This is a genomic window from Bradyrhizobium embrapense (genome assembly GCF_001189235.2).
GTDB lineage: Bacteria > Pseudomonadota > Alphaproteobacteria > Rhizobiales > Xanthobacteraceae > Bradyrhizobium > Bradyrhizobium embrapense.
Window position 1 is genome coordinate 1 of record NZ_LFIP02000016.1, and the last position, 87,795, is coordinate 87,795.

Sequence of the window (87,795 nt, forward strand, 5' to 3'; positions counted from 1 at the left end):
AGTCGCGTTCGGAAGACAGCGCGTAGGGACGATTGCCGCCCATCTGCCGCGCCGCCGCGCTTCCGGTCGCGCGAAACCGCTGCGACCACTTCACCACGCTCGCAACACTGACCTTGAAGGTGGCAGCCACCGACCGGCAGCTCTCTCCCGCCGCTACCGCGGCAACAACGCGCTCGCGCAAATCAAGAGAATAGGCCCGTCCCATCAGATGCTGGCCTCCTCCAGCCAGCATCTTGAATCAGAACCCCGCTGATTTGGGAATCCCCAATCGATTCAGACCAAAACGATCACGCTCTAGAGCGCGATGAGATTAGGTCGAGCTGGAACGACATCCAAGGTTCACCTCTCCCGTGGGAGAGGTCGATTTGCGCAGCAAATCGGGTGAGGGGTTACGGTCTATCGAGAGAGCAAGAGCCCTCACCCGGATTGCTTCGCAATCCGACCTCTCCCCAACGGGGAGAGGTGAGCAGAACCCGGCGGCAAGCTTATTCACCAAAATCACCCCGCTCCAGGCCCACGCTGCGAAAATATCGAAAACAACCCCATGCACAGTAGTCGGCGGGTATAGGCGCTCGACAAGGCAGCTTGACCGCCTGACGAAAATCAGGCGCCGAAACTCTTCGGCGAGCCGGCGACCGGCGTGCTGCCGCCGGAGGCCACCTTCATGACCGCAAGGCCGCGCTCGTTGGTGCCGTCGGACCGGAAGCGGAACAGGCCGTCGATGCCGGCAAAGCCGGACGGGTTGGTCAGCGTCTCCGGCGCGAAGCGCTGCGCGCCCTGGGTGCGCGCAAGTGCGGCCATCAGCGCGACGGCGTCATAGGCAAGCGTTGCGGTGCGCACCGGCTCGCCGCCGTATCTGGTGCGGTAGCGGCCGGCGAAACTGCGGAAGCCGGACGGATCGGGCGCGGCGTAGAGGCCGCCCTGCAGGACGGGGCTCGCGAACACCCGCGGATTATCCCACAGCCCGGTGCCGAGCAGCTGGATGTTGTGCAGATTGGCGCCGGCTGCGGTCAGCGCATCGGCCGTCGCGACCACAGAATCGCCGTCGTCGGCAAGCAGCAACGCATCGGCTTGGCCGAGCGCCTGGGCCACCGTCCGCGCCGGCGTCGCGCGATCGGCGCCATATTTCTCGAATGCGACGACGCGGCCGTTCTTGCGGCCGACCGCCTGCTTGAACGCCGCCTCGACCACGTTGCCATAGGCGTTGTCAGGCACCATCGCGGCGAACGAACGTTTTCCGATCCCCGCGGAATAATCGACGATCCGGTTGACGTCGGACTCCGGCAGGAAGCTGAGCAAATAGACGCCGCGGCCGGCCACGCTCGAATCCGTGGAGAATGCGATCACCGAGGTTCCGCGCGGCCGCGTCAGTTGCGCGACGGCCGGGACGGAGCCTGCGAACAGCGGTCCCAGGATGATCTCGGCGCCCTCGGACAGCGCCTGCTGGGCACCCTGCGACGCGCCCTGCGGGCTGCCGCCATCGTCCTTGATCAGGAGCTGGATGTTCGGGTTCTGAAATTCCGCGAGCGCCATTTCGGCGGCGTTGCGCATCGACTGGGCGGCGAGCCCTGCGTTGCCGGACGCCGACAGCGGCAAAATCAACCCAATTTTGACCTGACCGGTGCCGACCGCCTGCGGTTGTTGCTGCGGGCCGGCGGGACCGGCTTCCGGGTTGCTGCTGGAAAATTGGCTCAAGCTCTGCTGGATGCCGGAACATGCCGCCAGCAACGGCGCACCCACGATCAGGCCAAGCGCGGTCCGCCGGGTCGTGCCCGACGGCAGGGTCTTGCGGTGATGCGGGCCTTCCATCGTCTCTCTTCTCTTGGCCGACCATGATCGGCCAGGACTCCATCCGGCTCTCATCAGGCGGGCGGATTCAGGCATATTGTCGGCGAATAGTTAACTAAAACAAAAGGATTATGGCCCCGCGGCGCCGTTGCCGCGGCCTCCATTTCTCTCCCCTCAGGCGGCGTTCCGTCACCGCCTTTTGCCGATGTGGCGCGAGCGCCGCCATCCCGCTAGAGCCTATATCCACTTCGCTCGAAAACGCTCTAGATTGCTATTATGCGCGCAAAAGCCAGTTCCCTCCACCATTCGGATGCCACGACGGGTGCTGCGGCCAGAACCTTTTCGATCGGCGGCCAGCAACTCGCCGCGCCGAAAGCCAGGGCCGGGCTCCATCTGGTGGCGACCCCAATCGGGAATCTCGCCGACATCACCTTGCGCGCGCTGGAGACCCTTGCCGGCGTCGACGTCATCGCCTGCGAGGACACCAGGATTACGCGCCGGTTGACCGAGCGTTATGCGATCACCGCTGACCTCGCGCTCTACCACGAGCACAACGCGGCCCAGGCCCGGCCCAAGATCCTCGAGCGGCTGGCGCAGGGCGCCGCGATCGCACTGGTTTCGGATGCCGGCACGCCGCTGATCTCCGATCCCGGGTTCAAGCTGGTGCGTGAGGTCTGCGCCGCCGGCCATGCCGTCATCGCGGTGCCGGGGCCGTCGTCGGTGTTGACTGCGCTGTCGGTCGCGGCGCTGCCGACCGACCGGTTCTTCTTCGAGGGATTTTTGCCGGCCAAGGAGCACGCGCGCCGCGCGCGGCTCACCGAGCTCGCCCGGACCGATGCGACGCTGGTGATGTTCGAATCCGGCAATCGCGTGCAGGACACGCTGCGCGACCTCGCCGCGATCATGGCTGGACGCGATGCGGCTATCTGCCGCGAGCTGACCAAGCTGCACGAGGAGGTCAAGCGCGCGCCGGTCGCCGAGCTTGCGGCAGGCGCGGACGCACTGGAGACCCGCGGCGAATTCGTGCTCGTGATCGGACCGCCGGCCGATGATGCCGGGGTGATGGATGAGAATTCGCTCGACGACCTGCTGCGCGCGCAGCTCGCCCGTGGCAGCGTCAAGGATGCGGTCGCGCATGCCGTCGAGCTGTCGGGCCGGCCGCGCCGCGAGGTCTACGCCCGCGCGCTCGAGCTTGCGAAAACCATCGGGGACGGCGATGGCGAAGACTGACAGCGCCTCGCCTGAACGCGTCGCCGCATTCCGCACCGGCATCTCGGCCGAAAGCCGCGCCGCGGCGCTTCTGATCGCCAAGGGCTATCGCATCCTGGCGAGGCGCTTCCGCACCCCCTACGGCGAGATCGACCTGGTGGCGCGGCGGCGCAACCTCGTTGCCTTCGTCGAGGTGAAGGCGCGGGCCAGCCTCGATGAGGCCGCCTATGCGGTGACGCCGCGCCAGCAGCAGCGCATCGTCAACGCCGCCCAGGCCTGGCTGATGGCGCATCCCGAACATGCCGAATTTGACCTCAGATTCGACGCCGTGCTGATTGCGCCCAAGAGCCTGCCGCGCCATCTGTTAGCGGCATTCGACGCCAGCCCTTAAAGTATTCTCAGACCTCGCGAGACACGCCTATGACACTGAAGATCGCCGTCCAGATGGATCCCATCGCGCGCATCAACATCCGCGGCGATTCGACCTTCGCGCTGCTGCTCGAGGCGCAGAAGCGCGGCCACGGCATTTCCTACTACACGCCCGACAAACTGTCGCTGCGCGGCGAGGAACTGGTGGCCCCGGTGCAGCCGCTCACCGTGCGCGACGAGGTCGGCGATCACTTCACGCTGGGCGAGCCGAAGCGGGAAGCCCTCAATGGCTTCGACGTCGTGCTGTTGCGGCAGGACCCGCCGTTCGATCTCGCCTACATCACCTCGACGCACTTTTTGGAGCGCATCCATCCGAAGACCCTGGTCGTCAACGATCCGGCCAGCGTGCGCAACGCGCCGGAAAAGCTGTTCGTGATGAATTTCCCGCAGCTGATGCCGCCGACGCTGATCTCGCGCGACCTCGACGAGATCAACGCCTTCCGCGACCAGCATGGCGCGGTCGTCATGAAACCGTTGCACGGCCATGGCGGCGCGGCAGTCTTCCGCGTGATGCCGCAGGACATGAACTTCGGTTCGCTGTTCGACATGTTCTCGGTCACCTTCAAGGAGCCCTGGGTGATCCAGCGCTTCCTCCCCGAGGTGAAGCATGGCGACAAGCGCATCATCCTGGTCGACGGCGAATTCGCCGGCGCGGTCAACCGCGTGCCGGCGGCAGACGATCTGCGCTCCAACATGGTGCGCGGCGGCGCGGCCAAGGCGACCGAGCTGTCGGATCGCGAGCGCGAAATCTGCGCCACGCTCGGGCCCGCGCTGCGCGAACGCGGCCTGCTGTTCGTCGGCATCGACGTGATCGACGGCAATCTGACCGAGATCAACGTCACCTCGCCGACCGGCATCCGCGCCATCCAGCGCCTCAACGGCCCGGATGTCGCGGCGATGATCTGGGATACCATCGAGAAGAAGCGCGCCGCGAAATAATCCTCCTCCTTTGTGCGCCGCACAGGCTGGCTGAAATTTTAGCCAGCGTACGGTCGCGCGTGCGTTCGCCTTATTCTTCTTGCCAGCTTGCGCAGGCGAAGGCAGCATCCTCTTGCCTGCGTCAGGTCAAGCGGCGGGCTGACGCGGGCGACAACGCGAAACATCATAAAAATTGTGGAGGAAGAACGTTATGACGCTCAATGTCTCACGACGATCCTTGCTCGCGCTCGGCGCCGGTCTCGGCGCCAGCACACTGCTTGGGGGCACCGCCCAGGCGAAGGCACCGAAGCTCGGCACGCAGACACCCTATTGGCACCGCTTCGTTCTCGGCGATGCCGAGGTGACCGTCGTCTCCGACGGCCCGCTTCCGCTCGGCGATCCCTCCGGCACCTTCACCGGCGTGCCGAAGGAAGAGGTGAAGAAGATGCTCTCCGACAATTTCCTCTCGCCCGACAATGTCGTGCTCGAGCAGAATTCGCCGATCGTCAACACGGACGACAAGCTCATCCTGTTCGATACCGGCATGGGCACCTCGAAGGCGTTCGGCCCGACCACCGGGCGTCAGCAGAAGAGCATGCAGGAAGCCGGCATCAAGCCGGAGGACATCGATGCGGTCGTGCTGTCGCACGCGCATATCGACCATATCGGCGGCATCGTCGGTGCCGACGACAAGCCGCTGTTCCCGAATGCGCAGTACTACATCGCGCAAAGCGATCTCGATTTCTGGACCGACGAAGGCAAGATGGGCAGTCCGTTGAAGGACTTTATCGTGCACGCCCGCAAGAACCTGCTGCCGGTGCGCGACCGCATCGTTTTCTTCAAGGACGGCCAGGAATTCCTGCCCGGCGTGACGGCGATCGCAGCGCCCGGCCACACCGTGGGCCACACCATCTTCATGGTGAGCTCGGGCGGCAAGTCCTTTGCCTTCCTCGGCGACCTCTCGCATCACGCGGTGCTGCTCCTGGAGCGGCCGCGGATGGAATTCTCCTACGACACCGATCCGAAGCAGGCGGCGAACTCACGGGTCAAGCTGCTGGAGATGCTGGCCGCGAACAAGACGCCGGTCATGTCGTATCACTTCGCCTGGCCGGGCTACGGCCATGTCGCCAAGGCCGGCGAAGGCTTCCATTATTATCCCGAGCCGATGCAGATGACGCTGTGACGAGCGGGCGCATGGGGGCGGCGCGCGTCGCCCCCATGCGCTGCCCGGATGCCCCCGTCCTGCCTCACGCAGCGGGATTAGTCGGGAACGGCTTTGGTCGCCTCTATTCTCTCCGCGCAAAGGAGCTCGTTGCAGAGCTTGTCGATGAAGCTGCTGTTGATTGCCCTCAAGCCGACGAACCCGGCTGTCACGACATCTGCGGCGTCGGACCACGTGGTGTCCTTGGTGGGAGTCTGCGCCTCCTTTATCTTGTCGAAGATCTGCATTCTCGTGGCCGACCATTTCGCGATTTCCTCGCGCATGAAATCTTTTTCCGGTCCATCCCGAAAGCCATTCAGCAAGGGCGGGTCGTCATGTTCGTCCTTTGGCGGATTGAGCCCGAATTCTTCAGCCTCGGCCTCAACCAGGACGATCTCCTGCTGAAGCTTCTGCAGCAACTCGGCCTTCTTCTTTTCGGGGAATTTCGGGTTCTTGTTGAGTTCGTCGGACAAGGGCAAGACGCGCTGGCGAAAGCGGATCGACAGGATCAGCGCGCTCAGCAGCAGCGATGTCTTGAACGTCAGATTGAAGCGCCGATCCCGCGACGGAATGAATGCGACGTAGCACCGCCTCGCGCCGTTTCTGAAATTCAGGTTTCTGGCGATGATGGGCCGGTAGAACTTGCCGTCGTTCCCCAGGCAGAGAAAATCCGTCTGCGTCGGTACTTTGCCAAGCAGGAGGTCCCTTGCCGCTGTCTCCATGTCGTTGATCCAAAGCGGGGTCATCTCATTGCCGCTTCGCGCGGAAGCCACCGCCTTGATATCGGCCCAGGTCGTCGAGGTCCCAGCAATTGTGAAGATGTTGGGCAACGCGTTGAATTCCCCCGTCACCACGGTGGTCGGGGTCAATCCCTCCGCGCTTTGCGATGGTGGCGGCACCATAAAGCTGATGCGTGGTTGAAAGACGTCTTCGCCGACGAAGTCATTGGCTCCGTTTTGAACGAATGCCCGTGTGATTCTTCGCACGCCATTCCTTATGGCTTTGCGCGTGTTGGGGTCGTCAATCCCACGGAAGGAAATACCCGTCGAGTTCGTCAGCAGATTCTCGAAGAAGTCGAATAGCTCCGTGTTTTCGTAAGCGAGCGAGTCGTCATTGTCGGCGTCGACGTTGAGCAATACGTCGTTACGATTGCGGATCGATACCAGGGAGCCTTGATAGCGGGACAGTTGATCCGGACGATCGACGTCGTACAGGAAGCAAATTCGATCTCGCACCGCTTCTTTCTGATCTGCCCGTTCGAGCTTGGCGCGGAACTGGCCGGCTTCGTAGAAGCACCAGCTCATGTCCTTTTCCGATTTGTTTCCCCCGCTACAGATGAAAACGAACCACTGGGATTTCTGAATCGATTCCGAAATCTTGGCTTCGTAGTCGTCGCCGCCTTCAATTCCGGCACGATCGATGAACACCTCGAGATTCGTCGACAGGCCGGCGAGCGACTCCACCACCGCTTCTGCGATTTTCTTGTCTTTGTGATTGTACGATATGAAGACTCCGGTCTGGGCCATGGTTGTCCTCTCAGCGCAATGTTTCTGGCAGCGAAATATTCCTGGACCGGCAGATGCCGTCCTTCGTCTGGTTTCCGGCATTGGAGGCCCGAGACTGGAGCAGCACCGCTGCGACCAGGAACAATATTTTCCAAACTCGAAATGAAGGTTCGGGCTTCCTCAAGCTGAAAGCTTAGGGTCACGCTCGTACAGATTGCAATGAAGCAAATCACACATCCCGAAATCCCGGACCGGGCCGGATCGGCCGGAGGGACTAGCCGCCTCCGCTCCGGTGTGGTTTGCGCCGGCCCGAATACCGGCCCATCCCCGAATGTTCCTGTAATGTTCTTGACTTCACCCCCCGCTCCGCTACCTTGGGTGGCGGAAGATAGGGGCAGCATGGTCCAGCGGGTTTCCACCGTCGCATTCGAGGGGATTGAGGCCCGCGCGGTCGACGTGCAGGTGCAGGTCGCCCCGGGACTGCCGGCGTTTGCCATCGTCGGCCTGCCCGACAAGGCGGTGTCGGAGGCGCGGGAGCGGGTGCGTTCGGCGCTGATCGCTTCCGGCCTCGCGCTCCCCGCCCGCCGCATTACCGTCAACCTCGCGCCGGCCGATTTGCCCAAGGAGGGCAGCCATTACGACCTGCCGATCGCGCTCGGCCTGATGGCGGCGATCGGGGCGATCCCGCTGGATGCGCTCAGCGGCTTCACCGTGCTCGGCGAGCTCGGGCTCGACGGCTCGATCGCAGCCGTCGCGGGGGTGCTGCCCGCGGCGATCGGCGCCAATTCGCGCGACGAGGGACTGATCTGCCCGGCCGCCTGCGGCTCGGAGGCCGCCTGGGCGAGCCCGGACATCCAGATCATCGCAGCCCACTCGCTGATCCAGATCGCCAATCACTTCAAGGGCACGCAGGTGCTGTCGCGGCCGCAGCCGAAGGTGCAAGACCAGAACGAGGCGCGCGAGGAAGCGCTGCTCGACCTGCGCGACATCAAGGGCCAGGAGAGCGCAAAGCGCGCGCTCGAGATCGCCGCCGCCGGCGGACACCATCTGCTCATGATGGGCTCCCCCGGCGCCGGCAAATCGATGCTGGCGGCGCGGCTGCCTTCGATCCTGCCGCCGCTGTCGCCGTCCGAACTGCTCGAAGTCTCGATGATCGCATCCGTCGCCGGGGAGATCCGCGACGGCGCGCTGACCGCGCGGCGCCCGTTCCGCAGCCCGCATCATTCCGCGAGCATGGCCGCGCTGACCGGCGGCGGCATGCGCGCCAAGCCGGGCGAGATCTCGCTCGCGCATCAGGGCGTGCTGTTCCTCGACGAATTGCCGGAGTTCGATCCGCGCGTGCTGGATTCGCTGCGCCAGCCGCTGGAGAACGGCGAGGTTTCGGTGAGCCGGGCCAACCATCGCGTCACCTATCCGGCGCGCTTCATGCTGGTCGCGGCGATGAACCCGTGCCGCTGCGGCCATGCCTACGAGCCCGGCTATTCCTGCAAGCGCGGCAGGCTCGACCGCTGCACCGCCGACTACCAGATGCGGATCTCCGGCCCGCTGATGGATCGGATCGACCTGCGGATCGAGGTGCCGGCCGTGACCGCGGCAGATCTCATCCTGCCGCCCCCGGCGGAAGGATCGGCCGAGGTCGCCGCCCGCGTCGCGGCGGCACGCGACATCCAGCTCGCGCGCTACGCTGCGGCCGGCATGCCGCATGTCCGCACCAATGCGGAGGCACCGAGCGCGCTGCTGGAGACCATCGCGCAGCCCGACGCGCATGGCCAGAAGCTGCTCCGCGAGGCCGCCGAGACCATGCACCTCACCGCGCGCGGCTATCACCGCGTACTGCGGGTGGCGCGCACGCTCGCCGACCTCGACGGCGCTGATACGATCGGCCGGCTGCACCTCGCCGAAGCGCTGTCCTATCGTGCATTGGCCGACGATTTGCGCCGCGCGGCGTGATCGCCCCCGTTTTGTGCCCGGCGCGCGCCGCGTCAACACGACGGTAACCACTCTCATTTACGCTCCGCAAACCATAAGCACCGCGATCCGCGGCAAGCTTGGGTCGAGAGTTGTGTCATGTTGCGTATGAAGGTTCTGGCCTCGGTGGTCCCGCTTGCCGTGGCCGCGGTATTCGCCCGCGCTGAAATCCTGCCGGGCCCCCGGCCCTGCATCGAGGTCGGCGGCGCCACGATGCAGATCGCATCGGTCCCCTGGCAGGCGCAGCTTCACGTCAGCTTCACCGACGACCCCAGCCTTGCGACCGTCCGGGTCCGGATCGCCGACAGCGCCGAGGCCGCCGATTTCACCGTGATCGACGACATCGACGATGCCGAGGCCGGCACCTGCGAAAGCAATGCGGTGCCGCAGCTGATCGGGATTTCCAGCGCGCCGACCGCAACCGGCCCGATCATCTATCTCGCCCATGACGGTCCGTTCGATTACCGGGTCTACGTGCAGTCGAAGACGTTCTCGGCGCGCGATGCCGCGGCCCTGATCGTCAGCGCCCGCGGCGGACACCGCCGCCTTGAGGCGGCATCGCTCGCGCCGCACATGCGCTTCCGCGACCAGTCGATGGCGGAGTTAACCTCCCGTTAACCCTGTTCCGAGGGGCGGCGCGAAACGGCCGCCAACCTCAAGCACTTTGCAAGGTGGCCGACGCATCGTCATCGCCAGACCAAGCACTCTCAGGACCACCATTGATGGGGCGTTTCTTCCGAATCAAGTTACGCCTTCGCCGCTTCCTGCGGCGCCATTCCTGGGTCGCGGCGATCGTCCGTTCCTTCACGATCTTTTCCGTCGCATTCGGCGGCGCCTTCGGGTTCATTTCCGGCGCCCTCTCGCAACACAGCGGCTACGATCCCAATACATTCGCGATCGGCGTCAGCTTCCTGTTCGCGATCGCCTGCCTCTGGATCGTGACGCTCGGCATCCGGCTGCGGCTGATGCGCAGGAGGTTGCGCACCATCGCCATGCACAACGAGGCGATGGCCGACCGCAACTGGGAACTGCAGGAAGCCGAACAGCGCGCCTCGACGCTGTTCGAGGCGCGGGACGATCTGATCGTGCTGCGTGACATCGACGGCCACATCACCTATGCCAACGACGCCTATTGCGAGCTGGCACAGATCGCCCGCGGCGAATTGATCGGCAGCACTGCGACCCTCAAGGTGCTCGAGCAGGGCAACACCGCGCTCGAATCCAACGGCACGCGGGTCTACGACCAGAAGATCGAGGGACCGCACGGGCCGCGCTGGATCGCCTGGCGCGAAGGCCTCGTGCGCAACGATGCCGGCGCGCCGGCGGAGATGCAGAGCGTCGGCCGCGACGTCACCGACCGCACCGAGAGCGAGCGCGCGCTGGCAGAAGCGCGCGATCAGGCCGACGCCGCCAACCGCGCCAAGTCGCGCTTCCTGGCGATGGCAAGCCACGAGATCCGCACGCCGCTGAACGGCATCATCGGCATGAGCGGGCTGCTGATGGACACCCAGCTGACGCCGGAGCAGACCACCTACGTCAAGGCGGTCAAGACCTCCGGCGATGCGCTGCTCGCGCTGATCGAGGAGCTGCTCGACTATTCCAAGATCGAAGCCGGCAAGATCGATCTCGAGCACCGCGCCTTTGCGCTGTCCGGCCTGATCGAGGAGATCACCGAATTGCTGGCGCCCCGCGCGCAGGCGAAGGGCATCGAGATCGCCGCCTATGTCGACGAGCGGCTGCCGGCGCAGGTGACCGGCGATGCCGCGCGGCTGCGTCAGGTGCTGCTCAATCTCGCCGGCAACGCCATCAAGTTCACTGCGACCGGCGGCGTCGCGCTGATCGTCGAGCCCGGCATCTGGCCGAACGAGATCAGCTTCCTGGTTCGCGACACCGGCATCGGCATCGCACCGGAAGCGCAGCAGCGCATCTTCCGGGAGTTCGAGCAGGCCGACGACCGCATCGCGCGCAGCTATGGCGGCACCGGCCTCGGCCTCTCGATCAGCGACCGCATCGTCAAGCGGATGGGCGGCCGCATCTCGCTCGCGAGCACGCCGGGCGCGGGCTCGACCTTCGAGGTCTCGATCCCGCTCGTCGCCGCCGACCCCGCCGGGGCCCATGGCTTCACGGCGCCGGACCTCGCCGGCCAATCCATCATGCTGCTCGCACCGCACAGCATCGAGGCCTCGCTGATCTCGCGGCGGCTGCAGCGCTGGGGCGCGCAGACCTGTATCGTGTCGGATCCCAATGTCGCCGAAGCACTGCTGCCGGAACGGAGTTGGCACACGGTCCTGATCGATCACTCGCTCGGCACGCAAGCGATGGAGGCGTTCGCTGGCGCGGCTCGCATCCACGCAACCCATCGTATCGTGATGGTTACACCGGCGACGCGGCAGGACCTTTCGGCCTCCGAGACAACCATGCTCACCGGCTATCTGGTCAAGCCGCTGCGGGCGTCGTCGCTCGCCGCGCGCCTGACCGCCTCACCCGAGATCGCCGCACCAAGCCTCGTGATGCCAGGCCCTGCGATCGAGACGGTCGCGGAGTCCGCGCCAACGGCGCCGGCGGCCGCACCGGCGCAGCAGGGGCTGTCGATCCTGGTTGCGGAAGACAATGAGATCAACGCGCTTCTGATGCGCTCGCTGCTCGCCCGACTCGGTCATACCGTGGTCATAACAACCAATGGCGAGCAGGCGATGGAGTCCTGGCTGTCGGCGACGTCGGCCGGCACGCCCTACGATCTCGTGTTGATGGACATCCAGATGCCGCGCCTCAACGGCATCGAGACCACCAAGCAGATCCGTGCCCATGAGTCGGGCGGGCTGGCCGGCCAGTCCGGACGCCGGACGCCGATCCTGGCGCTGACCGCCAATACGCTGGTCGAGGACCGCTATGCCTGCTTCGAAGCCGGCATGGATGGCTTCCTGATCAAGCCGCTGGATCGCGAGAAGCTCGAGGAAGCGCTCGCGGGCCTCGCTGCTGCTCGGCACATCGCCGCGTAGATTTTAATCGCCATTGCGAGCCACCCGGTCGGCGCAAAGCGCCGCCGGATGACGGGCTCCGCGAAGCAATCCACGCATCCGCCTATGCAGAACGATGGATTGCTTCGTCGCTCCGCTCCTCGCAATGACAGCCGAGACGGCGGATCCTACAGCCGCCGCAGCGCGACGGACTGCACCACGTGATCGGCGCCCTTCTTCAGGATCAGCGTCGCGCGCGGCCGGGTCGGCAGGATGTTGTCCTCGAGATTGGCGAGGTTGGTGCGTTCCCAGATCGCGATCGCGGTTGCGGTCGCTTCCTCGTCCGACAGCAGCGCATAGCGATGAAAGTAGGACCTTGGATCGGTGAACGCGGTGTCGCGTAGCGCCAGGAAGCGCTTGATGTACCACTGCCGCAGCGCGGACTCGTCGGCGTCGATATAGACCGAGAAATCGAAGAAGTCGGAGACGAACGGGACCGCCTTGCCGTCACGCGGCAGCCGCCCGGTCTGCAGCACGTTGACGCCCTCGACGACCAGAATGTCGGGCTGGTCGATCTCGACCCATTTGTTCGGCACGATGTCGTAGGTCAGATGCGAATAGACCGGCGCGCGGACGCGACGCCGTCCCGCCTTGATGTCGCTGAGGAATGACAGCAGCGTCGGCAGGTCGTAGCTCTCGGGAAAACCCTTCTTCTGCATGATGCCCTGCCGCTCGAGCACGGCATTGGGGAACAGGAAACCGTCGGTCGTGATCAGGTCGACCTTCGGCCGCGGCGACCAGCGCGCCAGCAGCGCCTGCAGCACGCGCGCCGTGGTCGATTTGCCGACCGCGACCGAGCCGGCGACGCCGACGATATAGGGCATCTTGCGATCGCGGATCGCGAGGAACTGGCGCTGCGAATAATACAGCCGCTGGGTCGCATCGACATAGATCGACAGCAATCGCGACAGCGGCAGATAGATGTCCTCGACCTCCTGCAAATCGAGGCGATCGTGCATCGAACGCAGGCGATCGAACTCGCCCGGCTCGAGCGTCATCGGCGTATCGTCGCGCAGATGCGACCATTGCTGGCGCGTGAATGTGCGATAGGGGTTGTATTGCTGATCTGGTGCCCGGATGTCCATGACGCCCCTCTCCATGCGCTCGATCATGTGCGCTAGTCGCGCTTGCGCGACGCCTTCTCTTCCAGTCCCGACATCGCGGTGCGCTTCTGAAGCGCGGCCTCGACATCCTCCAGCCTCACGCCGCGTGACTTCAACAGAACCAGCAGGTGAAACACGAGATCGGCACTTTCGGCGATGAGGTGGTCGCGGTTGTTCTCGACCGCAGCGATCACGGTCTCGACCGCCTCCTCGCCCAACTTCTTGGCACAATGCTCCGCGCCCTTGTCGAGCAGCTTGCGGGTATAGGACGCCTCGCCGCCCGTTGCAGCGCGGGCGTCGATGGTGGCGGCCAGATCGTGGACCGTGAAACGCGACATCAACTCAACTCAAGCATGCGCACCGGCACCGCCAAGGTGCCATCCCCTAGGTGGGGGCTTAGCATTTTTGTGACAAGGAGTCCCAAATCACGCGCCAGCGCTGGAGATCAAGGCTTAAGGATCGAGGCGCATCGGCAGGCCGGCGCGCACCATGTGATCCTTGGCCTGGCGGATGGTAAATTCCCCGAAGTGGAAGATCGACGCCGCCAGCACGCCGGTGGCATGACCCTCGCGGACTCCGTCGACCAGGTGATCGAGATTGCCGACGCCGCCGGACGCGATGACCGGTACGGGGACACTGTCCGCGATCGCCCGGGTCAGCGGCAGGTCAAAGCCCTGCCGCGTGCCGTCGCGGTCCATCGAGGTCAGCAGGATCTCGCCGGCGCCGAGCGAGACGACCTCCTGGGCATATTCGATGGCGTCGATCCCGGTGGCATTCCGTCCACCATGGGTGAAGATCTCCCAGCGGTCGGAGCCGCCGGCGCGCTTGACCCGCTTGGCATCGATCGCGACCACGATGCACTGCTCGCCGTACTTCTCGGCCGCTTCCTTGACGAACTCGCGGCGGCTGACCGCCGCCGAATTGATCGAGACCTTGTCGGCGCCGGACCGCAGCAGGATCTTGATGTCGTCGACGGTGCGGACGCCGCCGCCGACCGTCAGCGGCATGAAGCAGGCCTCCGCCGTCCGCCGCACCACATCCAGCATGATGCCGCGGTTTTCATGGGTGGCGGTGATGTCGAGGAAGGTGAGCTCGTCGGCGCCGGCGGCGTCATAGGCGATCGCGGCCTCGACCGGATCGCCGGCGTCGCGCAGGTCGACGAAATTGACGCCCTTGACCACGCGGCCGTCCTTGACGTCGAGACAGGGGATCACGCGAACCTTGAACATGTCTCTAACTCCTAAACCGCGCTGCGGATCAGCTTGAGCGCGGCGGCCGGATCGAGCCGTCCGTCATAAAGCGCACGGCCGACGATGGCGCCGGCGAGCTTCTTGGCGCGCGGCTCCAGCAGCGCCTTGACGTCGTCGATCGAGGCGAAACCGCCGGAGGCGATCACCGGGATCGAGATGCGGTCGGCGAGGCCGATCGTGGCATCGAGGTTGAGACCCTTGAGCAGGCCGTCGCGGGCGATGTCGGTGAAGATGATCGCGGCGACGCCGGCGTCCTCGAAGCGCTGCGCGATCTCAAGCGCGGTCACATGCGAGGTCTCGGCCCAGCCCTCGACCGCGACCTTGCCGTCGCGCGCATCGAGGCCCACCGCGACGCGGCCGGGAAACTGCTTCGCCGCGCCCTTCACCAGTTCGGGATCGCGCACGGCAGCGGTGCCGATGATGACGCGCGTGATGCCCTTGTCGAGCCAGGCTTCGATGGTCTTGAGGTCGCGGATGCCGCCGCCGAGCTGCACCGGCATGGTGACGGCCTTCAGCATCGCCTCCACCGCATGCGCATTCATCGGCTTGCCGGCGAAGGCGCCGTCGAGATCAACGACGTGGAGATATTCGAAACCCTGCGCGGCGAAGCTCCTGGCCTGCGCCGCCGGATCGAGATTGAACACGGTGGCGCGCGCCATGTCGCCTTGCTCGAGGCGCACGCACTGGCCGTTCTTCAGATCGACCGCTGGAAAAAGGATCACGGCTTCCACTTCAAGAAATTGGAGATCAGAGCGAGGCCGAAGCGCTGGCTCTTCTCGGGGTGAAACTGGGTGCCAACAGCGGTGTCCTTGCCGACGATCGCGGTCACCGGCCCGCCATAGTCGGCGCGCGCCAGCACGTCGGCCTCGTTGGCGGCGTTGAGGTGATAGGAGTGCACGAAATAGGCGTGGCGCCCCTTCGGCCCGAGCGGCAGCCGCTCCAGCACCGGATGCTCGCGCACCATATCGAGCGTGTTCCAGCCCATGTGCGGGACCTTCAGGCTCTCGTCGCGCGGCTCGATCTTCACGACATCGCCGCCGATCCAGTTGAAGCCCTCGGTGATGACGTGCTCCTTGCCACGCGTCGCCATCAGCTGCATGCCGACGCAGATGCCGAAGAACGGCCGCGCCTTGACCCGCACCGCCTCGGTCAGCGCTTCCAGCATGCCGTCGACCGCGTCGACGCCGCGGCGGCAATCGGCGAACGCGCCGACGCCGGGCAGCACGATGCGATCGGCGCGATACACCGCGTCGGGATCGCGCGTCACCTTGATGGCTTGCGGATCCTCCATGCTGCGCGCCGCGCGCTCGAAGGCCTTTGCCGCCGAATGCAGATTGCCGGAGCCATAATCGATGATTGCAACGGTCATCGCGATCCTCCTGGCTCTGGAAACAATCCGATGATGCCGCCCTGCGGCATCGGCGGGGGTTTTGAGAAAGATTGGCCGGGCACGTCCCGGGTCGGCGGCGGCCCACCGCGATCGACGGACCGCTGGTCATTGAAGGCGCCGCGATGCCGCGCGATCCAGCGTTCGAAGAAGCGGCGCTCGGCGGCGTCCTTGTTGTCGGCCACGACGATGTCGAGCTGGCGCCATTTGCGCCGCGACAGCGTCCAGCGTTGCAAGGTCGGGGCCTCCAGCCCGATCAGCACCATCAACACCAGGTCGACGAGCAAGATCGCGCCGCGGCCGATCCCGAGCTTGGTCAGCGCAAAATCGATCGCGAAAGTCAGCACCAGCCAGCCGATCAGCGCCAGCCAGAGCCGATGCCAGACCAGCCAGATCGCGCCGGCGACCGCGGCCCAGAAATGGAAGCCGTCGCGCACGAAAACGAACTTGTCGGCCGCCGCGACATCGGCGCCGCTGGCCACGGGGGCATGCACTGTATAGACCGGCATCGAACGCTCCGCCGAGGATGGACTTTTACTTACAGCATGATCTCCGGGAGAACGGGTGCCACCGTGTCCGGATCATGCTCCCGGGGTCAGCCGCCGAGCTGACCCTTGGTCGAGGGCACTTCGCCCTGGGCACGCGGATCGATCGCAACCGCCGTCCGCAGCGCCCTCGCCAAACCCTTGAAGCAGGATTCGGAGATATGATGGCTGTTCTCGCCATATAGGGTCTCGACGTGGAGAGTCACACCGGCGTTCATCGCGAAGGCGTTGAACCATTCGCGCACCAGCTCGGTATCGAACTCGCCGATCTTATCACGCGGGAACTCGACCTTGAACACCAGCACCGGGCGGCCGGAAATGTCGATCACGACGCGCGACAGCGTCTCGTCCATCGGCATGTGGATCGAGGCGTAGCGGGTGATGCCGGCCATGTTGCCGAGCGCCTGCTTCACGGCCTGCCCGAGCGCGATCCCGACGTCTTCGGTGGTGTGGTGGTAATCGACATGGAGGTCGCCATCCGCCTTCACCGTGATGTCGATGCGCGAATGCCGGGCCAGGAGGTCGAGCATATGGTCGAAGAAGCCGATCCCGGTCGAAACCGTGGATACGCCTGCTCCGTCGAGGTTGACCGTCACCTCGATGTCGGTCTCCTTGGTCTTGCGCTTGATGGTTGCCGTGCGCATGAAGATTAAGCTTTCCCGTGCCGAAAACGCCGGTCTTTTAACAGGCTGATGTCACCTTCGCTACTGCGGGATGACCCCGAAACGCCCTAACTTCGGGCCATGGTGACCCAAATTCCTTGCCGTCTTGTCATACCGCGTTTTCTTCACGCGAACCGGTGCCCACTTCGCTCGAAAACGCTGCTTTTCGCCCGATTGTAACCCTCTGCCCGACCGCCTAAATCTGCCCGGGAAGAGAGGTAACCTATGCAAGCATCCCAAAATGAGCTGCCGGTCTGGCATGGCACCACGATCTGTACGGTCCGCAAGGGCGGCAAGGTGGTGATCGGCGGCGACGGGCAGGTCTCGATCGGCCAGACTGTGATCAAGGCCAATGCCAAGAAGGTCCGGCGGATCGGCAAGGGCGACGTGATCGGAGGCTTTGCCGGCGCCACCGCCGACGCCTTCACGCTGTTCGAACGGCTCGAAAGCAAGCTGGAGCAATATCCGGGGCAATTGACCCGGGCGGCCGTCGAGCTCGCCAAGGACTGGCGGACCGACCGTTATCTGCGCCGGCTGGAGGCCATGATGATCGTGGCCGACAAGGACGTTTCCCTGGTGCTGACCGGTACCGGCGACGTGCTGGAGCCGGAATCCGGGGTCATGGCGATCGGCTCCGGCGGCAATTATGCCCTCGCCGCGGCCCGCGCGCTGGTCGACACCGACAAGGACGCCGAGACCATCGTGCGCCGCGCCCTGGATATCGCCGCCGATATCTGCGTCTACACCAACCGCAACGTGACGATCGAGACGATCGGCGGCTGAGCATGGCCGTCGCCTATCGCTTCCGCCCAATGACGACGGCCGACCTGCCGCAAATCAGGCAGTGGCTGGCGCTGCCGCATGTCCGCCAGTGGTGGGGCGATCCGGCCGAGCAATACGCGCTGGTCAGCGGCGACCTTGAGGAGCCTGCGATGGACCAGTTCATCGTTGCCGCCGAGGGCAACGATTTCGGCTACATCCAGTGCTACGACCTGACGGCATGGAATTCCGGGTTCGGCAAGCAGCCGGAAGGCACCCGCGGCATCGATCTCTTCATCGGTGCGCCCGACATGATGGCAGGTGGCCATGGCTCGGCGCTAATCCGAGCCTTTGTCGACGACCGGCTGGCTAACGGCGCGCCACGCATCGTCACCGATCCCGATCCGGCGAATGCGCGGGCCGTACGCGCCTATGAAAAAGCGGGTTTTCGGGAGGCCGGAGCGGTCGATACGCCCGACGGGCCTGCACTGCTGATGATCCGCGACAAATGACCCAGGCGCGGAACGGCGCTTGCCGAGACCATTCCTTCAACCTAGCTAGAGCCAATGACCGACTTCTCCCCCCGCGAAATCGTTTCTGAACTTGACCGTTTCATCGTCGGCCAGGCCGATGCCAAGCGCGCGGTATCGATCGCGCTGCGCAACCGCTGGCGGCGGCTGCAGCTTGCCGGTTCCCTGCGCGAGGAGGTTCTGCCCAAGAACATCCTGATGATCGGGCCGACCGGCGTCGGCAAGACCGAGATCGCGCGACGGCTGGCCAAGCTCGCGGGCGCGCCGTTCCTCAAGGTCGAGGCCACGAAATTTACCGAGGTCGGCTATGTCGGCCGCGACGTCGAGCAGATCGTCCGGGACCTCGTCGAGGTGGCGATTTCGCAGACCCGCGAGCGCAAGCGCAAGGACGTCCAGGCCCGTGCCCAGCTCGCCGCGGAGGAGCGCGTGCTGGATGCGCTGGTCGGCCCCGGATCGAGCCCGGCGACGCGCGAATCGTTCCGCAAGAAGCTGCGTGCCGGCGAGCTCAACGACAAGGAGATCGAGATCGAGACCCAGTCGGGCAGCAGCGGCATGCCGATGTTCGAAATCCCCGGCATGCCCGGCGCCCAGATGGGCGCGATCTCGCTCGGCGATATCTTCGGCAAGATGGGCGGACGCAGCAAGACCCGCCGCCTGACGGTGGAAGGCTCGCACGAGATCCTCGTCAACGAGGAATCCGACAAGCTGCTCGACACCGATCAAGTGGTGCAGGAGGCGATCAACGCCGTCGAGAACAACGGCATCGTGTTCCTCGACGAGATCGACAAGATCTGCGTGCGCGAGAACCGCGCCGGCGGCGACGTTTCCCGCGAGGGTGTGCAGCGCGACCTGCTGCCACTGATCGAGGGCACCACGGTCTCGACCAAGCACGGCGCGGTCAAGACCGACCACATCCTGTTCATCGCCTCGGGCGCCTTCCATATTGCCAAGCCCTCGGACCTGCTGCCCGAACTGCAGGGCCGGCTGCCGATCCGCGTCGAGCTGCAGGCGCTGACCCGCGACGACATGCGCCGGATCCTGACCGAGCCGGAAGCGTCGCTGATCAAGCAATATGTCGCGCTGCTGAAGACCGAGGGCGTCACGCTCGACGTCACCGACAGCGCGATCGACGCGCTGGCCGACGTTGCGGTCGCGGTCAATTCCACGGTCGAGAACATCGGCGCGCGGCGGCTGCAGACCGTGATGGAGCGGGTGCTCGACGAGATCTCGTTCACCGCCCCCGATCGGCACGGCGAGACCATCCAGGTCGACGCCGATTACGTGACCAAGCATGTCGGCGACCTCGCCAAGAACGCCGATCTGAGCCGGTTTATTTTGTAGGCGGCGCAGCCATCGTCGCCCCGGCGCAGGCCGGGGCCCATAACCCACTGCTGCTTGCATTGAGCCAAGACTCGGGCCGCTATCCCGTCTAAGAACTGACTTCGGTGGTTATGGGTCCCGGCCCCGTGCGCAATTGCGCACTAGGCCGGGACGACGTGGTGGATAATCTATGAATCTGCGGGTAGCGCAAAACCCCTGGCGCTTGATGCTGGCCGTCAACGTGGCCGTGCTGGTCGGGGTGTTCCTGCACAAGATCGCACTGCCGCCCTTCGTCCCCTACATCCATCTCCTGGTCGACTATCACTACGGCTTCACCAAGCGCGCGCTGATCGGCGCGATCGTGTCTGTCTTCACCGACAAGGTGCCGGTGTGGCTGGTGTTCGCGCTGGCCGGCGCGATCTGGCTGGTGACGTTCGGGCTGTTCGTCAGGCTTTTTCATCGCACATTCGGCTTCCGCGATGCGCATTGGCCGCTGTTCGTCTTCATTGCGGGATCGCCGTTTTTCCTGAAGAACTTCATGCACACGCTCGGCCATTTCGACATCTACGGCTGTGCGCTGACGATCGTGCTGCTGCTGATCCCGGCGCGCTCCGTGATGTACGTGGTGATTGCAGCGCTGATCTCGATATTGCTGATCCTGGTCCATCACATCTTCGTCTTGATGTATGTGCCGACGATCGCGGGGATCGTGGTGCTGCGCTTCTACCTGACGCAGCGGGCGACGCCGCGAAACATCGCCATCGGCCTCGTGGCGCTCGCCGCGGTCGGCATCCTGTTCCTGGTCGCGCAATTCGCCGGCACGGTCGAGGTGCCCTATGACGAATTCATCCGTCACCTGCAGAGCCGGATGGCCGATCCGTCGCGGACCGACCTGCTGCAGTTCGGCTACATCTGGTACCAGCCGCTGTCGAAGGAGTTCGCCGACACCTGGGCCCGGATGCCCTCTAACATCCTGGGCGTCCCGGTATTTGCGCTGCTGATCTGGCTGCATGTGCCGCTGTGGCGCTATTTTGCGCGGCTGATCGGCGCGCTGGCGCATGAGTTGCATCGGCGGATCGTGTTCGCCGCGCTCATCATGATCAGCGCCGGCTATTTCGTGATGTTCGTGACCGTGTTCGACTATTCGCGCTGGATCTCGAACTGGGCGGTCTGCATGTTCCTGATGCTGCACGCGGTGAAGATGCTGCCGGCCTCGAAGGACGTAGCGCCGATCGATTCAGACGATCGCAAGACCACAGTCTTGGGCTGGATCGTCACGCTGATCCCGCGCGTCGGGATCGTCCGCCCTTTCTGATCTCAGGATCTCGCGCGACGGACCCGCACATAGAGCGCGCCCTCGCCGCCATGGCCGATATGCGCTTCCTCGAAGCCGACGACCAGCGAGCGGAATTCCGGCAGGCTGAGCCATTCCGGCACCTGCCGGCGCAACACGCCGCGTTCGGACTCGAGGCCACCGACTTTGCCCTTGCCGGTGATGACCAGCACGAAGGTAAGCCCGTCGCTGTGCGCACGCTGCAGGAAGGTGAACAACACGCGATGCGCGCGCATCTGCGTCATGCCGTGCAGATCGAGCCGCGCATCGATCTCCTGTCGGCCGCGTGACAGTTTTGCGCGCTCGCGGCGGCCGATCGGCGCCAGCGGCGGCACAGGCGGACGCGGCGCCGGCGCCGCCTTGGCCGACGTCACCGGCTTGACCGGAATGGGCTTGGCTGCGGCGTGATGCGCGGGCGGGTCAGCGGCGACGGCGTGGGCTTTCGGTGCGGCCGGCTTCTTGCGCAGCGGCTTGACCTGCTTGGCCACGCTCTCCCAGAGCGCACGCTCCTCCTCGCTCAGCGCACGCTTGCGCCGCGACGGAGCGGACAGATCGAGGATCGGCGCGGGTCGTTTCATTGATCGCGGTGATGGCGAGTGCGCCTATAGCGCCGCTTCTCCGGTTGCTGCGGAATGTCGGGCCGGGCGACCGGCAACGGCACCGGTTCTGCCACAGGAGCGGCCTGCGCGACAGGGGCCGTCGTCCCGGACGCAGCGGGCGGAGCATCCTTTGCAGGGGGGCTCACGGACGGGTTCCTGGCGGCGCCGTTGCCGGCGTCTTTCGTCCCAGCCCTTGTCCCGGCCTTGGCAACGGTCGCCGTGGTCGCATCCGCAGGCTTCGCCGCCGCCTTTTCCTTCGGCGGATCGGTCTGCGGAAACAGTTTTGCGATCCTGGCCGACGGCCGCTCGTCAGGGATCGGCAGCTTGTGGCCGCGCGCGACGGGATCGAGCCCCTTCGGCACCAGCATCACGAACTGCATGTTGTGGCGCAGCCGGCCCGAGACCTTGCCGGCATCAGCGCCGGCGCCGAAATAGAGATCGGCGCGCGCCGGGCCGACGATGGCCGACCCGGTGTCCTGCGCGATCATCAGCCGGTGGAACGGCGTCCTGGATTGCTCGGATTCGATCGGCAGTTCGCCGGCGATGAAGAACGGCGTGCCGTAGACATGCAGCGCCTTGTCGACCGCGATCGAGCGGCCCGGCGTCAGCGGCACGCCCTGCGCACCGACCGCCTCGTCCTTGTCGGACAGCGGCACTTCGCGGAAGAACACGTAGGCGCGGTTCTGCCGCCGCAGCTCCTTGGCGCCGTCGGGGTTCTGCTCCATCCACTCCCTGATCTTCTGCATCGACATCTGATCCTTCGGGATGATGCCGCGGTCGATCAGGACGCGCCCGACCGGCGTATAGGGATAGCCATTATGCGCATCGTAATTGATGCGGAGCGTGGTGCCGTCCTCGAACTTGATCCGCGCCGAGCCCTGGATCTGGGCGAACAACAGGTCGGTCTGGCTCTTCAGCCAGGCGATCTCCAGCCCACGGCCGGCGATCGCACCGTCCTCGATCTGGCCGCGGTCGTAGTAGGGCACGAGCTTGCGCCGGCCGATCTTGCGATACACCGGACCGCTGTTGGGCAGGCCGACGGACGCCTGCGTCTTGCCGCGCACGAACAGGTTGGACGGCCGGCGATAAACCGGAACATTGTAGACGTCGGTCTGGGTCCGCGAGCCATCGAGCACCGGCTCGTAATAGCCGGTGACGAAGCCGGCGCCCTCGCCGAGCCGCGAGATACGCAGCGGCACAAAGTTCTCCTCGAAGAACTCCTTCGCTTTCGCGCCACCGGCGAGATCGAGTCCCTTCGCGATCCGGCAGGGATCGCGCAGCGAGCTGCCGAGCGCCTTCGACTCCGCGGGCGCGCCCTGCTGGGCCGCGATCGGCTTGCAGCTGGTGCGAAATGCTCGGTAGGCCGCGAGATGATCGTCCTCGCTCCAGCCGGTGACATCGGCCCAGGCCAGCGGCTCATACTGGCTGCCGCTGACCTGCAGCGGCAATTCCAGATCGGGATAAGGGATCGGGTGGGACTGCTGGAGTCGCGGCGCGGCGTGCCGGCTCGACCTGTAGCGTGCGGCGATCGCCGCGGTGGAGCACACAACCGCGAGCGCGCAGCACGCGATCGCGAGGCGCCCGTAGCTGAGATGTTTAGTGAGCGCTTCCAGTGCCAACCAGCTTCCAATTCGGATCGCGGGAAGTCGAGTCGCGGGCGAATGTCCAGATGTCGGTGATGTCGGCGACCTTGTCCGGGCTGCCGTCGACGATGGTCCCCGCCTTGTCGCGCGTGACCGAGATCATCTGCGACACGAAGCGGACGGTCAGCTGGGTCGAGCGATCGCGCGTCTCGGCGCCGACGATCTCGGCCTTGTCGATCGACACGAACCGCGTTTCGGTCTTCTGCTCGTGCTTCTCGCGATCCTTGATCGCGGCCTCGAAGCTCTCATAGACCTCGGCAGACAGCAGGTCGCGCAGCGCGCGGCGATCGCCATTGGCGAAGGCCAGCACGATCATTTCATAGGCCGAGCGGGCGCCCGAGAGGAAATGCCGCGGATCGAACGAGGAATCCTGGGCGACAACCGCGTCGAGACCTTGCGCCAGCGGCGTGCCGGGCTCGGCGATGCCCTTCCAGCGTTCGGTCGGCTCGACCGGATCGGCGGGCGCAGCCGGGGCCGGCTGATCGATCACCGATCCCGGGATCGGCACGACGTTGTTATCCTGGCCGCGCTGCAGGACGTTGGGTGCTGCACGATCATACGGCGGCCGCTCGCTTCCTGTGCGCTGTCCGAGAACGCTGCGCAGACGTAGGAAGATAAATACGGCCAGCGCCAGGAAGATGATGGTGTAGATATCCACGTCGAGTTCGCTTTCTGCTCTCTGCCGGCAACGGGTCCGGGCATCAAAGCGTTCCCGGTCGGGAACGGCAGAGATTACATCACCGATTGAGTCCGCTGCATGTAGGCACGAAACTATGCCCGGCCAATGGCGCTTTTTGGCACGGGCAAGTGTAGCGCGTTTCGGCCCCGGGGGGAAACCCGTTCCGTCCCGGAAATCGCGTATCTTCAATAATTTAGGAAGCCGTTAAGGGATTGGGCGGAGTTGCGTTCGCAAACCCGTTGCGGAAGATTTGGCCGCAGGCCCGCCTGGATGCAGGCGCTCGTCGTCCTTGTGGACCGAGCCGGGCCTATGATAGCCACTCGCCGGCATCGGCATTTCCAAACCTTAACGCGTGCCGTCGGACATCCTGTCCCGAGCGCCGCTCCAGGAGACATTTTCATGACCAATGGCAACGGCGCCCCCGTCGAACAGCCCGCCCCCCAGCTCAACGTGCTGGCGCAGTACACCAAGGACCTGTCGTTTGAGAACCCGAATGCGCCGGCCTCGCTCGGCCAGCAGCAACAGCAGCCGGCGATCAACATCCAGATCAACGTCTCCGCCAACAACCTGTCGGAAAACGAGTTCGAGGTGATCCTCTCGATCGAGGGCAAGGCCGAGTCGGCCGGCAAGGTGATGTTCAGCTTCGACCTCGCCTATGCCGGTGTCTTCCGGATCGTGAACGTGCCGAAGGAGAATTTGCACCCGCTGGTCATGATCGAGTGCCCGCGGCTGCTGTTCCCGTTCGCGCGCGAGATCGTCGCGACCTCGGTCCGCGATGGCGGCTTCCCGCCTTTGCTGCTCGACCCGGTCGATTTCGTCGGCCTCTACCGTCAGAACATGGAGCGGCAGGCAGCCGCCCAGGCCGCTTCCGGCGTCAAGCCGAGCTGATCCCGAAAGTTCGATCGTTTGGCTCCCGTCACCCTGAGGAGCCCGCGCTTGCGGGCGTCTCGAAGGATCGACGGGCGCCGATCGTGGCCGATTCATCCTTCGAGACGCCGCTTCGCGGCTCCTCGGGATGAGGGGAAACATTAATCTTGAATCAAGCCGCCGGTGCTGCAGCAGGTGCCGGCGGCGGCAGATAGTCGTTCCAGATCGGCTTGTCGCCGAGCGTCGCGACGAACGCCCGGTGGGCTTCGCGATCCGCGTCGCTGACCCGCGCAACCAGCGCGGTTTCTCGCTGCCGCCGCGGCGTATCGCCATAGCTTCCGCTGCGCGCATCCGAATTTTCCGACGCCAGGATGAGCTGCGACTGCCGCGCCCCGATCAGGTCGATGTAGACCTCGGCCAGCAGCTCGGCGTCGAGCAAGGCGCCGTGCTTGGTGCGGCGGGAATTGTCGATCTGATAGCGCGAGCAGAGATCGTCGAGCCGGTTCGACACACCAGGATGCTTGCGTCGCGCCAGCAGCAGCGTATCGACCAGCCGGTCTTTCGGGATCGCCTTCCGCTTGATGCGGTCGAGCTCGGCGTTGATGAAGCTGATGTCGAACGACGCGTTGTGGATCACCAGCGGCGTATCGCCGATGAAGGCCAGGAACTCGTCGACCACTTCAGTGAACAGCGGCTTGGAGGCCAGGAACTCGGTCGACAGCCCGTGCACGGCGAAGGCCTCCGCCGGCATGTCGCGTTCGGGGTTGATATAGACGTGGTAGGTCTGCCCGGTCGGCATGCGGTTGAAGATCTCGACGCAACCGATCTCGACCAGCCGGTCGCCGCGCAGCGGATCGAGGCCGGTGGTTTCGGTATCGAGAACTATTTCGCGCATGACGTAAGGGAATCCGGAACAGCGGGGCGAATCAGGTTCGCCGCTCCGGCATCTTAGCAACCTCGGCCAGAATGTCGCGGATCCGCGCCCGCACCGGGTCAAGTCCGTGCGAGGTATCCACGATGAAATCCGCGCGCTTGCGCTTCTCGGCGTCCGGCATCTGCTTGGCGATGATGGCATCGAGCTTGGCGGCATCCATGGTGCCGCGCGCCAGCACGCGCTCGCGCTGCAGTTCCGGCGATGTGGTGACGACGACGACGGCATCGACGCGTTTCTCGCCGCCGGTCTCGAACAGCAGCGGGATATCGAGCACGACGATAGGTGCGCCGGCGGCCTCTGCGTCGGCGAAGAATTTCTGGCGCGACGTACCGAGCATCGGATGCACGATCTGCTCGAGCTGTTTGATCGCTACCGGGTCCTGCACCACGCGTGCCGACAGCTTGGCGCGGTCGACCTTGCCGTTCGCAGTGGTGCCGGGAAAGGCCGCCTCGATCGCCGGTGCCGCTTCGCCTTCATAGAGCTGATGCACGGCCGCATCGGCGTCGTAAACCGGTACGCCGGCCTCCATGAAGAGCTTGGCCGTGGTGGATTTCCCCATCCCGATCGAGCCGGTCAGTCCAAGAATCAGCATCGCATCAACATCGTTTCAGTATGTCTTCGTGGCATGCGTCTCAGGCGTTCACACCGCAAGCAACTTCTCACGGCGCAGGAACGCGAGCAGCGACAATAGCGGCAGGCCGAGGATGGTGAAATGGTCGCCTTCGATCCGCTCGAACAGATGCACGCCGAGGCCCTCGAGCTGGTAGGCGCCGACGCTGGTCGTCACCGCCTCCCCGGCCTGGTCGAGATAGGCTTCGATCTCGTCGGCCGCGAGCCGCCGCATCGTCATCCGGGCCACGCTCACGTCGTCGAACAGGACTTTACCATCGCGCGCCACCGAGACGGCTGAATGCAGCGCGTGCGTCTGTCCGGCGAGCAGGCCGAGTTGCTCGGCAGCTTGGGCGCGGCCGGCAGGCTTGCTGAACATCCGCTCTCCCAGCGCCAGCGTCTGGTCGGCGCCGACGACATATCGACCCGGCTTCTGCCTCGATATGAACAGCGCCTTCTCGCGCGCCAGGAGCGATGCGATATCGGCCGGGGCCGAAAGGCCAGAATTTTTCTGCACCGCGCGTTCATCGATATCGGCCGGCAGCGCCTCGAATTCGAGCCCGGCATTCTCGAGCAGCATCCTTCGCGCACGGCTTTGCGAGGCAAGGATCAGTTTCTGCGGGCCACGCCAGATGCTCATGATTTCGCCGCTACTCCGACGGCCGCGCGCGCTGGCGGTCGTTGTAGAGCTTCATGATCGCAGCCGCCGTTTCCTCGATCGAGCGACGCGTCACGTCGAGCAATGCCCAGTTGTATTTCGCACTCAGCCGCCGTGCAAACGCGACTTCGTCGGCCACCGCCTGCTTGTCGATATAGGTGTCGTTGTCGCGGTCGCCCATAGTGAGCAGGCGGTTCTGCCGGACCTGGATCAGGCGTTCCGGCGTCGCATGCAGGCTGACCACCAATGGCTTCTTCAGGGTCTCGAGCTGGTGCGGCAACGGGATGCCCGGCACCAGCGGCACATTGGCGGTTCTTATGCCGCGGTTGGCGAGATAGATCGAGGTCGGGGTCTTCGATGTGCGGGATACGCCGACCAGGACGACGTCAGCCTCCTCGAGGCCTTCGACATGCTGGCCATCGTCATGGATCATCGTGTAGTTCAGCGCGTCGATCCGGCTGAAATATTCCGCGTTCAGCACATGCTGCGCACCGACGCGTCCGGTCGTCGCGGCGCCCAGATACGCCTCGAACAGCTGCATCACCGGCCCGATGATCGACAGGCTCGGCACGTTGATTTCCTTGCACTTGCCCTCGAGCCGGCCGACCAGATCCTTCTCGAGCAGCGTGAACAGGACAATGCCGGGCGATTCCTCGATCTCGTCGAGCACACGATCGAGCTGCTTCTGGCTCCGTACCAACGGATAGACATGCTCGACCGCGGTCACGTTGGCGTATTGCGCAGCGACCGCGCGCGCCACGGTGATCAGCGTCTCGCCGGTCGAATCGGACACCAGATGCAGGTGGAAATAATTGGAGGTCGTCGGCACCGAAGCCCCTGTCTATCCTGTGAATCCCTGTGGAGGTCGAGGAGAAGAATCCGGGTCCGCCGCCAGGCCCCTGTATATCGCGTCCCCTTCTTCACAGCACCGCCGAAAAGGATAAGTCGACGTCATGGCGCGGATGATAGTGAACCGGTGTGGATTTGTCTCTTGATAAGCTGGCCACAGAGGCCCGCAACCGATTGAGTAAAGCGACAGATTCCGGATATCCGCCCTCGCTGGTCGAAATGTTGAGGGATGTGAACAAGCCCGCAAGAACGGCTGGATTGCGTTGCGTGAGTCAAATTCACCGCCACTAAGACTCAAACCTTAGATTCTAAAATTAATTAGGTTTAGGAGAGCCCTGTGTGCGGATATGTATCCGTCCCTCGCAAGCAGAGCTTGGCTCGCAACGCCGAGACCGCCCGAGCTGTTCCCTGAAAGGCATCCCCGCGATGTTGTATGACTGGATCAAGGCCCTGCACATCATTGCCGTGATCTCCTGGATGGCGGGCATGCTCTATCTGCCACGGCTGTTCGTCTATCATTGCGAAGCCGAAGCTGGCTCGAAGCAGTCCGAGACCTTCAAGGTCATGGAGGGGCGGCTTTTGAAGGCGATCATCAACCCGGCGATGATCGTGACCTGGCTTGCCGGGCTTTATCTGGTCTGGGCCGGACACTGGTACCTATCGGGCTGGTTTCACGTCAAATTTATGCTGGTGCTCATTATGTCGGGTATCCACGGCTTTTTGTCCCGCTGCGTAAAGGATTTCGCCGCCGACCGGAATCAGCGCACCCAGAAATTCTACCGCATTATCAACGAGGTGCCGACGCTTCTGATGATCCTGATCGTGATCATGGTGGTCGTGAAGCCGTTCTAGACATCGCGATGCTCAAGACGCATGCTTCAGTCCTTCTTGCGAAGGACGAATCGATTTTCTATATAGGGTTCATCCCACCCCACGCAGGCGGATGTGGTCGCGTTTCGGTTCTTTTCGGGCCGGCGCCGCATCAGGTTTGAAAGCCCAAACGGCACTTTCCTGGCTGAGACCTGCGGACCTTCCTTTGGCGTCCGCTTTTTCCAAGCCACCTCGCACCCCTTCCCTACTTACTTCCTCACAGGACGACCCCAATGCGGGAAATCAAGCTCCAGGACCTCAAATCGAAAACGCCGGCCGAGCTCGTCTCGTTCGCCGAAGAGAATGGGGTCGAGAATGCCAGCACCATGCGCAAGCAGGAACTGATGTTCGCAATTCTCAAAAACCTCGCCGCCGCCGAGACCGACATTGTCGGCGAGGGCGTCGTGGAGGTGCTGTCCGACGGATTCGGCTTCCTTCGTTCGCCCGACGCGAACTACCTGCCCGGTCCCGATGACATCTACGTCTCGCCCTCGCAAATCCGCCGCTTCGGCCTGCGCACCGGCGACACCATCGAAGGGCACATCCGCAGCCCGAAGGAAGGTGAGCGCTATTTTGCGTTGCTGAAGGTCAATACGCTCAATTTCGAGGATCCCGAGAAGGCCAAGCACAAGGTCAATTTCGACAACCTCACGCCGCTGTTTCCCAATCAGCGTTTCCGCATGGAGCTTGAGGATTCCACCAAGAAGGATCTCTCTGCCCGCGTCATCGACATCGTCGCGCCGATCGGCAAGGGCCAGCGCGCGCTGATCGTGGCGCCGCCGCGCACCGGCAAGACGGTGCTGATGCAGAACATCGCGCACTCGATCACCGCCAATCATCCCGACTGCTATCTGATCGTGCTTCTGATCGACGAGCGTCCGGAAGAAGTCACCGACATGCAGCGCTCGGTGAAGGGCGAGGTGGTGTCGTCGACCTTCGACGAACCCGCCGTACGTCACGTCCAGGTCGCCGAAATGGTGATCGAGAAGGCCAAGCGTCTCGTCGAGCACGGCCGCGATGTCGTGATCCTGCTCGATTCGATCACGCGCCTCGGCCGCGCCTACAACACCGTGGTGCCGTCATCCGGCAAGGTGCTGACCGGCGGTGTCGACGCCAACGCCCTGCAGCGCCCGAAGCGCTTCTTCGGTGCGGCGCGCAACATCGAGGAGGGCGGTTCGCTGACCATCATCGCGACCGCGCTGGTCGATACCGGCAGCCGCATGGACGAAGTCATCTTCGAAGAGTTCAAGGGCACCGGTAACTCGGAACTGATCCTCGACCGCAAGGTCTCGGACAAGCGGACCTTCCCGGCGATCGATATCGCCCGCTCCGGCACCCGCAAGGAGGAGCTGATCACCGATCCGCAGGTGCTGAAGAAGATGTATGTCCTGCGCCGCATCCTCAATCCGATGGGTACCATGGACGCGATCGACTTCCTGCTCGACAAGCTCCGGAACACCAAGAGCAATTCGGAATTCTTCGATTCCATGAACACCTGAGCCTACGGCTGAACAGAAGAGGGCGCTCCGCACAAACGGGGCGCCTTTTTTCATGTTGCGGGTTTGCTGCAGCGGAGTGCAGCATGAATTGGTCGAGCTTCCGCGCCGAACCTTCATCTAACTGCCTGATATAATTTATATTTATATCCTGCCTCGTATCGGGCCGGGGCACCGCAGCAAAATTGCTGCACGCCTGCTGCGCAGTAAAATAAGGCTATGCTGCGTTGCAGCATAATGCCGTGGGGGCATGCGAGATCGAAGCGGCATTGCCTTTGCTGATTTGCTGGAAGAAATAGGCGATGCATCCGCGCGACCAGACCATCTTCGCATTATCCTCCGGGCGGCCGCCGAGCGCGATCGCCATTGTCAGGCTGTCTGGCCCAATGGCCGAGTCGGTCATTGCTGGACTGGCGGGCAAGACTCCGGCCCCGCGAATGGCCACCCGTGCGTTGATCCGCGATTCAAACCATCAACCGATCGACGACGCGGTCGTGTTATGGTTCCCCGGCCCGGCGAGCGCGACCGGCGAGGACGTTGCCGAATTTCATGTCCATGGCGGGCGCGCGGTGTTGGCGGCGCTGCTCGATGCCATCGCCGCGTTCGAGAATGTGCGGCCGGCTGAGCCAGGCGAGTTCACCCGGCGGGCCTTCGAGAACGGCAAGCTCGACCTGACCGAGGCCGAGGGTCTCGATGATCTGATCCACGCCGACACTGACCGTCAGCGGCGCCAGGCGCTGCGCCAGCTGAAGGGGTTGCTCGGCGATCGCGCGCGCGACTGGCGTGAGCGGATCATCGCGGCGTCGGCGCTGATCGAGGCCGGCATCGATTTCTCGGATGAAGGCGATGTCCCGGCCGAGCTGGTCGCACCTGCGCTCGAGAAGATCCGAGCGTTGCACGACGAGATCAGGCAGGTGCTTGCAGGGCAGGGGCAGAGCGAGCGGCTGCGCGACGGCCTCGTGGTCGCGATCGCAGGTCCGCCGAATGTCGGCAAATCGACCCTGATCAATCAGCTTGCCAAGCGCGAGGTCGCGATCGTCTCGCCGCATGCCGGCACCACGCGCGACGTGATCGAGGTGCAGCTCGATCTCGACGGCTACCCCGTCACGGTCATCGACACCGCCGGGATTCGCGAGACCGACGACCCGGTGGAGCAGGAAGGAGTTCGCCGCGCGCGGGCCCGCGCCGCAGAAGCCGATCTCGTGCTGTGGCTGGCCGACAGCCGCGGCGCGGAGGTCGGGCATGGCGGAGCCACGCCAACCTGGCTGGTGCGAAACAAGATCGACTTGGTGAGGACCCCGCCGGGCGAGGGAGGTAGCTACCCCGAGTTCCGGATCTCCGCGTCCCGCGGCGACGGCCTCTCTGAGCTGATCGCCGCGCTGGTCGGTTTCGCTCACGACTATTTCGCGACCAGCGAGGGCGGTTTGATCAGCCGGACGCGGCAACGCAGGTTACTTGAGGAGACTGTCGAGTCACTTGGGCGCAGCATCGAGGTGGTTGGGCAGGGCGAGGAACTCGCCGCCGAGGAACTTCGCAGTGCGGCCACCTCACTCGGACGTTTGCTCGGCCGGGTCGATGTCGAGGATATCCTGGACGTGATCTTCCGCGAATTCTGTGTCGGCAAGTAGCGCATGCCCTGTCTGTTTCACGTGAAACATGGTTTCGATTTGGTTAAGGAAGCCACGTCCCGTTTCACGTGAAACGATCGCTGCCGCCCGACCGGCCTGTTTCACGTGAAACAACTCCGCGCCCATCGTTGCGAGCGAAGCGACGCAAATCGATATCTCGACTGTTGAACCGGTTCTCGGACCAGCGGCGCAACTTCGTTCTTCCGGCTTTCATCACTCCACGATAGAAGTCCCGCCATGACTATCAGGGCAGACTCATTTGACGTCATCGTCATCGGCGGCGGCCATGCCGGCTGCGAGGCCGCGAGTGCGGCTGCCCGGATGGGCGCGAAGACAGCCCTGGTGACCCATCGTTTCGCGACCATCGGCGCGATGTCCTGCAATCCCGCGATCGGGGGCCTCGGCAAGGGTCATCTGGTCCGTGAGGTTGACGCACTGGACGGACTGATGGGCCGGGTCGCCGACGCCGGCGGCATTCAGTTCCGCATGCTCAATCGCCGCAAGGGTCCGGCGGTCCGTGGACCTCGGGCCCAGGCCGACCGCAAGCTCTATGCGGCGGCGATGCAGGCGGCGATCACCGAAACCGCGAACCTCAGCGTCATTGAGGGCGAGGCGGATCAGCTGATTGTCGTCAATGGCCGCGTGACCGGCATTCGCCTGGGCGGTGGCCGCCAGCTGTCATCCGGCGCGGTCGTCATCACGACCGGCACCTTCCTGCGCGGTCTGATCCATCTTGGTGAGAAGAACTGGCCGGCAGGCCGGGTCGGCGAGGCGCCGGCCATGGGCCTGCCAGCCTCGTTCGAACGGGCGGGTTTTGTGCTCGGCCGGCTCAAGACCGGAACGCCGCCACGCCTCGACGGCACGACGATCGACTGGTCCGCGGTCGAAATGCAGCCGGGAGACGATCCACCGGAGCCGTTTTCGGTCATGACGGACAGGATTACGACCCCGCAGATCCAGTGCGGGATCACCCGGACCACACCGGCGACCCATGAGGTGATCCGGGCCAACGTCCATCGCTCGCCGATGTATTCCGGCCAGATCAAGAGCTCCGGACCGCGTTATTGCCCCTCGATCGAGGACAAGATCGTCCGCTTTGGCGATCGTGACGGCCATCAGATCTTTCTGGAGCCGGAAGGGCTCGACGACAGCACGGTCTATCCCAACGGCATCTCGACCTCGCTTCCCGAAGAGGTCCAGCTCGCGATCCTCGCCAGCATCCCCGGGCTCGAGCGGGTCAAGATGGTTCGTCCGGGCTACGCGATCGAATACGACCACGTCGATCCCCGCGAGCTCGATCCGACCTTGCAGACCAAGCGCCTGCGCGGGCTTTTCCTGGCCGGCCAGATCAATGGCACCACGGGCTACGAAGAGGCGGCGGGGCAGGGCATCGTTGCCGGGCTCAATGCTGCGCTGGCCGCCAGTGGTGCCGATCCGATCCTGTTCGACCGTGCCGATGGCTATCTCGGGGTGATGATCGACGATCTCGTGACCCGCGGGATCACCGAGCCCTATCGGATGTTCACCTCGCGCGCCGAATACCGGCTGACGCTGCGGGCCGACAATGCCGACCAGCGCCTCACCGACAAGGGTATCGCGCTCGGTTGCATCGGTTCAGCCCGCGCGGAACGTCACCGGACCAAGATGGCAGCGCTGGACGCGGCCAAAACCTTGGCGAAGTCGCTTGCGATCACGCCGAACGAAGCCGCCAAGCATGGGCTGGCGCTCAACCGCGACGGTCATCGCCGATCTGCCTTCGAGCTGCTGGCCTATCCGGAGATCGAGTGGCCGGCCGTGCAGGCGATCTGGCCGGAACTGTCGGCCATTGACCCTGCGATCGCCGTGCACCTTGAGATCGATGCTAAATACGACGTCTATCTGAAGCGCCAGACCGCCGACGTCGACGCCTTCCGGCGCGACGAGGGCCTGGTCTTGGCCGATGTCGACTATGCCGACGTGCCCGGGCTTTCGAACGAAGCCCGCGCCAAGCTGCAGAAGGCGCAGCCGCGGACGGTCGGGCAGGCGGGCCGGATCGATGGCATGACGCCAGCGGCGCTGGGTATCCTGGCGGCGTATCTGCGGCGTGAGGCGCGGCGGAAATCAGCCAAGGCGTCGGCCTGACGTTTCACGTGAAACGCGACGGGTGAGCGCCTATCTTTTGCGAAGGCGAATCGACCCACGCGCCGCGCGTCGGGCTCGCCACCGGTTCTCACTACGTCAGACAAACGGCCCTGCTCCCCGATGGCTCCAGTCGCGCAATCCGCCGGACTCAGCGTCTCCGCCAAGGATAGGGCCGAGGCGCTTGCGCTGACGCCTGTTTCACGTGAAACGGAAGCGCGGCTCGATCGCTACATCGCGCTTCTGCTGGAGTGGCAGGCCAAGACCAATCTCGTCGCGCCCTCAACGCTACCGAATCTCTGGACGCGGCATGTATCCGATTCGTTACAGCTTCTGAGCCTCGCACCCTCGGCAAAATCCTGGGTCGATCTCGGCAGCGGCGGCGGCTTTCCCGGTGTCGTGCTGGCGTGCGCGTTGGCCGAGACACAAGGCGCGCGGATCCATCTGGTCGAGCGAATCGCCAAGAAGGCCGCGTTCTTGCGCGAAGCAATTCGAGTAACGGCCTCGCCAGGGACGGTGCATCTGGCTGATATCGGGGATACTGTGGATAGAATCGCGGGCCCGATCGATTGCGTCACCGCGCGGGCGCTGGCTCCGTTACATCAACTGATCGGCTTTGCGGAGCCGTGGGTCAAAAAGGGCGCCAAGGCGCTGTTTTTGAAGGGTCAAGATGTAGAGGCCGAATTGACCGAGGCCACTAAATATTGGAATATTGAGCCAAAGCTACACTCCAGCCGGACCGGCGGACAGGGCTGGATCGTCGAACTCGGGTCAATCGAGCGGCGCCAGGGGACTCCGCAAAAGTAAATGGTATTTTGGTATGACGGTGATGGACGAGGTTTATCAAGGGGATAAGGCGCTCCAGGCGCCGGGCCATCCGCGCATCCTGTCGCTCGCCAACCAGAAGGGCGGCGTCGGCAAGACCACCACAGCGATCAATCTGGGCACCGCACTCGCTGCGATTGGCGAGCGCGTCCTGATCGTCGACCTCGATCCGCAGGGCAACGCCTCGACCGGTCTCGGCATCGATCGCCGTAACCGCAGCTGCTCGACCTACGACGTGCTGATCGGCGAAGCGCCGCTGCGCGACGCGGTGGTCGCGACCGCGGTGCCGCGGCTCCACATCGCGGCCTCCACCATGGATCTTTCCGGCCTCGAGCTGGAGCTCGGCACCACGCCGGGCCGCGCGTTCCGGCTGCGCGATGCGATCGCAGGATTGAACAACAACGTATCGCCGGAAGCCGACTACACCTATGTGCTGATCGACTGCCCGCCCTCGCTCAATCTGCTCACGGTGAATGCGATGGCGGCGTCGGACGCGATCCTGGTGCCGCTGCAATGCGAGTTCTTCGCGCTCGAAGGTCTGTCGCAATTGCTGCAGACCGTGGAGCAGGTGCGCTCGACGCTCAATCCGAACCTGTCGATCCACGGCATCGTGCTGACCATGTTCGACTCGCGCAACAACCTCTCCAACCAGGTGGTCGCCGACGTCCGCCAGTTCATGGGCGACAAGGTCTACGACACCATGATCCCGCGCAATGTGCGCATCTCGGAGGCGCCGTCCTACGGCAAGCCGGTGCTGGTCTACGACCTCAAATGCGCCGGCAGCGATGCGTATCTCAAGCTCGCCACTGAAGTGATCCAGCGCGAGCGCGAGCTGCGCACGCATTGACGATGCCCAAGATGGGCAGAGCGCAGCGAAACCCATCACTCTCGGTGTGTGCCGCGATGGGCTTTGCTGCACGCGGCCCATTCGACGATTCTGAAATTCAAGTCTGGAGTATTGCGTGTGAATCCAAGGGAGCTCGCAACAATGGCCGATGAAGCGCGTTCGCGACTGGGGCGCGGGCTGGCAAGCCTGATCGGAGATGTCGGCGGCGAGGCGGCCGCGCATGTCGAGCGGCCGCGCACGCAGCGCAAGGTGCCGATCGAATTCCTCAAGGCCAACCCGCGCAACCCGCGGCGCAGCTTCGCCGACGCCGAGCTCGGCGAGCTCGCCGAGTCGATCAAGGCGCGCGGCGTGATCCAGCCGATCGTGGTGCGCGCCATCAAAGGCGTGCAGGACCGCTTCGAGATCATCGCCGGCGAACGCCGCTGGCGCGCCTCGCAGCTCGCCGGCCTGCACGAAGTGCCGATCGTGCCGGTCGAGGTCAATGATGCCGACGCGCTCGAGATCATGATCATCGAGAACGTCCAGCGCGAAGACCTCAACGCGATGGAGGAGGCGCTGGGCTACCACGCGCTCGCCGACGAGTTCAAACGCAGCCAGGAAGACATCGCCAAGATCGTCGGCAAGAGCCGCAGCCATGTCGCCAACATGATGCGGCTGACCAAGCTGCCGGCCGAGGTGCAGGCGCTGATCTCGAAGGGCGACCTCTCCGCCGGCCACGCCCGCGCGCTGATCGGCGTGCCGGATCCGCTCACCGCCGCGAAGCGCATCGTCGCCGAGGGCCTCAACGTCCGCCAGGCCGAAGCGCTGGCGCATGAGGAGGGCGTGCCGGAACGCAAGCCGCAGAAGCCGCGGAGCAGCGCCGCGGCCAAGGTCGACAAGGACGCCGATACGCTGGCGCTGGAGAAGCGCGTCAGCGATGCGCTCGGCCTTGCCGTCACGGTGAGCCATCGCGATCCCGGCGGGACCGTCCAGATCAGCTACCGCAACCTCGAGCAGCTCGACGAGGTGGTGCGGCGGCTGGAAGGCGGCTAGTTCGTCCGACACGCATCCACGTCATTGCTTTGCTTCGCTCGCAATGACACCTTGCCGGTATCGTGCGTCACGCCCGCCGCTTCGCATTCGCGGCGATCGACAGCAGCGCGCGCTGCGCGATGACGGCGGCAAGCGAGGCCTGCTTGCGCATGTCGAGCGCTGCGGTGGCGAGCTGATCGATCACGTTGACGAGCCGCGGCGGTGTGAAATTGCGCAGCGCGATCTCGACCGCCGGCTTGCGCGAGAAGTGCAGCCGCGGAAATCCGCCCTCGAGCACGGTCGACGCCGGCGTGCCGTCCGCGATCGCGAGCGCCGATTTATGCAGCCACGCCGCCTGTCGCTGCGCGGCCGAGATGATCACGCCGGGATAGGTGCCGGCGACCATCGCCTTGGTGAACTCGCTTTCCACCAGCGCGGCGTTGCCGGCGAAGGCGCCGTCGACGATCGGATCGAGCTTCAGCTCGGAGGCGTCGGAGACCACGGTCATGACGTCGTCGAGCGTGATCTCGCCCTTGCCGTGCGCGAACAGCGCGAGCTTGCGCAGCTCGTTGCGGGAGGCCATGCGGTCGCCGCCGAGCAGCGACATCAGCACCGCGCGTGCATCGCTCGCAAGCCGCAGGTTGGAGACGCGCAGCTCGTCCTCGATCAGCTTGGTGAGATCGCGTTCGGTGTCGGGATAGCAGCCGATCGCGACCGCATTCTTGGCGCGCTCGCAGATCTTGCGCAGCGGCGATTCCGGCCTGAGCTCGCCGGCCTCGATCACGATGCGGCAATCCCTGAGCGCGGTGGTCTCGGTCAGCGTCTCGACGCCGCTTGCGAAATTGCGCGAGCCGGCGCGGACCCGGATGGCGCGGCGGCCGCCGAACAGCGGCACCGTCATGGCCTCGTCGACCAGCCGCGACGGTTCGGCGGCGAGTTCGTCGCCGTCGAGCCGGACCAGCGAGAATGGATCATTGGGATCGTCGACGGCCGAGGCCATCAGCGCATCGGCGCGCTCGCGCACCAGGCCGAGGTCCGGACCGTAAAGCAGGATGATCGGGCGACCGGCGTCAGGCCGGGCGAGGAAACTGTCGATCTCTTTTCCGCGAAGTGCGACCATCTAGCCTAACTGTCATTCCGGGCGCCTCGTCAGAGGCGAACCCGGAATCTGGAGATGATGGATCGAGATTCCGGGTTCGTGCCCCGTACGCCCTGAAATGACATCGGTGGCTTAGGTTCCGGAGGAGAAGAACGAGGCGAGGCGGGTCTGGATGTTGTCGGCGATCTCCTGCGCGGCGCGGTCCTCGGCGTCGCGGAGGGCGCGGGCCCGGGCGAAGCGCTGGTAGGAGCCCGGCATGTCATAGGACACGCGCGAGAACGTGCTGCCGGTCATGACCGACTTGTTCGACGCGATCTCGATCAAGTTGAAGTTGGCATCGACGCCGTAGTTTTCGCTGGTCGGCAACGCCGTGTTCTGGTCGATCATCAGCGAGGAGCGGCTGGTGGTGAAACGGAGCACCAGGCGGTGCGTCGGCGGTGCGCCGGTGGCGGTGCCATAGAGCTTGAAGGCGAGGGCGTTGCGGACCTCGACGCCGACCCGGGCCTCGCGGGAGGCGTTCGGCTTGTCGACCGGCGGAACCTCGACGCTCATCAGCTTTTCGCGCAAGGCGGACGACTGACCATCGAGGGTGCGCTCGGCATACATCGGCTGGAAGCAACCGGCCGTCAGCGCGGCCAAGGCTGCCACGGCCACGAGCCGGGCGGCGATCCTGATCCTAGCCGACAACATTGACGATCCTCATGGGCACCACGATCACCTTGCGGACGGGTTTGCCGCCCAGTGCGGCTTTTACCGCATCGAGCGCCAAAACGGCAGCCTCTATATCCGCATTTTGCGCCGCCCGTGGCACGGTAACATCACCTCGTTTTTTACCGTTGACCTGGACGACCAGGGTCACGCTGTCTTCGACCAGCAAATCGCGTTCGATTTGCGGCCAATCGGCCTCGGAAACCAGCCCGGATTGGCCCAGCACCACCCAGCACTCCTCGGCCAGATGCGGCATCATCGGCGAGAACAGCTGGACCAGGATGGTCGCGGCCTCCTTAACCGCCCAGGCGACATCCGGCGCCGGCTTGTCGCCCGATCCAGCTTCTTGGGCCAGCACCTCGGCCAGCGCGTTGGCGAACTCGCGGATATGGGCGAGGCAGACGTTGAAATGCAGCCGCTCGATGCCGGACGACACCTTGTCGAGGGCGCCATGGGCCGCCTTGCGCAACGCCAGCGCCTCGGGCCCGAAACTGGCCGGCCGGGCCGCCGGCGCCGATTTGGCAATCTCGGCCGATTCATTCACCAGCCGCCACAGCCGCTGGACGAAGCGGGCGGCGCCCTGGACGCGCTCGTCGCTCCAGATCACGTCGCGGTCCGGCGGCGAATCCGACAGCATGAACCAGCGCGCGACGTCGGCGCCGTAGCTCGCGATGATGTCGTCGGGGTCGACGGTGTTCTTCTTCGACTTCGACATCTTCTCGATCGGGCCGATCGCGATGTCCTCGCCGGTCGCCAGCAGCACCGCGCGGCGGCCGTTGCCGCCGACCTCGATCTTCACCTCGGCCGGCGTGACCCAGCCGCCGTCGGCCTTCTGGTAGGTCTCGTGCACCACCATGCCCTGGGTGAACATGCCGGCGAACGGCTCACTCATGTCGATGTGGCCGGTGGCCTTCATCGCGCGGGTGAAGAAGCGGCTGTAGAGCAGATGCAGGATCGCGTGCTCGACGCCGCCGATATACTGGTCGACCGGCATCATCCGGTCGGCCACCGCGGGCGTGGTCGGCGCGGTCGCGTTCCACGGATCGGTGAAGCGCGCGAAGTACCACGACGAGTCCACGAAGGTGTCCATCGTGTCGGTCTCGCGCACCGCCTTGCCGCCGCACTTCGGGCAAGTGACGTGTTTCCAGGTCGGATGATGATCGAGCGCGTTGCCCGGCTTGTCGAAGCTGACATCCTCCGGCAGCGTTACCGGCAGCTGGTCGTCGGGCACCGGCACCACGTCGCACTTCGGGCAGTGGATCACCGGAATCGGGCAACCCCAATAGCGCTGGCGTGAAATGCCCCAGTCCCGCAGGCGGAAATTGACCTGCCGCTCGGCGACGGGTGCGTTGCCGCGCAGTTCGCTCTCCAGACGCTTCGCAACCTCTTCCTTGGCCGCGTCGATCGTCATGCCGTCGAGGAAGCGCGAATTGATCATGCGGCCGTCGCCGTCATAGGCGGTGTCGGTGATGAAAAACGTCTTCGGGTCCTGGCCCTCGGGGCAGACCACCGGCACGTTGCCGAGGCCGTATTTGTTGACGAAGTCGAGGTCGCGCTGGTCATGCGCCGGGCAGCCGAAGATGGCGCCGGTGCCGTATTCCATCAGCACGAAGTTTGCGACATAGACCGGCAGCTTCCAGCTCGGATCGAACGGATGCACCGCCTTGATGCCGGTGTCGAAACCCTGCTTCTCGGCGGTGTCGATGATCGACTGTGCGGTGCCGATCTTCTTGATGTCGGCGATGAACTCGGCGAGCTTCGGGTTCTTCGCGGCGGCCGCCTGCGCCAGTGGATGATCCGCCGAGATCGCCATGAACTTGGCGCCGAACAGCGTGTCCGGTCGCGTCGTGAAGATCTTCAGCTCGGTCTCGCCGGCCGGCGTGGTCGCCGCATCCAGCGCAAAGCGGATCAACAGGCCCTCGGAGCGGCCGATCCAGTTGCGCTGCATCAGCCGCACCTTGTCGGGCCAGCGGTCCAGACCGTCCAGCGCGTCGAGCAGTTCCTGCGAGTACTTCGTGATCTTGAAGACCCATTGGCTCATTTCCCGTTGTTCAACAACGGCGCCCGAGCGCCAGCCGCGGCCGTCGATCACCTGCTCGTTGGCGAGCACGGTCATGTCGACCGGATCCCAGTTCAGCTTGCGCTTCTCGCGCTCGGCGAGGCCGGCGCGCAGCATGTCCAGGAACATCTTCTGCTGATGCTTGTAGTAGCTGGGGTCGCAGGTCGCGAATTCGCGGCTCCAGTCGAGCGACAGCCCGATCGACTTGAGCTGCTTCTTCATCGCGGCGATGTTGTCGTAGGTCCAGGCCTTCGGCGCCACCTTGCGCTCGATCGCGGCGTTCTCCGCCGGCAGGCCGAACGCGTCCCAGCCCATCGGGTGCAGCACGTTGAAGCCCTTGGCGCGCATGAAGCGGGCCAGCACGTCGCCGAGCGTGTAGTTGCGGACATGGCCGATATGGATGCGCCCCGACGGGTACGGGAACATCTCGAGCACGTAGTATTTCGGCCGCGGATCGTCGTTCTTGGAGGCGAAGATCGCCTTTTCGTCCCAGATGGCTTGCCAACGGGGTTCGGATTCACGGGCGTTGTAGCGTTCGGCGGTCATGAAATCGCAGGGATTCTGGGTGGCTTTGGGTGATTTTCGGGTCCCATCCGGGGACGGCGGACTAGGCCACAAAAGCGCCTGCGGGGTCAACGGCTTGGGGGCCGCCAAATGGTCATGCCTGCGGTCGGTGCGGAGGAGGGAGGGCCGGGCTGAAGGGTCGCCGCAGGGCAGCCCGTCCGGAACCCATCCGGTGTCGTCGCCCGGCTTGATCGGTGACCCAGTATGGGGCGCGATTTTCACCCTGGCACCCGCGTATCACGTCCGAGCAAGGCCCTGCATATCTCAGGGTTTCGGCTGCATGCCCTGCAGGAAGCGAAGCGGGTTGAGCGGGCCAATGGGGATCAGTTCGAAGCTCATCATATGTGCTTTACCCAACGGCAGCTTCTCGAGCATGTCGTGGGCGACAGCTGGATCGGTGGCGTTGATGATGAACGCAACGCCCCGCTTTTCCCCCTGCAGCGAGTACCACTGCTCGATCTTGCCATCGAGGTAGAGGTCGGCAGTTTCCCGAACTTCATCCGGCAGGACAGCAAACACCTGCGATTGTTCAAAGCCGGGATTGATGGTCCCAATGGCAAGAATCTTGGTTGTCGGCGTTGTCTTCATGGCGGCTCCTTGTGCGCTTGCGGAATTGAAGCCGACAAGGCAGCCCACAAGTGCCAATGCGGCGGCAGATACGAATTTCATGCTATCTCCCCTCTGTCATGTCACTCAGGCGACCGGTGAACTCGTTGGGAGAACATAGGCGAACGTTGCCTTGTCGGTTCAATCGATTTGCCGTGAGTACAGCAGACCGGCGCGTCGAACTTCAGCTCAACGCGCAGCCGCTGGCGGCTCATCGGAAGGCGGCACGAACCTCATCGATGGCCCGCGTTGGGTCTTGCAAATGGGGAAAATGGCCAATGCCGGGAAGAAGGGTCAGCTCCGCATGCAGCCTTGCGGCGAACTCCACTCCCATCGCCTTGTTGATGTAGAGATCGTCCTCGCCCCAAACCACTTTCACGGGTGTCTTGAGCCGCGCCAGCTGCGATTCGAAGTGATCCTGGTCTCGCGTAAAGTGCGAGTAATAGTGGGAGAACGCGTCCGCGGTCGTCATCGCTCCATGGGTCCATGCCCGGGACATGTCGTCCTTGAATTCACGCGCGACCTCAAAATGCGCTTCCTTGGGCAAACCTCGCGTGAAGGTGTTTTCCAGGATCTCGTCGCGATTGCTGTTCAGGGCGGCGCGGACCTGGTCCATCGCAGGCCCGGCCTTCAGGGCCTGCAGGCTCGCATACATGAACTGGGGCCGGTTGAACGGGGCGAAATCGCCCACGATGATCGTCCTTGCGATATCGGGTTTTTCCACGGCCAACAGAAGCGCCGGCAGCGCTCCGATATCGGTTGCGTAGATTGCGAGCTTCGATGTGTCGATGCCCGCCTTACCGATGTATCGATCGAGAACACGCGCGTAGTCCTTTGGCGCATAGGAAAACCTGTCGGCCGTTGGCCTCGCTGACAGGCCGTAACCTGGCCAGTCGAAAGCGTGGACCTCGTAGTCGTCAGCCAAAGCCTCGGCGATATCCTTCCAGGCATACAGCGTTTCCGGAAACCCATGCAGGAGGAGAACGGCCCCCTTCGGCTTCGCGTTGCGCAGAACCATGCGTCTGAGCGTGATATCCCCGTCGATCTCGAAGAAGTCGATCGCGTCGTCGTTAGCTGGCTGTGACATGATGCAAATCCTTCGCTGCTTGGCGGTGATGGATAAGCCCTTCCGAAATTGATCGGTATCTGGCAATATCGAGAAACATTCTTCCAAAAACTGGAAGCAACATGGATCGCTTCGAAGGAATGTCGATCGTCCTGGCAGTGGCCGAAGCCGGAAGCCTGACTGCTGCGGCCCGTCGCCGGAAAATGCCGCTGGCGACTGTGAGCCGCAAGGTGTCGGAGCTGGAGGCGCATCTTCGCACGAAGCTGTTCAATCGGTCGACGCGCGCATTCGTGCCGACCGACGCGGGGATCTCCTACATTGCCGCAGCAAAGCGAATCCTCGCCGACGTCGCGGAGGCCGAGCGGGCTGTTTCCGGCGAGTACAAAACACCGCGAGGAGAGCTGAGCGTTTCGACGCTGGTCGCGCTCGGGCGCTCATGTCTGCAGCCGATTCTGTCAGAGTTCCTGATGACCTTCCCCGAAGTGGACGTTCATCTCAATCTAGAGGATCGGACGGTCAATCTCTTGGAAGAGCACATTGACGTTGCGCTTCGCGTTGGCGAACTGGCTGACAGCAGCCTGATCGCGGTCCGTGTGGGGCAAATCCACCGCGTGGTTTGCGCCAGCGCGGAATATTTGGAAGCTCGCGGAACGCCCAAATCGCCTGACGACCTCCAGGTGCACGATTGCATCAGCTATCCGCCGATGCAGTCGCCATCCACATGGAGATTCAAACGAGACAGGACCGATTATGTGGTGCCCGTTCGGTCGCGCTTCATTGCGAGCAATCTCGAGTCGGCGTGCGATGCTGCACGCGAAGGCCTCGGAATCACCGAGGCGTTCTCTTATCTCCTCGCCGATTCGATAAGCTCGAGGCAGCTGATTCCGCTTCTGCAGGATTTCCAGCCGCCGCCGCAACCCGTCAACTTCGTGTATTCGCCAAATCGCTTCATGCCGGCCAAATTGCGCGCGTTTCTCGACTTCGCGGTGCCACGTCTAAGGGAGCGCCTCGCCGCACCAAATGGCATGACCCCGACAAGCGACCCCCGTAATCGTGCTTCTCGTGGATAGAATTGCTCAATTCTTCGCCCTGCACGGCGAAACGCTCAACTCGCCAGCGCCATCCCCGCTTCATCCAGCGTCTGCAGGAAGCCGTGCTCGATCACGGCATTCCTGCCGCGGCGCTTGGCGGCGTAGAGGGCGGCGTCGGCGGCTTCGATCAGGTCGCCGGGGCGCTGGGTCTCGTTCGGCTTTGTCGTGGCGACGCCGACGCTGACGGTGACGACGCAATGGCTCGAGGGGGCGTGCGGCACGGCGAGGCCGAGCACCGCAGTGCGGACAGTCTCGCCGATCGCCAGCGCATGCGCGGCATCGGTATTCGGCAGCAACAAGCAGAATTCCTCGCCGCCGTAGCGGCCGGCGAAGCCCATGGTGTCGGCGGCGATGCCCGACAGCGTCTCGCCGATCCGGGTCAGGCAGGCGTCGCCTTCGGGATGGCCGTAGGTGTCGTTGTAGAGCTTGAAGTGATCGACATCGATCATCATCAACGACAGCTCGCACTCATATTGCTGCGCCCGCATCCACTCGAAATCGAGCCGGCTCTGGAAGCCGCGGCGGTTGGCAAGGCCGGACAGAGCATCGATCGAGGCCATCACGGTGAGGCGATCGTTGGAGGCGACGAGCTCGCGCTCGCGCTGGCTGAGCTGCGCCGCCATCGCGTTGAAGGCGCGCGCCAGCGGCACGAATTCCGAGGGCAGCTTGTGTTTGGCGACGCGCGCGGTCCAGTCGCCCTCGCCGAACCGCCGCGCCATGCTGGTCATCAGCTCGATCGGGTGGATCACCAGCCGCTCGGCACCGACGAGAGCACCCAGCAAAACGAAAAGACAGACGAAGCCGAGCTGCAGATAGGCGGTGCGGATCTCGCGGCTGATCGCCGCCGTTACCTTGGCCTCATCCATGCTTACGATGAGGCGGGACTGCGTTCCGGCGATGCGGGCAAAGCTCAGCGTGCGCTGCGCGCCATCGGATGCCGTGAACGACACCGAGCCCGACGGCTCGTCGTAGCTCAGTGCCTTCTCCGCGATCGCCGACATCAGGGGGATGCTGTCGAGCGAGCGGCCGATCAGGCTCGCATGATCGGCGGGGGCTGCGACCACGACGCCGGTCGAGTCGACCAGCACGGCCGACATGCCGGGCTGGCCGCCGAGATTGGCCATGATCTGCGACAGCCAGTCAATGTTGATGCCGGCGACGACGATGGAGTCGAGCTCCGGATTGATCGCGGCCACCGGATAGGCAGCCATCATCATCGGGCGGCCGTTGGTCCTGCCGCGCAGATAGTCGCTGAACACGAAGCCGCGGTTGTCCTGCGCCTTCTTGAAATATTCGCGGTCGCCGAGATTGAGTCCGACCTGGCTGTTGAGCGTCGAACATTGCACCAGGCCGTCCCTGGAGACGAACATGATGCTGCGGATCCATGGCAGGATCGTCGGTAGGCTGGCGCGCAGCACCTCGCAGCTCTGCCCGATGCCGCCGGAGGCGCGGATATAGGCGGCCGATTTCAGCATGGTCTCGACCGAGGAGACCACCTCGCGCTGGGTTTCGGCGGCATGCGCGGTGAGGTTGGCATAGCCTGCCGCGGCCTGCGCGATCTGCGTCGAGCGGAAATTCTCCAGCGTGCGGACGCGATCGAGCATCAAGGGCGCGACCAGCATCACCGCAAGCAACGCGAGCCGGGCACGAATGCCCAGAACCTTCTTGAGTCTGACCCGGTTACGGTTGAAAGTGACGCCCGACATTCTGGTCCCTTGCCCGGGCGCAAGGTAGGGTGAAGGGCTTCAAAAAGCCTTTCCCGAATTTGGTAAAATTCGAGCCAACCCCCCGCGCCTGTCAGAGAACGGCACAAGCATGACACAAAGCCCGACCGCGCCGTTATCGGCTGATTCACCACATGACCCGGCCTCTGGCCTCGCCGCCGTGGAGCGGGAGATCGCCCATGCCTGCAAGGAAGCGCGGCGCGATCGCGCGTCGGTGACCCTGATCGCGGTGTCGAAGACATTCGCAGCCGACGCAATTTTGCCGATTATTCGCGCCGGCCAGCGCGTATTTGGCGAAAACCGCGTGCAGGAGGCCAAGGGCAAGTGGCCGGAATTGATCCAGGCGAACCCCGGACTGCAGCTGCATCTGATCGGACCGTTGCAGTCGAACAAGGCCAAGGAGGCGGTCACGCTGTTCGATGCGATCCATTCAGTCGACCGCGTCAGCATTTGCGAAGCGTTAGCCAAGGAAATCAAAAATCAGGGCAGGCATCCCGAGCTGTTCGTCCAGATCAATACCGGCGAGGAGCCGCAGAAGGCCGGCGTCGCGCCGCAGGATGCGGATACCTTCATCGCAGCATGCCGCGACACCTATGGCCTGCAGATTTCAGGACTGATGTGCATCCCGCCGGTCGACCAGGCCCCGGCACCGCATTTCGCGCTGTGCGCCAAGATCGCCGCGCGCAACGGGCTGAAGAATCTGTCGATGGGCATGAGCGCGGATTTCGCGGTCGCGATCCAGATGGGCGCGACCCATGTGCGGGTCGGCTCGGCGATCTTCGGGACGCGGACGACGTCAGTTGTGCGGTGAGCACGACTTACGCGAACTTCACCGACACTTTCCCGATCGCGCCGAAATCGGCTGCGAACACATCGCCCGCCTGGATCGGCAGCGGCGGATGGCAGGTGCCGGTGGTGACGACCTCTCCTGCCCGTAACGTCAGCCCGAGCGCGCGCAGCTCGTTCGCGCACCAGGCGAGCGCCATACGGGGATCGCCGAGCACGTTCTTGCCGTGACCAATGTAGCGCTCGCCGCGCAGCGTGATGGTCGGGCGCTCCTCGACCAGATCGATCGCCCGCCAGTCGGCCGACGTTGCAGGTCCGAGCACGAACAGATGCGCGCAGGCATTGTCGGCGATCAGTTGCGCCTCGCCGGCGGAGACGAAATCGGCGAAACGTGAGTCCGGGATCTCGATTGCGGGATGCAGCGTGCCGACGGCATCTAGCACTTCCTGCACACTGAATGGTGTCGCGCGCGGCGCGAGATCACGCGCCATGCGGAAGGCGTATTCCGGTTCGCCGACGCGCATCGCGTTGCCCTTCATCGATGCAGTGCCGCCATCTGCGATTAACGTCTCGGCGAGGATGCGCCCGGCCAGCGGGCCTGCGACATTGATATGCTTCTGGCCGGCCGCGCTGGTTGCCGCGATCTTCCAGCCGAACAGTTTTTCGCGCGATGTCTTTTCCAGCTGAGCCTGCACCGCGTAACCCTCGGCACGGTCGCGCGGCCGCATGGCGCCGTCGAGCGCGGCGAGTTTCGTTCCCGCGTGCCAGTGATCGTGCAGGACCTTGGCGGCGGCGGCGATCTGGTTGTTGTCGAGCATGCGATTTCGTCCCTGCGGGAATTTTCTGTGTTGCGCATGATCTCAGCACAAGCGCGTCGTGTCTGTCGCGTGGGAAAACCGATGCTCAGCCATTCCAGAACTTTACCCGATGATGATCTTTGTCTTTGGCGACATCCGCCGCAGCAGCCGCAGCATCGACGCCTTGGTCATCGAGACACAGCCCGCGGTCGGGGCGAAATTCGGGCGCGCCAGATGCAGGAACACGGCGCTGCCGCGGCCGGCGATGCGCGGCGTAGCGTTGTGATCGATCTCCACGATGAAGTCGTAAAGATGATCCTCGCGGGTCAGGCGGTCGCCGCTCTGCTCCCGGTCGAGCCGGATCGGCTGGTTGTAATGCCGGTCGGCCGGATCCTCGCACCAGGCGTCCTCGCGACGGATCGGTCGGGCCGGCAGCAAGGTCACGGGGCGACGGTGCCGGTCGGCGCGCCACCACAGCTGCCTGGGATGGAAGATGCCGCGCGGCGTGCCGCCGTCGCCTTCGCGCTTGTTGGCGAGGATTCCGCCGCGTCCGAGCGCCACCGGAACGGTCCAGCCATCGGCGGTCAGCCAGCCCCGGCGCGGGTCGCCGGCGGCGCCGTGGACCTCGATGGCAGAGAGCGGGCGATCACGTTTCGCTGTCATATAAGTGATTGAAATGGCTGATCTTCCTTTAAGAATCGTTCAAAACTGAACTTGCCTTGGAAGCCCCAAACATTCTATCTCCCGGCATTACAGGACATTCACGCCCTGCCCCGCCGGATTTGAGGTAGACTGCGTTGCCTTGTGAATCGGTAACGATGGCCTACCTGAGCACGTATCTAGCCGACGCTACGGCCAAAAGCGCGCCCCGCTTCTGACCGCCCCGCCCCCGAAGGATTGTACCTATGGCCAATGCCCGCAAGATCTTGATCGTGGATGACGATACCGATCTGCGCGATACGCTGGTCGAGCAGCTGTCCCTGCACGAGGAATTCGAAGCCTCTGCAGTCGACACCGGCGCCAAGGGCGCCACTGCCGCCAAAGCCAATTCTCCCGATCTGGTCCTGATGGACGTTGGCCTGCCCGACACCGACGGCCGCGAAGTGGTCCGCAGCCTGCGCAAGGGCGGCTTCAAGGCCCCGATCATCATGCTGACCGGCCATGACACCGATTCCGACACCATCCTCGGACTGGAAAGCGGCGCCAACGACTACGTGGCGAAGCCCTTCCGCTTCGCAGTGCTGCTGGCCCGGATTCGCGCGCAGCTGCGCCAACACGAGGCCAGCGAGGACGCGGTGTTCTCGGTCGGCCCCTACTCGTTCCGGCCCGGCTCGAAGATGCTCACCGGCGCCAATGCCCGCAAGGTGCGGCTGACCGAGAAGGAAACCGCCATCCTGCGCTTCCTCTACCGCGCCGGCCAGATGCCGGTGTCGCGCGAGACCCTGCTCCAGGAAGTCTGGGGCTACAATTCCGGTGTCACCACCCACACGCTGGAAACCCACATCTACCGCCTGCGCCAGAAGATCGAGAAGGACGCCGCCAACCCGGAAATCCTGGTCACGGAAGCCGGTGGCTACAAGCTGGTGCCGTGATACGCTTCGCGCTCAACGATTCGTGAAATCGAGGCGCACCGCGGTTACCGGCCCTGAATGTCGATCGATGATGACGTAGCCCTGCTCGAGCGGGTTCCGACGATGCGTCTGCTGGGCGACAGCTCCTTGCGCATGCTGGCGATCGGCTCCGAGCAACGTGACTTCAACGCAGGCGAGGTGCTGTTCAAGACCGGTGACACGGCGGACGCCGGCTACGTCGTGCAGCGCGGCACCTTCCGCGTCGAGGAAGGCGGCGCCGAGATCATCGCCGGCCCTGGCGCGCTGATCGGCGAGCTCGCACTGATCGTAGCGATGAAGCGGCCCTCAACGGCGACCGCGCTGGAGCGCGGCTCGGTGATCCGCGTCGCGCGCAGCCTGTTCCAGCGCGTGCTGGAAAGCGACCCGGCCGCCGCCCGCCGTCTGCGCGACGAACTCGCGCTACGCACCAGCCAGCTGGCTAGCGACATCCTGATAGCGGGCGGGAAGCTGAGTACGTAGCTGCCGTCTATTGACCCGTCACCCTGAGGATGACGGTGCTTAAGCTGACGACGGCTTAAACCTCCATCACCGCCGTGACCGGCACGTGATCCGACGGCCGCTCCCAGCTGCGGGCGTCGCGGGTGATCTTGAAGTCGCTGACCTGATCCTTCAGCGCGCGCGAGACCCAGATGTGATCGAGCCGGCGGCCGCGGTCGCCGACGGTCCAGTCCGCGGCGCGATAGCTCCACCAGGTGTAGACTTTCTCCGACATCGGAATCCGCTCGCGCGCGATGTCGAACCATTCGCCATGCGCCTGCGCTGCGAGCAGCTTCTCGGTCTCGACCGGCGTGTGCGAGACCACCTTCAGCAGCTGCTTATGCGACCACACGTCGTTCTCGTGCGGCGCGACGTTGAGGTCGCCGACCAGGATGTGGCGGTCGTCGCCGCGCGGGTGCAGCGGCTCGCAACTCTTCATCTCGTCGAGGAATTGCAGCTTGTGCTCGAACTTCGGATTGAGCGCGGGATCGGGAATGTCGCCGCCGGCCGGCACGTAGAAATTATGCAGCACCAGCGGCTTTGAAAGCTGCGCCTTCTCACCGAAGGATACTGATATGTGCCGCGAGTCGATCTTGTCGCAGAACGTCCGGATGTCCGTGGTCTCGAACGGCAGGCGCGAGACGATGGCGACGCCGTGATAGCCCTTCTGGCCGTTCAGCGCGACGTGCTCGTAGCCGAGCCGCTTGAAGCGCTTCAGCGGAAACGCATCGTCGATGCATTTGGTCTCCTGCAGGCACAGCACATCCGGGCGCGCGCTCTTCAGGAATTTGGCGACGATGTCGATGCGCAGGCGCACCGAATTGATGTTCCAGGTGGTGACGGAGAACCGCATGAGAGGTGCGTCTTAGCACGGTTCGCGGTGCGGGTTGGCGCCTTGTCCACAAGCAAGCGCTCTACCCATCCCTGCGCAAGACGGCTATCCCGGCGATGAGCCCGGATAGGTCGTGAAGTCGATCTTGAACAGTCCGGGATCCGGCTTCTGCGTCGCGTCGAGATTGTAGACCGCAACCGTCGTGTCGTAGCCCTGTGGGTCGGTGACGGTCCACTGCTTGAGCTTGCCGTCCTTGGCGCCGATCATCAGCAGGAAGCGGCTGGTGCCGACCAGCGCCTGCTTCTCCTCGATCGTGATGCTGACGAACACGTCGTCGGCGGTGACGCTGACGACGTTGGTGTCCTTCATCAGGTCGATGCGGTCCGACAGCAGATAGCGCAGCGGGGTCTGCGACAACGGATAGATGTCCTGGGTGGCGAGCCTGCGGTCGCGCACCGCGACCGACGAGCCGTCGGCGATCACCTCGATGGTGCTCGGATTGTCATATTCGAAGCGCAGCTTGCCGGGCTTCTGGATGTAGAAATCGCCCTTGGTCTTGGTGCCGTCTGGGCCGACCTGGACGAAATTCCCGACCAGCGTCTGCAGCGACGACAGATAGGCCGAGACCTTGGCGGCCTGCGCCTTCTGATTGGCGTCGAAGGTCTGGAAGATGTTGGCTGGCACGTTGCGGCGCGGATCGGGAATCACCGGGTCCGGCGGTGCCTGGGTGGCGCCCGTGGTCGTCGGGCCCTTGTCCGCATTGCTCTGCGCGCCGGCGTCCCTGGCCTTCGGCGCTGCCTTGGGTGCGGGTTTCGGCGCAGGCGCATTTTGCGCAGTCGCGCCGCCGGCGATCGCGGCGGTGACGAGAAGAGCCAGCGCAGTGCGCGCGCCGCGGTCAATGAGATGTTTTGCCATCAGATATGTCAGGTCTCTGTTCGACGCTCGTCCCGCTGCGCCGGATTTTATCCCGCCTCTTCCGAGGGAGATATGGTTTTTCCGTGATGATCGCCCCCGGTCAGAACTGGCCTTCTTCCTCCCCGACCAGGATTTCGCGCTTTCCGGCGTGATTCGCTGGGCCCACGATGCCCTCGAGTTCCATCCGCTCCATCAGCGAGGCGGCGCGGTTATAGCCGATCTGCAGCCGGCGCTGGATATAGGAGGTCGACGCCTTGCGGTCGCGCTTGACGATCGCGACCGCCTGCGTGAACAGATCGCCGCCGCCGTCGCCACCCATGCCGGTGGCATCGAACACGGCGCCGTCCTCGTCGGTCGGCTCTTCCGCGGTGACGGCTTCGAGGTATTCCGGGGCGCCTTGCGTCTTCAGGTGGCGCACCACCTTCTCGACTTCCTCGTCGGAGGCGAACGGGCCGTGCACGCGGCTGATGCGGCCGCCGCCCGCCATGTAGAGCATGTCGCCCTGGCCGAGCAGCTGCTCGGCGCCCATCTCGCCGAGGATGGTGCGGCTGTCGATCTTCGACGTCACCTGGAAGGCGATGCGGGTCGGGAAGTTGGCCTTGATCGTGCCCGTGATGACGTCGACCGACGGACGCTGCGTGGCGAGGATCACATGCAGGCCGGCGGCGCGCGCCATCTGCGCGAGGCGCTGCACCGCGCCTTCGATGTCCTTGCCGGCGACCATCATCAGGTCGGCCATCTCGTCAACGATGATGACGATATAGGGCAGCGGTTCGAGGTCGAGCTTCTCCTCCTCGTAGATCGCCTTGCCGCTCTCCTTGTCGAAGCCGGTGTGCACGGTGCGCGTCAGCTCTTCGCCCTTGGCCTTGGCTTCGACCAGGCGCGCATTGTAGCCGTCGATGTTGCGCACGCCGAGCTTGGCCATCCGCTTGTAGCGCTCTTCCATCTCGCGCACGGCCCATTTCAGCGCGACGACAGCTTTCTTCGGATCGGTGACGACGGGCGTCAGCAAATGCGGGATGCCGTCATAGACCGAGAGTTCGAGCATCTTCGGGTCGACCATGATCAGGCGGCACTGGTCCGGACGCAGCCGGTAGACCAGGCTCAGGATCATGGTGTTGATCGCGACCGATTTGCCGGAGCCGGTGGTGCCGGCGATCAGCATATGCGGCGTGCGCGCGAGGTCGATGATGACGGGATCGCCGCCGATCGTCTTGCCGAGGCACAGCGGCAGCTTCGCAACCGAATCGACGCTTTCCTTGGCGACCAGCAGCTCGCGCAGATAGACCTTCTCGCGATGCGCGTTCGGCAGCTCGATGCCGATCGCATTGCGGCCGGCGACCACGGCGACGCGGGCCGACAGCGCGCTCATCGAGCGGGCGATGTCGTCGGACAATCCGATCACGCGCGACGACTTGATGCCGGGCGCGGGCTCCAGTTCGTACAGCGTGACGACCGGGCCGGGGTTGGCCTTGACGATCTCGCCGCGCACGCCGAAGTCCTGCAGCACGCCCTCCAGCGCACGCGAATTGGTTTCGAGTTCGGCCTTGCTCAGCGGCTGGCGATCGCTCGCCTTCGGCGCACTGAGCACGGAGACCGACGGCAGCTCGAACTTGTCGGAGTTCTTCTTCTTCGGCTTCGGCTCGGCCTTCTTGCGCGGGGCGCGCGCGACCGGAGCTTCCTCCTCGTCGTCCTCTTCTTCCTCGTCGAAAGCCTCGGCCTCGTCTTCGTCCTCGTCGTGATCTTGATGCGCAGGCGCGATCGAGGGCGCCGTGCGGCCGCCGCCGATATTGGGCTCCTGGCGCTCGAACGCAGCGCTGCGGCCTTGCGCTCCGCTCGACACCAGCGATTTGTAGGCGGTCGTGAACAGCCAGCCGAGCCGGGCTTTCGCGCTCATCAGCGCGTGGAACAGCCAGCCGAGCGAGACCGAGCTGCGGTCGTTGTCGTCGTCTTCGACGAACGGCTCGTCGTCGTCAGATATCGGCGTCAGCTCCTCGTCCTGTTCCTTGGCGCCCCAGCCGCAGGCGAACAGGAAGGTCGCGGCCATCGCGACGAACAGGATCAGGCCGAGCACGACGCGATAGAGGAAACCGGGCGGCCCGAACACCACGGCCGGCGTGCGCAGCAGCGCGTCGCCGACCACGCCGCCGAGCCCGGTCGGCAGCGGCCATGACGTATTGTGCGGCCAGCAGCTGGCGAAGCCCGCCGCGATCACGGTGCACAGGATCCAGCAGCCGAGCCGCAGCGCCTCGCGGTCGAACGGACGATGCGTCAGCATCCGCCAGCCCCACACCGCCACCGGCAGCAGCAGCATGATGGCGCCGAGGCCGAGGATCTGCATCAGGAGGTCGGCGCCGATCGCGCCGGGATAGCCGAGCACGTTGCGGATCGCGCGCGAGGTGGCATGACTGAGCGAGGGATCCTGCACCGACCAGGTCATCAGCGCTGCGGTGACCGCGCCCGACAGCGCGATCAGGCCAAGCCCGGTGAGTTCGCGCAGCCGTCGCGCCAGCGCCTCGCGCAGCGAGAGCGGCAGATGGCCGACCAGGGGGATGACACGTTCGATCGCTGGCATACTCAATCTTCGCGCTTCGCGATTAACCCAGGGTTTCGACCAGGCGATGCATCGCCTCGGCCGTCGATTCACTGTCGGAGACCAGCGCAAGGCGGATATAGCCCGCGCCCGGATTGGAACCGTCGCTCTGCGTGCGCGCCAGATAGCTGCCCGGGATCACCCGAACGCCGGCGTCGCGATAGAGCCTGACGGTCGTCTCCTCGTCGCCGCCGCGATCGGAGACGTCGAGCCAGACGCAGAAGCCGCCGGCGGGACGCTTGTAGCCGTAGCGGTTGCCGAGGATCTGGTCGGCGAAATCGAACTTGATGCGATAGAGCCTGCGGTTCTCCTCGACATGCGCCTCATCGCCGTAAGCGGCGACCGCGACATGCTGCAACGGCACCGGCACCTGCGGCGCGGCGACATTGCGCAGCTCGAGGAAGGCGGCGAGAAACTTCCGGTCGCCGGCGGCGAAGCCGACCCGCATGCCTGGCAGGTTCGAGCGCTTAGACAACGACTGGAACGCCACGACATTGCGGAAGTCGGGCCCGGCGCATTCCAGCATGCTGCCCGGCGCCTCGCGCGTGTAGATCTCCGAGTAGCACTCGTCGGACAGGATCATGAAGCCGAACCGGTCGGCGAGCTCCTTCAGCCGCACGAAATAGGCGCGCGAGGCGACCGAACCTTGCGGATTGGCCGGCGAGGCGATGAAGAAGGCGACGGTGCGGGCCCATGTCGCCTCGTCGATCGCATCGAGGTCGGGCAGGAAACCGTTGGCGAGCGTGGTCGGCAGATGGATCTGCTCGCAGCCTGCCGCGCGCGCGCCGGCGCCATAGGCCGGGTAGAATGGATTCGGCATCAGCACCGCCGGCCGTCCCTTGCGCGGGGCGACGTAACGCGCGGCTGTGATCGCGGCAAAGAACAGCCCCTCGCGGCTGCCGTTGAGCACCAGCACCTCGCTCTCGGGATCGACCGGACGCGGCAATTGGAACCGGCTCGATAGCCAGGTCGCGACCGCGCGGCGGAACGGTTCGATGCCCTTGGCCATCGGGTAGCGGCCGAACTCGGCGGTGTGCCTCGCCAGCACCGGTCCGACGAAGTCGGGCACCGAATGCTGCGGTTCGCCGACCGACAGTGTAATCAAGGGCTTAGCCGGCTGGTACGGCGCCAGAAGTTCGGTGGTTCGCACGAATGGGGAGCGCTCGGCCTGGCCGGCGGATGTGGCATCGGCGGCGCCCTGCGTCATGCCGGATGAGGCGGTCATTGCCATGATTGAAAAGCCAGCACTTTCACTGCGGTCGGAGGGGTGGGGGAGCCGACCGTAAACCGATCAAATCACCATAGATAGGGCGAGGTTAAGACGCGATTAACCATCGGCGGCGCGCCGGGATGGGCTGCGGCGTGATAGCAGTGCTCACCCAAGAAAGACCGCATCGAAATTGCTCCGAGACATGATCCACCGCCGCGCCGTCAGGGCGCTCATCATCACCGGCGAACGCGAGGTCCTGCTGATGCGGATCCGCCCGCCAGAGGGGGATCGCTTCTGGATCGCGCCCGGCGGCGGCATCGAGGGCGACGAGACGCCTGAAGCGACGTTGCAGCGGGAGCTGGCCGAGGAACTGGGCCTAGTCGATTTCGAACACGGCCCCGCCGTCTGGCGGCGTCATCACACCTTCGATTGGGACGGCCGGCGGATCTCCCAGAAAGAAGAGTACCGGATCGTCCACGCCGATCGATTTGTGCCTGTGATGGCCGATGTGGCCGAAGCGAGGGTGCTGGATTGCTTCCGCTGGTGGCCAATCGCTGATCTGGCCAGCGCGGAGGAGCGCCTCACCCCGCTGTCGCTCGCCAACATCCTCGAAAGCTATCTGCGCGACGGCGCGCCGAGCGAACTGCCAAATGAGGAAGTCTTGGTCGACTGACAGAGCTTGCCGGTCATTGCCGCGCATTCGAGTGATCCGCTTTACCCGCCATTAAGGCCGGCGCGCCGCGTCACGAGTTCCTTCAGCAATTCGCAACACAGCACGCCGAATGATCCCGCGTATTGCGAGGGTCTGCAGACGGACATGACCATCAGGATCGAGACCCGCGGCGACGTTCTGCGCCGCACCTGCAAGGTGATGGTGATTGCCGCCGGCATGACTGCGATGATGTCCTTCACCATCGGCATGCTGGTGTTCGGCCGCGATCTGTCCGCGCCGATCACGGTCGGCCAGATGCAGCTGTTCGGGCTCACCGCCGGCGTGTTCATCTCGATCGCGCTCAGCGGCGCGATGTCCTATCGCGCCGGCCTGTTGATGCTGGAGCTCGCGCAGACCCGGCGCGAGCTGGCGCAGATCTCGCAGACCGACCAGCTGACCGGCCTGTTGAACCGTCGTGGCTTCGACACCGAGGCCGCCGCCGCACTCGACCAGGCGCAGGCGAATGGCGCGGCGGTCGCGGTCCTGATGTGCGACATCGATCATTTCAAGTCGATCAACGACCGCTACGGACATGAGATCGGCGACAGGGTGCTGGTCGAGATCGCCGACGTGCTGCGCCAGTTCGCGAACCGGCACGGCGCGCTGGTCGCCCGCTACGGCGGCGAGGAATTTGCAGCCGTCGTGACCGGCCTGACCCACGAGCAGGTCGCGCACGGTGCCGAGGAGATCCGCCGCGACTGCGCAGGCCGCACCATCCTCGATGGCGTGACCCTTCTGCCGGTGACCATCAGCATCGGCTTCACCTTGAAGGACTCCGGCTTCGACCTCGGCAATCTGATGCGAACCGCCGACCAGGCGCTCTATGCCGCCAAGCGCCACGGCCGCGATCGCGTCGAGCACGCCCGCGACGCGGCGTGAGCTTTGCTCGTCACAGCTAAGCGGGTGAGGATCCGGTCTCTCCACGAGTAGCGATGCGCGCGGCGCCCCCATCCGGACCTTCCCCCTTTCAGGGGGAAGGAGAAGAGGACCGTAGCCCGGACGAAGCGCAGCGAAATCCGGGGCGGTCTTCCCTGCGGCGATACCGTTCCGGATTGCGCTTTGCTGAATCCGGGCTACGCATGCGACGTGTGACGACTACCGCGCCGGCAGCTTCTCGAACGACGGCTTGCCGTCGGGTACGTGGTGGAAGGTCTGCTTGTCGCAGGTGTAGATCGTCATCTGCGGGGTGAATACGCTGGGATCGTCGAATGTGCCGACCTTCAGGATCGTGGCGGGCAGGCCGGGCACCTTGGTCACGAGATGGGTGCCGCATTCCGGGCAGAATTCGCGCGTCACGGCGCGCTCGAGGTCCTTCCGGGTGAACTGCTTGGGCTCGCTGGCGGTGTATTTGAAGCCGGTGGTCGGCATCGCCATGAACATGTTCGGTCCGCCACCGGTGATGTACTGGCATTCGCGGCACAGGCATTGCGCCGCCATCATCGGTTCGCCTTCGGCCTCATAGCGCACGTTGCCGCAATAGCACCTGCCTTGCACCTTCATGACGTCCTCCCTTTCTTGTTATTGGTAGCCTGTCGTTTCACAATGACGGCCAATTCCGACATTATTTTCTCAAGCCGCGGAAAAAGAAAGGGGCTCCAACTTGCGCTGGAGCCCCTCAACGGTCCGGACATTGCCGGGTATGTGCCCGGACCGTAGTTCTGGGAACGACCGCTTGGGGAGGTCGCGCCCCGGGAGAACCTCTTACATGTTGTAGGCGCGCTCCGTGTGTTCGGTGATGTCGAGGCCTTCACGTTCGGTCTCGACGTTGGCACGCAGGCCGACGATCACGTCCACGATCTTGTAGAGGATCGCCGAACCGATGCCCGACCACACCAGCGTGGTGGCGACGCCCCAGCACTGTGAGATCATCTGCGCCGCGAAGTCGTAGTCGGCAACCTTCGGCGGGATCGCGGTGTAGTCGATGATCCCCGCACCGCCGAGCGCCGGGTTGACCAGGATGCCGGTGCCCAGCGCGCCGATGATGCCGCCGACGCAGTGGACGCCGAACACGTCGAGCGAGTCGTCATAGCCGAGCGCGTTCTTCACGACCGTGCAGAAGAACAGGCAGACCACGCCGACCACGAGGCCGAGGACGATGGCGCCCATCGGACCGGCATAACCGGCCGCCGGCGTCACCGCGACGAGGCCCGCGACCGCGCCCGAGAGCGCGCCGAGCAGCGAGGGATGGCCCTTGATGATCCATTCCGCGAACATCCAGGCCAGCGCCGCCGCAGCCGTGGCCACGAAGGAGTTGGTCATGGCGAGCGCAGCGCCGCCATTGGCTTCGAGGTTGGAGCCGGCGTTGAAGCCGAACCAGCCGACCCAGAGCAGCGAAGCGCCGATCATGGTCATGGTCAGCGAGTGCGGAGCCATCAGCTCCTTGCCGTAGCCGGTGCGCTTGCCGATCAGGAGCGCGCCGACGAGGCCGGCGATGCCGGCGTTGATGTGCACGACGGTGCCGCCGGCGAAGTCGATCGCACCCTTCTTGAAGATCCAGCCCGCATCGGCATTGACCGCGTCGAGGGCGGCCTGCGCCTTCGTCTTGGCATCGCCGTCAGCCGCGGCGGCAAGCGCCTTGGCGGCATCCTGGATCGCGTCCGGGCCCGGCCAGTACCAGACCATGTGCGCGATCGGGAAGTAGATCACGGTGACCCAGATCGGGATGAACAGCGCGATCGCCGAGAACTTCATACGCTCGGCAAAGGCGCCGACGATGAGGGCCGGCGTGATCGCCGCGAAGGTCATCTGGAAGCACATATAGACGAGCTCCGAGATGTTGGCGTCGACCGAGAAGGTCGCGGCCTTGGAGTCCGGCGTGACGCCCATCAGGAAGGCCTTGGAGAAGCCGCCGATGAAGTCGGAGCCGCCGGTGAAGGCGAGGCTGTAGCCGTAGAGGGCCCAGAGCACGGTGACGATGCAGACGGTGTAGAACACCTGTGCCAGCACCGAGAGCATGTTCTTGGAACGAACGAGACCGCCATAGAATAGCGCGAGGCCCGGGATGGTCATCAACAGCACCAGCACCGTCGATGTCAGCATCCAGGCGTTGTCGCCCTTGTTGACGGTTGGCTCGGCGTAGGCGGCGGTTGCGGCGAACAGGCCGACTGCGAGGGCCGCCAGTCCCGCGCCATAGGGACGCTTGAACGTCATGTTATTTCACTCCTGAGGTCTTAAAGGTTTGAGCGCGAAATCAGAGGGCCGCAGCATCGGCCTCGCCGGTGCGGATGCGTACGGCGTGCTCGAGGCTGATGACGAAGATCTTGCCGTCGCCGATCTGTCCGGTCTTGGCGGCGGAGGTGATGGCGTCGATGGTCTTGTCGACCTGATCGGAGGCGACTGCGACCTCGATCTTGATCTTGGGCAGGAAGCTCACCGCATATTCGGCGCCCCGATAGATTTCCGTGTGGCCCTTCTGACGGCCGTACCCCTTGACTTCCGTCACCGTGAGACCGTGAACGCCAATGGCGGTCAGGGCGTCACGGACCTCTTCCAGTTTGAATGGCTTAATGATCGCCATAACAATTTTCATGAGTCCTATCCCCGCTTGGGCCCGGTGCGAACGAACACCGGGAGTTTCGACTGAGGTTCACCACGCGGAGGACATCCACTACGCGGGCACAGCCGGGACCCTTAGAATCAAATGCCGTGCCAAACGGCTCCGGTTCGCTAATGGATTATGAATCCGGACCTTTTCCCGCATTGCGGGAGCTCGGTGCTGCTGCGCTATTCCGTCGCGCCTAAAATCTAATCAGATTAGCCTAATTCGTGAGCAAGCCAGGGTCCGGACACAATTCTGCTCAGTCACCGTGCAGGCAACGGTATTTGGATAAAGTAATGCCAGGCCATTAGGCGGCGTCGCGGTCCGCAAAAACCTTGTCAATCAATCCCCATTCGAGCGCCTGCTCCGCGGACATGAAGTGATCGCGGTCCAGCGTCCGCTCCACGTCCGCCTCGGTGCGCCGGCAGTGCTGCGCATACAGCCGGATGATGCGCCGTTTGGTCGCCTGCATCTCGGCGGCATGGATCTGGATGTCGGAGGCCTGGCCCTGGAAGCCGCCGAGCGGCTGATGCACGTGGAGGCTGGCATTCGGAAGCGCGGCGCGGTGACCGGGCTCGCCGGCCATCAGCAGGAACGATCCCATCGACCGCGCCGTGCCCATGCACAGCGTGTGCACTGGCGCCTTGATGAACTGCATCGTGTCGTACATCGCAAGCCCGCTGGTGACCACGCCGCCATAGGAGTTGATGTAGAGGTTGATCGGCTTGTTCGGGTTGTCGGCCTCGAGGAACAGCAGCTGGGCGCAGACCAGCCCGGACATCGCATCATTGACCTCGCCGTTCAGGAAGATAATGCGCTCGCGCAGCAGTCTGGAATAGATGTCGAAGGAGCGTTCGCCGCGCGACGACTGTTCGACGACCATCGGGACGAGTTGCATCATGTCGCGCATCGGCGACCTCCCTTTTCAGCAGGTGGTGAAGTCTCAGCGAGTGAAGTGCGGGATCAGGCCGCGCGCATCAGCGTGCGGCTGTTGCTGTTGGCCGCTCGCGGCTGCCTGACTCGCTGGTCGCAGGCGTGCTGGATGATGCGAAACCGGGTGCCACCGGCCTCGTTCGGCTCGATCCGGAAGGTGACGTGGCTCTCGCGAAACGGCGGCTCGGCATCGCGCAGCCGGTAACGCACCTCTTCACCCGTGATCGATGATAGAGGTTCAGCGCCGGCGAGATCGCAGTCCGGCAGCCAGCGCTCGCGCAGGGCTGGGATGGTGACGGCGCGCCATACCTTCTCGGGCGGTGCGTCGAGCTCGTATTCGATCACCAGAGCTGCGTCCGCGTCAGGCTCAACCGTGTTGCTCATTGATCCATGTCCTTCAGGAGGTCGGAGAGCGCCTCGATGCGCTTCGGCCAATAGGCGCGATAGCGGGCGAGCCAGGTCCCGATGCTGGCGATCCCGTCCGGGTCGACTTCATAGTTGACGAAGCGGCCCTGCCGCTGCTCGCGCACCAGTCCGGCCGCGCGCAGCACTGCCAGATGCTGCGACATCGCCGGCTGGCTGATCTCGAGTCCGTCGCGCAAGGCGCTGGCGTTCAGGCTGCCGCCGGCCAGCTTCTCAAACACCTTGCGGCGGGTCGGATCGGCCAGTGCCTTGAAGATATCGGTATCGACCATGCCAACACATAAGCACATGCTTATGTGTCGCGCAAGCCTGAACCGTCACGTGAAGCGTGAGTTTCGCGGCGCCCGGGTACTGTGCATGGGGTTGTTTTACGAATTTGTCCCGGCAGCGCCCATCTCGTCCGCGATACGAGCTCGGCTGCTACTGGAGCGCTTCACCGTGCTGCGAGATGTCGAGACCCTCCAGCTCCTGCTGCATCGAGACGCGCAGCGGGACGAAGGCGCTGACCAGCTTGAGCAGCACGAAGGTGATGCCGCCGCACCAGACCAGCGTGACGACGACGCCGTAGAGCTGGATCAGGAGCTGCCCCGGATTTCCCTCGAGCAGGCCCGACGTGCCGCCGATCGCGGCGGTGGCGAAAATACCCGCGAGCAGCGTGCCGGTCAGGCCGCCGATGCCGTGTACGCCGAACACGTCGAGCGAGTCGTCGTACTGGAAGCGATGCTTCAGCCAGGTGCAGGCCCAGAAGCAGACCAGGCCGGCGATGATGCCGATGATGATGCCGTGCCACGGCGCGACGAACCCGGATGCCGGAGTGATGGTGCCGAGCCCGGCGACGGCGCCCGAGATCATGCCGAGCACCGAGGGCTTGCGGCGCGTCGCCCATTCGATGGCGCCCCAGGTCAGCGCGCCGGCGCAGGCCGCCAGGTGCGTTGCGGTGATCGCCATCACCGCGCGCGAATTGGCCGCCAGCGCCGAGCCGCCGTTGAAGCCAAACCAGCCGACCCAGAGCAGGCCGGTGCCGACCACCGCGAGCGACAGGTCGAACGGCGACAGATTGTCATGGCCATAGCCATGCCGGTTGCCCATCACCTTGGCCGCGACCAGGCCGCTGATGCCGGCGGACAGATGCACGACGAGGCCGCCGGCGAAATCCATCACGCCCATCGAGGCGAGGAAGCCGCCGCCCCACACCCAATGCGCCAGCGGCACATAGGCGAAGATGAACCAGCCGATCGAGAACAGCACATAGGCGGAGAACCGCATGCGGTCGGCGACCGAGCCGGCAACCAGCGCCACCGTGATGATCGCGAACGTCATCTGGTACAGCATGAACAGCGCTTCCGGGATGGTCTTTGCCGCCGGATTGACGCTGTCCATCGTGATGCCGGCCAGGAACCAGCTGTCGAGCGAGCCGAGCCATGGACCGGTGCCGACGAAGGTCAGCGAATAGCCGAAGATGACCCACAGGATCGAAATGATCGCGACCGCGGCGAGGCTCTGCGCCATCGTCGCCAGCACGTTCTTCTTGCGCACCATGCCGGAGTAGAACAGCGCGAGCCCCGGGATCGTCATCATCAGCACCAGCGCAGTGGCGACGATCATCCAGGCGGTGTCGGCGGGGTTGATGGCGGAGGCGCCGGAGTCTTGCGCCGACGCCGGCGTGCCCCACGAGAGCAGCATTGCAGCGGTGATCGGCGCAGCTGATATCGCTGCACGAAGAGCTCGTGCCCCCATCATCATTCCCCGGCGTGTCGTGGTTTGTTTACGTTGCTTTTGGTGTGTGCCGGCGTCGCTGGCGGCGGTGATCTAGTTTCTTTGTTTGAGCATGGTCTTTTCGGAAAACCGGCGTCCACTTTTCCGGACCATGCTCCGAGACTCAGAGCGCGTCGTTGTCGGTCTCGCCGGTGCGGATGCGCCGGGCGTGATCGATAGGTGTCACGAAGATCTTCCCGTCGCCGATCTGGCCGGTGCGGGCGTGCTCGGTGATGACGCTGACCGCCTTCTCGGCGAGCGCGGTGTCGACGGCGATCTCGATCCTGAGTTTGGGCAGGAAATTCACGACGTATTCGGCGCCGCGATAGATCTCGGTGTGGCCCTTCTGGCGGCCATAGCCCTTCACCTCGGTCACCGTCATGCCGTGGACGCCGATCGCGGTCAGGGCCTGGCGCACCTCATCGAGCTTGAACGGTTTGATGATCGCGACGACGAGTTTCATGGTTCAGGCCTTCATTCCCTTGAGGTTTTCCGTGTGTGCCCGTCCCCGGAGCGGCACTTGCCGTGTCCGAGCCTGCATGTCCCACCGCCAGAGCGGCAGTTTGCCGCCACCAAATCTGGCAGCTTTCTGGGCAAATGGCATAAAAAAGTTGCAGGTTGAAGGGGAAAACGTACGCAGCGCGTGAACTCCGTCACTGTACGGGACGACAACCGCAGGCCAGAATATGGCTTTCCCGCCCCGGCCGGCGCTCCCGCTGGCTCGCTCTCGCCACAGCGCGTGCACCCGCGCCCCGAGGAATCAAGAAAATGTCGAATCGAAACTGGTTTTATGCATCCGAAGGCCAGCAAAAGGGCCCCTTGCCTGAAGCTCAGCTCCGCGACCTGATCACCCGTGGCATGGTGGGCGCCGATACCCTGGTGTGGACCGAGGGCATGGCCGGCTGGCAGAAGGCCGGGGAGATTCCGGGCCTCGTGCCGAGCGCCGCCGCCGCACCGCCGGCATTCCCGCAGGCCGGCGGACCGCCGACGGTCGCGGCATCTGGCAGCTATAGCGGCGGTGCGCTGTCGGTTGATTTCGGAATCTGGGACTTCATCTGGCGCAGCCTAGCGTTCGTAATCGCGTCCTGCTTCGTCATCCCGCTGCCTTGGATGCTGGTCTGGTACCTGAAATGGCTGATCCCTTGCGTCCGGGTGCCGAGTCGGCCGAATCTCAGCTTCGAAGGCTCGGCGATGACAGTCGTTCCCTGGTATTTCGGCGCCGTTATCCTGGTCATCGCGGTGGCGATGACCGGCATCCAGTGGCTCAACAATCTGACGATCGTCGTCCAGATCGCGCTGTACTGGCTCTTCCTCAAATGGCTGATCGCGAATCTCGCGTCGAACGGGCAGCCGCTGCCGCTCAGCTTCTCCGGCTCGTTCTGGGCCTATCTCGGATGGACGCTGCTGACGATGCTCTCGATCATCACGATCATCGGCTGGGCATGGGTTTACGCCGCCTGGACGCGGTGGTTCTGCCGCAACATCCAGGGCACGCGCCACGAAGTCATCTTCAACGGCAGCGGACTGGAATTCCTCTGGCGCGGGCTCGTGACTATCATCGCGGCCTCTTTCCTCATCCCGATTCCGTGGGCGTATCGCTGGATGATGCGCTGGCTGGCATCACAGACCGTCCTGGTTGAGCGCGCTTCGAAGCCAGGCGCGTGAGTCTTACGCCTGGCGTTCGCGCACCGAGCCTTCTTGTGCGACGGACGCCACCAGCGTGCCGTCGGGCTTGAAGATCTGGCCGCGGGTCAGGCCGCGGCCAGACTGCGCGCTCGGCGAATCCTGCGCGTAGAGCAGCCATTCGTCGGCGCGGAACGGGCGGTGAAACCACATCGCGTGATCGAGGCTCGCCGGCATCATGCGCCGGTCGAACAGCGTGCGGCCGTAGCGCGCCATCACGGCATCGAGCAGCGAGAAGTCCGACGCATAGGCCAGCGCGCACAGATGCAGCGCCGGATCGTCAGGCAGTTTCGCCGCGGTGCGGATCCAGACATGGATGCGGCCATCGTCGATCTGCTGGCCGAAATAGCGGCCGAGCTCGACCGGGCGCAGCTCGATCGGCCGGTCGCTCTCATAGTAGCGGCGGATGAACTCCGGCATTTCCTTGAACATCGGCTGCTTCGAGACTTCCTCCGCGGTCAGCTTCTCCGGCGGCGGCACGTCGGGCATCTTCTCCTGATGATTGAAGTTGCTCTCCTCCTCGGCGTGGAACGAGACCATGATGGAGAAGATCGCGTTGCCGTGCTGGATCGCGGTGACGCGGCGGGTGGTGTAGCTCTTGCCGTCGCGCAGCCGCTCGACCTGGTAGATGATCGGAATTTGCGGATCGCCCGGCAGGATGAAATAGCAATGGATCGAGTGCGGCAGCCGGCCCTCGACGGTGCGGCAGGCCGCGACCATCGCCTGGCCGATCACCTGGCCGCCGAACACCCGCTGCCAGCTCGTCTTCGGGCTGTTGCCGCGGAACAAATTCACCTCGAGTTGCTCGAGATCGAGGATGGACAACAGGTCGATCAGGCTCTTGGACATGGGCGCTCTCTTTCGTCATTCCGGGGCTCGCGAAGCGAGAGCCCGGAATCCATTCATCCACGGAACATGCGGCCTGATGGATTCGGGCTCGTGCTGCGCGCGCCCCGGAATGACGTTCGTTAAGGTCGAGGACCTTGTTTCTGCCCCCTGTTTCGCCCAGCTAATATCAGGTAGCAAGCACAGTCTGACGGCGCGGGGCGCGTAAGGAAAAGGCATGCCGGCACAACGAAGTATCGTGATCTGCGGGGGCGCTTTTGCGGGGCTGGCGCTGGCCGTGGCGTTGCGTCAGGGGCTTGGGCCGGACGTTCCGGTGATCGTGGCGGATCCGGCGCTGAGCCAGCGCCCGAGCCGCGATCCGCGCGCGACCGCGATCGTGGCGGCCTGCCGGCGGCTGTTCGAGACCCTCGGCGTCTGGGGGCAGGTGGCGCCGACCGCGCAGCCGATCACCGACATGGTCGTAACCGATTCGAAGCTGGAGGATGCCACCCGTCCGGTGTTTTTGACCTTCGCCGGCAACGTCGAGCCCGGCGAGCCGTTCGCCCACATGGTCGAGAACCGCTATCTGATCGATGCGCTGGCGACCCGCGCCGAAGCCGAGGGCGTCGAGTTGCGCGCCACCGCGGTGTCGAGCTTCGACGCGCGGCCCGACGGCGTCAGCGTCCGGCTGGCCGACGGCACCGATATCGAAGCGAGCCTCTTGGTCGCCGCCGACGGCGCGCGGTCGAAGCTGCGCGAGCGCGCCGGGATCGCGACCCATGGCTGGGACTACGACCAATCCGGCATCGTGGTCACCGTAGGCCATGAGCGCGAACATCACGGCCGCGCCGAGGAGCATTTCCTGCCTGCCGGCCCGTTCGCAATTTTGCCGTTGACCGGCAACCGCTCGTCGCTGGTGTGGACCGAAACGCGCAAGGATGCCGCGCGCATCACGGCGCTGAGCGAAGAGGAATTCCAATCCGAGCTCGAGCGGCGCTTTGGTTTGCATCTCGGCGAGATCAAGCCGCTCGACAAACCGCGCGCATTCCCGCTCGGCTATTTCGTCGCGCGCTCGTTCATCGCCGAACGCCTGGCGCTGATCGGCGATGCCGCGCATGTGATCCATCCGATCGCAGGACAGGGGCTCAACATGGGCCTGAAGGATGTCGCGGCACTGGCCGAGGTCGTGGTCGATGCGGCACGGCTCGGCATGGATCTCGGACAGGCCGACGTGCTCGAGCGTTATCAGCGCTGGCGGCGCTTCGACACGATGGCGATGGGCGTTGCGACCAACTCGCTGAACTTCCTGTTCTCCAACGAATCGACACTGCTACGCACCGTGCGCGATATCGGTCTCGGCCTCGTCGATCGCGCGCCGCCGCTCAAGAGCATGTTCATCCGCCAGGCCGCAGGATTGTCAGGCGAAGTACCGCGGCTGCTGAAGGGCGAGGCGCTGTAGGGCTACGGCTTCGCCGCGCATCCGCTCACTACTGTGAAATGAAGCCGGCCACCGCGTCGATCAGGTCGGGATCGAGCGGACGCTCCGGCTCATTGTAGCTTGCCACATCGTCCGCCGCGTCGGTGACGTCGACCAGCAGGTGATTCATCTCCGGCAGCCACAATGATGTGGCCGCGATATCGGCGGTGGTCAGCGCGAGGAAGTCGAGCCGCGCGAGCTGATGGTCGCGGCCGCCCGCGACGATCAGCGTCGGCCCGGTGATCTTCTTCATCGGATCGATCGGATCCTCGGTAAAGGCGGATGCAATGGCGGGCTGCATCGCAGGCGCGATCGCCAGTCCCGCCGGAGGCGGATCGACGATCTGCCCGGCCATGATGTCGTCGATGGCCTTTCCGACCGGTGCGAATTTGTCCGGTGGCAGCTGCTTTTCGAGCTGCGCCTTCAACACGACGCCCTGCTTGCGCGCCGCCGTTGCCAGCAGCACCAGCCGGTCGATCGGCGCGCGCTGCGCGGCGAGGATCGCGACCAGGCCGCCCTCACTGTGCCCGATCACCGCAACATGAGCGAACCTGCCGCTGCCGCGCAGATAGTCGATCAGTGCCGCCGCGTCGCTGACATAGTCCTTGAAGCGAAAGTCCTCCGGACGGCCGAACTCCTTCTTCCATTCGCCGGCGCCGCGCTTGTCATAGCGCAGCGTCGCGATGCCGCGTGCGACCAGCTGCTCGGAGAGCTTCTTCAACGTCGCCGGCTTGAGCTGCGGCCCGTTGCCGTCATGGTCGGTCGAGCCGGAGCCGGCGATCAGCAGCGCCACCGGCGGTTTTGCGATGTCGGGCGGCACCGTCAGCACCGCGTCGATGGCGCCGATGCGCAGCGTGCTCTCGTCGGCTGCCGCGCTCGCCACCGAGACGAGCAGCAGCAGCGTTGTGACGAGCGCGCGCATCAATCGATCTTGCGCGCCTCTTCCGGCAGCATGATCGGGATGCCGTCGCGGATCGGATAGGCAAGCTTTGCGGAGCGCGAGATCAGTTCCTGCCGCGCGGCGTCGAACTCCAGCGGTCCCTTGGTGATCGGGCACACCAGGATTTCGAGCAGTTTTGGGTCGGCGGTGCTTTCGAGATGATCAGTCGTCGAATTCATTGCGGTCTCCGTTTGCCCGTCGTCTAGCATATTCCGAGGCGAGCTGTCAGCGCTTGGTCAGGCGCAACAGCTCGTCGATCGCGGCCTGCTGGCGCGGCTTCGGCAGCGTCTGTTCGGACAGCGCGTAGCCGATGAACGCCCAGTAGAAGATCTGCGCCCGGCCGCGCGCGATGTCGGCGGGAAATCCGGCCTGCCGGAGCAGGGTTTCGATATACCCGATGCGGCGCCGGTCGACCTCGAGCACGGCGGCGCGTGCTGCGGCGTCGGTGGTGGCCCAGCTGCGCACCGCGCGTTCCAGCGCCAGCCGCGCCGAGAAGGTCCGGCGCAGCAGCAGCGCCAGCGCGTCGCCGCCTTGCGGAATGGTTTCGAGCTCGGCGATCACCTGCTCGGCGGCGACCTCGCGCCAATGGTCGAGGATCGCGGCGCGGTAGGCGCCGATATCGGCGAAATGCCAGTAGAAGCTGCCGCGCGAGACGCCCATGGCCTTGGCCAGCGGCTCGGCCTTGAGCGCCGTGAAGCCGCGCCGCGCCAGCGTCTTCAGGCCCTGATCGAGCCAGTTCTTGGCTGAGAGCTGTTCCGTCATGGTTCCCCGTCTGCGCCTCAACCATACACAAGTGTATTGACAAGCGCCAGCCGTTGACGTCTTATCCATACAGTACTGTATGGATCACTGTAGGGAGACGTTGCGATGCGTGATCTTCTGCTGCAAGGCGCCGGTGTCATCGCCATCCTGGTCAGCCTGATCCATGGCGTTCTCGGCGAGACCAAGATATTCGCACGCGCCACCGTCGAACCGCCGCGGCTGCGCCTGCTGCTCCGGCTGGTCTATCAGGCGGGCACGGTCGCCTGGATCGGCGGCGGCGTGCTGCTGATTGCAGCGCCGGCGATGGCCTCCGATGCCGCGCGGCACTGGATCGTGGCGACGCTCGCGGTCGTGTTCGGCTGCGCCGCGCTGGCGAACGCGGTTGCGACCCGCTTTCGTCATATCGGCTGGATGGCGATGAGCGCCGTCGTAGCGCTCGCCGCCGCCGGCTACTAGCGAGCGCAACCATGACGACCGATCGCATCAGCCTGAGCATCGCGGGTGGCGTGGCCGATGTCCGGCTCAACCGTCCCGGCAAGCTCAACGCACTCGATCCGGCGATGTTTGCCGCGATAGCTGACATTGGCGCGCAGCTCGCCGACAATCCAGAGGTCCGCGCCGCGGTGCTGTCGGGCGAAGGCCAGGCGTTCTGCGCCGGTCTCGACATTGAGCGGCTGGTCGCAACGACCGAGGGCGAATCCATCCTGCCCTTTGCCGATCTCGGTCAGCGCACCCACGGGATCGCCAATTTCGCCCAGCATCTGGTGTGGCTCTGGCGCGAGCTGCCGATGCCGGTGATTGCCGCCGTTCACGGCATCGCCTTCGGCGGCGGCTTTCAACTCATGCTCGGCGCCGACATTAGATATCTCGCGCCCGGCACGCGCCTCGCGATCATCGAGGCCAAGTGGGGGCTGGTGCCCGACATGGCCGGGACGCAGTTGATGCGCCACCTCGCGCGCGAAGATGTAATCCGCGAACTGACCTACTCCGCGCGCACCTTTTCAGCCGAGGACGCGCTCGGTTACGGTTTCGCCACCCGGATCGTTGAAGACCCGCGCGTGGCTGCGCTTGAGACGGCGCGTGCGATCGCGGATCGCAGCCCGGACGCGATCCGTGCCGCCAAGCGGCTGCTCAATCTTGTCGCCGACCGCGACGCGGCCACAGCGCTCGCGGCCGAAACCGAGGAACAAAGCAACCTGCTCGGCACGCCCAATCACGTCGAGGCCGTCAGGGCGAACCTGGAGCGGCGACCGCCGCAATGGAGTTTTGCATGACCACCAGCCCGGGATTCGATCTGGAGCGTCTTGTTGCGACCAATGCGTCGGCGGCCTTCAATCGGCTTGTCGGCCTCGAAGTCGTCTCCGCCGGTGCCGGCGAAGTCGAGTTGCGCCTGCCGTGGCGCGACGATCTCACCCAATATGCGGGGCACCTGCATGCCGGCATGATCGCAGCCTTGCTCGACACCGCTTGCGGCTTTGCCGCGGCGTCGATCGTAGGCTCCGTAACGGCATCACATTTCTCGATGAATTGCCTGAGGCCGGCCGTGGGCCGCTGTTTCATCGCCAAAGGCGTCACGCTGCGTATGGGGCGCCGGCAGATTTTTGCGCGCGCCGAACTGTTTGCCGAGAACGAGCAGGGAGAGGCCGCGCTGGTTGCGACCGGCGAGACGGTGCTGATCCCGCTCGCCGCCTGATCGGTCAACATTGGAGCTTGAACATGTCTCTCGTCCTCGTCACCGGCGGGACGGGCCATCTCGGCCGCGATCTCGTCGATCACCTCGTGCAGGCGGGGCACACGGTGCGTGTCTTCGCCAGATCCCGACAGGGACGGACCGATGTCGAGTGGGCGATCGGCGATCTCGCCACCGGGCAAGGCTTGCGAGCTGCGTTGAACGGCGTGCACACCGTGATCAATGCCGCGACGCATTCGCCGATCGCTCGCCGTGGAGGCTTCAGGCCGATCGACTTCTTCAAGTCGCCGTCGGCTGTGGATGTCGAGGGGACAGCGTGCTTGCTCGCCTTCAGCCAAGACGCCGGCGTGCAGCACGTCCTGCACGTTTCGATCGTCGGGCTCGACGAAGCGACGCTGCCCTATGCGCGCGTCAAGCTTGCGGGCGAGCAGTTGGTCCGGCAGTCGCGCGCCTCATGGTCGGTGGTTCGCGCAATGCCGTTCCACTATCTCCTCGAGGACCTGCTCGCAGGCATGTCCGGTCTTCCAGTGTGGCCGATACCTCGCACGACGCTGAATCCGGTCGATACATCCGACGTCGCGGACTATCTTGTCAGGTGCGCCTTCGACGGAGGACGCGGCGTGCGCGCCGAGATCGGCGGACCCGACGACCTCAACCTGGTCGAGATCGCCCGGCAGTTTCAGATCGCACGGAACCTGCGCCGCGTCATCCTGCCCATACCACTGTCGGATCGGGCTGCGCGGGGAATGGGTTTCGTGGTGAGCAAAGGGGTCCGCGGCACGCGATCATGGGCGGATTGGTTGAAGCAAGCCTCCGCACAGCGGCGGTCGGCCGCGTAATCAGTCGTTCCGAAGGCAATCGCTGAAGCAGAGGGCGCGCAGTCAAAGGCAAGACAAGTCCGCGCCATAGAGCGCGTGTGTAAGATTTATGGGGTCATCAAGTTTCGTGCGGAATCGGCTTACGCGCGGATAACCATGCCACTGAAAGTTGTAGAAAATTATCGAGAAGACAATTCAATCGGCCTAGCTTGTCCGCGCGGACAACCATGGACCGACGCATGTTTCGTGTTCTTACGTGTCTTTCAGGTGAGCATGACTGGCGGCTCGTACTGCTCGCCGGCCTGATCTGCTTCGTTGCGAGCATTGTCGCCGTCAACATCTTCCACCGCGCGATCGCGTCGCAGGCGAGGACGCGGCTGATCTGGATCGCGATTGCGGGAGCCGCGATCGGCTACGGCATCTGGGCAACGCATTTCATCGCCATGCTCGCCTACGAGCCGGGCGTGCCGACCGGCTACGGTATCGTCCTCACGGCGCTGTCGCTCGCGGTTGCGATGATGCTGACGTCCGGCGGACTCGGCCTTGCCGCCAGCGACTCCGGCTCCTGGCGTGCGCCGGCCGGCGGCGCGGTGATCGGAGCCGGCATCGCCAGCATGCATTATCTCGGAATGTGGGCACTGGAAGTGCCGGGCCATGTCGTGTGGTCGCTCGACCTCGTGGCGGCCTCCATCGTGCTCGGCATGCTGTTCGGTTACGCCGCGCTGTCGGTCGCGGTCCGCTATCAGGATCGCTGGATGTCGCTCGTCGCGGCGCTGTTGCTGACGCTTGCGATCGTGTCGCACCATTTCACCGCGATGGGCGCGGTCGAGATCGTTCCGGACCCGCTGCTGGCGCCGGCGGCGTTGTCGCTCTCTCCCGCCTTCCTCGCCATCGTGATCGCGGGCGTGGCGCTCTCGGTGCTCGGGATGAGCCTGGTCGGTGTGCTCGCCGATCGGCGTCTCGCGCTTCGCACCCGCCGCTTCGAGGAGATCATCAGCCAGCTCTCGCTGGCGCGGCAGCAAGTCGAGGCCTCGCAGAAGGAGCTGGAAGAACAGCGGCTCCGGCTCGACACCGCGATCAACCACATGGGCGAGGGCCTCTGCATGTTCGATGCGGAGAAGCGCCTCGTCGTGTGCAACGAGCGCTACGCCAAGATGTACCGGCTGCCGCCCGAACTGCTGCTGCCCGGCACCGCCCATCGCGAAATCATCACGCATCGGATCGCCAACGGCATTCTCAAGGGCGAGACCAGCGACAGCGCCGCGACCCAGGTGCTCGCGACATTGAACGCGCTGCCGGCCGACGAGATCAGCAGCCGGGTCGACGAGCTCGCGGACGGCCGGCTGATCTGCGTGACGCGGCAGCCGATGCCCGGCGGCGGCTGGGTCGCGACGCATCGTGACGTCACCGAACAGCGGCGCTCCGAGGCCAAGATCACCCATATGGCGCAGCACGATGCGCTGACCGATCTGCCGAACCGCGTGCTGCTCAAGGAGTGGATGGAGCAGGCGCTCTCCGGCGCGCGGTGCGGCGGACCGAGCCTTGCGGTGCTGATGCTCGATCTCGACCGCTTCAAGGACGTCAACGACACCCTCGGGCATCCGGCCGGCGATGCTTTGCTCAAGTCGGTGGCCGCGCGGTTGCGCAGGTGCGTCAGCGATACCACGCTGATCGCACGGCTCGGCGGTGACGAGTTCGCAGTGATCGACTACGTCACCGATCCGGTCACGGAAGCCGGAGTGCTCGCCGAGAGGATCAGGAAGGCGCTCAGCGAGCCGATCGATCTCGGCGATCATCGGGTGACCACCACGACCAGCATCGGGATTGCGATCGCGCCACGTGACGGCACCTCCTCCGACGAGGTCCTGCGCAGCGCCGATCTTGCGCTCTACTCGGCCAAGAGCTGTGGCCGCGGCTCGTTCCGCTTCTTCGAGCCGGAACTCGACCGGCTGCTGCAAACCCGGCGCAGCCTCGAACGCGACATGCGCAGCGCGCTCGCCAATGGCGAGTTCGAGCTGCACTATCAGCCATTCATCCATGTGGCGAGCGGGGAGACCTGCGGCTTCGAGGCGCTGTTGCGATGGCATCATCCAGAGCGCGGCATGGTCTCGCCGGCGCAGTTCATCCCGCTGGCGGAAGAGACCGGCCTGATCGTGCCGCTCGGCGAATGGGTGCTGCGCACCGCGTGCGCGGAAGCCGCCAAATGGCCCGACGACCTCAAGATCGCGATCAATCTGTCGCCGGTGCAGTTCCGGAGCCCGGAATTGGTCCCGGTGATCGTGCACGCGCTGGCGAGCTCCGGCGTTTCGCCAGGACGGCTCGAGCTCGAAGTCACCGAAACGGCGATCATCCAGGACAGCAAAGCGGTGTTTGCGGCGCTCAGCCAGTTGCATGATCTCGGGGTGCGGATCGCGCTCGACGATTTCGGCACCGGCTATTCGTCGCTGAGCTTCCTGCAGAAGTTTCCGTTCGACAAGGTCAAGATCGACCGCAGCTTCGTGTCCGAACTCTCGGGCGCAACCGACGAGTCGCGCCGGATCGCGCGCGCGATCGTTCGCTTCGCCGTCAGCCTCGGCAAGACGACGACGGCCGAAGGCGTTGAAACGAGGGAGCAGCTCGACATCCTGCGCGCCGACGCCTGCGTGGAAGTGCAGGGCTTCCACTTCAGCCCCGCGGTCCAGAGCGAGAAAGTCGCTCAGATGATCGGTGGGCGGGCCTCGGCGACAGCCGAACGCCCCGCAATTCGTCTCGCAATGGTCGGTGCCGCGTCCTGAGGCGTAAGGCCGCAGCAAGCGCTCAAGCCCAAATTGCGCGTGGAGCGCAAAGCGGTTTTCGCGACCGTTAGAATTTCTCTAAAGCGTGCCGCGTCGGCGCTTCCTTGACTTGGCAATCACCTCGGCATTGTTCACGCATGTGCTCGGCGCGATGGCGTTGTGGGCATGATCGTCAACGGAGGGGAGATGCGCGTGAGAGTGATTCTGAGCGCTGTGCTTGCAGTGTGCGTTCTGGGGTTTGCGGGATCGGCAGCGTTCGCCGACGGCTACAAGACTTGTACCAAGCTCGACAAGGCGTCATGGAAGCCGGCAACCGATGCCGAAGCCAGGGCCAAGGCGGCGGGCTACGAGGTGCGCCGCTCGAAGGTGGAGGGCTCCTGCTACGAAGTCTATGGCGTCAAGGAAGGCAAGCTCTACGAGCTGTTCTACAGCCCGGAGGATCTCAGCCTGAAGCACACGATCGCCAAGTGAATCGCGAATTGAATCGCCGAGTGAAGCAGACGCGATGACGAAGGCGGCGCCCGGCGCCCGCGGCGCCACCAGCGTGCAGGTCTGGGACCTGCCGCTGCGGCTCTGGCACTGGGCGCTCGCCATCCTCGTCCTGGTCGCATGGGTGACGCCCAACGTCCATGACCGGCTGCACCGGCTGGCGGGCTATTCCGTGATCGCCCTGTTGGCGTTCCGGGTGATCTGGGGCTTTGCCGGCACCCGCTATGCGCGTTTCGGCAAGCTCGGAGTCAGGTTGCGCGCCGCGCCGCGCTTCATCTGGAATCTCCGTCGCGGCATCACCGGTCGCTATATCGGGCTCAATCCCGCGGGCACCGTGATGCTGGTCGCGCTGCTGCTCACGCTCGCGGTGTCCGCGATCACGGGCGCAATGGAGGTCACCGTCACCTTCTTCGGCGTCTGGTGGGTCGAGGACACTCACGCCTATGCCTCGGATGCGGTGATCATCCTGGTTGGGCTGCACGTGCTCGGAGTCATCGCGGTCGGATTGCTGCAGCGTCAGAACCTGGTGCGCGCGATGTTCACCGGACGCAAGCAGCTTCGCGATCGCTGATCCGTCTGGCCGCGGCCTTACTGCACCGGCGGGTCGCCGCTGGTGCGCTTCTTGGCGAGGTCCATTTCGGTGACGGCGATCAGGATCTCGGCGCGGGTCTTCAGGTCGGGTGCCTCGAGCATCGCCTGCTTCTCGGCGGGACCGTAGGGCGACATCATCGCCAGCGCATTGACCAGCGCCTCGTTCGGCGCGGATTCGATGCCCTCCCAGTCGACCTTCAGATTGTTGGCTTCCAGGAAATCGGCGAGCACTTCCAGCAGCGCCTTGCGGTCGACGGCGTCCTCGCCCTTGCGCGCGGTGAAGTCGCCGGTGAAGGAGAAGAAGTCGACCTTGCACTGCCGGTACGGCGTCTGCACGTTCAGCTCCTCGACCACCTTGAAGCGTGCGACGCCGGTCAGTTCGAGGATGTAGCGGCCGTCGCCGGATTCGGCGAGCTGGGTGATGCGGCCGACGCAGCCGATGCGAAACAGCGCCGGCTTCGCCTCGTTCTGCGAATGCGCCACGTCGGGCTGGATCATGCCGATCAGGCGGTGACCGTCGCGCAGCGCGTCGTCGATCATCGCGAGATAACGCGGCTCGAAGATGTTGAGCGGCATCTGGCCGCGCGGCAGCAGCAGCGCGCCAGGCAGCGGGAACACCGGGATCACCTCGGGGAGCTCGCCGGGCCCGCGATATTCGGCATTGATCGGCATCTGCGGTCCCGCTGCTGTGACGGGTGTGTTTTACGAGAACAGAATCGTCGACAACCGCCTGCGCCCCTCGACGGTTGCCTCATCGGTGCCGCCCCAGGCCTCGAAGAACTGCACCAGCTGCTTGCGCGCGCCGTCGTCGTTCCACTTGCGGTCACGCTTGACGATTGCGAGCAGCTGCTCGGTCGCCTCCGTGCGCTTGTTCATTGCATTGAGCGCGGTCGCGAGATCGAACCGGGCCTGATGATCGAGCGGGTTTGCGGCGACCTTCTGTTCCAGCTCCGCGATCGGTCCGACGGACTGCGCCTGTTCGGCGAGATCGATCGCCGCCTGCACCGCCTTCACCGCGGCGTCATTGCGTTTGGCCTCCGGCACCGTCGCGAGCGTCTGCTTGGCCTGCTCGACCGCGCCCGATGTGACGTAGCATTTGGCGAGGCCGGCCAGCGCCGCGATGTTGATGGCGTCGTGCGCCAGCACTTCGGCATAGATCTGCGCCGCACCCTCGACATCGCCCTCGGCCAGCACGGCGTCGGCCTCGGCCAGGATCTCGGCGAGATTGGGCTCGCCGGCGGCGGGCACGCCCTTGGTGATCTTCTCGATGAAGGCGTTGATCTGGCTCTCCGGCACCGCGCCCATGAAGCCGTCGGCGGGCTGACCGTTGACGAAGGCGATCACGGCCGGGATCGACTGGATACCCATCTGGCCGGGAATCTGCGGATGCTCGTCGATGTTCATCTTGACCAGCTTGACCCGGCCCTTGGCGTTGCGAACCGCCTTCTCCAGCATCGGTGTGAGCTGGCGGCAGGGACCGCACCACGGCGCCCAGAAGTCGATCATGACCGGCTGGCGGCGCGATTCCTCGATGACGTCCTTGACGAAGGTCTGGGTCGTCGTCTCCTTGATCAGATCGGGCGCTGCCTGGGGCGTGGGGCCGCCCTGCTCCATTATCGTCACGTTGTCCTCGCCTGCTTCTGAGGTCGGAAATCCCGGGGGCGTTCTACCACGCTCCGAGCGGCTCGTTCAGCCGTTCTGTCAGCCTAAATGGCGGTCACCCAAGCAAAATTCAATCGTTTCCTGCCCGGCCTGTTCCATCGGAGATCGGGTGGGCCCGCGCCCTCGAACGGCCGATGATGGCACTCCTTCATCGCAGCAGGGGATCGCCCATGGCAAAGGCCTATTACAGCACCGTGTTCGAGCAGCCGGCCGGCGAGGTCTGGAAAATCATCCGTGATTTCAACAATTACCCGGTCTGGGTCCATGGCGCGGGCAGCAGCGAGATCGAGGACGGGAAGTCCGGCGACACCGTCGGGGCCGTGCGCAATGTCCTGTACCGGGAACGGCGGATCCGGCAGCGGCTGCTCGCGCAGTCCGACGTCGAGCGCTTCCAGACCTACGAATTTGCCGGTCCGCCGACCCTGCCGGTGACGGATTTCAGCGCGACCCTGCGGGTGACCCCGGTGGTCGACGGCGATCGGGCATTCATCGAGTGGTGGGCCATGTTCGATTGCGACGCGGATCGCCGCGTCGAACTGGCGCAGACGCTGACCGGCTGGTTCGAGATCTGGCTCGAATCGCTCCGCGACGAGATGGCTCTGAGGCTGGTTCCGGCCGAAACGTAAAAAGAAATCGTCGCGACGACTGGTTTTGGCCGATTCGGGGTCAATTTTTAAGGAAACCGTGCGATTTCGTGAAGTTCGGACCGCGCTCTTGTGTTGCATTCACGGACAGCATTTGGCATAGGTCTGCCGTTGCCGGCGAGCGATCGCCGCCATTTCGGATGCGGGTGTAGCTCAGTGGTAGAGCACGACCTTGCCAAGGTCGGGGTCGAGGGTTCGAGCCCCTTCGCCCGCTCCAAAACATCTCGCTGACCGAGCTGACAGTCTGATGAAGGCCCGCCCTTTGGCGCGGGCTTTTTGTTGTTCGGGCGGTGTGGTGATCTCGCGGCCAAGATGCCGCGGTCCGCGATGGGCGGTTCTGCCCGCCGCCGCGGTCAAACTGCGTTCCGGCTCCGACATCGATGCGCCGCAACCGAAGCGCGCGAGAGCTGCAAGGCGCTCGCAGACGGATTCCGATTCCAGCGCGAGATCGTGCCGCAATGCGCTTGCGATCGCGGACAGCATGACGCCGTGGAGCGGCGACATCATCGCCGTCGATGACGGCTTCGAGATCGCGGCGAACTTCGGCGCGCAGAACCGCGGTGTCTTGTGCGGGCCGTTGCCGAAGGCACAGGCGCTCGGGCGTTCGCGCCTCTCGTGGCGATAGACGCAATCGCGTGCGTTAGCTTCGTTCGAATATTACGCTGTCGCGCAGAATGCCTTCTTATCAGGCAGCCGGTGCAAGAAAATTTGGCCTCGAGTTTCGTCTCAACTTGTTTTGACGCAGCGCACACCATTGCATGCGCTTTTCAGCGTCGATGGATGTGCTACCATTTTGCCGTCTGACCTACCTCACAGACCGCCACCATCATCTCTCAGGGCGTTCAAAATCAATAACAGGCAAGCTGCAACGGCTTGCGTAGGGGAGTGACGCGATGAAATCGGCTTTCAATCGATCCATACTTGCGTTCGCGGCGATTGCGCTGCTGGCGGGGACAACCTTCGCCAATGCGCAGCAACAAACTGACAAGAACCGGGCACTGAAGAAGTACGAGTCCGGTACCAAGGAATTCTGGACCCATCCGCCGGATGACTGGTTCCTCGGCGACGAGACCGAAGCGCAGAAGGGCCTTGCCCCGCCGTCCGGTCCGCCGACCGGCGCGTCCGATGCCGAGCTCGCCACCATGATGAAGAAGATCAAGCTGCCGCCGGGCTTCAAGATCGAGGTCTATGCCTCGAACGTACTCGCGGCGCGGCAGATGGCCTGGGGCGACAAGGGCACGCTGTTCGTCGGCTCGTTCGGCCTCGGCAACGTCTATGCGATCAAGGACAACAACGGCAAGAAAGAGGTCAAGACCATCCTCAAGGGCCTCAACATGCCGACCGGCCTCGCCTTCAAGGACGGCGCGCTCTATGTCATCGCGGTCGACAAGCTGATCAAGTACGACAACGCCGAAGCCAATCTCGACAATCTCGGCAGCGGCAAGGTGGTGTATGACGACATGCCGTCCTATGCGGCGCACGGCTGGAAATACATCGCCGTGGACAAGGACGGCTGGTTCTACATTCCGTTCGGACCGCCCTTCAACATCGGCATCCCGCCGACCTCGGTGTCGCAGATCCGGCGCGTCGATCCGAAGACCGGCAACGCGGAGATCTGGGCGCTCGGCGTGCGCAACTCGGTCGGCGGCGACGTCGATCCGCGCACCGGCAAGTACTGGTTCACCGAGAATGCCCGCGACTGGATCAGCGACGATCTGCCGAGCGACAAGCTCAACATGATCTCGAAGATCGGCGAGCATTTCGGCTATCCCTATTGCCACCAGGGCAATTTGCCGGACACCAAGTTCGCGATGGGTCACAAGTGCTCGGAGTTCACCCCGCCGGTCTACAATCTCGGCGCACACGTGGCTCCGCTCGGCATGAAGTTCTACACCGGCAGCCAATTCCCGGCCGATTACAAGAACAGCATCCTGATCGCCGAGCACGGCTCCTGGAACCGGCACAAGTACCAGGGCGGCCGCATCGTGAAGATCACCGCGAGCCCCGACGGCAAAAATGCCAAGCAGGAAATCTTCGCCTCCGGCTGGATCGAGGGTGACCAGGGCTATCTCGGCCGTCCCGCCGACATCCTGCTCGACAAGGACGGCTCCATCCTCGTCGCCGACGACTGGGCCGGTGCGATCTATCGCATCAGCTACAGCAAGAAGTAACGGTTGAACCATGCGGGGCTGCGGCGGCCGATGAGGCAACCGCAGCCCCGTTTGCTGAGACGACTACGGAACAGACTCGTCATGCCCGGACTTGATCCGGGCATCCATCCCAACAAAAACCCTTGTTCAAGTCAGATGGATTGCTGGGTCAAGCCCGGCAATGACAGCCGGAGAAACTGACAATGCGTCATGCGTCTTTTGGAGTTCTAGCAGCGGCCATCCTGCTGGCATCGTCCGCTCAGGCCGCTGACGTTGCCGCCGGCAAGGCAAAGGCCGAAATCTGCGCCGGCTGCCATGGCGACAACGGCATCTCGCAGACCGAGAACATTCCCTCGCTGGCCGGCCAGCTCGACCAGTTCATTCAATGGCAGCTGGTGTTCTTCCGCGCAGGTGCGCGCAAGAACGAGCAGATGCAGCCGATCGTCGAGCAGCTCAACAACGACGACATCCGCAATCTCGGCGCCTATTTCGCGCAGCTTGCGCCGTTCAAGGGCGGCAAGGACGACAATCCGGACTTGTCCGAGAAGGGCAAGCAGGCCGCGGCCGGCCGCCGCTGCGCCTCATGCCATGGCGACACCTTCGCCGGCACCAAGGCGGTGGCCCGCATCGCCGGGCAGCGCGAGGAATATCTGGTCAAAGCGCTGCACGACTACAAGTCGGGACAGCGCTCCGGTGGGGCGCAGGCGGCGATGGCCGATGTGGCGTATCCGTTGAGCGACGAAGAAATCACCGCGCTCGCGCATTATCTGGCGCATTTGTGATAGCGTACTTGCGTCGCCCGAATACCTGTACCATTTGCAAAACTGCTTTGACCTCCCCTTGAAAAGGGGAGGTCGCTTTGCTCGTGAGAGCAAAGCGGGTGGGGATTGGCTCCCACCGCATGGCGCACCATCTGCGGCTGACCCCCATCCCGACCTTCCCCCTTTCAGGGGGAAGGGGAAGTCAGCGTGTCATCCGGGTCGAGATCCATGTTACGCTTGCCGCTGCTTCTCATATGCCTTGAGATGCGTGTAGGCCGTGCGCAGTTTCGGCACCGGGATCTTGGCGGCATCGGCGCGCACGATCAGGTCGCCGATCACGTGGTCGGCCTCGACCGGCAGCCCCGCCTTGATGTCGCGGAACATCGATGCGGTCATCGGCGATCCTTCGGTGGTCAGGAGTCCGCGGGTGCGCTGGAAGAACGGACCGCCCGGCATGTGGCCGGCGTCGGCGGCGATCGCGCTGCATTCGTCGAGGATGCCGAGCAGGAAATCCTGCCCGCCGGGCGCGGCGAGGATGTTGCCGACCGAGGTCCGCATCAGGCTGGTGGAGGCGGCGAGCGACGCCAGGAACACCCACTTCTCCCACATGTCCTGCATGATGTGCTCGCTGGCGGCCGCGCCATTGATCGCGGAGAAGGTCTCGGCGATCGCGCGCACCCGGTCCGACAGGCCGCCGGCGCGCTCACCGAAACCGAGCGACTGCATCGGCTGCAGCTGCACCACCTCGCGCTTCTCGTTCAGCGTCGCCGCGATCGCGCAGAGGCCGCCGAGCACGTGCTGAGCGCCGAATGTCTTGTCGAGCGCATCGAGATGCAGCATGCCGTTGAGCAGCGGGATGATCGCTGTCTTGTCGCCGACCGCTGGCGCAAAGGACTTGATCGCGTCTTCGAGATCGAACGCCTTGCAGCTCAACAGCACGACGTCGAACTTGTCCGAGAGCTTGTCGGCCTGCACGGTCGGCGGGTTGTTCAGCGTGACGTCGCCGTTCGGGCTCTTGATCACGAGCCCTGAGGAGGCGAGCTCGGAAGCGCGGCGCGGCCGGACGAGAAAAGTCACGTCGCGACCGGCCTGAAGCATCCGGCCGCCGAAATAACCGCCGATCGCACCGGCGCCGACCACGAGAACGCGCATGGGAATTTGTCCTTCTTTGTTGGTGCCTCGAAGAGGCGCAAATGGCGAATAGATAGGGATGTTAGCGCGCTATTCGCTACCTGCTATTGGCCATTCGCTCATCTCACTTTCCCGACACCAGTTCCTCGACCTCGCGCAGTTGCTCCTTGCCGAAGAAGATCTCGTTGCCGACGAAGAAGGTCGGCGAGCCGAACGCGCCACGCTCGACGGCGGCCTGGGTGTTCGCGATCAGCCTGGACTTCACGTCGGCGTCCTGTGCACGGGCGAACAGTTTTGCGGCGTCGAGACCGGACGAAGCGAGGGCTTTGCCGGCCACTTCGGGATCGTCCATCTTCTTCGGCTCGACCCACATGTGGTGGAAGGCCGCCTCGATGTATTTCTCGAATACGCCCTCGAACTGGGCGGCGATGGCCGCGCGCATCAGGTTCAGCGTATTGACCGGGAAGAACGGGTTCCAGACGTAGGGCTTGACGCCAAAGCGCCTGAGGAAGCGCTCGGTCTCGATCTGCATGAATTCGGGCTTGTTCTTGACGCCGGCCAGCGTCTCGGCCGGCGACTTGTTGTTGGTGGCCTTGAAGATGCCGCCGAGCAGGATCGGGACATATTCGAACTTGACGCCGGTGCGCTGTTCGATCGCCGGGATCGCCTCGTGGCTGAGGAAGGCATTGGGGCTGCCGAAATCGAACAGGAATTGCGGATTTGGGCTCACGGCGGTCTCTCCCTCGGCTTGCTTGGCATCTCTCTAGCATAGGCCTGCTGCCGCAGGCGCCATCAGGAGAATATGATACTCATCATGTGAGCAGCAGTGCGCGATGTCAAATCAGCCGCTTGATGGTCTGCTTGCGCCATACCAGGGCGTAATAGGCCATCTGCAGCAGGAACATGGTTGCGAAGGTGACGGGATAGGCGATCCAGATGCCGCTGACGCCTATGCTGCGGCTCAGCAGGGTCGCGACCGGCACCTCGACCAGCGCGATCGCAAGGGTCGAGAGCAGCAGCGGCATCCACACCGTGCCGCCGGCGCGCATCGCACCTGAGAACACCGTCGCCATGCCGAACAGCACCATGCTCCACAGCACGATGTAGAGAAGCTGCTGGGCGAGCGCGAGCACCGCGCCATCGACGATGAAGAGGCCCATCAGCGGCCGCGCAAAGAGATAACCGAGCACCACCAGTCCGCCGGTCAGCGCGAGGTTCATTTCGATGCCGGTGCGGACGATGGCGCCGACCCGGTTGGAATCGCCCCGGCCGATCGCCTGCGCGCCGAAGATCGACACCGATATGGCGATCGAGATCGCCGGAAACTGCACATAGCCGATCACCTGGTTGACCGCGCCATAGGCCGCGGTGGCGTCGGAGCCGAAGCCGTTGACGAGGCCGAGCAGCACCAGTTCGGCGAGCGAGACCACCACCATGCCGATCGCGGTCGGAATGCCGAGCCGCAGCACGATGCGCAGCAGCGCGCCGTTCGGTCGCATCGCGCGCAGGAACGCGGCGTCGAAGGCGAGCGGATGCTTGTGCCGCAGCATGTGGACATGCAGCCAGAGCAGCGTGACGACGCCCGAGACGGCGGAGGCAATTGCGGCGCTGGCTACGCCGAGCATCGGCAGGCCGAGCCAGCCGCGGATCAGCGCGGGCGTCACCACGAGGCCGACGACGGTTGAGACCGTCAGCGCCACCAGGGGTGTCACGGTGTCCCCGACACCGCGCATCATCGCCGCCAGCAGCAGGAAGCCGAACGTGACGGGCATCGTGATCATCATGATCCGCGCATAGGACACCGCGGCGTCGAGCACGTCCGGCGGTGTCGCGAGCGCGATCAACAGCGGCCGGGCGAACAGGCCGCCGAGGATTGCAATCGCCAGCGCCAGCAGCAGCGTCACGGTCATGGTCGTACCCGCGACCGCCTTGACGCGGTCGGGCTCGCCGGCGCCCCAGGCCTGGCCGATCATCACCGAGGCGCCGGCGCCGAGGCCGATCACGAAGGAGATGAAGAAGAACATCACCGGGAAGAACACCGACGCCGCCGCGAGTGCGTCGACCCCGATCATCTGGCCGAGATAGATGCCGTTAATGGTGCCGAACAGCGATTGCAGCACATTGCTCAGCAGCATCGGCGCCAGGAAGAACAGGAAGGATTTGCGTAAGGAGGGAGGCTTGGACACGTTCAACTTCCAAAAATGATGAGACCGTCGGGACGGCGGCGGGGCGGGTCTGCGGTTCCGCTCTGAAAGCCGAATCGCCGACGCGCTGCCGCCGCCTATTTCGCGTGAAAGCGCTTCAGTCCGCTTGATCGCTATAGGCGAGCGCGATCGCGTGGTCGCGGATATCGGCCGGCCAGTCCGCAATCAGTGTCGCAAAGCGCCGCCGGTCGTGTGCGAACAGGGCGCGGATCGCGTCCTCGTAGTTCGGCCGGTTGCCCCCCATCGTTGTCATGAAACGATAGGCGGCATCCTGCGCGCTGCGCGTGCGGTCCTTATCGCCGCTCGCGCGCCGCGCCTCGTCGACCAGCTTGCGGAGCGCGACCGAAGCGCCGCCCTTCTGCTGTGCGAGCCAGTCCCAGTGGCGCGGCAACAGCGTGATCTCGCGCGCGACGACGCCTAGCTTCGGCCGTCCCGGACCGCGCGGCGCTGCCGGCTCCTCGACGGGCGGAGTCGCGAGCTTCGGCAGCCGCGCCAGCACGTCATCGACCGAGCCGCGGAAATCGATATCGACCAGCGCCGAGGTGCGGCCGTTGAACACCAGGACCGCGGCCTGCTTGTGCTGGTCGAGGTGTTGCTTGGCGGCGCGGGCGACCTCAGGGAGGTCGCCGGCCCCGATGCGATGCTCGCCTTCGAAGGCGACATAGGCAGGAATCATGGTAGACCTCTCCGATTGCGCCGACATTTCAGAGGACGCCCATGTTGACGGTTCATCATCTCAACAATTCCCGCTCGCAGCGCGTGCTGTGGCTGCTCGAGGAGTTGGGCGTTCCTTACGAGATCGTGCGCTACCAGCGGCAGCCCGACATGCGGGCGCCGAAGGAACTGCGCGCGATCCATCCGCTCGGCAAGTCGCCGGTCGTCACGGACAACGGCAACACCATCGCGGAATCCGGCGCGATCCTCGAATACATCATCGCAACCTACGGCAAGGGCCGCCTGATCCCGCCGGCCGATACGCCGGAGCGGCTGCGCTACACCTATTGGCTGCATTATGCCGAAGGCTCGGCGATGACGCCGCTGCTGTTGAAGCTGCTGTTCACGCTGATGCCGAAGCGGGCGCCGGCGCTGCTGCGGCCACTGGTGCGCAAGGTCTCGAACCAGGCGCTGTCCACCCTGGTCAATCCGCAGCTCAAGCAGCACATGGCCTACTGGGAAGGCGAGCTCGGCAAGAGCGAGTGGTTCGCCGGCAACGAATTCTCCGGCGCCGACATCCAGATGAGCTTTCCGCTCGAGGCTGCCGCCGCGCGCGGCGGGCTCGCGGACGGTCATCCCCGATGCGTCGAATTCCTCGAGCGCATCCACGCCCGCCCGGCCTATGCGCGGGCGCTGGAGAAGGGCGGGCCGTACGAGGTTGGGCGCTAGCATCCCGGTCATCGCGGCAACTCCACCAGCGGCAGCAGCCGCGAATCCGCAAGTGCCGCCGTGCGGTGTCCGATGCCGGCGAGATAGGCCTCCGCCGCCGCGAAGGCGAGGAATGCGCCACGGCTCTTCTGCCGGATCAGCATCGCGCGATCCCAGTGCTCGCCCTCGGGCCCGATCAGGAACGAGCCGCCTTCACCCATGAACAGGATATCGCCGCCGCTCTTCCGCAGATGCGGCAGCGCGTGGGCGATATAGCGGTCGTACGCCTCAGCCCCCGTGATCGGCTGCGGCGGGGCCAGCTCCGGACTTTGCGAATAGTCGGCGATCTGGCGGAAGCGCAGCAGATTGAGCATCACCAGCTCGCCGGCGATCGCGCGCTGGGCAAAGTCGCGCCCGGCATTCCACGTCGGCTCCAGATGGCAGGTGGTGTCCATGTCGACTCGTCCCATTCGCTTTCGATGGATAAGTTTTATCCGGGTGTAATTGCCATGTCAATAATATCCGGGTAAAAATAGAGCCAACCGACAGGAGCCGACCATGAAGACCGAGGACCGCAAGCTCGCCATCGCCGACTACAAGAAACGCGCTGCCGTCGCCGGCGTGTTCGCGATCCGCTGCCGCGCGACCGGGGAGGTATGGGTCGGGCAGGCGCCCGACCTGGAGAAAATTCAGAACCGGATCTGGTTCACACTGAGGATGGGAAGCCACCGCAATGCCGAGTTGCAGCGCGCTTGGTCGGCGCATGGCGCGGACAATCTCTCGCTCGAAACGCTGGAGCGTATCGAGGACGAGGAGCTCGCCTATGTGCGCGATACGCTGCTCAAGGAGCGCGTGCAGCACTGGCGCGCAGAGCTGAACGCGTCGGCAATCTAGCCGCGTTCAACGCGACGGCAGCGCCTGCACGGTGACGCCAGGCGGCGGCACGTCGTCGTCGGGGACGAAGAAATCCGACATCAACGGCGCCGAGGGATCGACGCGGTAGCGCTCGAAGTCGCGCACGCCGTTGGCATAGAGCACCTTGTCGTCGATGCAGAAATTGCCGGTGAACTCGCGCGATGGCCGGGTGATGATCGCGTAGGCCGCATCGCCCATGATCTCGGGGGTGCGGCTCGCCCGCATCATGGCGTCGCCGCCGAGCAGATTGCCGACCGCAGCGGTCGCGATCGTCGTGCGCGGCCACAGCGCGTTCACGGCAATACCGGCGGATTTCTGCTCGCCGGCCAGCCCGAGCACGCACATGCTCATGCCGAATTTCGCCATCGTGTAGGCGGTCGAGTGCTCGAACCACTTTGTCTTCATGTCGAGCGGCGGCGACAGCATCAGGATGTGCGGGTTCTCCGCCTTCTTCAGATGCGGGATGCAGTATTTCGACACCATGAACGTGCCGCGGGTATTGATCCCCATCATCAGATCGTACCGCTTCATGTCGGTCGCCTGCGAGTTGGTCAGGCTGATGGCGCTGGCATTGTTGACGCAGACGTCGATGCCGCCGAATTCGGCGACGGTCTGGTCGATCGCCGCCATCACCTGCGCCTCGTCCCTGATGTCGCAGATGACAGGCAGCGCCTTGCCGCCGGCGGCGCGGACCTCGTCGGCGGCAGTGTAGATCGTGCCTTTCAGCTTCGGATGCGGCTCTGTGGTCTTCGCCGCGATCGCGACATTGGCGCCGTCACGTGCGGCGCGAAGCGCGATCGCCAGCCCGATGCCGCGGCTCGCACCCGAGATGAACAGCGTCTTGCCTTTGAGCGATGTCATGAGAACCTCCTGTGAGGGACGCACGAGACGGTGGCTCCCTCTCCCCTTGTGGGAGAGGGTTGGGGGTGAGGGGTATCCCTCCACACGGCAAACTGCATGGAGAGATCGCGACTCCTCGCGCGGATTGCATCTTTCGATGCAATCCGGCCTCTCCCACAGGGGGAGAGGTAAAGCGGTGCAAGGGCCGCGGTCATCGCCTTACCTCATCACCTACCCACCCGCATGCAGCACGCGGCCACGCGTTTCCGGCAGCGCGTAGGCGGCGATGAAGAACACGGCGTAGGCCGCCACCGCGAAGATCGCGATCGCATTGGCGAGCGTCGTCGTGGTCGAGAGCGCGCCGACCAGGAACGGAAACAGCGCGCCGACGCCGCGGCCGAAATTGTAGCAGAAGCCCTGGCCGGAGCCGCGCAGCCGGGTCGGATAGAGCTCGGTCAGGAATGCGCCCATGCCGGAGAAATAGCCCGAGGCAAAGAAGCCGAGCGGGAAGCCCAGCACCCACAGCACCTCGTTGGACAGCGGCAGCTGGGTATAGAGCAGCACGACCGCGATAGCGCCGAGCGAGAAGATCAGGAACAGATTGCGTCGGCCGATCCGGTCGGCAAGCCAGGCACCGACCAGATAGCCGATGAACGAGCCGATGATCAGCGTCGCGAGATAGCCGGTCGAGCCGACCACCGAGAGCTTGCGCTCGGTGGTCAGGAAGCGCGGCACCCAGAAGGTGATGGCGTAATAGCCGCCCTGCATGCCGGTGCCGACCAGCGAGGCCAGCAGCGTGGTCTTCAGGATCGATCCCTGGAAGATCTCCCACAGCGCGGCGGGCCCGCTGCCGGATGCCTGCTGCTGCGCCATCGTCGCGGCGGAGATCTCCGGCTCGGTGACATAGCGGCGCAGATAGAACACCAGCAGCGCCGGCAGCGCGCCGATCACGAACATCCAGCGCCAGGCGTTCTCCGGAGGCAGGATCGAGAACAGAACCGCCTGCGCCAGCACCGCAAGGCCCCAGCCGATCGCCCAGCCCGACTGCACCGAGCCGACCGCGCGCCCGCGATATTGCGGCCGGATCGCCTCGCCGATCAGCACCGCGCCGGCCGCCCATTCACCGCCGAAGCCGAGACCGAGCAGCGCGCGCGCGATCAAGAGTTGGTCGAAATTCTGCACCACGGCGCAAACCAGCGAGAAGAACGAGAACCAGATGATGGTGAGCTGCAGTGTCTTCACCCGCCCGATCCGGTCGGACAGATAGCCGCCGAGCCAGCCGCCGACCGCGGAAGCCAGCAGCGTCACGGTGCCGGCGAGGCCTGCAGTACCGGCATCGACCTTCCACAGCGTGATGATGGTGCCGATCACCAGCGGATAGATCATGAAATCCATGCCGTCGAGCGTCCAGCCCGAGGCGCAGGCCCAGAACGTGCGCCGCTCCTGCAGGTTCATGTCGCGATAGAAGGCGAGGAGGCTGGTGTCCTCGATCTCTGCGAGTTCGATTGATTTGGATTCGGCCGTGCTCATGCGCGTTCCCCGGAGAAATCATTCACCGGCTGTTTGCGATCCGCGGCCGGAGTTGCGCGGACCGCCAATCTATCGCGATGTTGCAGGCCGGGCAAAGCCGCGTTTGCGCTGGCTTTTTTGTTTTGGCGCGTTTTCTTCACGCGAACCGGGGCCACTTCGCTTGAAAACGCTCTCTAGAGCATGATTGGTTCATGTTGAAGCGTATCCGGCGTTTGCGATGTAGTTGGCGCATTCCTGGGGCGTGAAGCAGTTGAGTAGAGCGCCGATGCGCATCCAGGTTGCTTCGACGGTTCGCTCGGCAGCTTTTCGGAGCAAGGTCTTGAGCTTGGCGAAGACCTGCTCGATCGGATTGAGATCCGGGCTGTAGGGCGGCAAGAAGAACAACTTTGCGCCGGCGGCGCGGATGGCGCGACGGACGGTCTTGCCTTTGTGACTGCCGAGGTTGTCGATGATGACAATGTCGCCAGGCTT

General features: G+C 64.6%; 92 protein-coding genes and 1 tRNA gene. 41 read left to right on the forward strand and 52 right to left on the reverse strand.

Going from position 1 to position 87,795, the window contains the following annotated elements; all coding sequences use genetic code 11:
• On the reverse strand, positions 1-205 hold a 205-nt coding region (locus AKN83_RS35850; protein WP_157113742.1), incomplete at its 3' end, for an IS630 transposase-related protein.
• Between the two features lie 398 nt (positions 206-603).
• A complete protein-coding gene (locus AKN83_RS35855; RefSeq protein WP_050401268.1) occupies positions 604-1,809 on the reverse strand; it encodes a penicillin-binding protein activator in 1,206 nt (401 codons plus the stop codon).
• Between the two features lie 255 nt (positions 1,810-2,064).
• Here AKN83_RS35855 and rsmI point away from each other — a divergent pair, with 255 nt between their 5' ends.
• The 4 genes from rsmI to AKN83_RS35875 all read left to right on the forward strand — a co-directional run bounded on the left by rsmI (position 2,065) and on the right by AKN83_RS35875 (position 5,527).
• Positions 2,065-3,018, forward strand: a complete 954-nt coding sequence (rsmI, locus tag AKN83_RS35860) for a 16S rRNA (cytidine(1402)-2'-O)-methyltransferase (protein WP_050401269.1) — start codon at positions 2,065-2,067, stop codon at positions 3,016-3,018.
• Positions 3,005-3,388, forward strand: a complete 384-nt coding sequence (locus tag AKN83_RS35865; RefSeq protein WP_050401270.1) for a YraN family protein — start codon at positions 3,005-3,007, stop codon at positions 3,386-3,388. The genes rsmI and AKN83_RS35865 overlap by 14 nt, the downstream gene beginning before the upstream one ends.
• 29 nt (positions 3,389-3,417) lie before the next feature.
• A complete protein-coding gene (gshB, locus tag AKN83_RS35870; RefSeq protein WP_050401271.1) occupies positions 3,418-4,365 on the forward strand; it encodes a glutathione synthase in 948 nt (315 codons plus the stop codon).
• A 190-nt stretch (positions 4,366-4,555) separates the two neighbouring features.
• Positions 4,556-5,527, forward strand: a complete 972-nt coding sequence (locus AKN83_RS35875) for an MBL fold metallo-hydrolase (RefSeq protein WP_050401272.1) — start codon at positions 4,556-4,558, stop codon at positions 5,525-5,527.
• Positions 5,528-5,604: 77 nt separating this feature from the next.
• Here the strand turns inward: AKN83_RS35875 and AKN83_RS35880 are convergent, their stop codons facing one another.
• Entirely contained in the window at positions 5,605-7,071 is a 1,467-nt protein-coding gene (locus tag AKN83_RS35880) for a toll/interleukin-1 receptor domain-containing protein (protein ID WP_050401273.1), read from the reverse strand.
• A gap of 378 nt (positions 7,072-7,449) precedes the next feature.
• Here AKN83_RS35880 and AKN83_RS35885 point away from each other — a divergent pair, with 378 nt between their 5' ends.
• The 3 genes from AKN83_RS35885 to AKN83_RS35895 all read left to right on the forward strand — a co-directional run bounded on the left by AKN83_RS35885 (position 7,450) and on the right by AKN83_RS35895 (position 12,017).
• On the forward strand, positions 7,450-9,000 hold the full coding sequence (locus AKN83_RS35885) for a YifB family Mg chelatase-like AAA ATPase (RefSeq protein WP_050401274.1): 1,551 nt from the start codon (positions 7,450-7,452) through the stop codon (positions 8,998-9,000).
• 117 nt (positions 9,001-9,117) lie between these two features.
• The gene (locus tag AKN83_RS35890) at positions 9,118-9,636 is read left to right on the forward strand and encodes a hypothetical protein (RefSeq protein WP_050401275.1); all 519 of its coding nucleotides are present in this window, start codon (positions 9,118-9,120) and stop codon (positions 9,634-9,636) included.
• 104 nt (positions 9,637-9,740) lie between these two features.
• Positions 9,741-12,017, forward strand: coding sequence for a PAS domain-containing hybrid sensor histidine kinase/response regulator (locus AKN83_RS35895; protein WP_050401276.1), 2,277 nt, complete (start codon positions 9,741-9,743; stop codon positions 12,015-12,017).
• Between the two features lie 146 nt (positions 12,018-12,163).
• Here the strand turns inward: AKN83_RS35895 and coaA are convergent, their stop codons facing one another.
• The 7 genes from coaA to hisB form a co-directional block, all read right to left on the reverse strand.
• Positions 12,164-13,120, reverse strand: coding sequence for a type I pantothenate kinase (coaA, locus tag AKN83_RS35900; protein ID WP_050401343.1), 957 nt, complete (start codon positions 13,118-13,120; stop codon positions 12,164-12,166).
• A 32-nt stretch (positions 13,121-13,152) separates the two neighbouring features.
• Positions 13,153-13,476 (reverse strand): phosphoribosyl-ATP diphosphatase, encoded by a 324-nt coding sequence (locus AKN83_RS35905; RefSeq protein WP_050401277.1) that lies wholly within the window; start codon positions 13,474-13,476, stop codon positions 13,153-13,155.
• A gap of 114 nt (positions 13,477-13,590) precedes the next feature.
• Entirely contained in the window at positions 13,591-14,367 is a 777-nt protein-coding gene (gene hisF / locus AKN83_RS35910) for an imidazole glycerol phosphate synthase subunit HisF (protein ID WP_050401278.1), read from the reverse strand.
• A gap of 11 nt (positions 14,368-14,378) precedes the next feature.
• Complete coding sequence (gene hisA / locus AKN83_RS35915) at positions 14,379-15,110, reverse strand: 1-(5-phosphoribosyl)-5-[(5-phosphoribosylamino)methylideneamino]imidazole-4-carboxamide isomerase (protein ID WP_050401344.1); 732 nt, start codon at positions 15,108-15,110, stop codon at positions 14,379-14,381.
• Positions 15,107-15,757, reverse strand: coding sequence for an imidazole glycerol phosphate synthase subunit HisH (hisH, locus tag AKN83_RS35920; RefSeq protein ID WP_050401279.1), 651 nt, complete (start codon positions 15,755-15,757; stop codon positions 15,107-15,109). The genes hisA and hisH overlap by 4 nt, the downstream gene beginning before the upstream one ends.
• A complete protein-coding gene (locus AKN83_RS35925; RefSeq protein WP_050401280.1) occupies positions 15,754-16,284 on the reverse strand; it encodes a DUF2628 domain-containing protein in 531 nt (176 codons plus the stop codon). The genes hisH and AKN83_RS35925 overlap by 4 nt, the downstream gene beginning before the upstream one ends.
• An 86-nt stretch (positions 16,285-16,370) precedes the next feature.
• Entirely contained in the window at positions 16,371-16,964 is a 594-nt protein-coding gene (gene hisB / locus AKN83_RS35930; RefSeq protein WP_021078165.1) for an imidazoleglycerol-phosphate dehydratase HisB, read from the reverse strand.
• Positions 16,965-17,207: 243 nt separating this feature from the next.
• Here hisB and hslV point away from each other — a divergent pair, with 243 nt between their 5' ends.
• The 4 genes from hslV to AKN83_RS35950 all read left to right on the forward strand — a co-directional run bounded on the left by hslV (position 17,208) and on the right by AKN83_RS35950 (position 20,906).
• The gene (hslV, locus tag AKN83_RS35935; protein ID WP_024583062.1) at positions 17,208-17,765 is read left to right on the forward strand and encodes an ATP-dependent protease subunit HslV; all 558 of its coding nucleotides are present in this window, start codon (positions 17,208-17,210) and stop codon (positions 17,763-17,765) included.
• 2 nt (positions 17,766-17,767) lie between these two features.
• Positions 17,768-18,253, forward strand: coding sequence for a GNAT family N-acetyltransferase (locus tag AKN83_RS35940; RefSeq protein WP_050401281.1), 486 nt, complete (start codon positions 17,768-17,770; stop codon positions 18,251-18,253).
• A gap of 54 nt (positions 18,254-18,307) precedes the next feature.
• Positions 18,308-19,612 (forward strand): ATP-dependent protease ATPase subunit HslU, encoded by a 1,305-nt coding sequence (hslU, locus tag AKN83_RS35945; protein WP_050401282.1) that lies wholly within the window; start codon positions 18,308-18,310, stop codon positions 19,610-19,612.
• A gap of 169 nt (positions 19,613-19,781) precedes the next feature.
• Entirely contained in the window at positions 19,782-20,906 is a 1,125-nt protein-coding gene (locus AKN83_RS35950; RefSeq protein WP_050401283.1) for a hypothetical protein, read from the forward strand.
• 2 nt (positions 20,907-20,908) lie between these two features.
• Here the strand turns inward: AKN83_RS35950 and AKN83_RS35955 are convergent, their stop codons facing one another.
• The 3 genes from AKN83_RS35955 to AKN83_RS35965 are packed head-to-tail and all read right to left on the reverse strand — an operon-like array spanning position 20,909 to position 23,824.
• Entirely contained in the window at positions 20,909-21,502 is a 594-nt protein-coding gene (locus tag AKN83_RS35955) for a Smr/MutS family protein (RefSeq protein WP_050401284.1), read from the reverse strand.
• Complete coding sequence (mltA, locus tag AKN83_RS35960; RefSeq protein ID WP_050401285.1) at positions 21,499-23,142, reverse strand: murein transglycosylase A; 1,644 nt, start codon at positions 23,140-23,142, stop codon at positions 21,499-21,501. The genes AKN83_RS35955 and mltA overlap by 4 nt, the downstream gene beginning before the upstream one ends.
• Positions 23,120-23,824 carry a Tim44/TimA family putative adaptor protein gene (locus tag AKN83_RS35965; protein WP_050401286.1) on the reverse strand — a complete coding sequence of 235 codons (705 nt, stop codon included), beginning with the start codon at positions 23,822-23,824 and terminating at the stop codon, positions 23,120-23,122. Before AKN83_RS35965 ends, mltA begins: the two co-directional genes overlap by 23 nt.
• 420 nt (positions 23,825-24,244) lie before the next feature.
• Here AKN83_RS35965 and secB point away from each other — a divergent pair, with 420 nt between their 5' ends.
• Positions 24,245-24,733 (forward strand): protein-export chaperone SecB, encoded by a 489-nt coding sequence (gene secB / locus AKN83_RS35970; protein WP_050401287.1) that lies wholly within the window; start codon positions 24,245-24,247, stop codon positions 24,731-24,733.
• A gap of 151 nt (positions 24,734-24,884) precedes the next feature.
• Here secB and dnaQ read toward each other — a convergent pair whose 3' ends face one another.
• The 4 genes from dnaQ to AKN83_RS35990 are packed head-to-tail and all read right to left on the reverse strand — an operon-like array spanning position 24,885 to position 27,742.
• Positions 24,885-25,607: a DNA polymerase III subunit epsilon gene (gene dnaQ / locus AKN83_RS35975; protein WP_050401288.1), complete on the reverse strand. Its 723-nt coding sequence runs from the start codon at positions 25,605-25,607 to the stop codon at positions 24,885-24,887.
• 31 nt (positions 25,608-25,638) lie between these two features.
• Positions 25,639-26,238 carry a dephospho-CoA kinase gene (gene coaE / locus AKN83_RS35980; protein ID WP_050401289.1) on the reverse strand — a complete coding sequence of 200 codons (600 nt, stop codon included), beginning with the start codon at positions 26,236-26,238 and terminating at the stop codon, positions 25,639-25,641.
• 48 nt (positions 26,239-26,286) lie between these two features.
• On the reverse strand, positions 26,287-26,895 hold the full coding sequence (locus AKN83_RS35985; protein WP_050401290.1) for a Maf family protein: 609 nt from the start codon (positions 26,893-26,895) through the stop codon (positions 26,287-26,289).
• Positions 26,896-26,905: 10 nt separating this feature from the next.
• Complete coding sequence (locus AKN83_RS35990) at positions 26,906-27,742, reverse strand: pyruvate, water dikinase regulatory protein (protein WP_050401291.1); 837 nt, start codon at positions 27,740-27,742, stop codon at positions 26,906-26,908.
• Between the two features lie 449 nt (positions 27,743-28,191).
• On the opposite strand from AKN83_RS35990, the gene hemJ reads away from it, so the two are divergent.
• Both hemJ and rho read left to right on the forward strand, forming a co-directional pair.
• Positions 28,192-28,614: a protoporphyrinogen oxidase HemJ gene (hemJ, locus tag AKN83_RS35995; protein WP_050401345.1), complete on the forward strand. Its 423-nt coding sequence runs from the start codon at positions 28,192-28,194 to the stop codon at positions 28,612-28,614.
• Between the two features lie 251 nt (positions 28,615-28,865).
• Positions 28,866-30,131, forward strand: a complete 1,266-nt coding sequence (rho, locus tag AKN83_RS36000; RefSeq protein WP_028341998.1) for a transcription termination factor Rho — start codon at positions 28,866-28,868, stop codon at positions 30,129-30,131.
• Positions 30,132-30,345: 214 nt separating this feature from the next.
• On the opposite strand, the gene AKN83_RS41590 is transcribed toward rho, so the two are convergent.
• Positions 30,346-30,531, reverse strand: coding sequence for a hypothetical protein (locus AKN83_RS41590; protein WP_244522229.1), 186 nt, complete (start codon positions 30,529-30,531; stop codon positions 30,346-30,348).
• On the opposite strand from AKN83_RS41590, the gene mnmE reads away from it, so the two are divergent.
• From mnmE to AKN83_RS36025, 5 genes are all read left to right on the forward strand, one after another.
• Complete coding sequence (mnmE, locus tag AKN83_RS36005; RefSeq protein WP_244522228.1) at positions 30,488-31,756, forward strand: tRNA uridine-5-carboxymethylaminomethyl(34) synthesis GTPase MnmE; 1,269 nt, start codon at positions 30,488-30,490, stop codon at positions 31,754-31,756. The two genes, AKN83_RS41590 and mnmE, sit on opposite strands and share 44 nt — an antisense overlap.
• Before the next feature lie 237 nt (positions 31,757-31,993).
• On the forward strand, positions 31,994-33,877 hold the full coding sequence (gene mnmG / locus AKN83_RS36010) for a tRNA uridine-5-carboxymethylaminomethyl(34) synthesis enzyme MnmG (RefSeq protein WP_050401293.1): 1,884 nt from the start codon (positions 31,994-31,996) through the stop codon (positions 33,875-33,877).
• A 120-nt stretch (positions 33,878-33,997) separates the two neighbouring features.
• Positions 33,998-34,681, forward strand: a complete 684-nt coding sequence (gene rsmG / locus AKN83_RS36015) for a 16S rRNA (guanine(527)-N(7))-methyltransferase RsmG (protein WP_050401294.1) — start codon at positions 33,998-34,000, stop codon at positions 34,679-34,681.
• Between the two features lie 13 nt (positions 34,682-34,694).
• Positions 34,695-35,546, forward strand: coding sequence for a ParA family protein (locus AKN83_RS36020; protein WP_050401295.1), 852 nt, complete (start codon positions 34,695-34,697; stop codon positions 35,544-35,546).
• A gap of 141 nt (positions 35,547-35,687) precedes the next feature.
• The gene (locus AKN83_RS36025) at positions 35,688-36,578 is read left to right on the forward strand and encodes a ParB/RepB/Spo0J family partition protein (protein ID WP_050401296.1); all 891 of its coding nucleotides are present in this window, start codon (positions 35,688-35,690) and stop codon (positions 36,576-36,578) included.
• Positions 36,579-36,645: 67 nt separating this feature from the next.
• Here the strand turns inward: AKN83_RS36025 and holA are convergent, their stop codons facing one another.
• The 5 genes from holA to AKN83_RS36050 all read right to left on the reverse strand — a co-directional run bounded on the left by holA (position 36,646) and on the right by AKN83_RS36050 (position 42,680).
• Positions 36,646-37,677 carry a DNA polymerase III subunit delta gene (gene holA, locus AKN83_RS36030; RefSeq protein WP_050401297.1) on the reverse strand — a complete coding sequence of 344 codons (1,032 nt, stop codon included), beginning with the start codon at positions 37,675-37,677 and terminating at the stop codon, positions 36,646-36,648.
• A gap of 111 nt (positions 37,678-37,788) precedes the next feature.
• Positions 37,789-38,346, reverse strand: a complete 558-nt coding sequence (lptE, locus tag AKN83_RS36035; protein WP_050401298.1) for an LPS assembly lipoprotein LptE — start codon at positions 38,344-38,346, stop codon at positions 37,789-37,791.
• Positions 38,333-40,969 carry a leucine--tRNA ligase gene (leuS, locus tag AKN83_RS36040; RefSeq protein WP_050401299.1) on the reverse strand — a complete coding sequence of 879 codons (2,637 nt, stop codon included), beginning with the start codon at positions 40,967-40,969 and terminating at the stop codon, positions 38,333-38,335. The genes lptE and leuS overlap by 14 nt, the downstream gene beginning before the upstream one ends.
• A gap of 282 nt (positions 40,970-41,251) precedes the next feature.
• Positions 41,252-41,656, reverse strand: a complete 405-nt coding sequence (locus AKN83_RS36045; RefSeq protein WP_050401300.1) for a hypothetical protein — start codon at positions 41,654-41,656, stop codon at positions 41,252-41,254.
• A gap of 148 nt (positions 41,657-41,804) precedes the next feature.
• Complete coding sequence (locus AKN83_RS36050; RefSeq protein ID WP_050401346.1) at positions 41,805-42,680, reverse strand: alpha/beta fold hydrolase; 876 nt, start codon at positions 42,678-42,680, stop codon at positions 41,805-41,807.
• A 101-nt stretch (positions 42,681-42,781) separates the two neighbouring features.
• On the opposite strand from AKN83_RS36050, the gene AKN83_RS36055 reads away from it, so the two are divergent.
• Positions 42,782-43,729 carry a LysR family transcriptional regulator gene (locus AKN83_RS36055; RefSeq protein ID WP_050401301.1) on the forward strand — a complete coding sequence of 316 codons (948 nt, stop codon included), beginning with the start codon at positions 42,782-42,784 and terminating at the stop codon, positions 43,727-43,729.
• Between the two features lie 35 nt (positions 43,730-43,764).
• Here AKN83_RS36055 and AKN83_RS36060 read toward each other — a convergent pair whose 3' ends face one another.
• Positions 43,765-45,456 carry a sensor domain-containing diguanylate cyclase gene (locus tag AKN83_RS36060; RefSeq protein ID WP_050401302.1) on the reverse strand — a complete coding sequence of 564 codons (1,692 nt, stop codon included), beginning with the start codon at positions 45,454-45,456 and terminating at the stop codon, positions 43,765-43,767.
• A 109-nt stretch (positions 45,457-45,565) separates the two neighbouring features.
• Between AKN83_RS36060 and AKN83_RS36065 the strand changes: the two genes are divergently transcribed.
• Entirely contained in the window at positions 45,566-46,285 is a 720-nt protein-coding gene (locus AKN83_RS36065) for a YggS family pyridoxal phosphate-dependent enzyme (RefSeq protein ID WP_050401303.1), read from the forward strand.
• Positions 46,286-46,292: 7 nt separating this feature from the next.
• Here AKN83_RS36065 and AKN83_RS36070 read toward each other — a convergent pair whose 3' ends face one another.
• Both AKN83_RS36070 and AKN83_RS36075 read right to left on the reverse strand, forming a co-directional pair.
• Positions 46,293-47,078, reverse strand: a complete 786-nt coding sequence (locus tag AKN83_RS36070; RefSeq protein ID WP_050401304.1) for a 2-keto-4-pentenoate hydratase — start codon at positions 47,076-47,078, stop codon at positions 46,293-46,295.
• A gap of 102 nt (positions 47,079-47,180) precedes the next feature.
• A complete protein-coding gene (locus tag AKN83_RS36075; RefSeq protein ID WP_050401305.1) occupies positions 47,181-47,720 on the reverse strand; it encodes a L,D-transpeptidase family protein in 540 nt (179 codons plus the stop codon).
• Positions 47,721-47,962: 242 nt separating this feature from the next.
• Between AKN83_RS36075 and AKN83_RS36080 the strand changes: the two genes are divergently transcribed.
• Together AKN83_RS36080 and AKN83_RS36085 are read left to right on the forward strand one after the other, a co-directional pair.
• Positions 47,963-48,649 carry a response regulator transcription factor gene (locus AKN83_RS36080; protein ID WP_016841446.1) on the forward strand — a complete coding sequence of 229 codons (687 nt, stop codon included), beginning with the start codon at positions 47,963-47,965 and terminating at the stop codon, positions 48,647-48,649.
• A gap of 57 nt (positions 48,650-48,706) precedes the next feature.
• Entirely contained in the window at positions 48,707-49,147 is a 441-nt protein-coding gene (locus tag AKN83_RS36085) for a Crp/Fnr family transcriptional regulator (RefSeq protein WP_050401306.1), read from the forward strand.
• A 55-nt stretch (positions 49,148-49,202) separates the two neighbouring features.
• Here the strand turns inward: AKN83_RS36085 and AKN83_RS36090 are convergent, their stop codons facing one another.
• The 4 genes from AKN83_RS36090 to AKN83_RS36105 form a co-directional block, all read right to left on the reverse strand.
• Positions 49,203-50,018, reverse strand: a complete 816-nt coding sequence (locus AKN83_RS36090; RefSeq protein WP_050401307.1) for an exodeoxyribonuclease III — start codon at positions 50,016-50,018, stop codon at positions 49,203-49,205.
• A gap of 84 nt (positions 50,019-50,102) precedes the next feature.
• Positions 50,103-50,912, reverse strand: coding sequence for an outer membrane lipoprotein carrier protein LolA (locus tag AKN83_RS36095; protein WP_050401308.1), 810 nt, complete (start codon positions 50,910-50,912; stop codon positions 50,103-50,105).
• Positions 50,913-51,012: 100 nt separating this feature from the next.
• Positions 51,013-53,493, reverse strand: a complete 2,481-nt coding sequence (locus AKN83_RS36100; RefSeq protein WP_063695698.1) for a DNA translocase FtsK — start codon at positions 53,491-53,493, stop codon at positions 51,013-51,015.
• Positions 53,494-53,509: 16 nt separating this feature from the next.
• Positions 53,510-54,736 (reverse strand): aminotransferase class I/II-fold pyridoxal phosphate-dependent enzyme, encoded by a 1,227-nt coding sequence (locus AKN83_RS36105; protein WP_050401310.1) that lies wholly within the window; start codon positions 54,734-54,736, stop codon positions 53,510-53,512.
• 181 nt (positions 54,737-54,917) lie between these two features.
• Between AKN83_RS36105 and AKN83_RS36110 the strand changes: the two genes are divergently transcribed.
• Together AKN83_RS36110 and AKN83_RS36115 are read left to right on the forward strand one after the other, a co-directional pair.
• Entirely contained in the window at positions 54,918-55,388 is a 471-nt protein-coding gene (locus tag AKN83_RS36110; protein ID WP_050401311.1) for an NUDIX hydrolase, read from the forward strand.
• A gap of 144 nt (positions 55,389-55,532) precedes the next feature.
• The gene (locus tag AKN83_RS36115) at positions 55,533-56,306 is read left to right on the forward strand and encodes a GGDEF domain-containing protein (protein WP_050401312.1); all 774 of its coding nucleotides are present in this window, start codon (positions 55,533-55,535) and stop codon (positions 56,304-56,306) included.
• A gap of 216 nt (positions 56,307-56,522) precedes the next feature.
• Here the strand turns inward: AKN83_RS36115 and AKN83_RS36120 are convergent, their stop codons facing one another.
• From AKN83_RS36120 to AKN83_RS36155, 8 genes are all read right to left on the reverse strand, one after another.
• On the reverse strand, positions 56,523-56,927 hold the full coding sequence (locus tag AKN83_RS36120; protein WP_050401313.1) for a GFA family protein: 405 nt from the start codon (positions 56,925-56,927) through the stop codon (positions 56,523-56,525).
• A gap of 201 nt (positions 56,928-57,128) precedes the next feature.
• On the reverse strand, positions 57,129-58,577 hold the full coding sequence (locus AKN83_RS36125; RefSeq protein ID WP_050401314.1) for an ammonium transporter: 1,449 nt from the start codon (positions 58,575-58,577) through the stop codon (positions 57,129-57,131).
• A gap of 40 nt (positions 58,578-58,617) precedes the next feature.
• Entirely contained in the window at positions 58,618-58,956 is a 339-nt protein-coding gene (locus AKN83_RS36130; RefSeq protein ID WP_029080945.1) for a P-II family nitrogen regulator, read from the reverse strand.
• A gap of 316 nt (positions 58,957-59,272) precedes the next feature.
• Positions 59,273-59,875: an ATP-dependent Clp protease proteolytic subunit gene (locus AKN83_RS36135; RefSeq protein WP_050401315.1), complete on the reverse strand. Its 603-nt coding sequence runs from the start codon at positions 59,873-59,875 to the stop codon at positions 59,273-59,275.
• 53 nt (positions 59,876-59,928) lie between these two features.
• Complete coding sequence (locus AKN83_RS36140) at positions 59,929-60,282, reverse strand: SRPBCC family protein (RefSeq protein WP_050401316.1); 354 nt, start codon at positions 60,280-60,282, stop codon at positions 59,929-59,931.
• On the reverse strand, positions 60,279-60,593 hold the full coding sequence (locus tag AKN83_RS36145; RefSeq protein WP_016841428.1) for an ArsR/SmtB family transcription factor: 315 nt from the start codon (positions 60,591-60,593) through the stop codon (positions 60,279-60,281). Before AKN83_RS36145 ends, AKN83_RS36140 begins: the two co-directional genes overlap by 4 nt.
• Positions 60,594-60,741: 148 nt before the next feature.
• Positions 60,742-62,058: an ammonium transporter gene (locus tag AKN83_RS36150; protein ID WP_050401347.1), complete on the reverse strand. Its 1,317-nt coding sequence runs from the start codon at positions 62,056-62,058 to the stop codon at positions 60,742-60,744.
• A gap of 142 nt (positions 62,059-62,200) precedes the next feature.
• Positions 62,201-62,539, reverse strand: coding sequence for a P-II family nitrogen regulator (locus AKN83_RS36155; protein ID WP_050401317.1), 339 nt, complete (start codon positions 62,537-62,539; stop codon positions 62,201-62,203).
• Positions 62,540-62,844: 305 nt separating this feature from the next.
• Here AKN83_RS36155 and AKN83_RS36160 point away from each other — a divergent pair, with 305 nt between their 5' ends.
• Positions 62,845-63,741 carry a GYF domain-containing protein gene (locus AKN83_RS36160; RefSeq protein WP_050401318.1) on the forward strand — a complete coding sequence of 299 codons (897 nt, stop codon included), beginning with the start codon at positions 62,845-62,847 and terminating at the stop codon, positions 63,739-63,741.
• Positions 63,742-63,744: 3 nt separating this feature from the next.
• Here AKN83_RS36160 and tesB read toward each other — a convergent pair whose 3' ends face one another.
• The gene (tesB, locus tag AKN83_RS36165; protein ID WP_050401319.1) at positions 63,745-64,608 is read right to left on the reverse strand and encodes an acyl-CoA thioesterase II; all 864 of its coding nucleotides are present in this window, start codon (positions 64,606-64,608) and stop codon (positions 63,745-63,747) included.
• A gap of 214 nt (positions 64,609-64,822) precedes the next feature.
• Between tesB and AKN83_RS36170 the strand changes: the two genes are divergently transcribed.
• A complete protein-coding gene (locus AKN83_RS36170; RefSeq protein ID WP_050401320.1) occupies positions 64,823-66,043 on the forward strand; it encodes a ubiquinone biosynthesis hydroxylase in 1,221 nt (406 codons plus the stop codon).
• Between the two features lie 28 nt (positions 66,044-66,071).
• Here AKN83_RS36170 and AKN83_RS36175 read toward each other — a convergent pair whose 3' ends face one another.
• The 3 genes from AKN83_RS36175 to AKN83_RS36185 are packed head-to-tail and all read right to left on the reverse strand — an operon-like array spanning position 66,072 to position 67,763.
• Positions 66,072-66,983 carry an alpha/beta hydrolase family protein gene (locus tag AKN83_RS36175; RefSeq protein ID WP_050401321.1) on the reverse strand — a complete coding sequence of 304 codons (912 nt, stop codon included), beginning with the start codon at positions 66,981-66,983 and terminating at the stop codon, positions 66,072-66,074.
• Entirely contained in the window at positions 66,983-67,180 is a 198-nt protein-coding gene (locus tag AKN83_RS36180; protein WP_018269337.1) for a Trm112 family protein, read from the reverse strand. The genes AKN83_RS36175 and AKN83_RS36180 overlap by 1 nt, the downstream gene beginning before the upstream one ends.
• A 46-nt stretch (positions 67,181-67,226) precedes the next feature.
• Complete coding sequence (locus AKN83_RS36185) at positions 67,227-67,763, reverse strand: TetR/AcrR family transcriptional regulator (protein WP_050401322.1); 537 nt, start codon at positions 67,761-67,763, stop codon at positions 67,227-67,229.
• Between the two features lie 105 nt (positions 67,764-67,868).
• On the opposite strand from AKN83_RS36185, the gene AKN83_RS36190 reads away from it, so the two are divergent.
• The 7 genes from AKN83_RS36190 (at position 67,869) to AKN83_RS36220 (ending at position 74,105) form a co-directional block, all read left to right on the forward strand.
• On the forward strand, positions 67,869-68,219 hold the full coding sequence (locus AKN83_RS36190) for a hypothetical protein (protein WP_050401323.1): 351 nt from the start codon (positions 67,869-67,871) through the stop codon (positions 68,217-68,219).
• 11 nt (positions 68,220-68,230) lie between these two features.
• Entirely contained in the window at positions 68,231-69,037 is an 807-nt protein-coding gene (locus tag AKN83_RS36195; protein ID WP_050401324.1) for a crotonase/enoyl-CoA hydratase family protein, read from the forward strand.
• Positions 69,034-69,456 carry a PaaI family thioesterase gene (locus AKN83_RS36200; RefSeq protein WP_050401325.1) on the forward strand — a complete coding sequence of 141 codons (423 nt, stop codon included), beginning with the start codon at positions 69,034-69,036 and terminating at the stop codon, positions 69,454-69,456. Before AKN83_RS36195 ends, AKN83_RS36200 begins: the two co-directional genes overlap by 4 nt.
• Before the next feature lie 23 nt (positions 69,457-69,479).
• A complete protein-coding gene (locus tag AKN83_RS36205) occupies positions 69,480-70,292 on the forward strand; it encodes an SDR family oxidoreductase (protein WP_050401326.1) in 813 nt (270 codons plus the stop codon).
• Between the two features lie 218 nt (positions 70,293-70,510).
• Positions 70,511-73,045 carry a bifunctional diguanylate cyclase/phosphodiesterase gene (locus tag AKN83_RS36210; RefSeq protein ID WP_050401348.1) on the forward strand — a complete coding sequence of 845 codons (2,535 nt, stop codon included), beginning with the start codon at positions 70,511-70,513 and terminating at the stop codon, positions 73,043-73,045.
• Positions 73,046-73,231: 186 nt separating this feature from the next.
• Entirely contained in the window at positions 73,232-73,516 is a 285-nt protein-coding gene (locus tag AKN83_RS36215) for a PepSY domain-containing protein (RefSeq protein ID WP_157113739.1), read from the forward strand.
• 34 nt (positions 73,517-73,550) lie between these two features.
• Complete coding sequence (locus tag AKN83_RS36220) at positions 73,551-74,105, forward strand: cytochrome b/b6 domain-containing protein (RefSeq protein WP_050401327.1); 555 nt, start codon at positions 73,551-73,553, stop codon at positions 74,103-74,105.
• Positions 74,106-74,122: 17 nt separating this feature from the next.
• On the opposite strand, the gene AKN83_RS36225 is transcribed toward AKN83_RS36220, so the two are convergent.
• Together AKN83_RS36225 and trxA are read right to left on the reverse strand one after the other, a co-directional pair.
• A complete protein-coding gene (locus AKN83_RS36225; protein WP_050401328.1) occupies positions 74,123-74,797 on the reverse strand; it encodes an LON peptidase substrate-binding domain-containing protein in 675 nt (224 codons plus the stop codon).
• A 30-nt stretch (positions 74,798-74,827) separates the two neighbouring features.
• On the reverse strand, positions 74,828-75,748 hold the full coding sequence (gene trxA, locus AKN83_RS36230; RefSeq protein ID WP_063695699.1) for a thioredoxin: 921 nt from the start codon (positions 75,746-75,748) through the stop codon (positions 74,828-74,830).
• A gap of 209 nt (positions 75,749-75,957) precedes the next feature.
• Here trxA and AKN83_RS36235 point away from each other — a divergent pair, with 209 nt between their 5' ends.
• From AKN83_RS36235 to AKN83_RS36255, 5 genes are all read left to right on the forward strand, one after another.
• On the forward strand, positions 75,958-76,413 hold the full coding sequence (locus AKN83_RS36235) for an SRPBCC family protein (protein ID WP_050401330.1): 456 nt from the start codon (positions 75,958-75,960) through the stop codon (positions 76,411-76,413).
• A gap of 160 nt (positions 76,414-76,573) precedes the next feature.
• A tRNA-Gly gene (locus tag AKN83_RS36240) sits at positions 76,574-76,648 on the forward strand.
• A 264-nt stretch (positions 76,649-76,912) separates the two neighbouring features.
• Positions 76,913-77,056 carry a hypothetical protein gene (locus tag AKN83_RS40305; RefSeq protein ID WP_157113740.1) on the forward strand — a complete coding sequence of 48 codons (144 nt, stop codon included), beginning with the start codon at positions 76,913-76,915 and terminating at the stop codon, positions 77,054-77,056.
• A gap of 268 nt (positions 77,057-77,324) precedes the next feature.
• Entirely contained in the window at positions 77,325-78,602 is a 1,278-nt protein-coding gene (locus tag AKN83_RS36250; RefSeq protein WP_050401332.1) for a PQQ-dependent sugar dehydrogenase, read from the forward strand.
• A gap of 182 nt (positions 78,603-78,784) precedes the next feature.
• Positions 78,785-79,363 (forward strand): c-type cytochrome, encoded by a 579-nt coding sequence (locus AKN83_RS36255; RefSeq protein ID WP_050401333.1) that lies wholly within the window; start codon positions 78,785-78,787, stop codon positions 79,361-79,363.
• A gap of 210 nt (positions 79,364-79,573) precedes the next feature.
• Here the strand turns inward: AKN83_RS36255 and panE are convergent, their stop codons facing one another.
• The 4 genes from panE to AKN83_RS36275 all read right to left on the reverse strand — a co-directional run bounded on the left by panE (position 79,574) and on the right by AKN83_RS36275 (position 83,353).
• On the reverse strand, positions 79,574-80,494 hold the full coding sequence (panE, locus tag AKN83_RS36260; protein ID WP_050401334.1) for a 2-dehydropantoate 2-reductase: 921 nt from the start codon (positions 80,492-80,494) through the stop codon (positions 79,574-79,576).
• A gap of 103 nt (positions 80,495-80,597) precedes the next feature.
• On the reverse strand, positions 80,598-81,203 hold the full coding sequence (locus tag AKN83_RS36265) for a 2-hydroxychromene-2-carboxylate isomerase (protein WP_050401335.1): 606 nt from the start codon (positions 81,201-81,203) through the stop codon (positions 80,598-80,600).
• Between the two features lie 106 nt (positions 81,204-81,309).
• Complete coding sequence (locus AKN83_RS36270) at positions 81,310-82,665, reverse strand: MATE family efflux transporter (protein WP_157113741.1); 1,356 nt, start codon at positions 82,663-82,665, stop codon at positions 81,310-81,312.
• A 109-nt stretch (positions 82,666-82,774) separates the two neighbouring features.
• Complete coding sequence (locus AKN83_RS36275) at positions 82,775-83,353, reverse strand: DUF2239 family protein (RefSeq protein WP_050401337.1); 579 nt, start codon at positions 83,351-83,353, stop codon at positions 82,775-82,777.
• Positions 83,354-83,394: 41 nt separating this feature from the next.
• Here AKN83_RS36275 and AKN83_RS36280 point away from each other — a divergent pair, with 41 nt between their 5' ends.
• Positions 83,395-84,060, forward strand: coding sequence for a glutathione S-transferase family protein (locus AKN83_RS36280; RefSeq protein ID WP_050401338.1), 666 nt, complete (start codon positions 83,395-83,397; stop codon positions 84,058-84,060).
• Between the two features lie 8 nt (positions 84,061-84,068).
• Here the strand turns inward: AKN83_RS36280 and AKN83_RS36285 are convergent, their stop codons facing one another.
• Positions 84,069-84,494: a DUF1330 domain-containing protein gene (locus AKN83_RS36285; protein WP_244522227.1), complete on the reverse strand. Its 426-nt coding sequence runs from the start codon at positions 84,492-84,494 to the stop codon at positions 84,069-84,071.
• A gap of 103 nt (positions 84,495-84,597) precedes the next feature.
• Here AKN83_RS36285 and AKN83_RS36290 point away from each other — a divergent pair, with 103 nt between their 5' ends.
• A complete protein-coding gene (locus tag AKN83_RS36290; protein WP_050401340.1) occupies positions 84,598-84,933 on the forward strand; it encodes a GIY-YIG nuclease family protein in 336 nt (111 codons plus the stop codon).
• Positions 84,934-84,939: 6 nt separating this feature from the next.
• On the opposite strand, the gene AKN83_RS36295 is transcribed toward AKN83_RS36290, so the two are convergent.
• The 3 genes from AKN83_RS36295 to AKN83_RS36305 form a co-directional block, all read right to left on the reverse strand.
• Complete coding sequence (locus AKN83_RS36295) at positions 84,940-85,815, reverse strand: SDR family oxidoreductase (RefSeq protein ID WP_050401341.1); 876 nt, start codon at positions 85,813-85,815, stop codon at positions 84,940-84,942.
• A gap of 210 nt (positions 85,816-86,025) precedes the next feature.
• Positions 86,026-87,324 (reverse strand): MFS transporter, encoded by a 1,299-nt coding sequence (locus tag AKN83_RS36300; protein WP_050401342.1) that lies wholly within the window; start codon positions 87,322-87,324, stop codon positions 86,026-86,028.
• 189 nt (positions 87,325-87,513) lie between these two features.
• The coding region (locus AKN83_RS36305; RefSeq protein WP_172803667.1) for a transposase at positions 87,514-87,795 on the reverse strand (282 nt) is incomplete at its 5' end.

What these genes read in the sequence shown, in the direction of transcription:
- AKN83_RS35855 (WP_050401268.1), bottom strand. Translation starts at nt 1,809, where the DNA reads ATGGAAGGCCCGCATCACCGCAAGACCCTGCCGTCGGGCACGACCCGG.
- rsmI (WP_050401269.1), top strand. Translation starts at nt 2,065, where the DNA reads ATGCGCGCAAAAGCCAGTTCCCTCCACCATTCGGATGCCACGACGGGT.
- AKN83_RS35865 (WP_050401270.1), top strand. Translation starts at nt 3,005, where the DNA reads ATGGCGAAGACTGACAGCGCCTCGCCTGAACGCGTCGCCGCATTCCGC.
- gshB (WP_050401271.1), top strand. Translation starts at nt 3,418, where the DNA reads ATGACACTGAAGATCGCCGTCCAGATGGATCCCATCGCGCGCATCAAC.
- AKN83_RS35875 (WP_050401272.1), top strand. Translation starts at nt 4,556, where the DNA reads ATGACGCTCAATGTCTCACGACGATCCTTGCTCGCGCTCGGCGCCGGT.
- AKN83_RS35880 (WP_050401273.1), bottom strand. Translation starts at nt 7,071, where the DNA reads ATGGCCCAGACCGGAGTCTTCATATCGTACAATCACAAAGACAAGAAA.
- AKN83_RS35885 (WP_050401274.1), top strand. Translation starts at nt 7,450, where the DNA reads ATGGTCCAGCGGGTTTCCACCGTCGCATTCGAGGGGATTGAGGCCCGC.
- AKN83_RS35890 (WP_050401275.1), top strand. Translation starts at nt 9,118, where the DNA reads ATGTTGCGTATGAAGGTTCTGGCCTCGGTGGTCCCGCTTGCCGTGGCC.
- AKN83_RS35895 (WP_050401276.1), top strand. Translation starts at nt 9,741, where the DNA reads ATGGGGCGTTTCTTCCGAATCAAGTTACGCCTTCGCCGCTTCCTGCGG.
- coaA (WP_050401343.1), bottom strand. Translation starts at nt 13,120, where the DNA reads ATGGACATCCGGGCACCAGATCAGCAATACAACCCCTATCGCACATTC.
- AKN83_RS35905 (WP_050401277.1), bottom strand. Translation starts at nt 13,476, where the DNA reads ATGTCGCGTTTCACGGTCCACGATCTGGCCGCCACCATCGACGCCCGC.
- hisF (WP_050401278.1), bottom strand. Translation starts at nt 14,367, where the DNA reads ATGTTCAAGGTTCGCGTGATCCCCTGTCTCGACGTCAAGGACGGCCGC.
- hisH (WP_050401279.1), bottom strand. Translation starts at nt 15,757, where the DNA reads ATGACCGTTGCAATCATCGATTATGGCTCCGGCAATCTGCATTCGGCG.
- AKN83_RS35925 (WP_050401280.1), bottom strand. Translation starts at nt 16,284, where the DNA reads ATGCCGGTCTATACAGTGCATGCCCCCGTGGCCAGCGGCGCCGATGTC.
- hisB (WP_021078165.1), bottom strand. Translation starts at nt 16,964, where the DNA reads ATGCGCACGGCAACCATCAAGCGCAAGACCAAGGAGACCGACATCGAG.
- hslV (WP_024583062.1), top strand. Translation starts at nt 17,208, where the DNA reads ATGCAAGCATCCCAAAATGAGCTGCCGGTCTGGCATGGCACCACGATC.
- AKN83_RS35940 (WP_050401281.1), top strand. Translation starts at nt 17,768, where the DNA reads ATGGCCGTCGCCTATCGCTTCCGCCCAATGACGACGGCCGACCTGCCG.
- hslU (WP_050401282.1), top strand. Translation starts at nt 18,308, where the DNA reads ATGACCGACTTCTCCCCCCGCGAAATCGTTTCTGAACTTGACCGTTTC.
- AKN83_RS35950 (WP_050401283.1), top strand. Translation starts at nt 19,782, where the DNA reads ATGAATCTGCGGGTAGCGCAAAACCCCTGGCGCTTGATGCTGGCCGTC.
- AKN83_RS35955 (WP_050401284.1), bottom strand. Translation starts at nt 21,502, where the DNA reads ATGAAACGACCCGCGCCGATCCTCGATCTGTCCGCTCCGTCGCGGCGC.
- secB (WP_050401287.1), top strand. Translation starts at nt 24,245, where the DNA reads ATGACCAATGGCAACGGCGCCCCCGTCGAACAGCCCGCCCCCCAGCTC.
- dnaQ (WP_050401288.1), bottom strand. Translation starts at nt 25,607, where the DNA reads ATGCGCGAAATAGTTCTCGATACCGAAACCACCGGCCTCGATCCGCTG.
- coaE (WP_050401289.1), bottom strand. Translation starts at nt 26,238, where the DNA reads ATGCTGATTCTTGGACTGACCGGCTCGATCGGGATGGGGAAATCCACC.
- AKN83_RS35985 (WP_050401290.1), bottom strand. Translation starts at nt 26,895, where the DNA reads ATGAGCATCTGGCGTGGCCCGCAGAAACTGATCCTTGCCTCGCAAAGC.
- rho (WP_028341998.1), top strand. Translation starts at nt 28,866, where the DNA reads ATGCGGGAAATCAAGCTCCAGGACCTCAAATCGAAAACGCCGGCCGAG.
- AKN83_RS41590 (WP_244522229.1), bottom strand. Translation starts at nt 30,531, where the DNA reads ATGACCGACTCGGCCATTGGGCCAGACAGCCTGACAATGGCGATCGCG.
- mnmG (WP_050401293.1), top strand. Translation starts at nt 31,994, where the DNA reads ATGACTATCAGGGCAGACTCATTTGACGTCATCGTCATCGGCGGCGGC.
- rsmG (WP_050401294.1), top strand. Translation starts at nt 33,998, where the DNA reads ATGGCTCCAGTCGCGCAATCCGCCGGACTCAGCGTCTCCGCCAAGGAT.
- AKN83_RS36020 (WP_050401295.1), top strand. Translation starts at nt 34,695, where the DNA reads ATGACGGTGATGGACGAGGTTTATCAAGGGGATAAGGCGCTCCAGGCG.
- AKN83_RS36025 (WP_050401296.1), top strand. Translation starts at nt 35,688, where the DNA reads ATGGCCGATGAAGCGCGTTCGCGACTGGGGCGCGGGCTGGCAAGCCTG.
- holA (WP_050401297.1), bottom strand. Translation starts at nt 37,677, where the DNA reads ATGGTCGCACTTCGCGGAAAAGAGATCGACAGTTTCCTCGCCCGGCCT.
- lptE (WP_050401298.1), bottom strand. Translation starts at nt 38,346, where the DNA reads ATGTTGTCGGCTAGGATCAGGATCGCCGCCCGGCTCGTGGCCGTGGCA.
- leuS (WP_050401299.1), bottom strand. Translation starts at nt 40,969, where the DNA reads ATGACCGCCGAACGCTACAACGCCCGTGAATCCGAACCCCGTTGGCAA.
- AKN83_RS36045 (WP_050401300.1), bottom strand. Translation starts at nt 41,656, where the DNA reads ATGAAATTCGTATCTGCCGCCGCATTGGCACTTGTGGGCTGCCTTGTC.
- AKN83_RS36050 (WP_050401346.1), bottom strand. Translation starts at nt 42,680, where the DNA reads ATGTCACAGCCAGCTAACGACGACGCGATCGACTTCTTCGAGATCGAC.
- AKN83_RS36055 (WP_050401301.1), top strand. Translation starts at nt 42,782, where the DNA reads ATGGATCGCTTCGAAGGAATGTCGATCGTCCTGGCAGTGGCCGAAGCC.
- AKN83_RS36060 (WP_050401302.1), bottom strand. Translation starts at nt 45,456, where the DNA reads ATGTCGGGCGTCACTTTCAACCGTAACCGGGTCAGACTCAAGAAGGTT.
- AKN83_RS36065 (WP_050401303.1), top strand. Translation starts at nt 45,566, where the DNA reads ATGACACAAAGCCCGACCGCGCCGTTATCGGCTGATTCACCACATGAC.
- AKN83_RS36070 (WP_050401304.1), bottom strand. Translation starts at nt 47,078, where the DNA reads ATGCTCGACAACAACCAGATCGCCGCCGCCGCCAAGGTCCTGCACGAT.
- AKN83_RS36075 (WP_050401305.1), bottom strand. Translation starts at nt 47,720, where the DNA reads ATGACAGCGAAACGTGATCGCCCGCTCTCTGCCATCGAGGTCCACGGC.
- AKN83_RS36080 (WP_016841446.1), top strand. Translation starts at nt 47,963, where the DNA reads ATGGCCAATGCCCGCAAGATCTTGATCGTGGATGACGATACCGATCTG.
- AKN83_RS36085 (WP_050401306.1), top strand. Translation starts at nt 48,707, where the DNA reads ATGTCGATCGATGATGACGTAGCCCTGCTCGAGCGGGTTCCGACGATG.
- AKN83_RS36090 (WP_050401307.1), bottom strand. Translation starts at nt 50,018, where the DNA reads ATGCGGTTCTCCGTCACCACCTGGAACATCAATTCGGTGCGCCTGCGC.
- AKN83_RS36095 (WP_050401308.1), bottom strand. Translation starts at nt 50,912, where the DNA reads ATGGCAAAACATCTCATTGACCGCGGCGCGCGCACTGCGCTGGCTCTT.
- AKN83_RS36105 (WP_050401310.1), bottom strand. Translation starts at nt 54,736, where the DNA reads ATGGCAATGACCGCCTCATCCGGCATGACGCAGGGCGCCGCCGATGCC.
- AKN83_RS36110 (WP_050401311.1), top strand. Translation starts at nt 54,918, where the DNA reads ATGATCCACCGCCGCGCCGTCAGGGCGCTCATCATCACCGGCGAACGC.
- AKN83_RS36115 (WP_050401312.1), top strand. Translation starts at nt 55,533, where the DNA reads ATGACCATCAGGATCGAGACCCGCGGCGACGTTCTGCGCCGCACCTGC.
- AKN83_RS36120 (WP_050401313.1), bottom strand. Translation starts at nt 56,927, where the DNA reads ATGAAGGTGCAAGGCAGGTGCTATTGCGGCAACGTGCGCTATGAGGCC.
- AKN83_RS36125 (WP_050401314.1), bottom strand. Translation starts at nt 58,577, where the DNA reads ATGACGTTCAAGCGTCCCTATGGCGCGGGACTGGCGGCCCTCGCAGTC.
- AKN83_RS36130 (WP_029080945.1), bottom strand. Translation starts at nt 58,956, where the DNA reads ATGAAAATTGTTATGGCGATCATTAAGCCATTCAAACTGGAAGAGGTC.
- AKN83_RS36135 (WP_050401315.1), bottom strand. Translation starts at nt 59,875, where the DNA reads ATGCGCGACATGATGCAACTCGTCCCGATGGTCGTCGAACAGTCGTCG.
- AKN83_RS36140 (WP_050401316.1), bottom strand. Translation starts at nt 60,282, where the DNA reads ATGAGCAACACGGTTGAGCCTGACGCGGACGCAGCTCTGGTGATCGAA.
- AKN83_RS36145 (WP_016841428.1), bottom strand. Translation starts at nt 60,593, where the DNA reads ATGGTCGATACCGATATCTTCAAGGCACTGGCCGATCCGACCCGCCGC.
- AKN83_RS36150 (WP_050401347.1), bottom strand. Translation starts at nt 62,058, where the DNA reads ATGGGGGCACGAGCTCTTCGTGCAGCGATATCAGCTGCGCCGATCACC.
- AKN83_RS36155 (WP_050401317.1), bottom strand. Translation starts at nt 62,539, where the DNA reads ATGAAACTCGTCGTCGCGATCATCAAACCGTTCAAGCTCGATGAGGTG.
- AKN83_RS36160 (WP_050401318.1), top strand. Translation starts at nt 62,845, where the DNA reads ATGTCGAATCGAAACTGGTTTTATGCATCCGAAGGCCAGCAAAAGGGC.
- tesB (WP_050401319.1), bottom strand. Translation starts at nt 64,608, where the DNA reads ATGTCCAAGAGCCTGATCGACCTGTTGTCCATCCTCGATCTCGAGCAA.
- AKN83_RS36170 (WP_050401320.1), top strand. Translation starts at nt 64,823, where the DNA reads ATGCCGGCACAACGAAGTATCGTGATCTGCGGGGGCGCTTTTGCGGGG.
- AKN83_RS36175 (WP_050401321.1), bottom strand. Translation starts at nt 66,983, where the DNA reads ATGCGCGCGCTCGTCACAACGCTGCTGCTGCTCGTCTCGGTGGCGAGC.
- AKN83_RS36180 (WP_018269337.1), bottom strand. Translation starts at nt 67,180, where the DNA reads ATGAATTCGACGACTGATCATCTCGAAAGCACCGCCGACCCAAAACTG.
- AKN83_RS36185 (WP_050401322.1), bottom strand. Translation starts at nt 67,763, where the DNA reads ATGACGGAACAGCTCTCAGCCAAGAACTGGCTCGATCAGGGCCTGAAG.
- AKN83_RS36190 (WP_050401323.1), top strand. Translation starts at nt 67,869, where the DNA reads ATGCGTGATCTTCTGCTGCAAGGCGCCGGTGTCATCGCCATCCTGGTC.
- AKN83_RS36195 (WP_050401324.1), top strand. Translation starts at nt 68,231, where the DNA reads ATGACGACCGATCGCATCAGCCTGAGCATCGCGGGTGGCGTGGCCGAT.
- AKN83_RS36200 (WP_050401325.1), top strand. Translation starts at nt 69,034, where the DNA reads ATGACCACCAGCCCGGGATTCGATCTGGAGCGTCTTGTTGCGACCAAT.
- AKN83_RS36205 (WP_050401326.1), top strand. Translation starts at nt 69,480, where the DNA reads ATGTCTCTCGTCCTCGTCACCGGCGGGACGGGCCATCTCGGCCGCGAT.
- AKN83_RS36210 (WP_050401348.1), top strand. Translation starts at nt 70,511, where the DNA reads ATGTTTCGTGTTCTTACGTGTCTTTCAGGTGAGCATGACTGGCGGCTC.
- AKN83_RS36215 (WP_157113739.1), top strand. Translation starts at nt 73,232, where the DNA reads ATGCGCGTGAGAGTGATTCTGAGCGCTGTGCTTGCAGTGTGCGTTCTG.
- AKN83_RS36220 (WP_050401327.1), top strand. Translation starts at nt 73,551, where the DNA reads ATGACGAAGGCGGCGCCCGGCGCCCGCGGCGCCACCAGCGTGCAGGTC.
- AKN83_RS36225 (WP_050401328.1), bottom strand. Translation starts at nt 74,797, where the DNA reads ATGCCGATCAATGCCGAATATCGCGGGCCCGGCGAGCTCCCCGAGGTG.
- AKN83_RS36235 (WP_050401330.1), top strand. Translation starts at nt 75,958, where the DNA reads ATGGCAAAGGCCTATTACAGCACCGTGTTCGAGCAGCCGGCCGGCGAG.
- AKN83_RS40305 (WP_157113740.1), top strand. Translation starts at nt 76,913, where the DNA reads ATGACGCCGTGGAGCGGCGACATCATCGCCGTCGATGACGGCTTCGAG.
- AKN83_RS36250 (WP_050401332.1), top strand. Translation starts at nt 77,325, where the DNA reads ATGAAATCGGCTTTCAATCGATCCATACTTGCGTTCGCGGCGATTGCG.
- AKN83_RS36255 (WP_050401333.1), top strand. Translation starts at nt 78,785, where the DNA reads ATGCGTCATGCGTCTTTTGGAGTTCTAGCAGCGGCCATCCTGCTGGCA.
- panE (WP_050401334.1), bottom strand. Translation starts at nt 80,494, where the DNA reads ATGCGCGTTCTCGTGGTCGGCGCCGGTGCGATCGGCGGTTATTTCGGC.
- AKN83_RS36275 (WP_050401337.1), bottom strand. Translation starts at nt 83,353, where the DNA reads ATGATTCCTGCCTATGTCGCCTTCGAAGGCGAGCATCGCATCGGGGCC.
- AKN83_RS36280 (WP_050401338.1), top strand. Translation starts at nt 83,395, where the DNA reads ATGTTGACGGTTCATCATCTCAACAATTCCCGCTCGCAGCGCGTGCTG.
- AKN83_RS36285 (WP_244522227.1), bottom strand. Translation starts at nt 84,494, where the DNA reads ATGGACACCACCTGCCATCTGGAGCCGACGTGGAATGCCGGGCGCGAC.
- AKN83_RS36290 (WP_050401340.1), top strand. Translation starts at nt 84,598, where the DNA reads ATGAAGACCGAGGACCGCAAGCTCGCCATCGCCGACTACAAGAAACGC.
- AKN83_RS36295 (WP_050401341.1), bottom strand. Translation starts at nt 85,815, where the DNA reads ATGACATCGCTCAAAGGCAAGACGCTGTTCATCTCGGGTGCGAGCCGC.
- AKN83_RS36300 (WP_050401342.1), bottom strand. Translation starts at nt 87,324, where the DNA reads ATGAGCACGGCCGAATCCAAATCAATCGAACTCGCAGAGATCGAGGAC.